The organism is Streptomyces sp. NBC_00663 (assembly GCF_036226885.1).
GTDB lineage: Bacteria > Actinomycetota > Actinomycetes > Streptomycetales > Streptomycetaceae > Streptomyces.
Window position 1 is genome coordinate 9,638,441 of the sequence record NZ_CP109027.1, and the last position, 115,343, is coordinate 9,753,783.

General features: G+C 68.9%; 95 protein-coding genes and 14 pseudogenes (2 of these 109 running past the window's edge). 49 read left to right on the plus strand and 60 right to left on the minus strand.

Annotated features, from left to right (window positions below):
* A protein-coding gene (locus OG866_RS43560) for a glycoside hydrolase family 2 protein (RefSeq protein ID WP_329343532.1) crosses the window boundary here: on the plus strand, nt 1-90 show its end. Its footprint begins 2,361 nt before the window's first position; 90 of the gene's 2,451 nt are visible here — the last part of the coding sequence; its start codon lies beyond the left edge, outside the window; the stop codon is at nt 88-90.
* Between the two features lie 132 nt (nt 91-222).
* Here OG866_RS43560 and OG866_RS43565 read toward each other — a convergent pair whose 3' ends face one another.
* Nucleotides 223-1,521 (minus strand): MFS transporter, encoded by a 1,299-nt coding sequence (locus OG866_RS43565; protein ID WP_329343534.1) that lies wholly within the window; start codon nt 1,519-1,521, stop codon nt 223-225.
* Nucleotides 1,522-1,618: 97 nt separating this feature from the next.
* Here OG866_RS43565 and OG866_RS43570 point away from each other — a divergent pair, with 97 nt between their 5' ends.
* The gene (locus tag OG866_RS43570) at nt 1,619-2,011 is read left to right on the plus strand and encodes an ArsR/SmtB family transcription factor (RefSeq protein ID WP_329343536.1); all 393 of its coding nucleotides are present in this window, start codon (nt 1,619-1,621) and stop codon (nt 2,009-2,011) included.
* Between the two features lie 162 nt (nt 2,012-2,173).
* Here OG866_RS43570 and OG866_RS43575 read toward each other — a convergent pair whose 3' ends face one another.
* From OG866_RS43575 to OG866_RS43595, 5 genes and pseudogenes are all read right to left on the minus strand, one after another.
* A complete protein-coding gene (locus OG866_RS43575) occupies nt 2,174-2,503 on the minus strand; it encodes a hypothetical protein (RefSeq protein WP_329343538.1) in 330 nt (109 codons plus the stop codon).
* 329 nt (nt 2,504-2,832) lie between these two features.
* Nucleotides 2,833-6,492 carry a TIR domain-containing protein gene (locus OG866_RS43580; RefSeq protein ID WP_329343539.1) on the minus strand — a complete coding sequence of 1,220 codons (3,660 nt, stop codon included), beginning with the start codon at nt 6,490-6,492 and terminating at the stop codon, nt 2,833-2,835.
* A gap of 1,640 nt (nt 6,493-8,132) precedes the next feature.
* A complete protein-coding gene (locus OG866_RS43585) occupies nt 8,133-9,335 on the minus strand; it encodes a low temperature requirement protein A (RefSeq protein ID WP_329343542.1) in 1,203 nt (400 codons plus the stop codon).
* A 375-nt stretch (nt 9,336-9,710) separates the two neighbouring features.
* Nucleotides 9,711-12,165: pseudogene (locus tag OG866_RS43590) on the minus strand (SpoIIE family protein phosphatase).
* A gap of 261 nt (nt 12,166-12,426) precedes the next feature.
* A pseudogene (locus tag OG866_RS43595) lies at nt 12,427-12,603 on the minus strand (RICIN domain-containing protein); the annotation flags it as partial.
* A 5-nt stretch (nt 12,604-12,608) separates the two neighbouring features.
* Between OG866_RS43595 and OG866_RS43600 the strand changes: the two are divergent.
* Nucleotides 12,609-13,281: pseudogene (locus OG866_RS43600) on the plus strand (FadR/GntR family transcriptional regulator).
* A 128-nt stretch (nt 13,282-13,409) separates the two neighbouring features.
* On the opposite strand, the gene OG866_RS43605 reads toward OG866_RS43600, so the two are convergent.
* Entirely contained in the window at nt 13,410-14,516 is a 1,107-nt protein-coding gene (locus OG866_RS43605; protein ID WP_329343544.1) for a ricin-type beta-trefoil lectin domain protein, read from the minus strand.
* Between the two features lie 37 nt (nt 14,517-14,553).
* A complete protein-coding gene (locus OG866_RS43610) occupies nt 14,554-15,966 on the minus strand; it encodes a non-reducing end alpha-L-arabinofuranosidase family hydrolase (protein WP_329343546.1) in 1,413 nt (470 codons plus the stop codon).
* A 583-nt stretch (nt 15,967-16,549) separates the two neighbouring features.
* Here OG866_RS43610 and OG866_RS43615 point away from each other — a divergent pair.
* From OG866_RS43615 to OG866_RS43645, 7 genes are all read left to right on the plus strand, one after another.
* Nucleotides 16,550-16,753, plus strand: coding sequence for a hypothetical protein (locus OG866_RS43615; protein ID WP_329343548.1), 204 nt, complete (start codon nt 16,550-16,552; stop codon nt 16,751-16,753).
* A gap of 280 nt (nt 16,754-17,033) precedes the next feature.
* A complete protein-coding gene (locus OG866_RS43620) occupies nt 17,034-17,201 on the plus strand; it encodes a hypothetical protein (protein WP_329344610.1) in 168 nt (55 codons plus the stop codon).
* A gap of 256 nt (nt 17,202-17,457) precedes the next feature.
* The gene (locus OG866_RS45320) at nt 17,458-18,045 is read left to right on the plus strand and encodes a DUF3500 domain-containing protein (protein ID WP_443063680.1); all 588 of its coding nucleotides are present in this window, start codon (nt 17,458-17,460) and stop codon (nt 18,043-18,045) included.
* Nucleotides 18,046-18,206: 161 nt separating this feature from the next.
* Entirely contained in the window at nt 18,207-19,136 is a 930-nt protein-coding gene (locus tag OG866_RS43630) for an ABC transporter ATP-binding protein (RefSeq protein ID WP_329343553.1), read from the plus strand.
* Nucleotides 19,136-20,017, plus strand: a complete 882-nt coding sequence (locus OG866_RS43635; protein WP_329343555.1) for an ABC transporter permease — start codon at nt 19,136-19,138, stop codon at nt 20,015-20,017. The genes OG866_RS43630 and OG866_RS43635 overlap by 1 nt, the downstream gene beginning before the upstream one ends.
* 25 nt (nt 20,018-20,042) lie before the next feature.
* Nucleotides 20,043-21,383, plus strand: coding sequence for a sensor histidine kinase (locus tag OG866_RS43640; RefSeq protein WP_329343557.1), 1,341 nt, complete (start codon nt 20,043-20,045; stop codon nt 21,381-21,383).
* The gene (locus tag OG866_RS43645; RefSeq protein WP_329343559.1) at nt 21,380-22,051 is read left to right on the plus strand and encodes a response regulator transcription factor; all 672 of its coding nucleotides are present in this window, start codon (nt 21,380-21,382) and stop codon (nt 22,049-22,051) included. The genes OG866_RS43640 and OG866_RS43645 overlap by 4 nt, the downstream gene beginning before the upstream one ends.
* A gap of 294 nt (nt 22,052-22,345) precedes the next feature.
* On the opposite strand, the gene OG866_RS43650 is transcribed toward OG866_RS43645, so the two are convergent.
* Nucleotides 22,346-23,011, minus strand: coding sequence for a TetR/AcrR family transcriptional regulator (locus OG866_RS43650; RefSeq protein WP_329343561.1), 666 nt, complete (start codon nt 23,009-23,011; stop codon nt 22,346-22,348).
* A 175-nt stretch (nt 23,012-23,186) separates the two neighbouring features.
* On the opposite strand from OG866_RS43650, the gene OG866_RS43655 reads away from it, so the two are divergent.
* Nucleotides 23,187-24,695, plus strand: a complete 1,509-nt coding sequence (locus OG866_RS43655; protein ID WP_329343563.1) for an MFS transporter — start codon at nt 23,187-23,189, stop codon at nt 24,693-24,695.
* Nucleotides 24,696-25,046: 351 nt separating this feature from the next.
* Here the strand turns inward: OG866_RS43655 and OG866_RS43660 are convergent, their stop codons facing one another.
* From OG866_RS43660 to OG866_RS43705, 10 genes are all read right to left on the minus strand, one after another.
* Nucleotides 25,047-26,372 carry an amidohydrolase family protein gene (locus tag OG866_RS43660; protein ID WP_329343565.1) on the minus strand — a complete coding sequence of 442 codons (1,326 nt, stop codon included), beginning with the start codon at nt 26,370-26,372 and terminating at the stop codon, nt 25,047-25,049.
* A 59-nt stretch (nt 26,373-26,431) separates the two neighbouring features.
* Nucleotides 26,432-27,964 (minus strand): FAD-dependent oxidoreductase, encoded by a 1,533-nt coding sequence (locus OG866_RS43665; RefSeq protein WP_329343567.1) that lies wholly within the window; start codon nt 27,962-27,964, stop codon nt 26,432-26,434.
* Nucleotides 27,961-28,866 (minus strand): alpha/beta fold hydrolase, encoded by a 906-nt coding sequence (locus OG866_RS43670; protein WP_329343569.1) that lies wholly within the window; start codon nt 28,864-28,866, stop codon nt 27,961-27,963. The genes OG866_RS43665 and OG866_RS43670 overlap by 4 nt, the downstream gene beginning before the upstream one ends.
* A gap of 19 nt (nt 28,867-28,885) precedes the next feature.
* Entirely contained in the window at nt 28,886-29,719 is an 834-nt protein-coding gene (locus tag OG866_RS43675; protein ID WP_329343571.1) for an alpha/beta fold hydrolase, read from the minus strand.
* A gap of 572 nt (nt 29,720-30,291) precedes the next feature.
* Entirely contained in the window at nt 30,292-31,851 is a 1,560-nt protein-coding gene (locus OG866_RS43680; RefSeq protein WP_329343573.1) for a carotenoid oxygenase family protein, read from the minus strand.
* Between the two features lie 92 nt (nt 31,852-31,943).
* On the minus strand, nt 31,944-33,407 hold the full coding sequence (locus OG866_RS43685; protein ID WP_329343575.1) for an aldehyde dehydrogenase family protein: 1,464 nt from the start codon (nt 33,405-33,407) through the stop codon (nt 31,944-31,946).
* A gap of 605 nt (nt 33,408-34,012) precedes the next feature.
* Nucleotides 34,013-34,801 carry an IclR family transcriptional regulator gene (locus tag OG866_RS43690; RefSeq protein WP_329343577.1) on the minus strand — a complete coding sequence of 263 codons (789 nt, stop codon included), beginning with the start codon at nt 34,799-34,801 and terminating at the stop codon, nt 34,013-34,015.
* A gap of 44 nt (nt 34,802-34,845) precedes the next feature.
* Nucleotides 34,846-35,688: a fumarylacetoacetate hydrolase family protein gene (locus OG866_RS43695; protein WP_329343579.1), complete on the minus strand. Its 843-nt coding sequence runs from the start codon at nt 35,686-35,688 to the stop codon at nt 34,846-34,848.
* Complete coding sequence (locus tag OG866_RS43700) at nt 35,685-37,457, minus strand: FAD-dependent monooxygenase (RefSeq protein ID WP_329343581.1); 1,773 nt, start codon at nt 37,455-37,457, stop codon at nt 35,685-35,687. The genes OG866_RS43695 and OG866_RS43700 overlap by 4 nt, the downstream gene beginning before the upstream one ends.
* A gap of 43 nt (nt 37,458-37,500) precedes the next feature.
* Nucleotides 37,501-37,995, minus strand: a complete 495-nt coding sequence (locus OG866_RS43705) for a VOC family protein (RefSeq protein ID WP_329343583.1) — start codon at nt 37,993-37,995, stop codon at nt 37,501-37,503.
* Between the two features lie 817 nt (nt 37,996-38,812).
* On the opposite strand from OG866_RS43705, the gene OG866_RS43710 reads away from it, so the two are divergent.
* Entirely contained in the window at nt 38,813-41,440 is a 2,628-nt protein-coding gene (locus OG866_RS43710) for an MMPL family transporter (protein ID WP_443063627.1), read from the plus strand.
* Between the two features lie 427 nt (nt 41,441-41,867).
* Here OG866_RS43710 and OG866_RS45325 read toward each other — a convergent pair whose 3' ends face one another.
* From OG866_RS45325 to OG866_RS43750, 9 genes and pseudogenes are all read right to left on the minus strand, one after another.
* Nucleotides 41,868-42,455: an IclR family transcriptional regulator domain-containing protein gene (locus tag OG866_RS45325; protein WP_443063681.1), complete on the minus strand. Its 588-nt coding sequence runs from the start codon at nt 42,453-42,455 to the stop codon at nt 41,868-41,870.
* A pseudogene (locus OG866_RS45330) lies at nt 42,421-42,546 on the minus strand (helix-turn-helix domain-containing protein); the annotation flags it as partial. The gene OG866_RS45325 and the pseudogene OG866_RS45330, both read right to left, overlap by 35 nt.
* A 583-nt stretch (nt 42,547-43,129) precedes the next feature.
* Complete coding sequence (locus OG866_RS43720; RefSeq protein WP_329343585.1) at nt 43,130-44,332, minus strand: MFS transporter; 1,203 nt, start codon at nt 44,330-44,332, stop codon at nt 43,130-43,132.
* 217 nt (nt 44,333-44,549) lie between these two features.
* Complete coding sequence (locus OG866_RS43725; RefSeq protein WP_329343587.1) at nt 44,550-45,026, minus strand: DUF6069 family protein; 477 nt, start codon at nt 45,024-45,026, stop codon at nt 44,550-44,552.
* A gap of 229 nt (nt 45,027-45,255) precedes the next feature.
* Nucleotides 45,256-46,665, minus strand: coding sequence for an aldehyde dehydrogenase family protein (locus OG866_RS43730; protein ID WP_329343589.1), 1,410 nt, complete (start codon nt 46,663-46,665; stop codon nt 45,256-45,258).
* Between the two features lie 99 nt (nt 46,666-46,764).
* Complete coding sequence (locus OG866_RS43735) at nt 46,765-48,000, minus strand: M24 family metallopeptidase (protein WP_329343591.1); 1,236 nt, start codon at nt 47,998-48,000, stop codon at nt 46,765-46,767.
* Nucleotides 47,997-49,346 (minus strand): Rieske 2Fe-2S domain-containing protein, encoded by a 1,350-nt coding sequence (locus OG866_RS43740; protein WP_329343593.1) that lies wholly within the window; start codon nt 49,344-49,346, stop codon nt 47,997-47,999. Before OG866_RS43740 ends, OG866_RS43735 begins: the two co-directional genes overlap by 4 nt.
* Nucleotides 49,347-49,387: 41 nt before the next feature.
* Nucleotides 49,388-49,741 carry a hypothetical protein gene (locus OG866_RS43745; protein ID WP_329343595.1) on the minus strand — a complete coding sequence of 118 codons (354 nt, stop codon included), beginning with the start codon at nt 49,739-49,741 and terminating at the stop codon, nt 49,388-49,390.
* Nucleotides 49,741-50,973, minus strand: a complete 1,233-nt coding sequence (locus tag OG866_RS43750) for an aromatic ring-hydroxylating oxygenase subunit alpha (RefSeq protein WP_329343597.1) — start codon at nt 50,971-50,973, stop codon at nt 49,741-49,743. The genes OG866_RS43745 and OG866_RS43750 overlap by 1 nt, the downstream gene beginning before the upstream one ends.
* Before the next feature lie 254 nt (nt 50,974-51,227).
* Here OG866_RS43750 and OG866_RS43755 point away from each other — a divergent pair, with 254 nt between their 5' ends.
* From OG866_RS43755 to OG866_RS43780, 6 genes are all read left to right on the plus strand, one after another.
* A complete protein-coding gene (locus OG866_RS43755) occupies nt 51,228-52,667 on the plus strand; it encodes a carotenoid oxygenase family protein (protein WP_329343599.1) in 1,440 nt (479 codons plus the stop codon).
* A 421-nt stretch (nt 52,668-53,088) separates the two neighbouring features.
* Complete coding sequence (locus OG866_RS43760; RefSeq protein ID WP_329343601.1) at nt 53,089-53,361, plus strand: hypothetical protein; 273 nt, start codon at nt 53,089-53,091, stop codon at nt 53,359-53,361.
* A 582-nt stretch (nt 53,362-53,943) separates the two neighbouring features.
* Nucleotides 53,944-55,122, plus strand: a complete 1,179-nt coding sequence (locus tag OG866_RS43765) for a bifunctional glycosyltransferase family 2/GtrA family protein (RefSeq protein WP_329343603.1) — start codon at nt 53,944-53,946, stop codon at nt 55,120-55,122.
* 45 nt (nt 55,123-55,167) lie between these two features.
* On the plus strand, nt 55,168-57,402 hold the full coding sequence (locus tag OG866_RS43770) for an ArnT family glycosyltransferase (RefSeq protein WP_329343605.1): 2,235 nt from the start codon (nt 55,168-55,170) through the stop codon (nt 57,400-57,402).
* 28 nt (nt 57,403-57,430) lie between these two features.
* Nucleotides 57,431-58,174 (plus strand): response regulator transcription factor, encoded by a 744-nt coding sequence (locus tag OG866_RS43775; protein WP_329343606.1) that lies wholly within the window; start codon nt 57,431-57,433, stop codon nt 58,172-58,174.
* A gap of 68 nt (nt 58,175-58,242) precedes the next feature.
* Nucleotides 58,243-59,706, plus strand: coding sequence for a sensor histidine kinase (locus tag OG866_RS43780; RefSeq protein ID WP_329344580.1), 1,464 nt, complete (start codon nt 58,243-58,245; stop codon nt 59,704-59,706).
* Nucleotides 59,707-59,786: 80 nt separating this feature from the next.
* Here OG866_RS43780 and OG866_RS43785 read toward each other — a convergent pair whose 3' ends face one another.
* Nucleotides 59,787-61,466 (minus strand): sodium:solute symporter family transporter, encoded by a 1,680-nt coding sequence (locus tag OG866_RS43785; protein ID WP_329343608.1) that lies wholly within the window; start codon nt 61,464-61,466, stop codon nt 59,787-59,789.
* A complete protein-coding gene (locus OG866_RS43790) occupies nt 61,463-61,738 on the minus strand; it encodes a hypothetical protein (RefSeq protein WP_329343611.1) in 276 nt (91 codons plus the stop codon). The genes OG866_RS43785 and OG866_RS43790 overlap by 4 nt, the downstream gene beginning before the upstream one ends.
* A gap of 606 nt (nt 61,739-62,344) precedes the next feature.
* Between OG866_RS43790 and OG866_RS43795 the strand changes: the two genes are divergently transcribed.
* A complete protein-coding gene (locus OG866_RS43795) occupies nt 62,345-63,409 on the plus strand; it encodes an alpha/beta hydrolase family protein (RefSeq protein WP_329343613.1) in 1,065 nt (354 codons plus the stop codon).
* A 153-nt stretch (nt 63,410-63,562) separates the two neighbouring features.
* Here OG866_RS43795 and OG866_RS43800 read toward each other — a convergent pair.
* Together OG866_RS43800 and OG866_RS43805 are read right to left on the minus strand one after the other, a co-directional pair.
* Nucleotides 63,563-64,291 (minus strand): annotated as a pseudogene (locus OG866_RS43800) (IS5 family transposase); the annotation flags it as partial.
* Nucleotides 64,292-64,983: 692 nt separating this feature from the next.
* The gene (locus OG866_RS43805) at nt 64,984-65,337 is read right to left on the minus strand and encodes an ArsR/SmtB family transcription factor (protein ID WP_329343615.1); all 354 of its coding nucleotides are present in this window, start codon (nt 65,335-65,337) and stop codon (nt 64,984-64,986) included.
* Nucleotides 65,338-65,458: 121 nt separating this feature from the next.
* On the opposite strand from OG866_RS43805, the gene OG866_RS43810 reads away from it, so the two are divergent.
* Nucleotides 65,459-66,808, plus strand: coding sequence for an aldehyde dehydrogenase family protein (locus tag OG866_RS43810; protein WP_329343617.1), 1,350 nt, complete (start codon nt 65,459-65,461; stop codon nt 66,806-66,808).
* A gap of 819 nt (nt 66,809-67,627) precedes the next feature.
* Here the strand turns inward: OG866_RS43810 and OG866_RS43815 are convergent.
* On the minus strand, nt 67,628-68,275 hold the full coding sequence (locus tag OG866_RS43815) for a TetR/AcrR family transcriptional regulator (RefSeq protein ID WP_329343619.1): 648 nt from the start codon (nt 68,273-68,275) through the stop codon (nt 67,628-67,630).
* Nucleotides 68,276-68,416: 141 nt separating this feature from the next.
* Between OG866_RS43815 and OG866_RS43820 the strand changes: the two genes are divergently transcribed.
* The 5 genes and pseudogenes from OG866_RS43820 to OG866_RS45340 form a co-directional block, all read left to right on the plus strand.
* Nucleotides 68,417-69,355 (plus strand): MBL fold metallo-hydrolase, encoded by a 939-nt coding sequence (locus OG866_RS43820; protein WP_329343621.1) that lies wholly within the window; start codon nt 68,417-68,419, stop codon nt 69,353-69,355.
* Nucleotides 69,356-69,433: 78 nt separating this feature from the next.
* A complete protein-coding gene (locus OG866_RS43825) occupies nt 69,434-71,032 on the plus strand; it encodes an MFS transporter (protein WP_329343623.1) in 1,599 nt (532 codons plus the stop codon).
* Entirely contained in the window at nt 71,029-71,973 is a 945-nt protein-coding gene (locus OG866_RS43830) for a fumarylacetoacetate hydrolase family protein (RefSeq protein WP_329343625.1), read from the plus strand. Before OG866_RS43825 ends, OG866_RS43830 begins: the two co-directional genes overlap by 4 nt.
* 251 nt (nt 71,974-72,224) lie before the next feature.
* A pseudogene (locus tag OG866_RS45335) lies at nt 72,225-72,689 on the plus strand (helix-turn-helix domain-containing protein); the annotation flags it as partial.
* A 127-nt stretch (nt 72,690-72,816) separates the two neighbouring features.
* Nucleotides 72,817-73,017: pseudogene (locus OG866_RS45340) on the plus strand (transposase); the annotation flags it as partial.
* 59 nt (nt 73,018-73,076) lie between these two features.
* On the opposite strand, the gene OG866_RS43835 reads toward OG866_RS45340, so the two are convergent.
* Nucleotides 73,077-73,376 carry a group II intron maturase-specific domain-containing protein gene (locus OG866_RS43835; protein ID WP_329343627.1) on the minus strand — a complete coding sequence of 100 codons (300 nt, stop codon included), beginning with the start codon at nt 73,374-73,376 and terminating at the stop codon, nt 73,077-73,079.
* Between the two features lie 83 nt (nt 73,377-73,459).
* Between OG866_RS43835 and OG866_RS43840 the strand changes: the two genes are divergently transcribed.
* Nucleotides 73,460-74,572 carry an alkene reductase gene (locus OG866_RS43840; protein ID WP_329343629.1) on the plus strand — a complete coding sequence of 371 codons (1,113 nt, stop codon included), beginning with the start codon at nt 73,460-73,462 and terminating at the stop codon, nt 74,570-74,572.
* Between the two features lie 231 nt (nt 74,573-74,803).
* Entirely contained in the window at nt 74,804-75,529 is a 726-nt protein-coding gene (locus OG866_RS43845) for an NADPH-dependent F420 reductase (protein WP_329343631.1), read from the plus strand.
* Between the two features lie 63 nt (nt 75,530-75,592).
* Here the strand turns inward: OG866_RS43845 and OG866_RS45345 are convergent.
* Together OG866_RS45345 and OG866_RS43850 are read right to left on the minus strand one after the other, a co-directional pair.
* Nucleotides 75,593-75,754, minus strand: a pseudogene (locus tag OG866_RS45345) (alpha/beta fold hydrolase); the annotation flags it as partial.
* A 702-nt stretch (nt 75,755-76,456) separates the two neighbouring features.
* Nucleotides 76,457-78,811, minus strand: a complete 2,355-nt coding sequence (locus OG866_RS43850; protein ID WP_329343633.1) for an MMPL family transporter — start codon at nt 78,809-78,811, stop codon at nt 76,457-76,459.
* A 175-nt stretch (nt 78,812-78,986) separates the two neighbouring features.
* On the opposite strand from OG866_RS43850, the gene OG866_RS43855 reads away from it, so the two are divergent.
* Nucleotides 78,987-79,637 carry a TetR/AcrR family transcriptional regulator gene (locus OG866_RS43855; protein ID WP_329343635.1) on the plus strand — a complete coding sequence of 217 codons (651 nt, stop codon included), beginning with the start codon at nt 78,987-78,989 and terminating at the stop codon, nt 79,635-79,637.
* Between the two features lie 184 nt (nt 79,638-79,821).
* On the opposite strand, the gene OG866_RS43860 is transcribed toward OG866_RS43855, so the two are convergent.
* Nucleotides 79,822-79,959, minus strand: coding sequence for a hypothetical protein (locus tag OG866_RS43860; RefSeq protein ID WP_329343637.1), 138 nt, complete (start codon nt 79,957-79,959; stop codon nt 79,822-79,824).
* Between the two features lie 74 nt (nt 79,960-80,033).
* On the minus strand, nt 80,034-80,819 hold the full coding sequence (locus OG866_RS43865; protein ID WP_329343639.1) for a TIM barrel protein: 786 nt from the start codon (nt 80,817-80,819) through the stop codon (nt 80,034-80,036).
* Between the two features lie 207 nt (nt 80,820-81,026).
* Here OG866_RS43865 and OG866_RS43870 point away from each other — a divergent pair, with 207 nt between their 5' ends.
* The 7 genes and pseudogenes from OG866_RS43870 (at nt 81,027) to OG866_RS43900 (ending at nt 88,501) form a co-directional block, all read left to right on the plus strand.
* Nucleotides 81,027-82,067 carry a LacI family DNA-binding transcriptional regulator gene (locus tag OG866_RS43870; protein WP_329343641.1) on the plus strand — a complete coding sequence of 347 codons (1,041 nt, stop codon included), beginning with the start codon at nt 81,027-81,029 and terminating at the stop codon, nt 82,065-82,067.
* Between the two features lie 564 nt (nt 82,068-82,631).
* Nucleotides 82,632-83,333 (plus strand): SDR family oxidoreductase, encoded by a 702-nt coding sequence (locus OG866_RS43875; protein ID WP_329343643.1) that lies wholly within the window; start codon nt 82,632-82,634, stop codon nt 83,331-83,333.
* Nucleotides 83,334-83,436: 103 nt separating this feature from the next.
* Nucleotides 83,437-84,326: pseudogene (locus tag OG866_RS43880) on the plus strand (alpha/beta fold hydrolase).
* Nucleotides 84,327-84,494: 168 nt separating this feature from the next.
* A complete protein-coding gene (locus OG866_RS43885) occupies nt 84,495-84,959 on the plus strand; it encodes a winged helix-turn-helix transcriptional regulator (RefSeq protein ID WP_329343644.1) in 465 nt (154 codons plus the stop codon).
* A gap of 608 nt (nt 84,960-85,567) precedes the next feature.
* Nucleotides 85,568-86,911, plus strand: a complete 1,344-nt coding sequence (locus OG866_RS43890; RefSeq protein ID WP_329343646.1) for an SCP2 sterol-binding domain-containing protein — start codon at nt 85,568-85,570, stop codon at nt 86,909-86,911.
* Between the two features lie 55 nt (nt 86,912-86,966).
* Nucleotides 86,967-87,929, plus strand: a complete 963-nt coding sequence (locus OG866_RS43895; protein ID WP_329343648.1) for a PDR/VanB family oxidoreductase — start codon at nt 86,967-86,969, stop codon at nt 87,927-87,929.
* 203 nt (nt 87,930-88,132) lie between these two features.
* Entirely contained in the window at nt 88,133-88,501 is a 369-nt protein-coding gene (locus OG866_RS43900) for a DUF1330 domain-containing protein (protein ID WP_329343650.1), read from the plus strand.
* A gap of 352 nt (nt 88,502-88,853) precedes the next feature.
* Here OG866_RS43900 and OG866_RS43905 read toward each other — a convergent pair.
* Together OG866_RS43905 and OG866_RS43910 are read right to left on the minus strand one after the other, a co-directional pair.
* Nucleotides 88,854-88,967: pseudogene (locus tag OG866_RS43905) on the minus strand (TetR/AcrR family transcriptional regulator); the annotation flags it as partial.
* 155 nt (nt 88,968-89,122) lie between these two features.
* On the minus strand, nt 89,123-89,788 hold the full coding sequence (locus tag OG866_RS43910) for a TetR/AcrR family transcriptional regulator (protein WP_329343652.1): 666 nt from the start codon (nt 89,786-89,788) through the stop codon (nt 89,123-89,125).
* A 136-nt stretch (nt 89,789-89,924) separates the two neighbouring features.
* Between OG866_RS43910 and OG866_RS43915 the strand changes: the two genes are divergently transcribed.
* The 6 genes and pseudogenes from OG866_RS43915 to OG866_RS45350 all read left to right on the plus strand — a co-directional run bounded on the left by OG866_RS43915 (nt 89,925) and on the right by OG866_RS45350 (nt 93,462).
* On the plus strand, nt 89,925-90,773 hold the full coding sequence (locus tag OG866_RS43915) for an alpha/beta hydrolase (protein WP_329343655.1): 849 nt from the start codon (nt 89,925-89,927) through the stop codon (nt 90,771-90,773).
* A gap of 68 nt (nt 90,774-90,841) precedes the next feature.
* Nucleotides 90,842-91,528, plus strand: coding sequence for a VOC family protein (locus OG866_RS43920; RefSeq protein WP_329343657.1), 687 nt, complete (start codon nt 90,842-90,844; stop codon nt 91,526-91,528).
* Nucleotides 91,529-91,982: 454 nt separating this feature from the next.
* Nucleotides 91,983-92,576: pseudogene (locus tag OG866_RS43925) on the plus strand (RNA-guided endonuclease InsQ/TnpB family protein); the annotation flags it as partial.
* Nucleotides 92,576-92,740 carry a transposase gene (locus OG866_RS43930; RefSeq protein WP_329344582.1) on the plus strand — a complete coding sequence of 55 codons (165 nt, stop codon included), beginning with the start codon at nt 92,576-92,578 and terminating at the stop codon, nt 92,738-92,740. The pseudogene OG866_RS43925 and the gene OG866_RS43930, both read left to right, overlap by 1 nt.
* Nucleotides 92,737-93,138 carry an RNA-guided endonuclease TnpB family protein gene (locus OG866_RS43935; RefSeq protein WP_329343659.1) on the plus strand — a complete coding sequence of 134 codons (402 nt, stop codon included), beginning with the start codon at nt 92,737-92,739 and terminating at the stop codon, nt 93,136-93,138. Before OG866_RS43930 ends, OG866_RS43935 begins: the two co-directional genes overlap by 4 nt.
* Nucleotides 93,139-93,177: 39 nt before the next feature.
* Nucleotides 93,178-93,462: a DoxX family protein gene (locus OG866_RS45350; protein WP_443063682.1), complete on the plus strand. Its 285-nt coding sequence runs from the start codon at nt 93,178-93,180 to the stop codon at nt 93,460-93,462.
* On the opposite strand, the gene OG866_RS43940 is transcribed toward OG866_RS45350, so the two are convergent.
* From OG866_RS43940 to OG866_RS43950, 3 genes and pseudogenes are all read right to left on the minus strand, one after another.
* Nucleotides 93,382-93,645 (minus strand): hypothetical protein, encoded by a 264-nt coding sequence (locus OG866_RS43940; protein ID WP_329343662.1) that lies wholly within the window; start codon nt 93,643-93,645, stop codon nt 93,382-93,384. The two genes, OG866_RS45350 and OG866_RS43940, sit on opposite strands and share 81 nt — an antisense overlap.
* 241 nt (nt 93,646-93,886) lie before the next feature.
* Nucleotides 93,887-94,030 (minus strand): annotated as a pseudogene (locus OG866_RS43945) (ISAs1 family transposase); the annotation flags it as partial.
* Between the two features lie 802 nt (nt 94,031-94,832).
* Nucleotides 94,833-95,819 carry an alpha/beta fold hydrolase gene (locus OG866_RS43950; RefSeq protein ID WP_329343664.1) on the minus strand — a complete coding sequence of 329 codons (987 nt, stop codon included), beginning with the start codon at nt 95,817-95,819 and terminating at the stop codon, nt 94,833-94,835.
* A gap of 146 nt (nt 95,820-95,965) precedes the next feature.
* Between OG866_RS43950 and OG866_RS43955 the strand changes: the two genes are divergently transcribed.
* Nucleotides 95,966-96,592 carry a helix-turn-helix domain-containing protein gene (locus OG866_RS43955; protein ID WP_329343666.1) on the plus strand — a complete coding sequence of 209 codons (627 nt, stop codon included), beginning with the start codon at nt 95,966-95,968 and terminating at the stop codon, nt 96,590-96,592.
* 341 nt (nt 96,593-96,933) lie between these two features.
* On the opposite strand, the gene OG866_RS43960 is transcribed toward OG866_RS43955, so the two are convergent.
* From OG866_RS43960 to OG866_RS43980, 5 genes and pseudogenes are all read right to left on the minus strand, one after another.
* Nucleotides 96,934-97,587: a class I SAM-dependent DNA methyltransferase gene (locus OG866_RS43960; protein WP_329343668.1), complete on the minus strand. Its 654-nt coding sequence runs from the start codon at nt 97,585-97,587 to the stop codon at nt 96,934-96,936.
* Nucleotides 97,588-97,956: 369 nt separating this feature from the next.
* A pseudogene (locus OG866_RS43965) lies at nt 97,957-98,694 on the minus strand (IS5 family transposase); the annotation flags it as partial.
* 330 nt (nt 98,695-99,024) lie between these two features.
* On the minus strand, nt 99,025-99,396 hold the full coding sequence (locus OG866_RS43970) for a DoxX family protein (RefSeq protein WP_329343670.1): 372 nt from the start codon (nt 99,394-99,396) through the stop codon (nt 99,025-99,027).
* A gap of 111 nt (nt 99,397-99,507) precedes the next feature.
* On the minus strand, nt 99,508-100,191 hold the full coding sequence (locus OG866_RS43975; RefSeq protein WP_329343672.1) for an SDR family NAD(P)-dependent oxidoreductase: 684 nt from the start codon (nt 100,189-100,191) through the stop codon (nt 99,508-99,510).
* A 48-nt stretch (nt 100,192-100,239) separates the two neighbouring features.
* Entirely contained in the window at nt 100,240-101,184 is a 945-nt protein-coding gene (locus OG866_RS43980; RefSeq protein ID WP_329343674.1) for an NADP-dependent oxidoreductase, read from the minus strand.
* A 143-nt stretch (nt 101,185-101,327) separates the two neighbouring features.
* Between OG866_RS43980 and OG866_RS43985 the strand changes: the two genes are divergently transcribed.
* Nucleotides 101,328-102,026, plus strand: coding sequence for a TetR/AcrR family transcriptional regulator (locus tag OG866_RS43985; RefSeq protein ID WP_329343676.1), 699 nt, complete (start codon nt 101,328-101,330; stop codon nt 102,024-102,026).
* A gap of 84 nt (nt 102,027-102,110) precedes the next feature.
* Here the strand turns inward: OG866_RS43985 and OG866_RS45355 are convergent, their stop codons facing one another.
* The 7 genes and pseudogenes from OG866_RS45355 to OG866_RS44020 all read right to left on the minus strand — a co-directional run bounded on the left by OG866_RS45355 (nt 102,111) and on the right by OG866_RS44020 (nt 107,735).
* Nucleotides 102,111-102,359, minus strand: coding sequence for an aldehyde dehydrogenase family protein (locus OG866_RS45355; RefSeq protein ID WP_443063683.1), 249 nt, complete (start codon nt 102,357-102,359; stop codon nt 102,111-102,113).
* A 21-nt stretch (nt 102,360-102,380) separates the two neighbouring features.
* A pseudogene (locus OG866_RS45360) lies at nt 102,381-103,432 on the minus strand (IS630 family transposase); the annotation flags it as partial.
* The gene (locus OG866_RS44000) at nt 103,433-103,918 is read right to left on the minus strand and encodes a hypothetical protein (RefSeq protein WP_329343678.1); all 486 of its coding nucleotides are present in this window, start codon (nt 103,916-103,918) and stop codon (nt 103,433-103,435) included.
* Between the two features lie 144 nt (nt 103,919-104,062).
* A complete protein-coding gene (locus OG866_RS44005; protein WP_329343680.1) occupies nt 104,063-104,587 on the minus strand; it encodes a hypothetical protein in 525 nt (174 codons plus the stop codon).
* Nucleotides 104,588-105,082: 495 nt separating this feature from the next.
* Nucleotides 105,083-105,673 (minus strand): TetR/AcrR family transcriptional regulator, encoded by a 591-nt coding sequence (locus OG866_RS44010; protein WP_329343682.1) that lies wholly within the window; start codon nt 105,671-105,673, stop codon nt 105,083-105,085.
* Between the two features lie 301 nt (nt 105,674-105,974).
* On the minus strand, nt 105,975-106,790 hold the full coding sequence (locus OG866_RS44015) for an oxidoreductase (protein WP_329343684.1): 816 nt from the start codon (nt 106,788-106,790) through the stop codon (nt 105,975-105,977).
* A 129-nt stretch (nt 106,791-106,919) separates the two neighbouring features.
* Nucleotides 106,920-107,735 (minus strand): oxidoreductase, encoded by an 816-nt coding sequence (locus OG866_RS44020; RefSeq protein ID WP_329343686.1) that lies wholly within the window; start codon nt 107,733-107,735, stop codon nt 106,920-106,922.
* 209 nt (nt 107,736-107,944) lie between these two features.
* Between OG866_RS44020 and OG866_RS44025 the strand changes: the two genes are divergently transcribed.
* The gene (locus OG866_RS44025; RefSeq protein ID WP_443063684.1) at nt 107,945-108,202 is read left to right on the plus strand and encodes an NAD(P)H-binding protein; all 258 of its coding nucleotides are present in this window, start codon (nt 107,945-107,947) and stop codon (nt 108,200-108,202) included.
* Nucleotides 108,203-108,285: 83 nt separating this feature from the next.
* Complete coding sequence (locus OG866_RS44030; protein WP_329343688.1) at nt 108,286-108,762, plus strand: tautomerase family protein; 477 nt, start codon at nt 108,286-108,288, stop codon at nt 108,760-108,762.
* A gap of 27 nt (nt 108,763-108,789) precedes the next feature.
* Here the strand turns inward: OG866_RS44030 and OG866_RS44035 are convergent, their stop codons facing one another.
* Complete coding sequence (locus OG866_RS44035; protein WP_329343690.1) at nt 108,790-109,380, minus strand: TetR/AcrR family transcriptional regulator; 591 nt, start codon at nt 109,378-109,380, stop codon at nt 108,790-108,792.
* Nucleotides 109,381-109,503: 123 nt separating this feature from the next.
* Here OG866_RS44035 and OG866_RS44040 point away from each other — a divergent pair, with 123 nt between their 5' ends.
* The 4 genes from OG866_RS44040 (at nt 109,504) to OG866_RS44055 (ending at nt 111,911) form a co-directional block, all read left to right on the plus strand.
* Entirely contained in the window at nt 109,504-109,935 is a 432-nt protein-coding gene (locus OG866_RS44040; RefSeq protein ID WP_329343692.1) for a tautomerase family protein, read from the plus strand.
* Nucleotides 109,928-110,938, plus strand: coding sequence for a zinc-dependent alcohol dehydrogenase (locus tag OG866_RS44045; RefSeq protein ID WP_329343694.1), 1,011 nt, complete (start codon nt 109,928-109,930; stop codon nt 110,936-110,938). The genes OG866_RS44040 and OG866_RS44045 overlap by 8 nt, the downstream gene beginning before the upstream one ends.
* 46 nt (nt 110,939-110,984) lie before the next feature.
* Nucleotides 110,985-111,533 carry a hypothetical protein gene (locus OG866_RS44050; protein WP_329343697.1) on the plus strand — a complete coding sequence of 183 codons (549 nt, stop codon included), beginning with the start codon at nt 110,985-110,987 and terminating at the stop codon, nt 111,531-111,533.
* A 234-nt stretch (nt 111,534-111,767) separates the two neighbouring features.
* Nucleotides 111,768-111,911 carry a hypothetical protein gene (locus tag OG866_RS44055; protein WP_329343699.1) on the plus strand — a complete coding sequence of 48 codons (144 nt, stop codon included), beginning with the start codon at nt 111,768-111,770 and terminating at the stop codon, nt 111,909-111,911.
* Between the two features lie 381 nt (nt 111,912-112,292).
* Here the strand turns inward: OG866_RS44055 and OG866_RS44060 are convergent, their stop codons facing one another.
* The 4 genes from OG866_RS44060 to OG866_RS44075 all read right to left on the minus strand — a co-directional run.
* Entirely contained in the window at nt 112,293-113,030 is a 738-nt protein-coding gene (locus OG866_RS44060; RefSeq protein WP_329343700.1) for an HAD family hydrolase, read from the minus strand.
* Entirely contained in the window at nt 113,027-113,836 is an 810-nt protein-coding gene (locus OG866_RS44065; protein WP_329343702.1) for a DeoR/GlpR family DNA-binding transcription regulator, read from the minus strand. The genes OG866_RS44060 and OG866_RS44065 overlap by 4 nt, the downstream gene beginning before the upstream one ends.
* Nucleotides 113,837-113,996: 160 nt before the next feature.
* Nucleotides 113,997-115,031: a zinc-dependent alcohol dehydrogenase gene (locus OG866_RS44070; protein WP_329343704.1), complete on the minus strand. Its 1,035-nt coding sequence runs from the start codon at nt 115,029-115,031 to the stop codon at nt 113,997-113,999.
* 26 nt (nt 115,032-115,057) lie between these two features.
* Nucleotides 115,058-115,343, minus strand: partial view of a zinc-dependent alcohol dehydrogenase family protein gene (locus OG866_RS44075; protein ID WP_329343706.1) — the end only. 722 nt of this gene lie beyond the right edge of the window; 286 of the gene's 1,008 nt are visible here — the last part of the coding sequence; the start codon falls outside the window, past its right edge — the gene reads right to left on this strand; the stop codon is at nt 115,058-115,060.

Here is a 115,343-nt window from a genome sequence, read left to right on the forward strand (position 1 = left end):
TCGACGAACCTCCACGAGCCGTCCGCGTTCCTGGGCCCGGATGTGCTGTGCTGCGCCAACCTCGTGGCCCGGGCCGCCGAGGACCTCTGAAACGAGCGGCGAAGATCGCCGGCATCCGGTGACAGACCCCGGCGATCACCATTCCGGTTCCGTCAGGAGGTCGTGCCCGTCGAGTGTGTCAATTCAACGGCCCTGCATTGTCGGTGCCATGGCGTGGGCCGGTCACTTCGACGAGGCGCGAGCTGTCGCCGACTTGCTGAACGCTGGGGGCGCTTGGCGGCGGGAGGCGACGACGACCAGGCCGCCGATGACGGCCATGCCCGTCAGGACTACGGCGAACACGGTCGCGCCGTTGGTCAGCCCGATGGCGTCGCTGAGGTAGCCGGCCGAGACCGGCAGCACGCCGGCGGGTACGTAGCCGCCGACGTTGAGCGCCGCGTTGGCCTCGGCGAGCCGCTGCGCCGGGACGCTGTGGTTGAGCAGGGAGAGCCCGCCGAGCTGCCCCATGCCCTGGCCGGCCCCGGCCAGCAGCGCGGAGGCGGTCAGTACGGCGACCGACGAGGTGTGTACGGCGGTGGCGAGCGCGATCATGCTGAGTGTGGTGCTGATCGCGCCGGCCGTCAGGATGGTGCGCCGGGGCAGCTTCTGCACCGCGAACTGCACCCCGGTGGCGGCCAGGAACATCGCGAACGCCATGGCGCCGGCGACGATCCGGCTGGTGGTGCCGAGCAGGCCGGACAGGAGCGAGGGGCCGAGCGAGAGCACGAACGACGTCGCGGTGATGCCGGGCGCGAACACGGCGATGCCGAGGGTGAGTTGCAGTCCGTTGCCGTGCGGGACGCCGGGGATGCGGATCCAGGCGCCCTTGGCGGGTGTGGCGGGCCGGCGTACGGGCATGCGCAGCACGGCGAGGACCGCCGTGGCGAGCAGTGCCGTCTCCACCACGAAGACGGTGACGGTGGGGGAGGGCAGGGTCTCGGACAGGACGCCTGCAAGGAGCGGGCCGAGGCCGGCCCCGAAGACCATGGCGCAGGAGGCGAGCAGGGCCGCGAGCCGCTTGCGGTGCTGGCCGGCCACATCCGTCACGGCGGCCATGCCTGCGGAGACGACCGCGCCGACCGCGATGCCGGTGAACAGCCGGGCCACGATCAGGGCGGCCACCGTGGACGCGGTCGCGAAGACGAGGCAGGCGGCCAGCGCGAGCCCGAGGGCGGGCAGCAGGACCGCCTTGCGGCCGAGCCGGTCGGAGACGACACCGGAGACGAGCAGCGAGCCGAGCAGTCCGACGATGTAGAAGGCGAAGATCACGGTCAGGGTGCCCTTGGAGAACCCGATCTCGTGCTGCCACACCACGTACAAGGGCGTTGCCGCGTTGGACAGGACGAAGACCGCCGTCACCGGCCAGGCGGCCAGCCATACCCACCGGGTGGGGGCAGGGGAGGCGGCGGACCTGGACGGCTCCTTCTCCGCAGCTTGCCGCTCGGCCACCACCTTCACGGGCGCGGTTCGACTCTCCGACATGACAGGCTCCTCCTGCTAGCTCAGTACGAGTTTTCTCGAACATAGCATGCAGTACGATTGGAGTCGTACAAAGGATTCGGGTCAGGAGGAGTCACCCATGCCGTCCACGGCACCTCCGGCGTCCGCAGGAGCGCCAGCCTTCAAACTGCTGCCCGCGCCCGCGGACCTGCCCGAGCCCCTGCCCGAGCCCGCGCCGCAGGAGCTGCGCCTGGAGACCGTGCTGGGCGCCCTGAGCGACCCGCTGCGACTGCGCATCGTGCAGAAACTCCTGCTGGAATCCGAGCAGTTCGACCACACCTGCGGGTGGTTCGGCTTCGACCGTCCCAAGTCCTCGCTGACCCATCACTTCAAGGCCCTGCGCGAGGCGGGCATCACCCGGCAGCGCCAGTACGGCCTGGAGCGTCGCAGCCACGTCCGTGTCGATGACCTCAACGCGCGCTTCCCCGGCCTGCTGGACCTCGTCGCGGCCTGGACGCCCGGCAAGAACTGACACGGCTCACGCCGTCACCGTCGCCCGGCCCGCCCCGCTGAACGACCGCCACAGCCGCACGTCCCGCGGCACCGTGCTGGTGCGGATGCCGTACACCGCCGTCCTGTTGGTGTGAACGGGGGTACTCCGTCGACATCACCCGGATCGTCAGCGGCGTTCTGCTCAAACTCGCCGGGTCCTCGCCGTGACCAACACGAGGGCCAAAGGCAGGGCCAGGATGAGATGACGGGCTGTCAGGTGTGCTCGGAGGGAGTACTTGCCGACGTGCCTCATCCGGTGCGGGTGATGGTGGTGGTGTTCGCTGGAGCAGACTCGGTGGATGCCGCGTTCGGCCGCGTCGGCGACATCGGCGAGGTGGTCGCCGGCGAGGTTGGCCAGCTCGTCAAGTACTCCGATCAGGGAGGTGGTGTCGTGGCTGCCCGGCTTGAGGTGGAAGGACAGCCGCGGGCCGCGTTCGCGGTCGGCGGCGTGGTAGCCCAGTGCGGCGGCCATCCCGGCTCGTTTCCAGTTCAGCCGGTGCGGCAACAGCGGAGTGCGACCGCGGGGCGCGTAGGTCCGACGAACCTGGGGCAGCAGGGACACGCCCGATTCGTCGAAGAACACGTTTCTTCACCGCCCCCCTTTTGATGCGCGGCCATGCCCAGCCGCCCCGGTCAGCAGCCGCCATACCGAGGCCCGGGCCAGCTTCACCGCCCGCAGGCGACGGGCCTCGGCCAACTGGGGCCGCGTTAACGGCAGAACAGAGACATCGGCAACAACGGCCTGCGACTCGGAAGACACACCAACAGCCGCACACCGCTGAAGCTCCTGCACCCACAGAACTAATGAAAACCTCTGTTGTCGCCCGGGGGTCTGCAACTGGTTGGGTAGCGCTGGTCGGGGGCGACGGCTCGCCACTCCTCGGGGCTGATCCAGCGGTCTGCCAGATCGCAGAGGGAGCTTTGCCACTGGTCCGCGTCGTTGACGATGCGGACGATCGTCCCGCGCCCCGGGGCGACGACTTCCGTACCGTTCGGAGCCGTGTGCAGTTGCCCCTCGGCGCCCGCCAGCTCGGCGAGCACGGGACCGGGTTCCGCTTGCCGTCCCAGCTCCCAACGGCGCACCACCACAGTGGATTCGGCGGTCTCCCCGACGACCATCAGGGCCCGCCCGTCAGGGGTGAACACCGCGTCCCGGACCACTTCCCCGTCACCGGCGGAGAGGTTCAGCTGACCGCCCACCTGCCGCTTCGCGGCGACGTCCCACACGGTCACGCTCGCCCCCGTCGCGTCGCCTGTCATGACGATGCGCTGTCCGTCGGGGGAGAACGCGACGCGTGAGCCCGCCTCCTGAATGCGATAGAGCAGCCGACCGGTATGTGCGTTCCACAGCGACACGATGCTCTGCCGGTCGGCGGTGGCGATCGTCTGTCCGTCGGGGGACAGGACGGCCGCGTCGAGGAAGTTCGCCGTACGTTCGTCGCCGTAGGTGCGGACCTGACGGCGCTCGGCCACGTCCCACTCGCGTACCACGCCCATCTGGGACTCGCCCAGATAAAGCCTTTGCCCGTCGGGGGAGAACGCCATGCCCACCACGTACGCGCGAGGATCAGGCGGGGAGGAGCTGAGAAGCGTGCCGGTGCGTCGAGTGGCATCCGCGGTGAACAGCCCAACCTGGACGCGGTACCCGTCCCTGTCGTTGCCGAACAGTTCGCCCACCGCCAAGGTGTGGCCGTCATGGCGGTAGGCGACGCTCACGCCGACACCCATCAGCCGGTGCTCCGCCCGTTTGCGTCCCGTGCGGACGTCGTACAGGGCGAGACGCGCGTCCTCGTAGGCCACGGCGAGGGTGTGCCCGTCCGGGCTGAGCGCGCTGCCGTACATCGTGGGAGTGCCGACACCCGGCGCGTCGACCTGGGACACCAGCCGTCCCCAGCCGTCCAGGCGCCAGGCCCACAGACCCTCTTCGGTGTCCGTGACGGCGGCGTGACCGTCGGGGCTGAAGCGGACCGGGTCGTGGATCGTGTCGAACGAGGACAGTGACATGCCGTACACCGGGTCGGCCTCGACCAAACCGGCCAGGAGTTCCTCACCGTCGTCGCCGAAGATCTGCGTGGGGAGTCCACGCTGCTCCATCTCCTGGTTGGTCACGCGACCCAGCCTGCGGTGGCGCCTCAGGTCCCACACCTCGTACACCGTGCCCGTTGAGATGACGGAGAACAGCATGAGCCGGGTGCCGTCCGGCGAAATCGCGTTGACCCCCCAGACCTCGGTGTCCGAGCCGTCGCCCAGGTCCGGCAGGGTCCAAGAGGCGTCGGAGCCGCTGGCATCCACTACCTGGACATCCGTCAGGCTCTTGTCCGGCCAGTGCTCCACGACGGGGCGGTCGTCGTAGGTCCAGCCCTGCAACAACGGTCGGCGCGGAAAGGGCTGTTGGGTGCCGTCCGCGACCGCCATCAGCACCCCGGTCCCGCTGAGCTCGCCCGAGCACCAGACATACCGGCCGTGCGGGCTGAGTGAGGGCGAGAGGCAGGAAGCCGAACGGAGCGGGGTGCCGCCGCCGTCCACGCGGGCCACGACCGTGCCGGCGCCGTCGGCCGTCGAGGCGATGGCACGCTTGCCGTCGGGAGTGAGGGCACCGGACGGCGGAACGCCACCGCTTCCCTCGATCACCTTGAGGATCCGCCCGGACCGGGTGTCGACCACCCTCGCCCCACCGTCGTCGAAGACGACGATCCGTGAACCGTCCGTGCTCAACGCACGGCTCGCGTCGCGGGGCATGACACCGTTCACGGTCCGTCGCACGGTCCAGCGCGGCACATTCCATATCCGGGTGCGGCCCTCGATCGTCACCGCGAAGACCGAGCTGTCGGCGCTGAAACCCTGTTGATCGGAGGTGCCTTCCGGGCTCAGCCTCGGTCCCGCGTGCTGGAATCGCTGCAATTGCTCTTGCAGAGCCGCGCGTGCCTCAACGGTGTCTGCCTCGCCGTACGCGGCCGCGGCGAGCCGGGCGGCTGCGGCCATGCCAGGGTAGGGGCGGGAGTCGGCGGCCTGTGCCAGCGTCCGGGAGAGTTCCTCGCGGTTCTGCCGCGCCCGGTCCTCCTGCGTGACCGCCACGAGGGATGCCACAGCCGTCAGGGCGCAGACCGCGGCCACTGCCGCGAGCACTCCACCGCGTCGGCGTCGCCGCAGGGCCAGGCGGCTGGCCTTGACGTACGCGACCTGGTCCGAGTTCGGTTCAGCGTGGAAGTCCGTGGCGGTCGGACGGTGCGCCAACCAGGCTTCAGCGGACACGAGTTCGTGCCTACGCAGCAGCCAGCCGGGAGCATGCTGATGCTGTTGCCAAGCGTGCGCCTGCTCGCCGAGCCGGGTGTGTTGCGCGACCCACGCGTACTCGTCCCCTACGAACGCCACCGTCTCCCGTACGGCGGATTCGAACTCCTCTGGTCCGCGCATCGACAGCAGCTGGAACTCGGTGAGCTCGCGCCAGTCGGCCGACGCCATGGCGGCGGGCGCATCAATGGTGGCGTCGATGACCACCGGCAGCACTCGTTTGCCCTGTTCCAAGGCCTGCCTGCACTCGTCCCAACAGTACGGAGAGGCCAAGGAGGCGGGCGAGATCAGCGCGACCAGCGCGTCGCTGCTCCGGATCGCCCTGGCCAGTTCCTCCCGCCACTCGCGGGACGGCTTGATGCCCTCCCAGTCCACCCACACGTCCTGCCCGGCACCCTTCAGCGCGTCTACGTAGGGCCGGGCGATCGCCCCGTCGGCGCGCGCGTAACTGAGGAACACCCGAGCCGCAGGCCGGGCGCCGACCGCCGTGGAGGCAGTACGGTCCCGGGGTGCCCCGCGTAGCGCGGCGGCGACGCCACCGGCCAGCAAGCCGGCGCCTGCGACGAGAAGCGGCCAGTACCACTGGGCCACGGATGGTCCGAAGACCGTGCTCTGGAGCTGCCGGTCCGCCTCTCGCAGCATGCGCAGGAAACGCTCGTAGTGTGTGGGTAAGTCCTGACTGCCGTACGCGACCGGAAGAACGCCCTGTCTCAGAGCCCAGGCGAGGACGCCCAGCAGCAGTGCGGAGCCCAGGGCCCAGCGGGTCACGGACGGAGCGGGTGCCACACGGGGCGGGTCACCGGGCCGTGGGGGCGCGGTGTGCCGCCAGATGATGCCGGACGCGGCGGTCATCAGCCCCAGACAGACGATCAGCAGGATCACCGCCAGAGAGGCCAGGACCGTACTGAGGAGAGGCCATGTGGCCCACAGCAGCAGTCCGCCCAGCGCGCCGTGAGCGACGACGACGGCCACGCTCCGTGGAGCGAGGCAGCGTCTCGGCGACCAGGTCATGCGCAGTCCCGGGGTCTTGCGATGCCGCACCCCGTAACCGAGGAGTTCCGGCAACGGACCGAAGACCAACAACGCCGGCAGCACGCCCGCGAGGGCTCCGTACGGCCCGAGCAGGGGCAGGCACACCAACCAGCCGACGAGGACGGACCCAGCCCACACGTCTTGCTCCCCCAAGATCTGACGGGCTGCCACATAGACCATCCGGCAGCCCGTGCTCTCCGCTCGCTCGATGCTAGGGCGCCGGGCGTGACCGGTTCAGCATGTTGGCCCTTTCGCGTGGGCTGATCGGGCCGATCGGCTCCAGACCGGGCGCTGCACGCCGCGGCCCGACGAAACACACGTCACCGAACCTCGTTCCTCCTGTCTCACAGGTGTAAATGGGCTGGTGGGCAGGGACGTGACAGGGCAGGGCCCTTCGTCGTTGGTGTGGTGGTCTCACTCATCACACCGGCGACCGATGGCCCTGTGGTTTCGGGGAGGCCCTGCGCCTGAAGAGGCATACGAGGGGAGCTGAGTGAGCCAGCCGTCCGGTGCCTGGTGCATCAGGCGTCCAACTGCTGACAGCCGCCGGTGTGGGAATGCTCCAGTCTCGTAATTGAGGGGGGAGCATGGTCACAACCGTGACAGCCGTCGGGGGCCTCGTGGGGTTGATCGTGTCATTGGTGTTCCTGGCGCTACAGACCCGCGCTGTGTCACAGCAGGTGCTGCACAGCAACACCCTGGCTGGCACGCAGGTTCTCGACCCGACCATGGCTGGGCTGCGAGAGGCGAACCCGTGCCTGTGTCGAACCCTGACAGGGAACGTGTCATGACGTTCGCTGAGATGATCGCTGACGTGCTGGGTGGCGGCCTTACGGCGCTTGAGCGGACGCCCGAGAGCGACAACGCCGAGTGGGCCTCGTGCTGCCGCTTCATATACGACCGGAGTCCGGCCGTGCTGAGTTTGGTAGAGGCTCACCCGGACTGGTGGTCTGACCTGTCAGCGCTTCGCTGAGTGTGCAGGCCGCGGGGGACAGGACACGCTGGGCCTTGGCCCGGGTGGTCAATTCGGCCCGCGCCACGTCAAGGTCGCGGAAGAACATCTGGTCGTGGTGGTCGAGGGCCACCTCGCCCCCTCCGAAGGAGTCTGGGCCCAGCTGTCCGACGCGATCGCAGAACTCACCGGCAAGCGTGGGGCACCGGTGCGCGACGCACATCCCCACGAGCACAGCGCCGCACACCGAAGACGTCCGTATGGAGTTGAGTCGTCCCCGGATGCATCCCGGGAGGGTCTAGCAGCAGCTGTAGATCCTGTGACGGCTGGTTCGTCTGCGCGTTGGGTCACCACCATTCGTAACCGCGGATCGTGTCGAAGGGGCTGGTGTCGATCATCCAGCCGTTGCTGTCCATCCCGGCGCGAAAGCTGGTCGACGGGAGAGTTCGCGTGCCGGTCCGGGCGGGCGCTGTGCGCGATCCTGTTCGTCCTGCGCACCGGCATCCCGGGGCATGTGCATTCCCGTCCTTTGCCGGCCAGTAGCGGCTCCACCTCGTCGACCGTCAACTCCCAGATGCCAGCCGCTGTGAGAGCTGCCTGCGGCCCCTGTCCCGCCCGTCGGTCCTCTCCCGCCGTAGGCACTCGCGTGCGCATCAGCCGCCCTCGTCCGCACACAGACGCTCCATCATGCGACGTACCAACCCTGGCAGTTGAGGGGACTACGACAGGAGCAGCCCCTCTTCCACGCCTTCATGTGCTCCCCGCTCCTGCGAGGAGCCGCTCCGCTCTCCTCGCTGACCTGCCCAGGAATTGACCGGCCCGGGCCCTAACCGGCAGCGCTCACACGGGGCCGGACCGCGGTGTCCTGGACGAGGACCAGGGTGGTCACGAGCGCGGCCAGGAGGGCCAGGGCGACGAGAGAGGGGACGAAGGTGACGGCGGGTCCTGCGACGAGGCAGACGGCTCCGCCGGCGAGGAGGAGCGGGGAACGGTGACTCGTGGTGCGCAAGAGCAGGGCGGCCGAGGCGAGGAGGAAGACACCGACGCCGCCGGGCAGGGCCCAGGCAACGACGCCGTGGAGGGGCTCGGTCAGGTCGTAGTGACCGGTGTCGGCGATCTGCGTGAGGGCCTTCTTCATGCCGAGGGCGGTGATGACGGTTCCGGCCACGAGGGGAAGGTGGAGGAAGGTGTAGGCGTCGCGGGCCAGCCGGGTGCGGTCGTCGCCGGTCACGGTGGTCAGGCGATGCTCGACGGTCTCGGCGAGTTGACGGAAGTACAGGCGCCACAGTCCTGCGGAGATGAGCAGGCCCAGGGCGGCACCGGCCACGACCGGGGTGCTGAGCGCGAGGCCGGAGACGCCGACGCCGATGGCGACGATGGACTCGCCGAGGGCGATGATGACGATCAGGCCGTGGCGTTCGGCGAAGTGGCCGGGTGAGGCGACCCGCCAGCCGGATTTTCCGGTGAGGAAGATGCTCAGGTAGTCGATGACCACGGCGGCGAGCCAGATCAGGATCTGGGTGGTGCCGGTGAACGCCGCACCGATGAGGAGCAGGGCGAACGGCGGGGCCACCGAGAACAGGGCGGTGCGGCGCAAGACGCGGTGCAGGGCCTGGTCGGTGGGGTCGGATAGCCAGTACGTGACCAGGTGAAGGACGCGGACGGCGCCGTAGCACAGGACGAAGACCAGGGGGGCGGGCAGTCCGCCGGGCGCGTCGTCGTAGATCTCGGGCACGGTCAGCGACACGATCAGGACGACGGCCATGACGGACACCAGGACGGTGAACATCGCGCCGGAGTCGGCCCGTACGACGTTTCCCAGCCAGGCGAAACAGCACCAGCACCACCACAGCAGCGCCAGCGCGACCATCCCGCCGAGTAGCCGCAACCCGCTCGGGTCGGCCGCCATCAGTGCGGTGACCTGAGTGATCGCATAGACGAACACCAAGTCGAAGAAGAGCTCGGCCGGTGTCACTCGGTGGCCGCCGTTGGTCGCGACCAGCCGCGACCCCTCGCCATTCGCTACCACAACTCCCCCTTTTAGGGCGCCCCACCGCCCACCGGCGGAACGATAACCCACTGGATCTGGCCAGAGATGGTCGTTGGTGGGTACGGGAGTTCGCTTCCCGCGTACACAACGGAAGAGGGAAGTGATCCTCCGTTTCGGCGGCCGGGCCCGGTCCGGCGTCGGCGAGGTGGACCCAAGGGGCTTGTTTACTGCCCTGCCGTACCACCCGTCACCTGAACGGCCTACGCGTTCCGGCGCGCAGCGCGCCTTGTTGCCCCGTTCGGGTCGGCCTGGGTGAACCTGCTGTTCCCGGCCATCCCGACAGTGCTGAGCCACCGGACAGAACCCGCTGACCCGGGCAGGGCTCCGCGGTTCTCGGGGTGGGGAGGCCGGTTTTCAGGGTGACGTGGTCGGGGTGAGCGTCTGTGCGCACCAGATGGTCTTGCCCTGGGTGGAGTGCCGGGTACCCCAGCCCTGGGTGAGTTGGGCGACGAGCAGCAGGCCCCGCCCGCCCTCGTCGAGGGCGCGTGCCCGGCGCAGATGCGGGGCGGTGTTGCTGGATGTCGGAGACCTCGCAGATCAGGGCGCTGTCGCGAATGAGGCGGAGCCGGATCGGGGGCTCGCCGTAGCGGATGGCGTTGGTGACCAGTTCGCTGACGACGAGTTCGGTGACGAACGCCTCCTCCTCCAGGCCCCAGGCCTCGACCTGATCGACGGCGACCTTCCTGAGGTGCGGCACCTGTGCGAAGTCCGCTTCGACGTCCCAGTCGGCCACGTGCTGGGGGTCCAGCGCGCGTGTACGGGCGAGCAGCAGGGCGGCGTCGTCGGTGCGTACTTGGGGGAGGGTGGCGTCCATCACCGTGTCGCACAGGGTCTCCAGGGAGGCGGCCGTGGGATCCAGGACCCGCAGCAGTTCGGCGCTTCCCTCGTCGAGGTCGCGTTCGCGGCTTTCGACCAGCCCGTCGGTGTAGAGGGCGAGCAGGCTGCCCTCGGGCAGCTCGATCTCCGTCGCCTCGAACGGCAGCCCGCCGATGCCCAGGGGCGGTCCCGGATGCGCGGAGACCGTGGTCCTGGTGCCGTCCGGGGAGAAGAGCAGCGGAAGCGGATGCCCCGCGCTCGCCAGCGTAAGTGTGCGCGTGACCGGGTCGTAGACGGTGTAGAGGCAGGTAGCGCCCGTCTCTCCGGTCGTCTGGAAGCGGCCCGTCGACTGGAGGTCGCTGGCGAGATGGAGGACGAGGTCGTCCAGGTGGGTCAAGAGCTCGTCCGGCGGCAGATCGACGTCGGCGAGGGTGCGGACCGCGGTGCGCAGCCGGCCCATGCTGGCCGAGGCGTGCAGGCCGTGTCCGACGACGTCGCCGACGACCAGCGCGACCCTGGCGCCGGACAGCGGAATGACGTCGAACCAGTCGCCGCCGACCTCCGCCCCGGTGCCCGCCGGCAGGTAGCGCGATGCCACCTGGACCGCTTCCTGGTTCGGCAGTCCCTGCGGCAGCAGACTGCGTTGCAGGGTCAGCGCGGTCGTGCGCTCGCGCGAGTACCGGCGGGCGTTGTCGATGGCGACGGCCGCCTTGGCGGTCAGCTCTTCGGCGAGGATCAGGTCGTCGGCGGTGAAGGCCTCCGGTCGGTCCAGGCGGGAGAAGGCGACGACGCCGAGCAACGCGCCGCGCGCCCGCAGCGGCACGGTGATCCGGCCTGTCAGCCCGCCCGCGGCGAGGGACTCGTCGATCACCGGGTTGCCTGCCGGCCAGTGGGCGGGGTCGGCGGCGAGCCCGGGCCCGAAGGCCCACTCGCCGCCCTGGCCGGGGTCAACGGCGAGCTCGACCGTGGACCTGCCGGTCGCCATGCAGCGGGCGGCGACGGAACCGGGGCTGTGCGTGACCGGTTTCGTGGGCCCGGCAGCCTGGTCGGCGCCGTTCTGCGCGCTGTGCTGGGCGGCACGGATGAGTCTGATCGCCTCGTCCGGGTTGCCTGCGGATTCGGAAGGTGGTTCCTCTCCGCGCAGCACCTCGTCGAACAGATCCACGCTGACCAGGTCGACGAATCGCGGTACCGGAGGCATGGCGAGTTCTTGGGCGGTGCCGATCACGTCGAGTGTCCGGCCGATGCCGCCGCTGGCGTTGTTGAGGATGAGCAGGCGTTGCCGAGCCCAGTACTCGGCGCTCATGTCGAATCCCCAGTTGGCGACCGCGCGGACCGTGCCTTCGGCATCCCGGACAGGCCAGATGCTCGTGGCCCAGGCATTGGCGTAGTCGCTGCCGCGAGGACGGAAGACAGTGATGAGACGCGCGGGCTCACCCGTCATCGCCACTTCCGCGAGCTTGTCGGTGTAGGGCTTGTCGTCCCTCTCGGGAAACAGCGTGCGGTCGAACTCGGGAAGCACCTCGCGGTAGTGCTTGCCGAGCACCTGCTCCTCGGAGTGCGCGATCACCCGGCCCGAGGAGGCGTTGATCCACAGAAACCGCAGCTCAGGGTCGTAAACACCCAGTGCGAAGGGACACTGCTCGAAGGCTCGGTCGGCAATCACCGGGCGACTTTCCCAGCGCTGGACTGTCACCACGTGCCCCAGCGCCCGCCCACCGGTGCCGGACAGTGGCTGAGCCGTCACCACGGCGTCCACCGTGGAGCCGTTGCGATGGCGCAGGGGGACGGGCCCCGTATGGCCTCGGGCGCTTTCGTGGCCCTCGGGGAACCCGGAGGGTGCGGGACCGAGCAGCAGATCGGTCACCGGGCGCCCGACCATGTCCCTCGCCGTCCAGCCCAGCAGGAGCCGTCCGCCCTCGCTCCAGCCGCTCACCGTGCCGTTCGGGTCGACCACGACAGCGGCGGTGGGGGCATCGTGCTCGTCGGCCATGTCCACGCGCGACACCTCCGTCCGGAGGGCTGTGCCTGCCGGGGCACACTTCCAGCGGTTGCTTCCAGGCTAGATCCGCTGAGGCCGCGCGGCGCCCTGGCTGGTCCGTTCCGGATCATCGAGGCGGGAGCGGAGAGGCATGCGGGCGCCGCGTCGTGTGACAGGCGCAGGGCGCCCGGACCGGCACCATGGCCAAGGGCCGTGGGGGAGTACCCGCGCACGGAGCCCGCCGCCGTATCGGCGACACCGTGGTGCTGCCGGTTACTGCGCGGTGAAGGTCCACAGCAGGTTGGTGCTGCTGCCGTACGTCCACTGCTTGGTGAGGGAGCCCGAGCTGACGTTGCCGCCGCCGTCGAGGAGCAGGCCGGTGGTGCGGTTGGCGATCGAGTAGCGGTGGGTGATGGTCCACTGCTGGTTGGTGCCGCCGTTCCAAGGGACGCGCGGTGTCGCTGACGGACAAGGCGATCGAACAGATCCGTGAACTCAGATCCGTGAACTGATCCGTACGGGAGCACTGCCGCCGGGCTCGAAGCTCCCGCCGGAGCCGGACCTGGCCGCCCAACTGGGCCTGCCCCGCAACCTCGCCCGCGAAGCGGTCAAAGCACTGGCCGTGGCACGCGTACTGGAGGTCAGACGCGGCGACGGCACCTATGTCACCAGCCTCCAGCCGAGTGTGCTTCTGGAAAGGCTCGGCGGCGCGGTCGAGGTCTTGCAGGGCGACGCCGTCGCCCTGCAAGACCTCATGGAGGTACGGCGACTCCTCGAACCGATGGCCACGGCCCTTGCCGCCACCCGGATCTCCGACGACCAACTGGCCGAGGTGAAGCGGCATCTGGACGCCATGCGTGAGGCGCGCGACGACGTCGAACAGCTCAACGCCCACGACGCCGCCTTCCACCGAGCCGTCGTCTTGGCCACCGGCAACGGCTCCACGGTGGACGCCGTGGTGACGGCTCATCCGCTGTCCACCCGCGACGCCACCCTCAGCCAGGCGGCCGCGCTGCTGCACGTGAGCAACACCGAGCAGTGGCTGAGGGACACCTGCGAGCCGGAGACCTCCTGCCTCCGGGACGACCGCGGGGGAGTGAGGGCGCTCCTCCCCGCGCCACGCCCTGACACGTCCGCGGTGTCGACGGGGCCTGGAAGCCGCGGGCGAGCCGAGGGGTGCGGCGGACGACGTTGATGTCCTCCCGGAACTGGGGCCCGGAAGAGGCTCGGGCGGGCCCCAGTTCCCGAAGGGAAGGTCATCCGGCGGTCAGAGTGGTCCACTTCTGGTTGGCGCCTCCGTGGCAGTCCCACAGCTGCAATTGCGCGCCGTCGGCTGTGGACGAGGCCGGGACATCGAGGCAGCGTCCGGAGGCGGGGTTGCGGTAGCCGCCGTTGTACGGCTGCCAGACCTGGTTGGCGCCTCCGTGACAGCTCCAGAGCTGCGCCTTGGTGCCGTTGGCGACGGCCCCGCCGGCGGCGTCAAGGCACTTGCCCATGGAGCGCAGGGTCCCGTCGGTGTAGGCGGACCAGTACTGGTTGGCGCTGTCGCCGCAGCTCCATGTCTGGACGGCGGTCCCGTCGGCGGTGCCGGCGCCGTTGACGTCCATGCACTTACCGGCGATGCCGGACTGCACGTGTGCGGGGGCGGGCGCCGGGTTCCTCAACCACCCTGCGCTGTCCGCGGCCTGGATGCCGCGGTGGAAGGCGTCGGCCATTTTCTGGTAGCCGGCGTCGTTGGGATGCAGGGAGTCGGCCAGGTCGGCCGTGGTCAGACCGCTCATGTCGACGAATGCGACATGTCTGCCGGTGGCCTGTGCGTCGCCGACGATCCGGCGGACGGCCTGGTTGTACGTGCCCCGCCACCGCTCCTCCGAACTGCTGGTGGACACGACCAGGGAGGCGACGAGGACGGTTGCGTCGGGGACGTCGGCGGTGACCTGGTTGACCAGCGACCTCAGCCGGGTGATGGCACCGTCGACCTCGGATGCTCCCTGGAGGTCGTTGGTACCGATGTGCAGCGTCACCACATTGGGCCGGTAGCGGGTCAGCGATGCGTCGGCGAGGGCGGCGATCTGGTCGATGCGGTATCCGGAGTGGCCCTCGTTGTCGGGGTCGGACATCGAACCGCCCCGCACCGTGCCGACGAAATCCAGCGGATGGCCGTCCGCTGCAAGCTGGTTGAACAGCGGTCCTCGGTAGCCGTTACCCGTGCTGCTCCCCACACCCCAGGTGATCGAATCGCCCAACGGCATGACGCGTAAAGGGGTGTTGGGGGCGGCGGAGGCCGCGGTTGCACCTGTCGCCGTCACCCCGAGCGTGGCGGCGACAAGGGTGAGCAGGGACAGGAACCAGGGCTTTCTCATGCGGGTGTCCTCTTCTGCGAGTGGTTGCTGCTTCGGGTCAGCGCTGCAGGGTGAGCAGGCCCGGCCGGTACGGCAGTTGGATGTACGGGGTGCCGGGCGCGACGTTGGGGGACAGGCCCTGGTAGAGGAACTGAAGGTTGCACGGGTCGATGGTCATGGTCTGGTCGGGATTGTTGCGGACCAGGTCGCCGTGGCTGATGTCGTTGGTCCAGGTGGCTCCGCTGTTGGCCTTGCCGGCGAAGGGGTTGCTCTCGGATGCGGCCTGCGGGGTCCACGGACCGTTCAGGCTGGAGGCCGTGAACGAGCGGAAGAACCGCTGCTCCGTCGCCCCCCGAGCCTCGACGATCATGAGGTACTGGTTCTGGCCCTGGACCTTGTAGACCTCCGGCGCCTCGAACAGGTTCTTCACCGTGTCGCTCATGACCGTCGTGTACGAAGAGCCGAAGCTGGCCGGGAAGTTCCCGATCGGCATGGTCGACTTGTAGATCTTGCCGTTGTCACCGGCGAAGAACAGGTGCATGTTCTGGCCGTCGGCGATCATGGTCGGGTCGATCGCGCTGCCGTCGGGGAGGCTGCCGGTGAACAGCGGTTGCGCCGCGGACCAGCCGTTGGGGTTGGTGGGGTCGCTCGACGTGCGGTAGACGAAGGGCCATTGCGTGCCCCACCCGTTCGAGGTGAGCACCCAGATGTTCTTGGGCGCGAAGTAGAACAGCTTGGGCGCCACCGCCCCCTGGCTCATCTGGGTCTGGCCTGCCGACGCCATGTCCGACCAGTTCGTGAAGGGACTGAACCCCATCGATTTCCACGACGATCCGTCAGAGGCGGTTGCGTAGACGAGATGCTTGCCGTTGTACGTCACGGTGGTGAAGTCCTTCAGTGCGGCCCACCCGTTGGCCGGCTGCGCCAGCGGGCCGGTCGAGCTCCACCGGTACGTCGACGGAAGAGAGCACGCATTGGACGCGCCCGACAGGCCGGTCCACTTCTGGTTGCTGCTGCCGGCGCAGTTCCACAGCTGCACCGCCGTGCCGTTGGCCGTGGCACCGCCGCTGACATCCAGGCACAGCCCGGACTCCACGGCGACGATCGTGCCGTCGGAGTTGACCCGCCACTGCTGGTTGGTACCGCCGTTACAGGACCAGATCACCGGCCGGGTTCCGGCCGTGGTGGCGTGGCCGGGTACATCGAGACACTTGTTGCCGTACACGGTCAGCTGGTTGTTGTCCGTCAGCGTCCACTGCTGATTGGTCCCGCCGCTGCAGTCCCAGATCTGCAGGTTCGTGCCGTCCGTCTGGCTGGCGCCCGGCACATCGAGACACCGGCCGGAACCAGCACCGCGCAAGGCGCCGCTGGTGGCGGCCTGAGCCGGGTTGGTGACGAGCGTCGCCGCGGAGGCGACCAGGGCCGCGAGCACCAGGGGCAGATGCCTGCGGCTGAACGTACGTTTGTGCATGGGGACCTCATCCCTTGAGTGAGCGGCTCCGGTCGGCCCCGTCAGGGGCTGCTGGACAGGTGTACTGCGACGTTGATTCTCTGTTCGATCAGCCGAACGACGGTCGAAGCGTCGGGCAGATGGAAGTGCGGAGAGCGACCAGGACCCGACATCGCCATGGACCCGGCCCCGTGCGGTTCACCACCGACGGCCACGCAGGCGAGAATTGACGCGCAGAAAGTTCGGGCGGCAGCCCGCGTGGGCCAGAAGGCTTGGCATCCACAGGGGTCTCGGTGCCGTCGGCCCATTCCATCGATACATGGGATGGATTAACAGGCATGGACGTTGCCCGTGTCTAGAGTTGCGACACAAAATGGCGTCTGCTTCCGGATTTGTGTCCGGTTGATGCCTGGGGCCGAGTCAGACATTGGATGTCCCGAGGGAGGTTTTCTTGCCAACTCCGCAGCCTGGCACGGCACACAGAGGAGATTGAGAGAGGATGCCTTGTCACAGCACGAGAGGGTCGTTGGCTGCGTAGCTGGCGGCGGCCAGTCCCGAAGCCTGCGCCTGTGCGGTGCCAGAGGCTGGAGCGGAGCAGCATGGCGTGATCCCCGTGGCGGACGAGGACAATGCCGGCGCAGGCTCCGGCCGTTCGGGCCTTGTTGACGTACTGCGCGGAGGCTCGGGGGCTGGTCACCCGGTCGCGCTCGCCATGTACGACGACGGCTCGCTTTCCGCTCAACTGCCCGGCGGGTTCGCCGGGCGGCAGCCATGGCGCGAGGGCGAGGAGACGTGCACCTGGGGGTGAGAGGCTGCCCGCAGGGCTGCTCTGCCTCCCATGGAATGGCCGATGGGGACGGTCGGCACCGGTCCGGTGATCTGCTGCGGCTCGTTGAGCGCGCGGTAGGTGTCGTAGCGGGGATCGTTCCGGTCCCAGCCGCGGTGACGGTAGCGCACGTGTGCCAGAACAAGGTTGCGCGCGGGCTCGGGTGCGTCGAGCCGTCGTGGGCAGTCCTTGCCCACGGTGGCAGCGCATCACGGGTGCCTGGTTGCGGCCCGGAGTGACTGCCGCCGCAACGAGGACGAAGGTGCGTGAACATGTCCTATCCGTCGTCTCGTGCGGGACATGGGAGGTCGACAACAGCGTCTGGATCGTCGGCGACGACCATGAAGCGGTCGTCATCGACGCAGCCCACGACGCCGACGCCACCGCCGAGGCGCCGCACCTCGGGGCATGGATCGCACGAGGGCGCTGAGGGGCCGCAGTGCTCGCCCCCGGTTCCCTGCCGGTGGTCACTTCACCGGCAGGGACGTCAGGTCCCCGCCGGCAGAGCCTGGCCATGCAACTGGCGGCCACCGGACTCTCCATCGCGGGCTACGCCACGGTCAGCACCGTGATGGCCCGGAGAACGTACTGACCAGCTGGAAGGCTGGACCGTTCACTGGGGCAGGCAGCGTGGTCGGGACCCCGGCCTCTACTGGCTCCGGATCTTCGGCCGGCCCGGTGATCGCATCCGGGCATGGCGACTCGGCGGTCATCACGTTTCCCTGAACAACCTCGTCGTCGCCGGCCGGCTCGTGTCCACAACCCCCGGCTTCATCGGCGCCGACCCCGCCACCACCGAGCCGCTCGGAGGCATTCCGCGGCCACTCCAGGGTCCCGAGGACACCGCGCGCCGACTGGCCCGCAGCCTCGACGCGGACCAGTTCCGGCGAGGATTGCTCCACTCCTGCGCCGTGTCCGACATCGTCTCCGGCAACCTGCCGCACGTCCGCCACGGCGACACGATGACGCACATGCAGGACCTGTGGCGGGGACGGTTCGAAGATCCCGACTTGGACCGGCTCGTCAACGACATCGACCGCCAGGCGGAAGCGACCAGCGGATACACCGACATCGACCACGCGCGCGTGGGCATCACGATCCCCCTCCGAAGGCATCAGTGGCCGCCACCTCGACGAAGGGCAGCGGCACCCACCACGCGTCCGACACGATTTTCGACCTGGTCCATCTCGGCTGGGCGAGCAGCTGTCGGAGGGGCTCGCCAAGAGGCCGGGAGCCGCGGTCGCTACCCCTACGTCTTCCACCGGCTCCGCTGAGACCCCGCGGTGCGGTCCGCCGAGTGGTACCGCAGTACCACTCGGGCACCGAAGATTCCCCTCCGGTCCCAGGGTTTTGGCCTGGTGCGCTTCTAGCTTCGAAGAAGGACGCCGCGGGCATCCGCGCCGAGTCCACGTCCGAGGCAGGAAGGCCCACTCCCATGATCGAAGCGCGTGAGCTGACGAAGCGGTACGGCGACAAGACGGTCGTCGACAACCTGAGCTTCACCGTCAAGCCCGGTGAGGTGACCGGCTTCCTGGGCCCCAACGGAGCGGGCAAGTCGACGACCATGCGCATGATCGTCGGCCTGGACTCACCCACCAGGGGTTCGGTCACCGTCAGCGGACGCTCCTACGCGCAGCACGCCGCGCCCTTGCATGAGATCGGCACGCTGCTGGAGGCCAAGTCCGTCCACCCCGGGCGCAGCGCTTTCAACCACCTGATGGCACTCGCGTACACCCACGGCATCTCGCGCAAGCGGGTCGAGGAGGTCATCGAGCTGGCGGGGTTGACCAGCGTGGCCGGCAAGCGCGTGGGCGCTTTCTCGCTCGGCATGGGCCAGCGGCTCGGCATCGCCTCGGCGCTCCTCGGTGACCCTGCGATCGTCATGCTCGACGAACCGGTCAACGGCCTTGACCCCGAGGGCGTGCTGTGGGTGCGCAATCTCCTGCGTGGGCTGGCCGACGAAGGGCGGGCCGTGATGCTCTCCTCGCACCTGATGAGCGAGACCGCGCTGATCGCCGACCATCTCGTGATCATCGGGCGCGGCCGGCTGCTCGCGGACACCACGGTCGACGACTTCACCCGGGAAGCCAGCGGTGGCGGCGTGAAGGTCGTGACCGGGGAGGCCGTCCGGCTCCGTTCGCTGCTGGCCGGCCCGCACGTCACGATCAGTTCCTCCTCCTCCGAGGAACTGCTGGTCACCGGGCGCGACGCTCGTGAGATCGGCGCCATCTCCGCGCAGCACGGAATACCGCTGTACGAACTGACCCCGCAGGCCGTCTCTCTGGAGGCGGCGTTCATGGATCTCACCCGCGACGTCGTCGAGTACCAGAGTGCTCCGGTCGACACGGAACGAAAGGCCGCCTGATGCCTACGACCGCACTCCGCCGTCCAGGAAGGCGCCAACCGGTGTCCGAGGCGCCCGATCCCCACACCCCCTCCGGGCGCACGACCTCCTACCAGGTGACCGGCATCCGGGTCCTGCGCTCGGAGTGGGCCAAGTTCTGGTCGCTGCGCTCCAGCTGGATCACCCTGGGCGTCGCCGCCTTCCTGCTCGTCCTCTTCGGGGCGATCGCCAGCTATACGTACAGTCCTGACGCGGTCGCGACCTCCGGGCCACCAGGACCGGGCTCCGGCAGTGACAGCGACGCGGTCAGCCTGGCCCTGAGCGGAGTCTCCTTGGCACAGCTCGCCATCGGCGTCCTCGGGGTACTGCTGGCCGCGGGCGAGTACAGCACCGGCATGATCCGCTCCACCCTCACCGCGGTGCCTCGCCGGCTGCCGGTGCTGTGGTCCAAGGCGGCCGTGATCGGGCCCATCGCCCTGATCCTCACCACCGTCGGTGCGCTGGCCGCGTTCCAGCTGGGCACCCCGGGCCTGGACGGCGAGAAGATCGCGCTCTCCCTGGGCGACGACGGTGTACTGCGCAGCCTGGCCGGCGCCGGTGTCTACCTCGGCCTGGTCGCCGTGTTCGGCGTGGCCCTGGGCATGCTGATCCGCTCCTCCGCCGGTGCCATCGCGGCCCTCGTCGGGATCCTGCTCGTACTGCCCGGTCTGGCATCGCTGTTGCCCGACTCCTGGTACGACACGCTCAGCCCCTACTTCCCCAGCAACGCCGGGTCGGCCGTCTACGCCCTGCACGAGTCCTCCGACTCCCTCTCACCGGGCGCAGGGCTCGCGGTCTTCGCCGGCTGGGTGGCGATCGCCCTCGTGGGTGCGGCGTTCCGGCTCCGCAAGACCGACGCCTGACCAGGGCATGAGGACAATGGTGTCCATGAGTGCGGAACGCGCGGCAGTCGCCGCGGACACCCCCCGGGGGGCGGCGCTCCCGCCACCCGCGTTCGACGCCGACTGGGCGCACCCCGTCCTGGGGCACATGTGGCGCGGTCAGCAGGACCGGCAGCGGCTGGACCGCCGCCATCCTTGGCTGCTCGACACGGCGGTGGTACTGGCCGTTGTCCTGATCGGCCTGCCCGACCTGCTCTCCGGGACCAGCCACGGCCCCTTCGGGGAGGCGGTGCACCGGAATCAGGGGCCGGACGGCCTCCTGTACCTCTTCACCGCGGGGCTCATCGTGCCGCTGTGGTGGCGGCGCAGGGCCCCGGCCGTGACCTTCTTCGTGATCGCGTCCGTGTCGCTCGTCCAGTGGTCCTTCGGGGTGTGGCAGCAAGCCGGTATCAGCACGCTCGTCGCGCTGTATTCCCTGGCCCTGCACGGCTCGTTGCGGATGCTGGGCTGGGCAGCGGCGGTCACGGTCGCCGAGACGACGGTGGCGGTCTGCTTCCTGGTGGACATCGGGAACCCGGTGCGCGGCCTGTTCTTCCTGCTGGGAACGGCGACGGCGGCCGTGGCCGTCGGGCTGACCCTGCGGATCCGCCGGATGTATCTGGCGGCGTTGGAGGACCGCGCCCAGCGTCTGGAGGTCGAACGCGACCAGCGCGTCAAGCTCACCGCCGCCGCCGAACGCGCCCGGGTCGCCCGCGAGATGCACGACATCGTCGGCCACAACCTCTCGGTCATGGTCACGGTCGCCGACGGCGCCGCGACCCTCGCCGCCAACCGGAACGAGCAGTCCACCGAGGCCCTGCGCGTCCTCGGTGACACCGGCCGACAGGCCATGAGCGAACTGCGCCGCATGCTGGGCGTGCTCCGCGAGGAACAGGAAGACGAACGGCTGCTCGGCCCGCAGCCCGGCATCCGAGATCTGGACGCCCTGCTGGCGCGGGTCCGGGCGGCGGGAGTGACGGTCACCTACCGGACCGTGGGCGACCTCGACGGCCTGGGCGACGGGGTGCAGCTCACCGTGTACCGCGTGGTTCAGGAATCGCTGACCAACACCCTCAAACACGCCGGGACCGGCACGTCCGCCGACGTCACCCTCGCCGCGGAGGGGGGCGAGGTACGGATCCGGGTCACCGACACCGGCATCCCGCCCGGGGCCCTACCGCGGGCCAAGCCGACGACGGAAGAAGACGGCCCCGGCCACGGGCTGGTCGGCATCCGCCAGCGAGCCGCCATGTACGGCGGGACCGTCACCATCGGACCGCGCGACACCGGCCACGGCTGGCTCGTGGACGTCGTGCTCGACGTACCGCCGGGAGAGCGCCTGTCATGACCACCGTCCTCATCGCCGACGACCAGCCCCTCCAGCGCCTGGGCGTCCGCATGCTCCTGCAAGGCACGCCGGGTCTGGAATCGGTCGGCGAGGCCGAACACGGCGCCGAGGCCGTCCGCATGGCCGCCGAACTCCGCCCCGACGTCGTCCTCATGGACGTCCGGATGCCCGGCATGGACGGCATCGAGGCCACCCGCCGCATCGTCGAGTCCGGCGGCCGCACCCGCGTCCTCATCGTCACCACCTTCGACCTGGACGAGTACGCCTACGAGGGACTGCGGGCCGGCGCCAGCGGCTTCCTGCTCAAGGACGCCCGCCCCGAGGAACTCGTCGCCGGGATTCACGCGGTTGCTACCGGCGACGCCGTCGTGGCGCCCCGCCTGACCCGGCGCCTGCTCGACGCCTACGCCCACCAGGTCCTCGCCCCGGCCCACGCCCCCGGGCCTCGGGATCCTCGCCTGCGAGCCCTCAGCGACCGCGAACAAGAGGTACTGGTCGCCATCGGCAACGGCTGGACCAACACGGAGATCGCCGAGCGGCTCGTGCTCAGCGAATCCACCGTGAAGAAGCACGTCGGCCGGGTCCTCGCCAAGATCGGAGCCCGTGACCGGATCCAGGCCGTGATCATGGCCTACGACGTCGGGCTGGTCCGGGCGAAGCCGCAGTAGCCGCTGTCCGCCGAGTACGAATTGACGGTCGTGGGCGAGGCGGCGAGCGGGGCCGACGGGTTCCTCCTCGACGACGCCGCTCCGGACGAACTGACCGTGGCCATCCGAGTCGTTGCCGCCGGAGGCGCGGTGATCACCCTGGCTTTGACCTGCGCTCTCGCCGATGTCGTCCGTCCAGCCACAGGCCGCGTCTCGGCATCCTCACCGGACGCGAACGTGATGTGCTCACGGCGGTGGCCTACGAGTCCGGGCTGGTCCGGCCGGCCGCCTGACGGGCGCGGTGCCGTGTCACCCTCAGGAGGGGCCCGCCGTCCCCGTCGCGAGCAGGCCGTTGACCACCAGGGCCGCCAACGACTCCGCCGTGGCCGTGAGTTGCTCCGGCGAGGCGGATTCCGGCCTGCCGAGGCGCCTCGCCAGCGGGGTGTCGAGCATGCCTGAGACGGGCGGGACGACGGCGAAGAACAGCACGTCCATCGGGACGGGTGCCATACGCCCGGCGGCCACGAGCCGCTCGATGCTGGGGGTCATGAGCCGCAGGGTCGGAGTGAAGTAGTGCTCGTACAGGTAGTCCAGCCGCTCGGTGTCCTGGGCGAACTCGACGACGACGACCCGTCCGATCAGGGGGGTGTCCACGGCGGACCGGTAGAAGCCGGTGATGACTCGCCGCAGGTACTCGGCGTCGTCGACCGATGTGTCCACCGGTGGCATGCTCGCCAGCTGCGCCCCCAGGGCGGCGTCCATCACCGCCCGCCAGAACGCGGCCTTGGACCCGTACCGGTCGTTGATGAAGTTGTGGCTCACGCCCAGGCGGCGGGCCAACTCGCGCGCGGAGGCGCGGTCGTACCCGAGCTCCGCGAAGGCCTCCAAGCCGCGCAGCAGGATGCTCTCCTCGTCGGGTACCGCGGGAGTGTCCGCGCCGGGGCGGCCCGGGCGTCGAGTGGATTCGGCTCTTGCGCCCACCCCTGCCTCCGATTCCTTCTGTGACCCGGACTGTGAAAGGCCATCTTAGGGGGTCTCGGATCAGTACTTGACACCTGTCAGAATAACTGTAATCTGACAGGTGTCAAGATGTGTGTCGGCCCAGTGCGCCGAGCACGTAAGGCACTCCCCTCGCCCACGCTTCGGAGTTCTCGCCATGCCCAGGAAGCCCACCGACACGGCCGCCGGTCCGGCCGTCACCGCCTTGCCGTCAGATCATCCGGCCTACCGCCACCGCTGGTGGATCCTCGCCGTCATCGGCGTCGCCCAGCTGATGGTCGTGCTGGACGCGACGATCGTGAACATCGCTCTGCCGTCCGCTCAGAAGGACCTGGGATTCTCCGACGGGGACCGGCAGTGGGTCGTCACCGCCTACGCGCTCGCCTTCGGCAGCCTTCTGCTGCTCGGCGGTCGGATTGCCGACCTCTTCGGCCGCAAGGTGACCTTCCTGGTCGGCCTTGTGGGCTTTGCCGGTGCCTCCGCGCTCGGCGGTGCCGCGAGCAGCTTCGAGATGCTCATCGTCGCCCGGGCCGCGCAGGGTCTGTTCGGCGCGCTGCTCGCCCCGGCCGCCCTGTCCCTGCTGACCACGACCTTCACCGACGCCAAGGAACGAGCCAAGGCCTTCGGCGTCTACGGTGCCATCGCCGGTGCGGGCGGTGCCATCGGGCTGCTCCTCGGCGGCGTGCTGACCGAGTACCTCGACTGGCGCTGGACCCTCTACGTCAACCTCGCCTTCGCAGGAGTCGCCTTCGTCGGCGGTGTGCTGCTGCTCCAGCGTGCCCGACGCGACAAGAGCGTGACGATTGACGTCCCTGGTGCCGTTCTGGTCTCCGGCGGTCTGTTCTGCCTGGTCTACGGCTTCTCCAACGCAGAGAGCCACGACTGGGACTCCTCGGCCACCTGGGGCTTTCTGCTCGCCGGAGCCGCGCTGCTCGCCGCATTCACCTGGTGGCAGACGCGCTCGGCCCACCCGCTGCTGCCGCTGCGGATCCTGCTCGACCGCAACCGGGGCGCCTCGTTCATCTCCGTGCTCATCACCGGCGCCGGCATGTTCGGTGTCTTCCTCTTCCTCACCTACTACCTGCAACAGAGCCTGGCCTACACCCCCGTCAAGACCGGGCTGGCCTTCCTGCCGATGGTCGCCGGGCTCATGCTCGCTTCCACCCTCGCCTCCACCGCGCTGATCCCCCGGTTCGGGCCCAAGCCGGTGGTGCCGCTGGGGATGGGTATGGCCGCGGCCGCCATGGTCTGGCTCACCGCGCTGGATCTGGGCAGCGGCTACGCCACGGACGTCCTGCCCCCGCTGGTCGTGGCGGGCCTCGGTCTCGGTCTGGTGATGGCCCCGTCCATGAGCCTGGCCACGGCAGGCGTGGGCGCGGAGGACGCCGGTGTCGCCTCGGCGGCCGTCAACACCATGCAGCAAGTGGGCGGCTCCCTCGGTACCGCCCTGCTGAACACCCTCTCCACCAGCGCCGCCACGGACTATCTGGCCGACAGGAACCCGAAGGACCCCGCTGTCATCGCCCAGGCCAGTCTGGAGGCCTACTCCACTGCCTACTGGTGGTCGGCCGCGTTCTTCCTGGCGGGGCTGGTTGTCAGCGTGCTGCTGTACCGGCGTGGGGCGCCCGCCGTGGACGCGGATGCCGCACCCGTGGTGCACATGTGAGGTCCCCTCACCCTTGGGGAGCGGCTCGCCGGACGCCCGGCGAGCCGCTTTCCGGCACCGGTGCGGTGGGCTCGTCGCTGAGCCGGGGGAGCAGGATCCGGAAGGTGGCGCCCTGGCGAGGGGCGAGTCGACCTCGACGTGGCCATCGTGGGCGGCGACCAGGGAACCTGACGCAGCCGGGCCTCGTCGGCGAGGGCCGGTGCGGAGCCCGGCAGGCCGACGTCGGCCGGACCGGTGAGCGTGACAGGACGGGCGCGGATCCGCGGGCTGGGGACGGCGGCCGTCGTACCGGCGAGGACGTAGTGCCGTGCCCGCCGGCACGCGGTTCCTGCCTTGAGCCTGTTGGGGGTGTCAGGCCTGAGGGTCTGCGGGCCCGATGCTGCGCAGCAGCCGCTCTCCGGACTCGCGGAGCCGGTCCTTGACGTCGTCGAGTCCCGACGTGAGCAGGGCGTGGTCGCGTTTGCGCCAGATGCCGGCGACCATCACCGCTTCGATGTTGGCGATGTCGGCGTGCAGGACAGTGGCGACCGGGTCGTGTGCCGGCCACAGGTTGAATGCCCGGGCCTCGACGGCGACCAGGTCGGCCTGCATGCCGGCCTCGATCCGGCCCACTCGGTCGGCCAGGCCCAGCGCCTTCGCCCCTTCGACCGTGGCCCAGGCCAGTGCCTGTTTGGCGGTGACCGAAGCGGTGTTGGCGTGCATGCCGGTCTCCTGCCGGTATTGGGCGTGATCCAGGCCGCGCTGGTGGGCCAGGGCGATGCGGGCCGCGGTGAGGAGCTTGCCGGGTACGGCGGTGTCGATGTCGGTGCCCAGGGAGGGCGCCGCGCCCAGGCGCAGCAGGGACCCGGTGATGGGCGTGCCGTGGCCTTGGCCCAGTTCGTTCTCCGGGGTGGTGGTGAAGGTGACGCCCGCCTCGACGAGCATCTCGATCCAGGTGCCGGGCAGGTCGACCCCGTGCACGATGTTGGTCAGAGGGCTGAACAGTCCGGCGGCGCGCACGGCTTCCCAGCCGGGTGCGGGTTCTCCGCCGCTCTGGTGCATGGAAACGACGAGGCCTCGTTCCGCGCCGGCTCGGAAATCGGCCACCGCGGCTTCCGGCGAGGAATACTGCGGCCCTTGCAGAGCCATGCCCACCGTCAGCAGGGCGTGCCCGCGGACGGGGCCGTCGAGCAGCCGGTCGATCTCGGCGAGCGGGTGAGGAGTCTCCGGCGACCGGTAGGGCGTGCCGTGCAGGAAGACGGCACGGATCCCGGCCTGGAGCAGTCCCTCCACGGCGGCGTCGGCGTGCTCGGGCGAGAGGGCGTTGTGGCACCAGTCGCCCACGGTGGTCGTACCGCAGTTGATCTGGTTCAGTGCGCCGGCGAGGTTGCTGATGTGCATGTCGGCCGGGGTGTAGTGCCCGACGCACTCGCCGTGGAGGTGGGTGAGGTACTCCATCAGCGTCCAGTCGGCGCCCGCGGAGCGCAGTGCGGTCTGCCAGGTGTGCAGGTGGGCGTTGACCAGGCCGGGGATGAGGATACGGCCGGAGAAGTCGACGTCCTCGGCGTCGGGTGCCTCGAGGTTCTCGCCGACGGCGGCGATACGGTCACCGTCGACGAGGACATCGGCGTGCTCGGCGTCCGGACGACCCGGCGCCATCGTGATGACCTGCGCCCCGCGCAGCAGTACGCGGCTCATGCGCCGGCCCCTGAACCGGGGGAGGTGCGGCTCTGCTGGGACATGGTGCGGCTCCTTGCTTAGGGCGTCATCGCCCGCGCGGCGGATTGTGTGGTGGTGAGGAAGTCCCGGGTGGCGATGTGCCCGATGTAGCCGTCGGGACGGATCAGCACCAGCGTGTCGCCGTCCAGGCCGTAAGCGTCCTTCAGCGCGTTCTCAGGGTCGGAAAGGGTGAGGCTGTCGGCGGCACGCGCCCCGACCGTCAGCCGCTTCAGCTGAGCGCCGGCTGTCGGCCAGGGGAGCACTGCGAGGTCGCGGGCGGCACCAGGGCCGTAGGCGAGGGCGGTGAAGTGCGGCCCGCGGCAGACGTCGAACAGCCGGGTCCCGGTCCCGTCAGCGCGGAGCAGCTGGGCGTCCGGGGCGCGGTCACCCACGCGCAGCGTCTTGGTGCGCATGCCGTCGGCGGGGGCGAGCGGACCGCCGTAGTAGGTCAGGGCGAGTTGCTGCTCGTCCTTGCCCCGCTTCATGCTCGACGGGTCGAGCTTGGCCATGCCGCCCCACTTCTCCGTGGACAGCCCCAGGACCCCGGCGGCGATCGGCTGCCGTTCCGCCTCGTAGGTGTTCAGCAGTGCCGCGCTCGCCCCGGCGAGGGTCTGACCGATTTTCCAGCCGAGGTTGTAGCCGTCCTGGATGCCGGTGTTCAGGCCCTGGGCGCCGGCCGGGGTGTGGACGTGGGCGGCGTCGCCGACGAGGAAGACGCGTCCTCGGCCATAGTGTTCCGCCAGGCGGATGTTCGGTCGGAACACCGACGTCCAGTGGATGTCGTGCAGCTGAATGCGCCGGTCGCGGGTGTGGGAGTGGATCCGCTGGAGGATGTCGTCCTTGTCCGAGGGCGGTTCCTCGTCGGGCCCGAGGCTGATCATCCACTGGAACATGTCGCTGCCGGGGAGCGGACAGGCGCCGATGCGCTTGCCGCCGCGGCCGGGCCACATGTGCCACCGGTTGCGGGCCAGCCCGGTCACGGTGGCATCGACGATGAGCATCCGGTCGCTCTCGTGCGTCGTCCCGACGAACCCGATGCCGAGTTGCTTGCGCACCGCGCTGGAACCGCCGTCCGCGCCTACGACGTACCGGGCGACGATCGCCTCGGTGCCGTCCCCGTCCGCCACCTTGGCGACCACCGTGTCCTCGTCCTGCGTCAGCTCGGTCAGTTCCCTGCCGAACTCGATCTCACGGCCGAGTTCGCTGAGCCGGGCGTGCAGTGCGCGGTCCGTGCGGAACTGAGGGATCAGCCAGGTGTTCGGGTAGGGGACGTCCGGGGTCGCGTCCCTGTGGCTGAACATCTTCCAGGGCACGGCGAGGGGGCCCGCATGGATCCCGAGCTTGGGATAGGTGCTGCCGCCGGCCAGCACCTCGTCGAGGGCACCGAGGTCTTCGAGGACTTCGAGGCTGCGGGGCTGGACGCCCTTGGCGCGGGACCCCTCGAAGGCACGGGGAGACCTGTCGATGATCCGTACGTCGAGTCCCCGCCGTACGAGGTCGATCGCCACGGCGGAGCCCGACGGGCCCGCACCGATGACCAGTACGTCGATGACCTGCTGCGGGTTGTTCATGAGTCGAGCCTCTCGGCGGGTGCGGCCACGAACGGGACGATCTGATCGGCGACGTGGCGCGGGCGTTCGAATGGGGCCATGTGCCCACACTCGGGAATCACATGACGATGCTGGGGCTTCAGCAGGGCGCGGGCCGTGTCGAGGTGGGCCAGGGGTGTGACGTCGTCCTCGTCGCCCCACAGGAGCAGCGTGGGAATGCCCAGTGCGCCCGTCTGCCGGAAGAGGTCGTCACGGCCGGAGACCGGCAGGTGTTGCAGCGTGTCGAAGACGGCGTACAGCGAACCCTCGAAGCGAAAGGCTTCGAGGACCATATCCGTGAGTTTCGAGCCGAGTTCGGGGTCGCGGACGTTGTGCCCGAGGTGCTCCTGGAGTATCCGGCGGCCGCGCCGCCGGGCGACGACACCGGCCACCAGATCGTTGCGCAGTATCCGGTGAGGGGAGGTCGGCCGCGGTTTCGCGAGACCGGCGGGGCCGACGATGGTCAGGGTGGCCACCAGCGCGCGGTGCCGGGCGGCGTAGGTCATGGCGACCAGCGCGCCCATGGAGGTGCCCACGAGATGCAGCGGGCGCGTGGTCAGGCCGAGCCGTTCGGTCAGCTCGGTCAGCTGTCGCGCGAAGAGGGTTTCGTCGTAGCGCGCCCGCACCCGGTCCGAGTAGCCGCGGCCGTAGGCGCTACAGGTCAGAGTCCGCAGCCCGCGGGCGTTCAACTCGTTGACGAGGCCGTCCCAGTAGAAGAGCGGGATGGTCAGGCCGCCCGCCATCACGACCAATTCCCCGTCCTCTGGGCCCCTTAGTTCGTAGTGCGTGACGCCGTCGGAGAGTTCGACGAAACTGCCGCGCAGGGCTTGCCGCGATTCGGCGGTGAGCTGTCGGTCCTCGCCCTGTGCGACGAAGTACTTCATGGAACGGGCCTCCTTGGCCTCAGTGCGTGGGGGTGTCGGTGGAGGAGCGCAGGAACTTCGCGATCGCGTCCGAGACCCAGTGGGGCTCCTCTTCGGGCAGCAGGTGACCGCCGTGGGGGTGCACGAGTTCTGTGGCGCCGGGGATGTCACGGGTGAAGTGCTGGCCGTCGATGCCCGCGCTGCGCAGTACGAGCGTGGGTGTCGTGATGCGGGGGATCTGCGCGCTGCGGTCGGGCTGATCCGTGTTGCAGAGGTCGACGAAGGCGGAGCGGTTCCCGGGCCGGTTCATGAGCTGGTGGGCGCGGTCCACCAGGGCGTCGTCCACGATCGTCGAGTGCGAGCCGACGTTCGAGCGCAGGTTGCGCTCGATGGCGCCGCGCGGCATCACCCGCCGCAACAGGGGTCGCAGTAGGGGGTTGCGTGTCAGGCGCATGCCTGCCGGTATCTCTTTCTCCGGGTATCCGGTGGCATTGACCAGCACCAGGCCGGACAGCCGCTCCGGATGGTCCAGCGCGAGGTTCCAGGCGATGTTGCCGCCCAGCGAATTGCCCGCCACCGCGTAGCGCGGCACGCCCAGGGTCTCCAGGAAGTCCGCCACCGTCGCCGTGTAGGTCGGGATGCGGTAGTCGCGGTCGTGGCGAGGTCCGGTCAGGCCGAACCCCGGCAGGTCGGGGCGGATGACGTCGAACGACTCCGACAGCAGGTCCGCCGCCCGGTCGAAGTGCTGAAGCGACGACGCGCTGCCGTGCAGCAGGACGAGTGCCGGGCCGCCGCCGGCGCGTTTGTAGTGGATCCGCAGTCCACCCACCACGACGAACCGGGAATCGGGCTGCGGCTCAGACCAGGTACTCATAATGGCTACACTGTTCCCGATAAGGTGATCGTGTCAAGTGCAGGTCCTGGGAAGTCGCGGCTTCGCGGCCTACGACGTCGAGAGCACGCTTCGGGGTCGCCTCGCCGGGGTGGCGGCAGTTCACCCGTCGTGGACCTGGCGATGCCGAAGCCGATGCGGCTGGGCCGGCTCGAGGGGCCGTGCCTTCGCATGCTGCGCCCGAGCAGTGAGGGCCTGGACCGCAGTATCTCGAGCGTCGCCGCTGACACCAAGGTCAGCGAGGTGCGAGTGCGTGCCTGTGCCTCGTCGACCTCGTCGGTGCTGCTCCCGGCCGAGCATCGGCATCGTCCGCTCGGCCGTCACCGCGTCCGACATCGGCAGCCGCTCGGCCCTGCCGGTGACAGTGAGCTCATCGCTGACCTCGTGGTGACCTGTGAGGGGGAAATACCGAGTACGGAGTGGCTGTCCGGAACGGGGCCGGCCGATCAGATGGGCGTCGGCAGCGAACACACCTGCGTCACCGTGGCCGGGACGTGCCGTTTCCCGGCAGCCGGGCGCCCGGCGACGGATCTGCCCGGCCGCTTTCGAGGGTCTCAGCCAGTGCCGCCGCGCGAGGCCGAGACGGCACGGTCCAGGGTTGCGTGATCAGCCCAGTTGCCATGGAAGCCGAACGGGACGCGGCTCGGGAGCTTGACCCTTGCCAGAGGAGTACGGCGCAGGTCGGCGGCGTCATGGACGAGCAACTCGGACAACCCGCTGAGGCGGTTCCACCACAGGGTCAGCAGGTAACCATCGTCCTCCGAGGTGGCGTTCTGGCGGGCCACGAAGACGGGTTCACCAGGGCTGGTCAGCGCCTCGGGACCCTCGATCACGGTCGTGGCGTCGCTCAGGAAGTCATGCTTGGCCAGGCCGTCGCTCATGGTGTCCGCGGCCAACGCGCGCGTGGTGACGAAGTAGCCGTAGCGGTGCTCCCGGCCGGTGTACGCGTCGTTGATCCGCGGGAACTCACCGGCGACACCGCTGGTCATCTCCTCCGTCGCCGAGCCGGTGGCCAGGTCGACTCGCCAGCGGTGGGGCAGGGCCGGAGGGAACCAGGAGTGGGAGGTGACGGGAGTGTCGAGCCGGTCGGCAGGAGTGCCCAGGCGGGTGATGCGGTGCCCGTCGACGATGACCTGTCCATCGCACTCGTAGGCGTTGTAGAAGTGGGTGTTGGCCCAGTGGCCGCCCACCTCGTGCCAGGTGGCGGTGTGGGTGCGGCGGTCCATGAGCACGATCTGTACGCCGTGCGGGAGCGATGCCTCGTCCCATACGACTCCCGGCCTTCCCCGCATGATGTGGTCCAGCCGGAACTGGGCCGGGGTGACGAAGAAGATCGCGTAATGGTCGGTGACGGCGAAGTCGTGCATCAGCACGGGCACTTTGATGCCGAGGCTGTGGCTTTCCACGACGTGCCCGGTCTTCACGTCCGCCCGGTACCAGGTGATGACCGGCCCGGTCGCGGCGAAGAAGAGCATGTCGCCGCTGTCTGGGTCGATCTTGTAGTGGGCGGTGCACAGTACGTCGATGCCGCCGTGGAAATCGTGGGTGCCGTACGTCTCCAGGGTCTCGGGGTGCATCGCGTACGGCAGGCCGCCCTCGTAATAGACGAGCAGGTGGTCACCGAAGACACCGACGTTGGTGTTCGCCACGTTCTTCGCGGGTGGAGCGCCCTGGGGGAGCGGACCGGGGGTGCCGCCGTTGGCGAATCCGCTGTAGACGGCCTCGCCCTGCTCCACCTCGAACTTCATGGAATCGGTCATCACCCAGCGGGTGCGGAACGCGGCCCGCCCCTCGCGCAGATAGATTCCGCACACCATGCCGTCGCCCTCCCACCAGTGATAGCGGCCGGGATCGCGAGGCTGGAAACGGGGGTTGGACGAGACCCGGAACAGCGCCCCTGCGAGGTCGGCCGGGATCTCCCCGTCCACCTCCAGGTCGTAGGCCTCGGTCTCTTCCGTCCAGGGGGTGAAGGGGCCGTCGAGGAACTTGTTGTGGTGCGCCCAGCCGGCGGCGTCCTGTGCCAGCCGTGGGACCGACGGCCGGAGCACGGCACGCGGCGCGATCGTCATCGGGTCGGGCGGGACCAGGCCCGGGCCGGAGGTGACTGAGGTCATCGGAGTGCTCCAGGTGCGGGTGGGGGAGTCGATCTGAGGGAGCGGGAGCGGTCCTTGCCGGGCCTCCATGTCCGGGAGGCCGTGGGTCATGGTCAGAACGGGTAGCCGGGGATCTCCTGGCGGACGGTGACCCACTGCTGCTCGGTGAATGCCTCGAGGTTGGCGGCGGCGCCTCCGTGGCGGGAGCCGTTGCCCGAGTCGCCGACGCCGCCGAACGGGATGGTCGACTCGTCGTTCACGGTCTGGTCGTTGATGTGCACCAGGCCGGTCGGGATGCGGTCGGCCAGCGCCAGGCCCTTGGCCACATCGCGGGTCAGGATGCCGAGCGAGAGCCCGTACTCGCTGTCGGAGGCCAGCCGGGCGGCCTCGTCGAGATCCTGGAAAGTCACTACGGGCGCGACAGGGCCGAAGATCTCCTCCGCGTAGGCGCGGGCGGTGAGCGGGACGTCGGCCAGCACGGTGGGCCGGTAGAACAGGCCTTCATGGGTACCACCGGCAGCGAGCCGTGCTCCCGCGGTGACACTGTCGGAGACCACGGCATGGACGGCCCGCAGCTGACCCTCGTCGATCATGGGGCCCATCAGGACCGTGCCGGTCATCGGATCACCCACGGGTGTGGCGTCGGCATGCTCGGCGAGACGGGCTGTGTACTCCTCGGCGATCGAGGAGTGCACGAGATGACGGCCGGCGGCCATGCAGACCTGCCCGGCGTTGAAGAAGGAGCCGAAAGCGCCCGCGGACACGGCCTTGTCGAGGTCGGCGTCGTCCAGGACGACCAGCGCCGAGTTGCCGCCCAGCTCCAGGTGGACCCGCTTGAGCCGCTGCGCGGCTGCCGCCGCGATGGCCTTCCCCGCCCGAGTGGAGCCGGTGAAGGCGATGACGGGCACGCGCGGGTGCTCCACCAGCGCCGCGCCGACGGCGGCGCCACCGGGCAGGACGTGCAGGACGCCCTCGGGAAGCCCTGCCTCCTCGAAGATCCGCGCGATGGTGACACCGCCGCAGATCGCGGTGCGCGGATCGGGCTTGAGAACGACCGCGTTGCCCAGGGCCAGCGCCGGAGCCACCGCACGCATGGCCAGCAACATCGGCGCGTTGAAGGGGGAGATGACACCGACCACGCCCACCGGGCGCCGCCGCGAGAACGACAGTCGGTCCTGGGCTGACCGGAGCACTTCTCCATAGGGAGCCGCAGCGAGTGCGGCGGCCTCGTGGCACTCCTCGGCCCCACCATCGGTCGCCTGGGTGTCCGCGAACAGCCGCGGCGCGCCCGACTCGCGCACGATCCACTCCGCTATCTCCGCCTGGTGCCGCTCGAACAGGGCCGCAGCGCGCCGCAGCACCCGCGCACGCTCCACGTACGGCACCGCCGCCCATGCGCGTTGGGCCTGCTGCGCGTGCGCCACGGCCCGGTCCACATCGGCGGGAGAGGCTGCGCCGACGCGGCCCAGCGTCTTTCCGGTCGCCGGCTCGGTGGAGTCGTGCGGCTCACCCGAGCCCTTGACCCATCCGCCCGAGAAGATCCGCTCCTGCCAGTCGGCTGCATCGAGAAGGGTCATGGTGTTCCGTTCTGCGTAGGTGACATGGGAAGGCGCACCGTCTGCGCCGTCCCTCGGTCCCGGAGGCATCGCGCCAGATGGCGCTGGTCACTCGGTCGGAACCGGGCCGCGGCCCGCTCGGAAAGACTGGGGTGTCCCGTTGGGCAGGACTCGCATCTTGATTAACAGGACATTGCCGTTGAATGTCAAGCGATATGCCGAAGGCTGCGGCGACGGGTCGTCGTGCCGGCATGCCCGGGGTGCCGCAGCGTCGGTTCTGGAGGAGCGCCGGGCCCCGGCAGGCTTGCAGCAAGCACAGTATTTTCCTGAATGTGGGGAACTGTACGATGGCGGCGATGGGTCAGGGGCCCACGCTTGGATCGAGACGTCCGAGGGCTTCGCCCCGACGCACTTCTTCAACGACACCCAGGGGCGACAGGGTGCCTGGGCGCAATGGGACCGGCCTGCGACTGCGGCCTGGACGGGGACTCCTCGGCGGCGCGGCCACGGTCGACGCCTCGGCCGGGAGGCAACCGCCGGATACCGGGACCGCTGTCGGCGGCCCCGGTATCCGGCGTGGGCGGGACCCTTCCTTCAGGTACGCCTCGTTCGGCGCTGCCCGGGTGTCAGCCTCCGACGGCTGTCAGTCGCTCGCTGATCTCCCGTGCCGTCTCCTGAACCTTCCCGGCCAGCTCCGCCTCCGCCTCGGGGAACACGCGCGAGGCCAAGGCCGCGATGCTCACCGCTGCCACCACCTGCTGGTGCTCGTCGCGGACGGGAGCGGCGACACCCATCACGTCGGCGTCGAGTTCACCACGAGTGACCGAGTAGCCGGCGCGCCGGATGTGGGCCAGTCGCTGCATGAGCGTGTCGACGTCCGTGAGGGTGGCGGGAGTGAAACGGCGCAGGTCTGCTGATTCAAGAAGCCGTCGGGCTTCGTCTTCGGGAACCCAGGCCAGCAGGACGAGTGCCGAAGCGCCCGCGTTGAGGGGGAGAGTGCTGCCTCTCTCGTAGGAGATGCGCACGGCGCCCGTCCCCGCTTCGGCCCGATCGACGCACACGACCAGCTCTCCGGTCCGCCTGGTGAGCAGGACCGTCTCGCGCACGTCCTCGGCGAGCGTCGTCATCGCCGGGAGGGCGACTTCGGACAGGCCGTAGCTGCGGCGTGCCAGCCGGGCGATCTCCATGACGCGCAGCCCCAGCCGGAAGCCTCCACCCGGCGCCTCTTCGAGGAAGCGGCTGCTCACGAGGCTCTGGAGGTACCGGTACGCGGTCGAGCGAGCCACGCCGAGTCGCTCGGCCACAGCGGTGCCGGAGACGACGAGGTGGGTGTCGGTGAACATGAGCAGGATGTCCAGGGCCCGGTCGGCCGTGGAGTTACGCTCGCGATAGCTGGTGGACGCTGTTCCTGACATGCGAGACATCGTAACGGGTGTCGGGGTGTCATGGGCACCAGGCGTCACCATCGGTCCTTGACGACTGTATTGCGCAGTTCGCCGATCCCCTCGACGACCGTGACGAGTTCCTGCCCCGGCCGGAGAAAGACCTTGGGATCGCGGCCGGCACCCACGCCTCCCGGCGTACCCGTGGCGATCAGGTCGCCCGGCAGCAGCGTGATGATGGTGCTGACGTACGCGATGATCGCGGCGACGTCGAAGAGCAGGTCCGCCGTGTTGGACTTCTGCATCGTGATGCCGTCCACAAGGCAGCTGATCGTCAGCCCGGCCGCACCGCGCGGCAGTTCGTCCGGTGTGACGAGCGAGGGTCCCACCGGGGTGGTGGCCTCGAAGGTCTTGCCGGACAGGAACTCACGGGTGCGATGCTGCCAGTCCCGGACGGTGACGTCGTTGAGGACGGTGTAGCCCGCGACATGTGACAGCGCCCGGTCCGGCGACACGTGCCGCGCGCGGTGTCCGATCACCACACCGAGCTCGGCCTCCCAGTCCAGGTCATCGCTCACCGGCGGGATGTGCACGTCGTCGTAGGCTCCGACGAGAGAGCCGTCGTACTTGGCGAACAGGGTCGGATGGGCCGGGGTCGCGCGGCCCATCTCCTGGATGTGTGTGGCGTAGTTGAGGCCCAGACACACGACCTTGTTCGGGTGAGGGACGACGGGAGCGAGGGACGCGGACGACAGGGAGATACGGTCGCCGTCCTCGGCGGCCGCGCGTTCAGGCCAGTCGTCGCCGCTCGACAGCAGTTCGCCGACGTCGGAGTAGGGCAGCAGAATGAGCTCGTCCCCTTCCTGGCGCGCAGCGGCTGTGCCGCGCTCGTCGTGCAGCCGGACGGTGCTGAGCCTCATCGGGGCCCTCCTTGTGTCTTGGAAGCGCTCTTGGTGACGGGGTGCGCGGTCGGTGCGGGCCGCGGCAGGACGGCCTCGTGATCGATCTGCGCCGGGCCGTCTGGCACGGGAACGGGGACATCGCGCCCCGGACCGGGCGCGAAGCGACGCAGGCTGTGCGAGACACGCTCTGCTTGGTCGGGTCGGAAGACGGCCGCGATCAGCCGGTCGGGGCGTACCAGCACGAAGTGTCCTTTGAGCCCGCCGAACAGGGCCTGGAGTCGGCCGTCGGCGTCGGCCACGGCGGTGCGCCCCGGGCGGTCGCGCGGGTAGCGGTCGCCGAGGACGACGGATACCCGCTTGCCCGCGGGCAGACCGGCGTGTACGGCGGTGTTCCAGTCGGTGTCGGTGACGCCCACGCCCAGCAGGCTCCAGCCACGGCCGAGCACATGGTCGAGCCGGGTGACCTGAAGGCGCGGGCCGTGCAGGACGCGTGGCTGCGGAAGAGCTGTGCCCACCGGCGACCTGTTGTTGCCGTCGAAGGGGACGACGGCGCCCGAACGAACGCGGGTGTTCGGCCGGTAGCGCATCTCGGTGAGGTACCGGCGCCCCTGCGGGGTGTGCATGGCGGTGCGCACCAGCAGATCGCGCAGCCGCGCCCGGCTGCGGCTCGTCGTCATGACGATGCGGCCGAGCCGGACCGAGAGGTCGATGACGGCCTGGGCATGTGGGCGGCGTTCGGTGTCATAGGTGTCGAGCAGGGTGTCTCCCGCCCGTCCGGCCAGGACGTCGGCGAGCTTCCAGCAGAGGTTGGCCGCGTCTCGTACACCGGAGTTGAGTCCCTGGCCCGCGAAAGGCGGCATCATGTGGGCGGCGTCGCCCAGAAGGAAGCAGCGTCCGTCGCGCAGGCGGTCGGCCAGCAGGGCGTGGAACGTGTACGACACGGCGCGCTCGACCTGGTCCGGGGTGATCTCGCGGTACGGCCGCAACAGGTCGCGTACCAGTTCGAACGGTGGGGGATCGCCGGGCAGACCCTCCCCGGGGTGCAGCAGGAACTCGTAGCGGCACCGGCCGTCGCGGCCCGGCACGACGACCGTGGGGCGGCCGGGGTCGCCCAAATGCATGCCGTAGCGCTGGTCGTGGGGATCTCCCACCGTGTCGGCGACCAGCCACACGTCGGGAAAGCTGCGCCCCCGCATGGGGATGGACAGCAGCTCACGGACGGTGCTGCGTCCGCCGTCGCAGCCGAGGACGTACGAGACGTCGAAGTGCTCGACCGGTCCCGTGCCCTCGCTCGGTCCGATTCCGACCCGTACCCGGTCGGAGTGCTGTTCCAGCGAGAACAGCCGGGTGCCGAAACGGGTTTCGACGTCGGGGCGGCCGTGCAGTTCCTCAACCAGCACCCGCTCCAGGTCGGGTTGGGCGAAGGGGTTCTTGAACGGGTGCCCGAACCGCTGGTCGCCGAGGCCGCGGGCGTGCACGAGGGGTCGGTTGCCGACGCCGAAGTACTTCGTTCCCGTGCCGGGCACGATGATCGGGTACACCGCCCCGTCGATGCCGGCTGCTTGGAGCGTGCGCAGCGACTCGTCGTCCAGGCTGATCGCCTTGGCGTCGTTGCTCGTTGTCGGATTGCGCTCGACGAGCAGGACGCGTATGCCGAGCGAGCCGAGCAGATGGACGGCCGTGAGCCCCGTCGGACCGGCGCCGACCACGAGTACGTCGGCTTGCACCGAGGTGGCCGAAGCGAATCTTCGTTCCGGTTCCGGTTGCGGTGTCTGGGGATTGCTCATGGGCGGGACTCCATCGATCGGCTGCGTGTGAGGGTGCGGTGGGCTACTGGACCGGCTGGTACGCCGGGCCGCCCTCGGTCAGCAGCCGCTCCACGTCGGCCATCACGTCGGCGGGCTCCTGGTCGAGGTCGAGGGTCTTGCGGAACGGCTGCCGCACGTCGCGCTCCACCCGCAGATACACCTCGTTGCGGTTGCCCTCGGGGTCGAAGAAGTAGATACCGATCGCGTTGCCGTGGGTGACTTCCTGCTGCACCTCGATGCCCTCGGCGCGGAACCGGTGGTGGAAGTCGATGACCGACTCCAGGGAGTCCACTCGCCACGACACCTGATGCGTGAGCTTGGCGCCGTCGTGGGCTGTCCGCCCGCGCTGCAGGACGAACTCGTGGTGCTCCTGCTCAGGGCGGGAGGAGAGGAAGACGATGCCCAGTTCCTCGTCCTCGTCGGTCACGGTCAGGCCCAGGACCCGCGTGTAGAAGTCGCGCATGGCGTCGAGGTCGTGCACCCAGAAACCGGTGTGGCCGAGACCAGTAATCGCCATGGTGTGTCTCCTTTTTCAGGATCAGAGTTTTGTTTTACAGGACAATAGGTGGGTGCTGAGCGGGACGTCAACCGTTGACTGTGGGGCGCGCCAGGTGTGTGTCGCTGATGCCGTGGAGGGGTGCGGACCGGGAGAGTGCATGTTCCGGACCTTGCGTCTCCTGCGCCCCTGCTTTCGGAGCGGGCTCGGGTGGCGAAGGCAAACGTCCGCAAGCGATCGTGACCCGCCCGCGCGGACGCCTGGTCGGTGAGGCCGAGACACCTCGGTGCGGTCGGCCGAGTGGTACCGCAGTACCACTTGGGCACCGAAGATTCCCCTCCGGTCCCAGGGTTTTGGCCTGGTGCGCTCCTAGCTTCGAAGAACACCGCCGCGGGGCATCCGCGCCGAGTCCACGTCCCAGGCAGGAAAGGCCCACTCCATTGTTCGAAGCGCGTGAGCTGACGAAGCGGTACGGCGACAAGACGGTCGTCGACAACCTGAGCCACCGGGTGGCACAGCGTGCCGTCGACCGAGGCGAGACCGTGCGGACAAGCCTGCGTCGGATTGTGTGGCGCAGATGCTCAACGGCGGCTACTTCGCCCGCACTCTGATCGACGATCGCCCGCCGACGCGGGCGTTCCCGGCTGAGTATGCCCACGCCGTGCTGCTCCCCGCCCTCGGCGTCCGGCTCTCCTCTCCTTCCGGTCCCCGGCAGTAAGCCGCTCTCCAGCCGTACTTGGCGCAACCTCCCCCAGCCTCCAGGGCAGGTGAGGGCCCCCATCGTCGTCGGGCCCGCCCGTTGCCCTGAACCGTCCACGACTGACCCGGAGCACGTCCTGTGGCTACCTTTCTGTACAAACTCGGCCGATTCGCCTTCAGGCGACGGCACTACATCGCCCTGTTCTGGGCCGCCCTGCTGGCCGCCGCCTGCGTCGCGGCCTTCAACGCGCCCGCCGCAGGCTCATCGTCCTTCTCGATCCCCGGCATCGAGTCCCAGAAGGCCTACGACCTGCTGGCGCAGCGTTCGCCCGGATCGAGCGCCGACGGAGGGAACGCGAACGTCGTCTTCAAGGCTCCCGCGGGCGAGAAGATGACGGACGCCGACAACAAGGCCCTCGTCGAGCAGACCGTCAAGGACCTCGGCAAGGGGCCCGAGGTCGATTCCGTCACCGACCCGTTCACCCAGCACAACGCGGTGAGCAAGGACGGGACGATCGCCTACGCGCAGGTGAAGTACACCGCCCCGGCCAAGGAACTGAAGGACTCCACCAAGGACTTCCTGGAGAAGACGGTGGAGGAGTCCCGGCACTCCGGGGTGACCGTCGAGATCGGCGGTGACGTGCTCGACGAGTCGCCGGCGACCGGTATCGGAGAGGTCATCGGTGTCGCCGTCGCCGCGGTCGTCCTCGTCGTCACCCTGGGCTCGCTCGTCGCGGCCGGACTGCCGCTGCTGACCGCCCTCATCGGCGTGGGTATCGGAGTCGCGGGCATCACGGCCCTCGCCAACGCGCTCGACCTCGGCGACACCACCTCCATCCTGGCCATGATGATCGGCCTCGCCGTCGGTATCGACTACGCCCTGTTCATCCTCTCCCGCTACCGGGGTGAATTGGCCGAGGGCCGCGAACGCGAGGACGCGGTCGGACGGGCCACGGGTACGGCGGGCTCGGCGGTGGTCTTCGCCGGACTCACGGTCGTGATCGCACTCGTCGGCCTCTCGGTCGTCGACGTCCCGGTGCTGACCAAGATGGGTATCGCGGCTGCGTGCACGGTCGTGCTCGCGGTGCTGATCGCCCTCACGATGACCCCGGCGATGATTGGCTACGTGGGCCGGAGGCTCCAGCCGGCAGGCAAGAAGAGCAAGCGGTCCGTCGGCAGGAAGGCGCGGCAGAACACCGAGGGCAAGCCCAACATGGGCACCCGTTGGGGAAGCTTCGTCGTCCGCCGTCCCGTCGCCGTCCTGGTGCTGGGCGTGGTCGCTCTGGGGGTCATGGCCATCCCGGTGACCCAGCTGCAACTCGGGCTCGGCGACGACAGCACGAAGCCGGAGTCCACGACGCAGCGAAAGGCCTACGACCTTCTCTCGGAAGGCTTCGGCCCCGGCTTCAACGGCCCGCTGATGATCGTCGTCGACACGAAGGAAAGCAGTGAACCGAAGGCGGCCGCCGGCACGGTGACCGACGAGATCGAGGGCCTGAAGGACGTCGCGACGGTCACCCCCGCGCAGTTCAACAAGGCCGGCGACACGGCGACGATCACCGTGATCCCGGACTCCAAGCCGTCCTCGACGCAGACCGAGGATCTGGTGCACGCCATCCGTGACAAGGCCGACGGCATCAAGGCCGACACGGACGCCCGGGTGCTGGTCACCGGCACGACCGCGATGAACATCGACTTCTCGCAGAAACTGACCAACGCGCTGATCCCCTACCTGGCGCTGGTGGTCGGCCTCGCCTTCCTGCTCCTGATGGTCGTCTTCCGCTCGATCCTCGTCCCGCTGAAGGCGGCCCTCGGTTTCCTGCTGTCGGTGCTGGCGGCGCTGGGCGCCGTGGTCGCGGTCTTCCAGTGGGGCTGGCTGGCCGGTCTGCTCGGTGTCGAGGAATCCGGCCCGATCATGTCGCTGGTGCCGATCTTCATGATCGGCGTGATCTTCGGCCTGGCGATGGACTACGAGGTGTTCCTCGTGACCCGGATGCGTGAGGCCTACGTCCACGGTGAGAAGCCCAAGCAGGCGGTGGTGACCGGCTTCAAGCACAGCGCGCGCGTGGTCACGGCCGCCGCGATCATCATGATGGCCGTCTTCGCCGGCTTCATCAGCTCCAGCGAGTCCATGATCAAAATGATGGGCCTCGGGCTGGCGTCCGCGGTCTTCTTCGACGCGTTCATCGTCCGCATGGCTATTGTCCCCGCCGTTCTCGCGCTGCTCGGGAAGAGCGCCTGGTGGCTCCCCAAGTGGCTGGACCGCGCCCTGCCCAATGTGGACGTCGAGGGCGAGCGGCTCCGCGCACAGGACCAGCACCGGAGCGGGAACACGCAGGCCCCGTCCACGGACCCGCAGTCGGAACGGCAGCCGGTGCTGGTGGGCTCCGGTGCCCTGCGGAAGTCGACGGAGGCCGAGCCGCAGGCGGCGTACGCCTCCGCCGAGGGCGCGCCCGCCCCGGTTCCCGCGACGAGCGGGCCGTCCATCGACGGTCAGGTGCGCGACGCGGAGGGCACGGGCGTCGACGGCGCCACGCTGACACTGATCTCCCAGACCGGGCGTCAGCTCGGCCGGACCGTCACCCGGTCCGACGGCTGGTACTCGATGCCGACGCCGGGCTCCGGCTCGTACGTCCTGACCGCGGCGGCCGACGGCCATCAACCGCGGGCCGCCACCTTGGAGGTGGGCGAGGAGCCGCTGGCGTACGACGTGCTGCTTGCCGGGACCAGCGGGCCGGACGACGAGGACGTGTCGAGGGCGCGTTGAGGGTTGTCACCGATGTGCGTGGAGATGCGCCGGCGACGGTCAGGTCCGTTCCTCAGGTTGTCTGCTCCGTCGGCGAACCGCCGGCAGTGACCCCACCGCACGCCACTTGCTGATCGTCAGTAAGCCGCTTCACCCGGGGACCGGTCCCCGGGTGAAGCGGCTTACCGCTGCACCTGGCCGCGTCACGCCGAGTTGAAGCGTCGGTTGGGGATGGACTTCACCAGCAGCAGGCCGCCGTCGTCGGACGGGCTGGAGAAGAAGGCGGTTCGAGGTGCGTCTGGTCCGGCGCGGCTGCCGATGAGGGGCGGTGACCTGCGCGGACGCGCCACCGGGGATCAGTGGTCCGACCTGCTGGGGGCCGAACCTCTGAGCCTTGGCGACGCTGCCGGCCGCGGAGGGCAGATGAGCACCGAGCGCACCGCCAGGCTTATTGCCAGGCTGCTGGATGCGGAGGTCTCTGCCGAGTTCCGCCCCGCACGCGGCCCGGCTGCGCACCAGCCCCTTGCCGTACGTCCCCGGCCCGCCAGCGACGCGGTCCGCACCGGCGAGCCGCTCGCCCGACCCATCGCCCTGAACCACCCGGGCCGCCCGGGCGCCCACGCGCCCGCGTTGTCGAATGTGCGGTCGCTCGACGTCGGCGAGCCGCGGGAGCCCGCGAGTTGCCCCAGGCGCGGATCGCTGTGACGGCTTGTGGCTGCTGGGTCGGCAGGCGCTGTTCGCAGTCATGAGGGATGAGGTGCGTCGTATGTGTCGGAGTCCGGCGGCGTTTCGGACGGCACCGACGAGACCTGCTCCCGCGCTGTGTCGAGTGCAGCGACGATGTCTTGCTCGCGACCATGAAAGCGGTGTCCTGGACGGCGATGGCGATGGCACACACGCCGGGAGTGCTCTCCTCCAGATCGAGGGCCATGCCTGTCCGCCGAACCTGCGCGAGTTCCTCCATAAGGGCGGCACGTCGCGTGATGGTGGAGGTGTTGCCGGTGAATCGTCGAGCGAGGGAGCCCGGTGCGTTCAGCGAGCTGGGAGAGGCTGCCCCTCCCGCTCGCCGGCGAGGGCGCGGCGCATCGCGACAGCCCGACCGATGATCTTGATTCCGGCTTTGCCACCGTCCTGTGCGGGGGCTTCCCTGTGTGCAGCGTCAGGTGTCACTCGCCCAGTAGGCGACTGCCGCGCGGGACAACGGCGTCTCGCGTGAAGGGCATTGATGGTCGGCGGCTCGGCCTTTTGCTCCACCTGTTGCGTTCGGGCATGCCCACGTCCTGGCGGACAATGAGGGGATCAGGACCGTACGACGATCGGCACGTTCTCGTCTCTGAACCGGATGAGCGACCTGTTGAGTGACTGGGGCCGACCGGCTACGGTGCTGCCGCGCAAGAGGGCCAGGAGGGCGTGCGGCTGTGGGGCACCCGCGTGCTCGTGTCGACACACTCGAATCCGCCGGGTCGTTGGGCAGCGACAGATGGAGATGTGCGCCGGGTTCCCGCGCGGTCAGTGCAGGGCCGTCGAGGCATGCTGGGGCCACGTATGCGCGACACCGGCCTTGGCGGCGGTCGGTCAGGACAGAGTCGTACAGGTCGGTCGTTGGGCGGAATCTTGTCGGGCGTCCGCAGTGCCGCCGGATCTCGTGGGCTGAACACACAAGACGGATCTCGCTCTGGCCGCGCGGCACGGCGCGGGCATCTCCATCAACTACGGCAGGTTCGGACGGGGTTGTGTCGTGAACTCGCCGTCACATTTCGGGCCCGGGTGAAACGGTGGTGGCAGCGGGGTGATGTGCCCGGCGTCCGTGATGGTGCCGACGCGCTCCTGAAGGGTGGGGTGGGGACGGCCGTCGAGCACGCGCGGTGCCGCGCAGAGCGTCAGCGACCGAAGGTAGCCGTCGGCGATCCACACACCGATCAGCGGCATGACGAAGGAGAGGGGCTGGCCCGCGAGAAGGCTCAGCACCACAGCCGCGGTCAGTACCGTGACCGGCGGATAGAGCAGGATGAAAGCCATGGTGGCCCGGGCGGTCCCCGAGCGGGAGGTGGACCTCTCGTTCCTATGGATCGCCGTACACGCCACGACGAAGATCGCCACAACCGCGCCCGCGCTCAGCGCGGCGTTGAAGCGCAGGTCGACGGAGGCGAGTCCCGTGAGGCCTGACCAGGCGATCAGGTTCGTTCCGATCACGAGGGCGCCCGTCCACACGATGACCCGCCGGCCCGGCTCGGGGTGTCCGTCCTGGCCAGGGTCCAGGACGGACACGTCGGTGCCGCGCGGCAGCAGCCACAGGCACAGGGCAACGGAGATGATTCCCAGGCCCGCTCCCATGGCCGTGATCAGGCGCCACGCGTTATCGACCGGCAGCGCGCCCGCCGTGTTCTGGGCGACGAATCCCGCGATGGGTATTCCCAGCGGAACTATGGCGAGTGAACGCCTGGCTCGGGTGGCTGCGTCCGCGCGGGCGCGCCTGCCTTGGGGGGCGGCGTTCTGGCGCGCGGTCCCGATCCTGGTGGCGGAGTCCTTGACGAGACTCAGGGTCAGTGGAAACGCGACGCCTGTGCCGATTCCGGCGAGCATGCTGAGAAGTCCCAGTTGCCAAGGGGCGGTTGCGAGCGCGCAAGCCCCGGACCAGAGCGTGAGCCACAGGAGTGCGGCGAGCGTCGCCTGCCGGAGCCCGAGGCGCCGGGCCAGCGCCACTGCGGCGTGGACGCCTGCCAGAACGCCCAGGCAGGCTGTGCTCCCGATCAGTCCCGCAGTGCTCGGTGACAGGTTCCAGCCGGGCTCGGTCTGCAGGGAATCGAGGAAGTTGGGGAACGCGACGAGCTGGTAACTCTGTGCGGCCATGAGAAACAGTCCGAGTGGAACCAGACTTCGGCCAACAGGGGGTGTGACGGTGTCGGACGGCATGCCGGCCTCCAGATGGGGAACGGAAGGAAGGGACCAGCGCCCGGGATGGAACCGGGGCCGCGGTTGCGGGGATCTCGCGGGCGGATGTCTTCTGCCGAATGCCGGGAGCGCGTCGGCCGTGATTCGGCGGCGTCGAGTCATGCGGGTTATGGCAAGAGCAGTGCGCGCCGTCGGAGACCCTCGCGCCCCACCAGCGAACGTCCTGATAGGCAGGACATCATGCCGTCAGCTTCGGGGCGTCGCCGTTCAGGGGCAGGGCGCGGTGGTAGGCGGCGACGGCCAACGCGGCGACCGCGACGTGCATGAGCAGCAGTCCGATGATCCCGGCGGCATCGGCGTGCGGAATGTAGTCGCTGACGAGCATCAGCAGGTCGGGGACGAAGGAGATGACCACGATGGCGGGGACCAGCCAGGACAGCAGGGTGCGCGGCCGGGCCGTCCACCGGCGGATCACCGCCCATCCCACTGCGCCGATGATGACGCCCAGGACAGTGAAGGTGACGTACGGGCCGGGCTGAAGGGGCTCGAAGTCGTCGGAGGCTCCGGCCGCCCGGGAGACCAGGGCGATCAGCGCGTCGGCGACGATCGCGGCCACGGTTCCCGCGATCAGCCATCCCGAGGCGGCGGCCCGGCTGGGCGCGGAGCGTATGGACCGCGCCGGTGCAGGGGTGGCGGAGGAAGGCGTGGTGGACATGGGAAGACTCCTTCGGTGACGGGTGGTCGGCCGCTTGGGCCCTGTGTTCCGCCCGGGCGTCGGCCGGTTTTCGGAAGCGGCTGTCTGCACCACCCGTCACCTACAGGGCATGTGCGGGTTCAAGAGTCGGATCGACTACGGGAACGTGTACTGGGCCGGACCCACCGTGGGACTGGTCGCACAGGAAGGGCTCCGCACTTCGAGGGGATTGGCAGACATCGGCTGCTCATCAACCGCGCACGACGTGCAGCACCTTGGTCTCGGTGTAGGACAGCAGGCCGGCCAGTCCGCCGGCCACGCCGAGGCCACTCCACTTGTGCCCGCTGAAAGACACGCCCGGTGCCGGCATGCCGTGCGTGTTGACCCAGGAGGTCCCGCATTCCAGCCGGGCCCCCACCGTCGCGGCCCGCTCCGGGTCCGCGCTCCACACCGAGCCGTCGAGCCCGAAGTGCGTACCGTTGGCCCGGGCCACCGCCTCTTCGACGTCGTCGTACGGGATCACCGGCAGAACGGGCCCGAACTGTTCCTCGTCGACGACGCGCACCCCGTCCTCGACATCCCTCAGGATGGTCGGCGCGAAGAAGTAGCCGTCACCGTCCAGGCGCCGGCCTCCGGCGACCGCGGTGGCACCGCCGGCCAGCGCGTCCGACACCAGCTCCTGGACCCTGGCGAACTGCGGCGCGGTGGCGAGCGGTCCCATCTGGACGCCGAGCATGCCGTCGCCCACTTCGACCGACCGTGCCCGGTCCGCCAGGGCGTCGACCACCTCGGTGTACCGGGCGCGTGGTACGTAGAGACGTTTCAGCGCCATGCAGATCTGCCCGCAGTTGACGAACGCGCCCCAGAACAACTTGTCGGCCATGGCGTCGAGGTCGACGTCGTCGAGGAGGATGCCCGCGTCGTTGCCGCCCAGCTCCAGGGTGATGCGCTTGAGGTCCGGCGCGGCCGACGCCGCCACGTGCTTTCCGGTGGCGACCGAACCCGTGAACGTCACCTTGCGGACCAGGGGGTGTTCGGCGAGCCGTGCACCCAGCGGGTCCCGGCCGCTGATGACGTTCAGCACGCCCGGCGGCAGCACGTCACGCAGAACGACTCCGAGTGCGAGCGAGGACAGCGGCGTGAAAGGAGACGGTTTCAGTACCACCGTGTTGCCCGCCAGCAGAGCCGGCGCGCATTTCATCGCGGCCTGGATCAGCGGGACATTCCACGGGGTGATCGCCGCGACCACGCCCATGGGCTGGTGCAGCACCTCGATCCGCTCCTCGTCGTCGTCCCGGATCACCTCCCTGGGCACGTCGAGGGCGGCCGTGCCCCGCAGGGTCATCGCGGTCACCATGACCTCGAAACGGGCATCGGCCACAGGCTTGCCCTGCTCCATCGTGAGCAAGGTGGCGAGTTCTTCGGCGCTCTCCTCGATGCGTGCGGCCGCGGCCAGCAGCGCGCTGCGGCGAGCGTCGATGTCGTCGCGCCAGAGCGGGAAGGCGTCGGCGGCGGCTTGCACCGCGTCGTCCAGCTGGGCCGGTGAGCAGTCGGGTGCCTGGGCGAACACCCGGCCGGTGGCGGGGTTGTGCACCCCGAAGGTATCGACGGTGTGGACGTCTTTGCCGCCCACTGTCATCGGCTGGTTTTGCTCGGACACGGTGTCTCCTGGAGTGAGGGGCGGCGAGTGCCGTCAGGAATGTGAGGAGCGTGGTGGTGATATCAGGGCGTACCGCGGGCGGAACCGGTCGCGGTCCCGTCAGGACACGACATGCATGCGGCAGGGAACGGTGTTGAGCTCGTCCGGTCCGTTCTCGCCCACGACGACGGTGCCGCCGATGTTGACGCGGTGCTGTCCCGTACAGGCGTTGGGTTCGAAAGCGAACGCCATGCCGGGGACGAGTTCCAGGTCGGAGATCGGCTCGACGGTACGGAAGACACGGCGGCTGTCCTGGCCGGGGATCTGTTCGGCGTTCAGCGCGATGTGCCCCGCGAAGGCCGCGGGAGTGAGACTGTGCACCAGGGGGGTCATGTTGTAGTGGCCGGCCTTCAGGAGGGGCTCGCTCATGGCCCGGGCGACGTCGAGGAAGGCGGCTCCCGGACGCAGGGCCCTGAGGCCGGCGTCGTAGCAGTCCCGGGCGACGTCGTGGAGCGTGTGCAGCACCTTCGGTACCGGCTCGACCGCGACGGACATCTGGACCTGAGTCTCGAACCCGCCGTAGCACGACATGATCTCGGCCTGGACCAGGTCGCCGGGCTGGACTGTCCGGGAGGGGCCGCCGGCGTAGGTCCAGTAGGGCGGCGCCCAACCCGGGTCGTCCGCGCCGACACTCATGATGACGTGGGGGTAGGTGGTGGTGCACGAGTTGCGGTGGAGGACCTCCACGGCTGCCGCGTAGATCTCGGCCTCGCGCACGCCGGGCCGGATCATCTCCAGCATGGTCTGGCAGGCTTCCTCGGCCGCCTGGGCGGCGAAGCGGACCAGTTCCAGTTCCTGCGGCGTCTTGGGCAGCATCGTCTGGGCGAAGTCGAGGGACACGTCCTCGAAGTCGGCCTCGGGCAGGTTGTTGAGGACGTAGTCCCACATCATGTGGGTGATGAGGCCCTCCATTTCCCCCGCCGAGCTCCCGGTCATGCCGACCACACCGACACGACTGGACGTCAGTCCCTCTTCGGTGAGTGCCTGGACCACCCCGCGGCCGAACGGACCGACGCGTACATCGTCGATCCAGAAGCGCACATCCCGCATGTTCGCGGCCAGGCGGCGGGTGTAGCGGTGGTGGGTCCAGGTGAGGTGAACGGGGTCGCGTTCGGCGAAGAAGACGACGACGCCGTCGAGGACCTCGTTGGCGAGGTAACCCTCGTACCGTTCGCGGCCCTTGAGGCCGAAGACGAGCAGACAGTCGAGGTCCTTGTCCCGCATGAAGTCACGTGTGCGTTGCCAGCGCAGTTCGCGGGCGGCGAAGGGAAGGACGGGGTACTGTTTCGCGGTCATGCCCCTACCCCCTCGGTCGCGTCGACGAGATCGCGCTCCAGGATCCGGGGATCGGCGCCCGCCGCCTCTGCCACGTCGCGGTAGTACTGCAACCAGTCGGTGCCCTCGGGGACGTGACCGCCGCCGGCCATGAGGCCGCGGGTGAGTTCGGTGTCGTCCAGGGTGGCCGGGAGGTCCCCGGTTGTTGCGTAGGCGTCGACGGCCTTCATCAGGCGCCGCCGTGTCCGGCTGATCATCAAGTCCGAGGCGGACAGGTGCTCGTAGGTTCGGTCCACGACTGGTCCCATGCTTTCAGTGATCATCTTGTCCTGGATCTGGATACCTTGCACGCCGGTGTAGTTGCCCTTCGCCTGGGCGTCCCGGTCGAGGAAATAGTTGTTCTCCTCGGACGGGGTGAGCCGCCATCTGCCGTACCATTCCTGGTCGTTGTTGGGCTGGAGCAGGTCGGCCATGCGGACCTTGACACCCGGCAGCTCCCCGACGCCGGCGTGGAACGCCGACCTGCCGTCCATCAGCGCTCTGGGCCGGCTGAGCTGGAAGATCATGGAGTGGGTGTCGTCCATCGGCAGCCAGAACCGCACGACGGGCTCTTCGACCTCGAAGGGGTTCTGGCCGGGGATGGTCCAGGACGGCAGCAGCTGCTGGGTGTAGTGCCAGTAGTCGGGGGCGAAGCTCTCCGGCCTGCGGTGGCCCTCCATGGTGCCCCCGGCCGTGTTGACGACCTTGGTCTCCACGGCCCTGCCACTGGTGACCCACTTGAGGACGAAGTGCTCGCCGACGTCCTCGGGGTCATGGCCGCCGTGGTGGAGGAAGGCGAGATGGGCCGCGTCGATGTCCCCCTCCATGCCCTGGAGCCAGTTGCACTCGCGCAGCCACATCTGGATCTCCAGCTCCTCGTCATCGGCGACCACGCCGATCACGGGCAGCGGCGGCGGGGTCTCGCGTGACCCCATGTAGATCCAGACGAGGCCGTTGCGTTCCTGCACCGAGTAGGCCTTGGCGCGCACACGGGTGGGCACGCGTCCTCCCGCACTGCTCGGAATGTCGGTGACGCGGCCCTCCACGTCGAACATCCAGCCGTGGTAGGAGCAGCGCAGCCCGCCGTTCTCGTTGCGGCCGAAGAACAGGGAGGCGCAGCGGTGCGGACAGCGGTGGTCGAAGATGCCCATCCGGCCGCCGCTGTCGCGGAAGCCGACGAGGCGCTCGCCCAGCGCCATCAGGCGGATCGGGGCGCCATCGGCCTCGAACTCGGAGGACCGGGCTATCGGCAGCCAGAACTGGCGGAAGAACTCTCCGGTCGGACTGCCGGGGCCGACTTGTGTCAGCTTGGCGAAGGGGTCGGTCATGGAGCGATCCGTCTCTGTACGAGGTCGATGGTTCATCCGGATCACCAGGCGCGTGCGGGCCCGACCAGGTTCATCCCGTCCAGCGGATACAGGTCGCTGACCTCTGGGGTGGCCCATCCGAGGTCGACCGGGTGAGTGACCTCGGCGAAGGTCAGGGCGAGCTCGAAGAGGGCCTGCTCCCGCGGGGGCATGTCGTCGAGGGGGAAGGCGTTGAGATGGTTCACCACCGCTTCGATACGGGGGAGCATCGCGGTGCTCAGCTCGCGCAGGTCCTCGATGTCGGCAGCGGCCATCGCCTCCATCCGCTCCTGTGCGTCGCGCAGGCGCCACCGCTCCAGGAAGCGCTCCAGGTCGGCAAATCCTTCGGGAAGTCCGGCTTCCGTGGAGAGCTCCATCACTTGTCTCCGATCAGTTCGTCGATGAGTCCGTAGCGGTGCTGGAGCGCGAACTCCTGCAGGGAGAGGTAGATGTCGCTGATGGCACCCGACTCGAGGCCGCTCTGCACGTCTTCCATGGCGGCCAGGTCCTCCCGGGACACCGTGTACTGCAGGGCACGCGAGTATGCCTGGGCCAGGCGGTCGCCGGCGTGCCGGGCCTTGCGGCCGTAGACGTCGAAGACGACGCGCGTGTGGTTGCGGTCGATCGGCCAGACCGTAACGGTGCTGTACCAGTGCGAGCCGTTGAGGATGGCCACGTTGGGGAACTGCCACACGATGTCGAAGAACCAGGGGTGGTGGCGGGTGCGGTTCACCGCCGGCGGCAGCATGGAGAAGTCGGTCTCGACCGCCGGGGTCTGCTTGTACCCGAGGTCGTACAGGGCACCTTCGACGGGCGGGCTGACGTAGTCGGGATTGGACGGGTTGCTGGAGCGGATGTGGCGGTCGTACACGTCGACGACGGGCTTGTGCCGCATCGGGTTGCTCTTGCCGGCCAGCTTCGGCTGGGTGCGCCGATGCAGGAAGACGGTGTGGTACCCCTCCGAGAAGGCGTCCATGGCGACGTTCCAGTTGGCCCGGACGTCGATGGACCAGCAGCTGACCTTCTCCATCTCGCTGTAGTAGCCGTCGAATCCCTCGGCGAGCTCCCCCAGCCAGTCGTCGAGCGGCTCGGGGTTGTCGCTGAAGTTGGCGTAGATGAGGCCCGACCGGACCTCCACGCGGATCGGCACCAGTCCGAGGCGGGACTTGTGGACGGAGCGGAACTGCTTCTCGTCCGGCACCGAGCGCAGCTTCCCGTCGCCGGTGTATGACCAGCCGTGGAGCCAGCAGGTGTGCGCGGACGACGTTCCCTCGGCGAAACCGCAGTCCGTGGGGATCACCTTCTTGCCGCGGTGGCGGCACACGTTGTGGAACGCACGCACTTCCCCGTCCCGGCCCCGCTGGACCAGCACAGAGATGTTGAAGGTGGGCACGTCCAGGACGTAGTAACTCCCCGCCTTAGGAAGGTCGTTGACGTTTCCGACCAGGAACCAGGACGGACGGAAGACCTTCTCGACGACTGCGTCGTGGTACTCCTGCGTCAATTTGTCCTTGACGGACACGACGTCACGCAGGCCGGCGAACGGGTTGGGCGGGGGCGGGGTCCCGTCGGCGCGTGGGGGAGCAGGGCTGACAGCGGCTTCAGACATATGAACTCCATAAGTTAGGACGCTAGTCCTGTCACATGGGACCGTATGGGAAAGGATGCCTGCCTGGCAAGCGAAGTGGCCTGGGACGCCTTTTCCTGCAGGCGGGTGGGCTGCGCCTGGCCCTCCGGGGTGCGCTCCCGGCCCGACTTGACCTCTTCGTGGTGCGGTTATACGGTCCCTTTAGTGTCCTAAGTTTACGGATTCAAGTCCTAACTATCAGGACATGCTCAGGTGTACGAGAAGGAGGAGCCTCCATGTGGGACCCCAGCAACATGTTTCTCAACGGGCCGTACGCACCCTGGCGCGAGGAGGGCGAGGCCTTCGACCTGGAGATCGAGGGCCGACTCCCCGAAGGGCTGAGCGGTGCCCTGTTCCGGGTCGGCCCCAGCCCGCTGTACCGCCCGCAGAATCCGAGCAGGTACCACTGGTTCGACGGCGACGGCATGGTCCACGGCATCTTCCTGCGTGACGGCCGGGCGACCTACCGCAACCGCTACGTGCAGACCGCGGGCCTGAAGGAGGAGATGGAGCTGGGCCAGGCGATCTACGGCGGTTTCATGAACGGCAGGGACACCCCGCTGCCGCCCGGCAAGTTCCCGAACAACCCCGCCAACACGCACGTGCAGCTGTACGGCAGCCGTCTGCTGGCCTTCTGTGAGGGCTACCCTCCGCGCGAGCTGCGACCGGACACCCTGGAGACGGTCAGCGAGCAGTACAACTTCCGGGGCGGACTCGTCGGTCCCCTGACCGCGCACCACAAGGTCGATCCGACGAACGGCGACTTCCTCACCTTCGGCAACATGGACGGCGCGGTCACGTGGTACCGAGCCGACCGCGACGGGAACATCCTCGACCGTCACTCGGTCGACCTGGGGTTCCCCGCCCTCACTCATGACTACGCCGTCACCACCGATTACGCGATCTGGCTGGTCAGCCCGGCGACGGCACGCATCGAGCGCATCTTCAACGGTCAGCCTTCGACGGTCTGGGAGCCGGAGAAGCTGGAAACATGCCGCTGGGTCGTCCTGCATCGCAGGACAGGCGAGGTGACGTCGGTAGAAGCCTCCGACGCCTTCTCCACGTCACACTTCCTCAACGCCTACCAGGACGGCACGAAGATCATCGTCGACGGGCACCGCGTCGGCCAGTTCGGCCCCACCCTGAAGGACCTGGAGTCACCGCCGCCGAACGGGGACTGGAACTGGTGGTTCAAGGAGATCATCACCACCCCCTGGCGCTGGGAACTCGACCTCGCCACGGGGAAGAGCAGGGACATCGAGGTCACCGATATCCAGGGAGAGTTCCCCCGGATCAACGATCAGCGAACCGGGCTGTCCCACCAGTACGGCTACTACACGACGACACGCGGAGCCGGCGACTGGTTCACCGACGGCCTGGCCAAGCACGACTACCGCACGGGCGAGACGTCGATCCAGGCGCTCGACGGTGTCCTGACCTCCCCGGGCGAGCCCGTCTTCGTGCCCCGCCCCGGCGCCCAGGCCGAGGACGACGGCTGGCTGCTGTCGGTCTGGTGGGACCCGACCACCGACCGCAGCGAGGTCATCGTCCAGGAAGCCCAGGACTTCACCGGCACGCCCATCGCCCGGATCAAGCTCAACCACCGGGTCCCCCTGGGCTTCCACGGCAGCTGGTCCGACGCGGCCGAGCTCGACGCCGCGGTGCGCGGCACCTGAGTCATCGCTGATCCCTGGTCGGCGGGGTGCCACGGCTCCCTGTCGGCCATCGCGTCCCGCACTCGGCCCAGCGACTCGCCCGCAGGACTGTCTGAAGGTTCGGCATGTCGTCCGGCACGGCTCGGTGTGCGGTGTGGAGCGCGGGATCCGGAACGGGCCGTGGCGCTCGCTGCCCGGCTGGAATGCGGTACATCCTGGGCCAACGCCCACGCCGTGCCGACACCGGGCGCGGAAGGTCGCCGAAGGAAACCGCGCTTCGTCAGAGCCGAGTGCGCATGCCGACTGAACCAGGCGGCTCCGAACACCAGCCACCGCAAGCTGTGAATCTGAGTGCTCATATGCGAACCATCGTTCGCGCCATCCAGTGAAGATCGAGAAAGGTTCCCGGACATTGAGCGTCAACGGAAACTGGGACATAACCATGAAGACCCCGATGGGAACCCAGGTGCTGGAGCTGGAACTGCGGTCTGACGGTCAAACGTTGACCGGCACACAGTCGTCCATGGGCGAGACCGCTGAGATCCAGGACGGCACTGTCAACGGCGACGTGGCGACGTGGAAGGTCGACGCGACCAAGCCGGTGGCCGTGAAAGTCACGTTCACCGCCAAGGTCGACGGAGACGAGATCTCCGGCCACGCCAAGGCCGGATTCTTTCCCAAAACGCCGTTCAGCGGTCGCCGGGCGGCCGCGTAGCGGCATGCAGCAGTCCGATTGACGGCCACCGCACGGCCCTTAGTGGTGGCCGTCAATCGATTCCACGCGCGAGCACTGAGATCCGTTGGAGTTGGCCGGGTGGCGGACGGCGGCAGTGTCGGATTCATGCCGAGACGAGGACTGGCGTGGTTCGGGGTCCGCTGCCGCCTCCAGTTGCCGCTCCGGCCTGGCGCGACATCTCCAGACCGATGATCAGCAGAACAATTCAGCCACAGGCGGTCGGGCACCGTGCCGTGGGCCGCTGGGGATCCTGTGGGGCAGCAAGGGGGTAGAGGCAGCGTCGGCCGGAGCTGCGCATGCCTGCCGTAGCGCTGTGATTTGGCCACCGCTACCTGACTCTCTGTCAGTTCTCGCATTCCTCTCCCGGGTCTCCCAGTCGGGTGGGTGAGAGTCGGGCTCTGTTCCCGATCAGCCCCACGCAGCCGCCTCCGATGTCCCGTCTCGCCTGAGGAAGCCATGTCACCCACCCCCCACAGCACGGCTTTCACGCACAGCCCCGGCCGGACCGTCGCCTTCCAACCCCCTGGCGGGTCTGCCCACGCCGGCTCCGGGACGGCGAGCGTGGAGATCGTCGTGCCCGTCCACAACGAGGAACGCGCCCTGCCCGGCTGCCTGCGTACCCTGCACACACGGCTGACCGAGGGCTTTCCGTTCCCCTGGCGCATCACCGTCGCCGACAACGCCAGCACGGACGGCACGCTCACCGTCGCCCGCCGCCTCGCGGAGGAACTGCCTGGCGTCGACGTCGTGCACCTGGAACGCAAGGGCCGGGGCCTTGCCCTGCGCACCGTGTGGGGATCCAGCGACGCGGACGTGGTGGCCTACATGGACGTGGACCTGTCCACCGGTCTCGACGGGCTGCTGCCGCTCGTCGCCCCGCTCGCCACCGGGCACTCCGACATCGCGATCGGCAGCCGGCTGGCGCCGGGGGCGCGCACCGTGCGCGGGCCGCGTCGCGAGTTCGTCTCCCGCTGCTACAACGGGATCATCCGGCTCACCCACGGCGTCCGCTTCACCGACGCCCAGTGCGGATTCAAGGCCGCCCGTACGGAGGCGCTGGGCCCTCTGTTGAAGGTGACCCGGGACGACGCCTGGTTCTTCGACACCGAACTGCTGCTGCTCGCCGAGCACAACGGGCTGCGCGTCCACGAGGTACCGGTCGACTGGGTGGAGGACGTCGACACCAGGGTCGACGTGGTGAGCACGGCCACCGATGACCTCAAAGGGCTGTGGCGGATGGCGCGGCTCAAGGCGTCCGGCGCCGCCCGTGTCGAACTGCCCCGCCGCCCCGCACCGGCCGCCGAGCATCCGGACGCCGTCCTCGCGCCGCCCACGGGGCGGGGCGTGCTGTCGTGGGAGATCGGCTGCTTCCTCGCGATCGGCATCCTCTCCACCATCGGGCAGGCGCTGCTGTACTGGCTGCTGCGCGGCTGGTGGCAGCCCGCTGCCGCCAACCTGGTCTCGCTGCTGATCCTGACGGTGCTGAACACCGAGGCGAACCGCCGTCTCACCTTCCGGCAGGCCGAAACCCGGCCCGCGCGGGCCCATCTGGGCGCGGGCGCCCTGTTCGTACTCGGCTACCTGGTCACCTCCGGAGCGGTGCTGTGGTTCAAGCACACCGATCCCGGGGCCTCGGCGGCCGCCGAGACCGTCGTCCTGGCCGCCGCGTCCGTCGCGGTCACCGCCGTCCGCTTCGCCGTGCTGCGGCTCGCTGTCTTCCGCCGCAATTCCACCGCCTGACCCAGGCCCGCTGCCGAGACTTCTGACGAGAGCTGATTCCCCTCCATGAACGAGTCCCACCGGACCCTGTCCGTCACCCCGGTGTCCGACATTCCCTCGGAAACTTCTCCTCGCTCCCTGCCCGCCTGGGCCGCGCCGGCCGCTCTCGGCGCGATCCTGCTCGTCGCAGCCGTGCTGTACGGCTGGGCGCTCGGCTCGTTGGGCTGGGGCAACAGCTACTACTCCGCGGCCGTGAAGTCGATGGGGAAGAGCTGGACCTACTTCCTCTTCGGCTCCTACGACCCGGCCGGGGTCGTCACCATCGACAAGCCGCCCGCCGCCCTGTGGCCCCAGGTCATCAGCAGCGAGATCTTCGGGCTGCACGGATGGGCGCTGATCCTTCCGCAGGTGATCGAGGGCGTGGCCGCGGTGTTCGTGCTGCATCGCACCGTGCGCCGCTGGGCGGGGGAGCAGGCCGCACTGCTGGCCGCCCTGGTGCTCACCCTCACTCCCATCACCGTGGCCATCAACCGGGACAACAATCCCGACACCCTGCTCGTCCTGCTGCTGGTGTCGGCGGCGTACGCGCTCACCCGTGCCCTGCAGACAGAGGGCCCGGCGGCGACCTGGTGGCTGTGCGCGAGCGGGTTCCTGATCGGGTGCGGGTTCCTCACCAAGATGCTCGCGGCCTGGATGGTCGTCCCCGCGTTCGCCCTCGCCTGGCTCGTGGGCGGAGGCGGAGCATGGGCCGCACGGGTGTGGAGGTTGCTGACCGCGGGTGCCGTGCTGGCGGTGTCCTCACTGTGGTGGGTCGCGATGGTGGCGCTCTGGCCGGGGGACCGGCCCTACATCGGCGGCAGCACGGACGGCTCGGCCTGGGATCTGGTGGTCGGCTACAACGGGCTCGGCCGGGTCTTCGGCTCCAGCGACGGCTCGTCGCAGTCCATGGCCGGCATGGGTGGGGGATTCGGCGGCGAATCGGGTCTCGGCCGCATGTTCAACACCCAGGTCGGCGGACAGATCAGCTGGCTGCTGCCGGCCTGTGCCGTAGCCCTGGCGCTCGCGGTGGTGTGCACGGTGCTGTACCGACGCGGGCGACTGGACCGGTCCGGCCTGCTGCCCGCCTCGGGTTGGCTGCTGTGGGGGAGCTGGCTGCTCGTCTGCGTGGCCGTGTTCTCCACGCAGAAGGGCATCTTCCACCCGTACTACACCACCCAGTTGGCCCCGGCGATCGCCGCCCTGTGCGGTGGGATGCTGGCCACTCTGATCCGTGTGCACCGAGCCGGCGTGAGGTGGACTCCCTGGGTCGGCTCGGTGGCGGCGGCGGTGACGGCCGGCTGGGCGATGGTTCTCGTCCGCCGTACGCCGGACTGGAACGGGTGGCTGATCTGGCCCGTGCTGCTGATCGGCTGCACGGCGATCGCGCTCCTTCTGTCCCGGCGCGGTGGGAACCTGCTCCTGGCCGGGGCGGCTGCCGCGGTGGTGTCCATGCTCCTGGCACCGGGGGCGTGGGCGGCGAACGTGTCGGCTTCGTCGGGCTCGTCGAATCTCATGGGCGGCGCCAACCCGACAGCGGGTCCGGGGGGTTCGGCCTTCGGAATGTCCGGCATACCCGGGCAGGGCTCGTCCGGGGATCAAGGGGCGTCGGGATTCCCGTCAGGGATGCCGTCAGGGATGCCATCAGGGATGGCGTCCGGGATGCCCGGTGGTGACCAGGGCGGCCTGCCGAGTGGTGGCCAGGGCGGTCTGCCGAGTGGCCTCCCCAGCGGCATGCCCGGTGCGTCCGGTGGCTCAGGCTCGGCCTCCGGCGGTCTTCCCGCCTTCCCCGGTGGAGCCGGCGCTATGTCCGGCGGATTCGGCGGTGCCAGCGGCTCAGCACTCACCTCCGACCAGCGCAAGATGCTCGACTACGCCGCGAAGCACTCACCGAAGGCCCGGATCAAGCTCGCTGTGTCAGGCGGAGCCAACGCCACCAGCGCCTTCATCCTGAACAGCGACGAGACGGTGATCGGCATGGGCGGCTTCATGGGCTCCGACGACGCGCCCTCGGTCGACCAGCTGAAGAAATGGACCGGGAACGGTGAGCTGCGCTACGTCGTTGGATCGGACAACGCCGGCGGTGGAGCGATGATGAGGCCCGGCATGTCGCAGGAGAACGCGACTGACCGCTCGGAGTGGATCTCCAAGAACTGCACCAAGGTCTCGGCGTCGGCGTACGGGGGCAGCAAGACGTCTGAGCAGAAGACGGGCAGTGCGGCGCTCTTCGGCGCCTCGGTGCTCTACGACTGCGCCGCTAGGTGAACGGCAACAGAACGGACCGCACAGCACGATGACAGAGCAGCCCGCGGACAGGGCGCGGTACAGGCTCCTCGTGGTCGAGGACGAACCCAGCATCCGCACCCTGTTGGAGTCCACGCTCCGGCTCACCGGATACGAGGTGAGCGCCGCGGAGAACGGCCAGTCCGCCCTCGTCGAGATCGAACGGCGGGAACCGCACCTGGTGCTGCTCGACGTGATGCTCCCCGACCTGGACGGCTTCGAGGTCACGCAGCGCCTGCGGGCGGCCGGGAACGACGTACCCGTGCTGTTCCTGACCGCCCGCATCGACGTCGACGACCGGATCAAGGGCCTGAGCTCAGGCGGGGACGACTACGTGACGAAGCCGTTCCACATCGAGGAGGTGCTGCTGCGTATCGACGCCATCCTGCGCCGCACGGCCACCCACGGAACGGAACCGCTCCCTCCGGAGACCGTGCTGCGCTACGCCGATCTCGAGCTCGACGAGGGGGCGCACGAGGTGCACCGCGCCGGGCACTACGTTCCGCTGTCGCCGACCGAGTTCAAGCTGCTGGCCTATCTGATGGCCAATCCGGGCCGGGTGTTGAGTAAGGCCCAGATCCTCGATCACGTCTGGAGTTACGACTTCTCCGGGGACGCCCGCATCGTCGAGACGTACGTCAGATACCTGCGCAAGAAGATCGACTGCTTCGAACCGCCGCTCATCCATACCGTGCGCGGCGTCGGCTACTGCCTGCGGCTGCCGCGCGGCGCGGGCGGGGCGGCGGACCAGTGAAACGGCTGCTTCCCCATCCGCCCGGCTCGTTGCGTCGACGACTGATCCTGGGCGTCACCGCGCTGGCGATGGTAGCCGTCGCCGTCTCCCAGCTCATCGGGTTCGTGGTGCTGCGCTCATGGCTGTTGGACCGGGTCGACCAGCAACTGGCGGACTTCCACCCACCAGGACCGGCCTACTCCGAGGCTCTCAAGGAGAACAACCCCGTGGACCGGCCTGGCGTCCTGCCCTCGGACTTCCGTGTCTACTTCTACGACGTCTCCGGTCGGCGGATGGCCATGTCGCTCGGTGCCGACGGCAAGCCAGGTCCGCGGATCGCGGATTCGGTGGTGCGGCTCGGTCTGCACGTCGGCCGTCCAGAAACGGTGGCATCCGTCAGCGGCGACAGCCGGTGGAGGGTTCTGCTGAGTTCCGGTCCACAGGACATGCACGCCGTCGTGGCTCTGCCGCTGGACACCGTCGACGCCACCACGTCCAAGATTCTCTGGCTGAACGCGGTGTTGCTGGCCGTCACCGTCGCCGCCCTGCTCGCGCTGGGCCGCTGGGTGGTACGACTGGGCCTGCTCCCGCTGACTCGTATGGAGCACACCGCCGAACGCATCGGAGCGGGGCGACTGGATCTGCGACTCCCCGACATCGATGCGCGCACCGAGATCGGCCGGCTCGGCCGGGTGCTGAACTCCATGCTGGAGAGGCTGCAGTTGGCGCTCCGTGAACGGGAGGCATCGGAGGCGCGCATGCGGCGCTTCGTCGCCGACGCCGGCCACGAACTGCGTACTCCGCTCACCGCCATCCAGGGCTACGCACAGCTCGCACTGCGCGGGGAGCGTATGTCGGCAGATGAGCAGAACGAGGCCCACCAGCTGATCGCCCAGAACGCGGAGCGGATGGGCCTCCTCGTCGACGACCTCCAACTTCTCGCCCAGTTGGACCGGGAACCGTCGTACGACAGAAACCCGGTGGACCTGCTGTCCCTGGCGGCGGACGCCGTGCGGACCGCCGCCCTGCACGGGGCGAGCCATCCGGTCGATCTGGGCCCCCTGCCGGACCCGGCGGGCAACGGCGAACTGGATGTGGTCGAGGCCGTCGGCGACCCCCATCGGCTGAGACAGATCGTCGACAATCTCCTGTCCAACGCCCGTGTGCACACCCCGGCCGGCACTGCGGTGCACGTCAGGGTGGGCGAGACCCGGGTGGGCGTGGACACCTGCGGATCCGACCGCCCGGGGGTCATCGGCGCGTCACCGCCCTTGCCGGACGGTACGCCCGTCAGCGTGGTGGAAGTGGCGGACGAAGGGCCCGGGCTCACGGCGCAGTGCGCCAAGCATGTCTTCGAGCGCTTCTATCGTGCTGACCCTTCTCGCTCTCGCACCCACGGTGGTAGTGGCCTGGGCCTCTCCATTGCCGCCGCGGTCGCGGAAGGCCACGGTGGCCGCCTCGAACTCGACACCGCGCCGGGCAAGGGATGTACCTTCCGCCTTGTGCTCCCCGCGCGGCGTTCGGATGGGCGAGCCGGCGACGTCTCCGGCTGATCACCGCCGGTCCTGCCATGGGTGCGCCGGCCCGCAGATGTGTGACGAAGAGGGGAACGCTGATGTGCCCTGGCCCCTGCTCAGTCACTTCGCTCAGGTCGCTGCCCAGCTGTGCCTCCAGCTGCTACCGCTGTGGCGGCCGTCCGCCCGACGAGCAGGACAGCGCTGGTCACCGATGTGTCCTCTGCCTGGTGTCCGCGGGCTCGGCGGTGCCCGACGAGGCTGCCCGCCCATCCCAGCAGGAAGGCGGCCGGGACGGAGACCAGAACCGGGGTGCTGTGGTCGAACCAGGCGAAGTCGGCGTTCGGCAAGAAGGCCTGAGAGCTGCCTGACGCGGAGGGCGAGGACACCGCCAGGCCGACACTCAGGATGGTTCCGCCGTACACGGCCCACAGCAGGCCCGTTCGGTTGAAGCGATCCCAGTAGAACGTGTAGAGCAGAACCGGGGCCACGGCCGACGCGGCCACTGCCGTAGCCAGTTGAGCCAGGAAAGCGGCGGAGCGTCCCTGCGCCAGTACGGCGAGCAGGATGCCGAGGACGCCGAAGAGCAGGACGGCTATGCGCGCCACCATCAGTTCGCGTGTGGGGTTGGACTGCCTGCGCTGAACGAGATGGTGGTACGTGTCCCGGGCCAGGGCGGCGGCCGCTGCCAGCGTGGCGGCGCCCACGACGGCGAGCACGCTGAGAAAGATCGCGCAGGCGAGCGCGGTGAAAAGCAGACGGCTCGTGCCACTTCCCAGCCCGTCATCCAGACTGCCGGCGACGAGCATCAGTGAGTCGTCCGCATTGGAGTGTCCGGAGAGAATGGTGTCAGCACCGACTCGGGCCGATGCCCCCATGCCCAGAATGACCACGGTGACACACACGAGCGCGACGACACCGGTCGCGTACCGGACGGAGCGGCGTGCCGTGGCGGTGTCCTTTGCCGCAGAGACGCGGCTGAGGACGTGAGGCATGCAGACGCCGCCCAGGACGGTCATGACCTGGCCCGCGGCGATGTCCAGACGGGGTGTCGGTCCGGCGTTGAGGAGGCCTCCGGTACTCAGATAGCGGCCGGGACGGGTGCTGTGCGCGTCCGCGGCGGTGAGCAGGGCGCCGACATCCCCGTGGAAGAGGCGGAGCACGGCCAGGGACGCGAAGATCATGGCCGCGAGCGTGACGGCGGCGGCGATCACCTGTACGAGGGCGAGCCCCTTGGCGCCGCTGAGCATGCCGCAGGTGACCACCAGGCCCCCGATGAGCACGGTGCACATCTGCTGCACCCCGATGCCGGAAAACCCGAGGAGCGCCGCGGTGACGTTTCCGGCGGCCATGAGCTGAGCCACGAGGTACGGAGCGGTGACCGCGAGGGTGGCCACCGCGGCGGCCACCCGGGGCGCGGTGCTTGGCACTCGGAGCGAGAAGAGGTCGCCGAGTGTGCGGGAGCCACTGAGCTGCAGGGGGCGTGCCAGCAGGAGGAGGACGCCCATCGACAGAAGCACGCTGGTCGCGGCGGTGATGCCGTCGAAGCCGACGGTTGCCACCACACCGGTCACACTGAGCAGCAAAGATGTGGAGACATAGCATCCCGCCAAGGCCAGGCCGTTCTTCAACGCCGAACCCTGCCGGTCACCGATGTAGAACTCCGACGGAGAGTCTCCGCGCAGGCCCGCGAAGACCGAGGTGAAGAGGGCGAGGACCATGAAGAGCATGAAGGAGCTGAGGACCAAGGCGTAGGGATCATCGGCCGCCGCCGCGAGGAAGGCGCTGCTGTGATTCATCTGAACCCTCCGATCTGCTGGCCGGGCACGGCGGTTGCGTTCGCCTCGGAGGTTGCGTGCTGTAGCGGGTCCAGCAGGCGGGCACTGCGATGGTCGAAGCGGCGGGCCGTTGCCAGCAGGGCCATTGCTTGGAGCAGGTACAGCGACAGGCCCGCGGTCATGTCGGTGCTGAACAGTCGCACGGCGAGCAGATCGCCAGGGAGCGCGATCAGGGTGACCGCGGTGCCGAAGCACAGGGCGTTGGGTGCGAGGTAGGCCAAGTCCAGGTGCATTGCCCGTCGGCGCGCTTGAGACAACGGCGACTGGGCGGGGTGCTCGGAGAACCTGTGGCGCTTTGGTGGCTGAGCTGAGTGTCGCATCGCTACCTTCACGTGCTGGTCGGGTGTGAGTCGGACGGCGGCCGCTCTGTGCGCCGCCCGCGAGCCGCAGGGCAGCGCTTGGACAACGGGCAGCAGGTCCTGGCGGCCGGACATGGGGAGAGCTGTCGTCGTCGAGCGGCCAGGGCGGCGGCAAACGCGGCCGAGAGCCGTCGGCGAGGTGTCGACGCAGGCGCAGACGATACCGGAAGTATTTGCCGGTGTCCTCTAATGCAGAACTTGAGTTCTGCTAAGCGGGACAATAGTGTCGGTGGTGCGGAGTGGATGTATCACCATCGCTGAGAGCTGAGCACTCCTGTCGAGGCCGGTGAGCCGGTCGGATGTGTGGAACCAGCCCTTGGCCGGGGTGAGGAGGACTTGTGTGACAGAGCGGCAGCCGTTCGTCCGACTCGGCGGAAGGATCGCCGCGTGCGGTCACGCGCGTATGTGTTCCTCCTCAGGAGGCCACTCCTCACCCCCCGTGTGTCTCGCATAAGCGTCGTCTGGGAAGTAGGTTTCCGCATGCCTTACCGCTGGAAGGTCGCCCCCGAGGACCTGTTCGTCGAGTGGTACTGGCAGATGGTGAACAGCGGTTTGCCCATCGCGGACGTCGCCACCGTCCGATCGGCGGTCACTGACATGTGGCTCGACGAGCCGGGCGGCTGGGTGTACGAGTGGTCGCGACTGGCCGCCGGATATGCGGAGCTTGGTCAGCATCACCTTGCGGCGCTGGCCTACGGTTGGGCGAAGTTTCCCACGCTGGCCGACGACGCCAAGCGCACGGCGCTGGAGCGGCAGCTCAAGCAATACCTGCTCGCCGCTCCCGGTTTCAAGGTCGGGCTTGAGCGCCGGGCCGTTCAGCTGTTCTGCGGCGAGGGGGTCATCGCTGTACCCGTGCACCTGCTCACTCCGCCGGGCTGGTCAGGCGATGCCCCCGTCATGCTCGCCAGCGGCGGAGTGGACACCTGGAAAATGGATCTCCACGGGCTCTTCGAGGCGGTCGCCCTGCGAACCGGTATGGGCGTGCTGGCCTTCGACATTCCCGGCACGGGCGAATATGCCGGCCCCATGGACTCGGAGGACGGCGCTGACCTGGTGCGCGCCCTGGCCATCGAGGCGCGGGCGCTGGGCAATGGGCGTGTCCTGCATCTGGGCATATCGATGGGCGGTCACTTCTCGGCCTGCTCGGGCCTGGCAGGGGATGTCGACGCGGCGATCGTCATCGGCGGTCCCATCGAAGCGGCATTCGCCCAGGGTCGGACCTTCGCGTATGGCAGGGACGGCAGCGTCGGCAATGCGTTGGGATTCGACCATGAACCGAACGATGTGCAACTGGCCCGGATCTGGCGGCCGTTCGATCTGCGTCCGCTACTCAACCTCGACAGGAACGTGCCGATGCTGGTCATCAATGGTGCCGGTGACGTCCATGTTCCACAGCAGGACACCCTTGTCTTCGTCGGCCGCCGGGACACGGAAGTCCACTTGCTTTCGGACACCGGGCACTGCGCCGCTTCCAAGATGCCCCAGGTACTTGAGTTGATGTTCGAGTGGATCGACCGCCACCAGTCTTCGCCCGTGCGCAGGTGACGTGCTGGACGGTGGGGGAGGAGACCTCGTCGTGGGCGGTCGCAGCCCAGCTCTCCGAGTGGTGGCTGAGGGGCCACTGAGGGGCCACGATGTTTCCGGACAGGTACCCAATGGGGTTGTCCTGAACAAGGAAACGAGGAAGAAGTGGGGCCACTGGGCCAGGCGGCGGTGGTTCATCAGCCAGTCCAGCGTTCTCTCGGCGGTCCACCTCCTCGGCAGGATGGTGAATCCTCTGGTGTTGGGGTCGCGGCGGACGATGTGCATGTCGATGCCGAGGGTTGCTGCGTGCTCGACGAGGTGCTGGCGGTAGCCGCCGTCGACCCAGGTCTTGCGGACGGTGGGATGCTCGGCGGCCACCTTCTCGATGAGGGCTTGGCCGGCGACGGAGTCCTGCACGCTCGCGGCCGTGACCAGCACTGTCAGAAGCAGGCCGACGGTGTCGATGACGATGCTCCGCTTGCGGCCCACGATCCTCTTGCCCGCATCGACGCCTTGGCCGGCTGCGGGAACGTTGGTGGATGTCTTGATGCTTTGTGAGTCGATGACGCACGCGCTGGGCTCGGCCTCGCGGCCTTCCTGCCTGCGTACTTGGCGGCGCAGGAGACTGTTGGGCTGGTCGAAGACACCCTCCTGCTGCCAGCGGGCGAAGTAGGTGTAGACGGTGTTCCAGTGCGGGTGGTCGTGCGGGAGGTAGCGCCAGGGGATGCCGGTGCGGTTCACGTAGAGGATCGCGTCCAGGAGACTGCGCAGGTCGTGGCCCGCAGGCCGGCCGATGTCCAGTCCGCGGCCGCGGCGTTCGGCCCGTCAGGCGGTGAGGATCGGCTCGACCAACTCCCAGCGGGCATCGGGCAGATCGCTCGGATAACGACGGCGTTCGGCCATGGTCTTGAAGTACTGGGCAGCCGCTGGCCGGGGACGGGCGCATGCATCGGGCGCGTGAGGCGAACGGCGCACGAAGGCGCGTCTTGGGATTAAGCAGGGGGAGTACACACGAGACGTCCACCTCATCGCCTCCCCGGCATCGCTTGCCCCTCAAGCATCACCAGCACCACTACAGCCGATCCGCATACCAATCAAAATGGGACCAATTGAGGTGTAAACGCCCCCTCAGAGGTTGTTTTCATCGGCGAGGTCTGTTTCATCCCAACAAGGCTCCGTGACGGAGAGGCCCTTGGGAGACGTTGGGGGCTTGCGCGATTGAGGGGATGCGAGGAAGCCCATATTGACCGTCTCATCCCGTGAAGCCTGTCTCATTCCAAGGAGGGCTGATAGCGGCGATTATTCCCACCGACCTGTACAGGAACCCGACACGTGAGAGGCGCGGGTGCTCACCTGTGGCACGTGAAGCGACACAAACTAGCTGAAAACGACCTCTAAAGTGCGGAGGGCGCACTTCTCGGAGAGCGCGACAGGTGTGACGCCTGCGTCGACGTCCTCGGCGTCGATACAACGTCCAGCGGCGCAGTCGGCGGGCCCGCCACTCTGCGCCCGTCGGGCCGATCGACGCCGGTCCGTAAGCGTTCGCGGAGCGTTGGGCTGTCCTGCTTGCGTCTGCGTCGGCGCGCCCCGGGGTGTCAGGTGCTGTCGGTGTCCGCGCGGGGCGTCACGCGGGCGGCGCCCTCCTTGAGGACGAGGTCGAGCAGTCCGGGGAACCGCTGGTCGAGTTCTTCCTTGCGCAGGGTGTTGAAGCGGCGGGTGCCGACGTCCTGTTGGTGGATGACGCCTGCCTCACGCAGGACGCGGAAGTGGCGGGTGAGTACGGAGGCGGTGACGTCCTTCTTGAAGACGCTGCAGGCCAGACCGGGAGAGGCGGCGAGTCCGACGACGATGGCGATCCGGGTCTCATCGGTCAGCGCGCTCATGACCTTGAAGAGGTCGAAGTCGTCGATGTCGGGGTGGATGAGCGGGGATGCGGTGCGGCTGGCCATGGGAGAAGGGTAACGCGATCCATGTTCGCGTTCACGCGTACATGGGCTACAGTCAAGACCGGAACGACCCCTTCACCAACGCCTTGATGGCGTGGCTTGCATCCAGAACGGAGCACATCCCATGACCGCAACAACGGCGAACGAGTCCAGGACGCGCCAGAGCGAACCGGCCGCGGAGGTCGTCGGCCGTCTGCGCGCGACGTTCAACACCGGCGTCACCCGCCCACTGGGCTGGCGCGTCAAGCAGCTACAGCGACTGCGGGCATTGCTGGTCGAAAACGAGAAGGAACTGCTCGAAGCGGTCTGGGCGGATCTGAGGAAGAACGCCACCGAGGCGAAGATGGCGGAGATCGACCTCACCGTCGGTCACATCGACGAGACGCTGGCGAGTCTCGAGGGCTGGCTTCAGCCCCGCCCGGTGGAGGTTCCTGCCTTCCTCGGTTCCACGACAACGGCTCACACCAAGTACGACCCGCTCGGCGTCGTCCTGGTGATCGGCACATGGAACTTCCCGGTGCACCTTCTCATCGATCCCCTCATCGGCGCACTGGCCGCCGGAAACACCGTGGTGGCCAAGCCGAGCGAGATCTCGGTGCACACCTCGGCGGTGCTTTCCCGCCTCCTGCGCCGGTACTTCGACGCCGACGTCCTCACCGTGGTCGAGGGAGGCGCCGAGGAGACCACGGCCCTCCTGGCCCAGCGCTTCGACCACATCTTCTACACGGGCAACGGCACGGTCGGCCGGATCATCATGGCCGCAGCGGCCAAGAACCTCACCCCCGTCACGCTGGAACTCGGGGGCAAGTGCCCGGTCTTCGTGGCGCCCGACGTGGACGTCGACGAGGCTGCGCAGCGGCTGGTCGGCGGCAAGTTCTCGGTGAACGCGGGACAGTCGTGCGGAACCACGGACTATGTTCTGACTGATCCCGCCACCGCCGCCGCGCTGGTTCCCGCCCTCCGCAAGGCGCTCGAAGCCCAGTTCGGCTCCACCCCGCAGACCGCCCCCGACTACGGGCGGGTCATCAACGAGCGCCATTTCGACCGGCTCACTCGTCTGCTGGATTCCGGCCAGGTGGCGGTGGGAGGCCAGCACGACCGCGACGACCTGTTCATCGCACCGACCGTGCTCACCGACGTCGACCCCGCATCACCGGTCATGCAGGAGGAGATCTTCGGTCCGATCCTCCCCATCATCGAAGTCGAAGATCTCGATGCCGCCATCGCCTTCATCAACGAACGGGACAAGTCGCTGGGGCTCTACGCCCTCACCACGTCCGAGGCCACCAAGTCGCGCTTGGTGAACGAGACGTCCTCCGGCGCCGTCGCCTGGGGCTCGCCAGGGATTCAGGTGCTCATATCTGGCCTGCCCTTCGGTGGCGTCGGCGAAAGCGGCATGGGCCACTACCACGGTCTGTACTCCCTTGAGACGTTCAGCCACCTCAAGAGTGTCGTGGACGTGCCGCTCAGCTAGCCTCGACTCCCCCCGAAGCAGGCTGTCAGGCTGGTGAGCAGCAAAGCATAAAGGCGTTCTGACAAGCGAGAACGAGGATTGCCCGAGGTCCCTGTTCCGGCCACCACTGGAGCCACTTTCAAGTTCCTGGCCTCGTGGTCGGGTTGAGGGCGATGGTCGCGGGGGCGTCTCACAGGCCGGGGCGAGCCCTGGATCGACGTGAACATCGAAGCCCTGAATCGGCTCCACGCTCTCCCGAGCCCGGGCTGGCCAGCACCTCCCCGCCCCTACGAGCGCCGCCCTACGGGGGTCGTGAAGATCGCGCGCACCCGAGGCGACAACCAGGCGCTCAACTTGCCCCCAGACTCCGAAATCCCTACCAACGCTCACCGTAAATGGGTCCGTCGGCAAATGGCTGTCCTTACGCAGGGGGCTGGCGCGGTGGCGGATCAGGGGGTCTTCGAAGTAGCGCGGTGCGCTGGCTCGGTCTGTTGACGGGACGTCACGGTTCGTGTTGGGCCGGGTGACTTGGCCCTGGGTGCAGGAGCCACGGGCTTGCTCAGGGGTCCTTTCACTATGAGCGCCCGATTAGGTCGCGTGCCCTGGTGCCGTGCGTCGCAAGGCGCTGGAGAGCCCTGGATGTGGGTCCCCCCCCGCTCGAGCGCAGCCGAGAGTGGGGGAGGAGCTACCTGGCTCTCCGGCAGCACGGCGGTGGGAGCCCCTCCCGCGCGAGCGTGGGGGAGCGGTGTCAGGCCGCGCGACCAGGACGGGCATAGTGAAAGGACTTCTTGGTCGACGGTTTCACCGGCCCCTTGTCTCAAGGCGGGGTGAGGGAAACCGTCAGGGTTCCCCGGCATGTGCCTCGTCGGCAAGAAGGCCCAGCAGGATGATGTCGAGCGCCCCGGCGAGGCGCTCGTCCAGGTCGAAGGGGGCCGGTTCCTCGCGGATCCAGCGCAGGATCGTCGAGAAGTAGCAGGCGGCCAGCAGTTGGCCGGCCTGGTCGCAGTCGACGCCCGCCCTGATCTCCCCGCGTTGCCGCCCTTGCTCGACGATCCTGGCGAGTTCGATTTCCAGGGACGGGTCCTGCAGGAGGTGCCCGTACCGTGCCGAGGCGTCCATCAGGACGGTGGTCTCGGCACGTGAGGCGACGTTGAGGTCGGCCATCTCCTTCAGGTAGCGGCGCAGCCGGTCGCCGACCGGCAGGTCTTCCGCGTGCTCCGCGCCGAGAATCTCGGCGACGCGGGCACGGCGGCGGACTCCCCATTCCTCGAGGAAGCCGACCTTCTGCGAGAAGTGGTTGAAGACGGTCGCCCGGGCGACATCGGCGGCCTCGGCGATCTGCTCCATGGTGGTCGCCTCGTATCCCTGGGCGACGAAGAGACCGACCGCCGCCTCATACAGCTGGTCGTGCAGCTTCCGACGCCTGCGCTCCTGGCGCCCGACGGTCACGCCGCCCTCGGAGGCGGCTGCCGCGTCCCGGATCTTCATGGCCCTCAGTACAACACAAGGCCGCACGACTCTTGACCCCTCCCCGGCACCTATCTAGATTCCTCACCACTGCTGGACCTGAGTCCAGCAGTGGATGAGAGTCTCGCGATGCTGATCGCGGGACGCTGAAAAGGAGGCAATGTGGCTTCCGTGACATCCCGGACGGGCCGTGTCGAGCTCGGACACGGCTGTTACGCCTGGATCGCGGGCGATGCCGGATGGGGCATGAGCAACGCCGGTCTGATCACCGGCCGGGGCGCGTCACTGCTCGTCGACACCCTCTACGACCTGCGGCTGACCAAGACCATGCTCGACGCGCTGGCGCCGCTCACCGCTCCCGCCCCGATCTCCACCGTGGTCAACACCCACGGCAACGGCGACCACTGGTTCGGCAACCAGCTCGTGTCCCACGCCGAGATCATCGCGGCCCGCGGGTCCCTGGCGGACATGCGGCAGGTGGGCCCGGCCGAAATGCGCGCACTGACCGGCATGGACAGCCCGGCCGGACACTTCGCCCGCCGGATCTTCGGCCGCTTCGACCACACCGGCATCGAACCCGCCCTCCCGAACCGGGTCTTCGACGGCGAGACCGTCATCGACATCGGCGGCACGGAGGTCCGCCTCATCGACGTGGGGCCCGCGCACAGCGCCGGCGACACGATCGTCCACGTGCCGCGGGCCCGGACCGTCTACACCGGCGACATCGTCTTCGCCGGAGCGGCGCCGGTCGTCTGGCACGGTCCCTTCACCCGCTGGCTCGCTGCCTGCGACCTGCTGCTGGGCATCGACGCCGACATCGTCGTACCCGGCCACGGCCCCGTCACCACGAAGCAGTCCGTCCGCGAGATTCGCGACTACCTGGAATACGTCCACGAGCAGGCCACCACCCGCTTCACCGCCGGGATGCCCGCCATGGACGCGGCCCGCGACATCCGCCTCGGCCGCTTCGCCGACCTGGACGAGAGTGAACGCCTCGCCGTCAACGTGCACACCGTCTACCGGGAGCTCGACCCCTCACTGCCCCCGCTCGACGGCCCCGGACTGTTCGGCTGCATGGCCGAGCTCTGCCCCAGCCTCTGACGCCGCTCCCCGCACCAACAGCTCTCCCCTCCGTCCCCCTCGGGCCGTACGACCCGCCAACCCCTCCAAGGAGGAGACATGGTCTCCACTCCTGCCTACGACCCACCGCTCCCCGCGTCCGAGACCGCACCGGCCGTTCCGGCCCGGCACACCGGCACGATCGTCGCCGGCTGTCTGGCCGTCTGCCTGGCCCAGATCGGTCTGGTGCTGCCCGCCGCGATCAACGGCGAGATGCAGCGCGCGCTCCAGACGTCCGGCGCGGAACTGACCTGGATCAGTGACGCCTTTCTGGTGCCCGCCGCCATCCTGGCGCTGAGCTTCGGCGTCGTGGGCGACCGCTACGGCCGCAAGAAACTCGTCGTCGGCGCGGCACTGCTGGCCGCCGTCGGCTACCTGGTGTCCGCCACCTCCGCCACCGCGGCCCAGCTGATCACCGGCCAGGCGATCTCTGGCATCGGAGCCGCCGCGCTCTTCCCCGCCTCCCTGGCGATGATCACCGCGATCACGACCACCCCGGCCGCACGCGCCAGGGGACTGGCCTCCTGGACCGCGGCCCTGTCGCTCGGCGCCTTCATCGCCCCGCTCATGTCCGGGGGCATCGTCGAACACGCGCCCTTCCAGTGGGCGTTCGGCGTGACCGGCGTGCTCGCCGTGATCACCGCCGTGGCGGCCTGGCTGCTCGGCACCGAGTCCAGCGCCCCGGAGGGCCGTTCGCTGGACTGGCCGGGGCAGATCACCGTCGCCGTGGCCATGCTCGCCCTGCTGTACGGCATCATCCAGGGCCCCTCGGACGGCTGGGGCTCGGCCCCCGTCGTCGCGTCCTTCGTCACCTTCGCCGTCTTCATCGCCGCGTTCATCGTGGTGGAGAACCGCAGCGCGGCCCCGATGCTGAGACTGAGCCTCTTCCGTATCCCGGCGTTCGCCGCGTCGGCCGCGATGGCGGTGATCGGCATGCTGGGCTTCCTGGGCGGCGCGTACGACCTGAGCATCCGCCTCGGTGTCATCCAGCACCGGAGCCCCTTCGAGGCCGCGATACCGGTCATGATCATCCAAGCGTGCACGCCGTTCATCTGGCCCCTGCTGGTCCGTCTGCTGCACCGCGTCGGACCCGGGCCCATGCTCGTCATCGGCTTCCTGGCGATGGCCTCGGGCCAGCTGTGGCTGCGGGCGCTGCCGATCGACGACACCGCTCTGCCGCCCATGCTGGGCCCGCTGATCCTGAACGGTGTCGGCTTCGGCCTGGTCGTCGCCGCGATCACCGCCGCCGCCGTGAACGTCGTACCGCAGAACCTGACCGGCATGGCAGCGGCCACCACCAGCCTGGTCCGCGACCTCGGCCAGACCCTCGGCCCGGCGGTCGTCGGCGCCGTCGCCCTCGGCATGGCCGCCAGCCGGCTGACCGGGAGCCTCGCGGATGCCGGACTGACCCCGAAGGAGCACGGCATCGCCTCCGCCATCCTGGACGGGGGCGGCCCGATCGCCCTGCACAGCGTCGACCTCGGGCCACTCAGCGCCAAGCTCGCCCCCTACACCACGGATGCCCTGGCCCACGGCTACAACAACGGACTGGTCCTCACCGCCGCCGCCTGCGTGACCGCCGCCGTGATCGCCGCCGTCTTCATCGGCTTCCGACCGAGCGGCACCGCGCCGGCCGAGGCGGAGAGGAGCGCCGCGTGAAGTTCGCGAGCTTCGTCCACGACGGGAAACGGCAGTCGGGAGTCGTCACCGACGACCAACTCCACCCCTTCGAGCACCCCGTCGACCTGCTGGACCTGATAGTGGAAGGGGAGGAGGCCCTGCGCAGGGCGGGGGAGCGCGCGCTGACCGCCTGCCTGCCCGTGCCCCTGGGCGGCGCGCACCTGCTGCCTCCGCTGCAACCGCCCACCGTTCGCGACTACATGACCTTCGAGAGCCATGTCGCGGGCGTCGCACAGGGATACGGCGACACCGTCCCCGAAGAGTGGTACGCCGCACCGGCGTTCTACTTCACCAACCCGTACGCGATGATCGGCGCTCACGACGACGTGCCGGTACCGCCGGGCTGCGGGCGCTTCGACTTCGAACTCGAAGTCGCCGCCGTCATCGGCAAGTCGGGTCGGGATCTGACACCCGAGCGGGCACGCGACCACATCCTCGGCTACACGATCCTGGGCGACTGGTCCGCCCGCGACCTCCAGGGCCGGGAAATGAGGGTCAAACTCGGCCCGAACAAGGGCAAGGACACCTCCACCACCCTCGGCCCCTGGCTCGTCACCGCCGACGAACTCGAACCCCACCGCGACGCCGACGGCTTCCTCGACCTCGGCCTCACCGTCGCCGTCAACGGCGAGCCGGTCGGACAGGACCGACTGACCAACATGGCTTGGACGTTCGAGGAGATGGCGGCGTACGCCTCCCGCGGCACCTGGATCCGCCCCGGCGACGTCCTGGGCTCCGGAACCTGCGGCAACGGCGGCTGCCTGGCCGAACTCTGGGGCCGCCACGGCATCCTCGAACCACCGCCCCTCGTCCCCGGCGACAGGGTCACCATGACGGTCCAGGGCATCGGCACCATCAGCAACACCGTCGTCGAGGGCGTCGCCCCGGTACCTGTGCCACCAGCCCGCCGCAGGCGATAGCCCCCTGTGCGATGAGCTCTGGCACCGAACCGGAGGTGGGAATGGCGCTCTCCGTCCCCCACAGCTGACCCCGCCACCAGGAGAACCCTCCGCATGCGTCCTGTCCTCACCCACCGCTCCAGCGGGCAGCGGCTCACTCGGGGCCGGCCGGCGCCGCTTCCTCTAGATACTGGGGGACCGCGGCCGTCGGCGGACTGATGTGTACTGCGAGTACGAAGGCCCTTCCGTCCGACCCCGGGACGGGAGGGCCTATGACCAGGTGTTTCTCTGTGCCTCCGGCAGGTTTCGAACCTGCGACACCCGCTTTGACCGATACGACGGTGTTGCTCGGTCCCGACGCAGTGTCCGTCGCCCGGGTCGAGCGGCTGGCGGATGGGACACGCCGAGTCCACTTGGTCACGGTCGATGAGCAGGCACGGGCCTGCCCGGAATGCGGGGTGTTCGCCACCCGGGTGGAAGGGCTCCGCGACGACCCGGCCCCGGGATCTGCCGTACGGCGAGAGGGGACTGGAGTTCCGCCGGCACAGCGTCGCTGGTGGTGCCGGGAGCCCGGCTGCCCGCGCCGGTCCTTCACCGAGCAAATCCCGCAGCTACCGGCCGGCGCGCGGATCACCATGCGGCTGCGCGGTGCCGCCGGGCGGCGGATACACGACGCCGCCTCCACCGTCATCCAGGCCGCCGGGGATCTGCACCTGTCCTGGCCGACCGTGATGGACGCCTTCCGCGCCGCCGCACGCGAGGTGATCGAGGCGCCGCCGCCCGAGGTGCGGGTACTGGGCATCGACGAGACCCGGCGCGGACGGCGGTGCTGGGGACAAGGACCCCGCCGCGGGCAAGTGGATTCTGACGCGCGATCGGTGGCACACCGGGTTCGTCGATGCACTCGGTGCCGGCGGCCTGCTCGGCCAGGTCGAGGGCCGCACCGTCGCCGATGTGCTCGCCTGGCCCGCCACCACCCCGCTGACCTGGAGGAAGAGCATCGAGTACGTGGCCATCGACATGTCGGCCACCTACCGTGCCGCCGTCCGCACCGGTCTCCCGCACGCCACCGTCGTTCCAGCCCCGCCACATCGAGCCGTGGGTGCGACTCTCTCGCGCAGGGCTCACCGACGCCGTTCACCACCGGCATTCGGTCTGCCCCGCCAGTCCAGGAAGGGCCTGGGTTCAATGAGGGTTCCGTACAGGACGATCAGGCTCAGGGAGTCCTCGGCGCTGGAGGAAGCCACCGCTCGGCCGAACTTCCTGGTGCGCCGGTGCTTCTTGGTGAGGAGCCCGCCGATCCACATCCGCGCGTACGAGCCGATCTGGCCGACGACATGAGTTGAGTTCCCCAACCGGAAATATCCAGCCCATCCGTGCGGGAACGCGTTCAGGCCATGAGGGAGGGGGCGACTCCGACGCATGTTCGCGTTGGCGCGAACATGCGTTACAGTGAAGAACCGAATGACTTCCCTCCCGTTATCCACCCCTTTACCCAGGGACACTCATGCCCGTCAACACTGCAGAAATCTCTCCTGTTCCGTCACTCTTCTCCCCGGTCACCCTCGGGAAGATCGAGCTCGCCAACCGCATCGTCATGGCACCGCTGACCCGAGTCCGGGCCGGTTCCTCCGGTATTCCCGGGGACCTGATGGTCGAGTACTACCGGCAGCGGGCGAGCGTCGGAATGATCATTACGGAGGGCACCTACCCCGACCACGCGTCGCAGGGATGGGTCGGCGCGCCGGGCATCGCCACCGACGAGCAGGCGGCCGGCTGGCAGCGGGTGTTCGAGGCGGTGCACGCCGAGGGCGGCCGCATCGTCCTGCAGATCATGCACGCCGGTCGCGCCGCACACCCCGACATCAACGGCGGCCGCCGCATCCTCGCCCCCAGCGCGATCGCCATCGACGGCAAGACGTTCACGGGGAAGGGCGAGCAGCCCTTCCCCGTACCGGAAGCGATGACCACCGCAGAGGCCCAGGCAGCCCTGGAGGACTTCGTCGCCGCGGCCCGCCGGGCCATCGAGGCGGGAGCGGACGGCGTGGAGATCCACGGCGCCAACGGCTACCTGCTCCATCAGTTCCTCTCCCCGGCGGCCAACCAGCGCACCGATGGATACGGCGGCTCGCCGCAGAGCCGGGCGCGTTTCGTCGTCGAGGTGGTCACGGCGGTCGCCGAGGCCGTCGGTGCCGAGCGGGTCGGGCTGCGGATCTCGCCTGAGATCACCCTCGCGGACGTCTTCGAGACCGACCGGGGCGACGTCCTGGCCACCTACGGCACTTTGGTGGACCAACTGCGCCCGCTGGGCCTGGCCTACCTCTCCGTACTGCACACCGAGCCGGGCGGCGAGCTGGTCCAGGAGCTGCGGCAGCGCTTCGACGGCAAACTGATCGTCAACAGCGGCTTCCTCGGGGGGCAGACCACCCGCGAGGATGCGATCCAGCACATCGAAGCCGACCACGCCGACGCCGTGGTCGTGGGCCGAGCCATCATCGCCAACCCCGACCTGGTCGCACGCTGGCAGGGCGGCCACCCCGAGAACGAGCCGCGGCCGGAACTGTTCTACATACCGGGGCCGGAGGGCTACACCGACTACCCCTCGCTCCAGACAGCCTGAGGACACGCGGTTGCACCGGTCCGTGCTGCGGCCCGCCGCTCGCGACGGGCCCGCCGCCGCTGCCGGACCGGCCCCGCGTTCCGTTTCTTCGGCGGCCGAGCACCCGTGCCCCAGCCGCCTCCTCGGGTCCCCTCTCGCGCCGGTACAGGCCGATTCCGGACCGGTACCGGCGCCACCACCAAGACCACGGCCCGCACGCCCACCTCCCTCCCCCCGACTCCAGGAGCAGACATGACCACCCTCGGCATCATCGGAAGTGGAACCATCGGCGCCGCCGTCGCGCGCCTCGCGGTCGCGGCGGACATCCCCGTCGTGATCTCCAATTCCCGGGGCCCGCAGAGCCTCACCGGCCTCATCGACGAGCTGGGCCCGCTGGCCACGGCCGGCACGGTCGAGCAGGCGGCCGGCGCCGGTGGCCTCGTCCTGCTCTCCGTACCGCTCGCCGCGCACACCGCCGTCCCGGCCGCACCGCTCGTGGGCAAGACCGTGCTGGACACCAGCAACTACTACCCGTCCCGCGACGGCCGGATCGCCGAACTCGACGACGACAAGCTCACCACCAGTGAGCTGGTCCACCGGCACTTCGACGGAGCCCGGCTGGTCAAGGCGTTCAACAACATCCTGGCCCACCACATCCCCCAACTGGCCCGCCCCGCGGAGAACCCGGGGGCCGCCGACCGCACCGCACTGCCGATCGCCGGTGACGACGCCGGCGCGAAATCCGATGCGGCGACGCTGATCAACCGACTGGGATTCGACACCATCGACACCGGCTCGCTCGCGCAGAGCTGGCGCTTCGAGCCGGACGCCACCGCCTATACCCGCCTCTACCTCGCCGATTCCTCCACGCCCGACGAGCAGATCTTCACAGCGCCCGGCCGCCCCGTTCCCGCCGCCGAGCTGCGAACCGCGCTCCAGGCAGCCGAGCGGGTGCGGGTGGCCGACCGCGTCATCTGATCCCGGCAGCGCCCACAACTCAATCAGCACCAAGCACAGTCGTTCTCCATGCGAAGCAACTGATACAGCGATGAAGTGGCCCGCTCCCGGCACCGGCGTGGAATCGGCGGCAGGCAAGGTTCTTGTCGGCCTCCCGGTCCGAGGGTCGGGACCAGTCGTTCTCCCCGTAGACGAGGTGGACGGAGGCCTTGACTTCGGATAGCGCGAGCGGGCCGCGATGAGACTGCTCCGGTCAGCGGATCGCGGGCAAGGACGGCAGACGCTGCTTCGGCACCGGCCAGACGGCCGGCTCGTTCAAGTTCGACTTCGCCACGCCCTCGGCCGGACACCCACCAGCTCGGTGTGGGGTACGGCAACCACAGCTGGCCTGGGACCTCGGGTCCTGAGTGGCCTCGCCGCTGGGGGTCTGGGCTTCGTGGCGCGGGCCCGGGAGCTGGCCGGCCGCTACGGTGAGCGCTTCCTTCCGACACCATCCCTGCTTGCCAGGGCCGAGGCGGCCGGCGAGCGGGTGTGAGACGAAGGCGGTCCGGCCGCCGCCGTACAGGCGGTGGCCGGACCGCTCTGCCGGGGGAGCCGCATCAGCTCGGCCGCAGGTAGGTGGGCAGCGGGGCGTGCTAGGAGCCGGCCGGTCTTGCCGACGCCGCCGAACCCGGTGAGCGTGACCAGGCGCGCCTCGGCGAGGGCGGCCCGGATCCCGGTACGTTCCCGGCGCCGCCCCGCGAAACCGGTGACGTCATGAGGAGACCCACCGGGTGTTCCTGTGCCGCGAAGGGGGTCACCATGACCGCAGGAATTTGCTGCGCCTTCGAAGAATGCGCCAGTGGTCGGGTCGCTGCCGAGTGGTTCGCGAGAGCTGCCGTAGGGCGCGTTGTGGCCGCTGCCCGAGAGGTCGGCCCTAAGACCGCGAGGACGGCGGCCACGACATCGTCAGCCGAAGGCTTCGGACGTCTGCTCCTTGCCTTGCGGCTGGGGAGCGACGGGACGGGGCAACGGCATCTTCTGTGCGAGCTTGTCGCCCTCGATGTCCAGGTCGGGCAGCAGACGGTCCAGCCAGGTGGGGATCCACCAGGCCTTCTCCCGTGCGAGTGCCATGGTGGCCGGGATGAGTGTCATGCGGATGACGAAGGCGTCGACGAGGATGCCCGCGGCGAGTGCGAAGCCTGCCTGTTTGATCATGGGCTGGGAGTTGAAGACGAACCCGGCGAAGACGGAGACCATGATGGTGGCCGCCGCCACGATGACCGAACTGGCGCGCGCGAAGCCGGTGACGGTGGCCTCCCTCGCGCTCTCCCCGTGGACGTGTGCCTCGCGCATGGAGGTCACCAGGAACATCTGGTAGTCCATGGCGAGTCCGTACAGGACGCCGGTGATGATGATGGGCAGCAGGCTCACGACCGGCGCGGTGGCGTCGATGCCGATCAGGTTCTGCATCCAGCCCCACTGGAAGACGGCCGTGGTGAGGCCGAAGGCGGCGGAGACGCTCAGCAGGAATCCCAGGGTGGCCATCACGGGTACCAGGAGGGAGCGGAAGACGAGGAGGAGAACGATCAGGGAGAGTCCGAGCACGACCGCGACGTAGAGGGGCAGCACGTCGGCGAGCCGGTCGGAGACGTCGATCGCGAGGGCGGTGAATCCGGTGATGCCGATGGTGGCGCCGTGCGCCCGGCCGATCCGCGCGCTCTTGTCCCGCACCGCGGTGACCAGGTCCTTGGTCGCGTCGTCGTTCGGACCGCTGCCGGGTACGAGACTGAGGATGGCGGTCGTACCGGTCTTGTTCATCCCCGCCAGGGAGACCGAGGTGGCGTCCTTGGTCTCCCGCAGTTCGGAGGTCACCGCGGCGAGAGTCTCCGGCGTGAGGGGCCGGCTGTTCGCGGTGGAGCCGACGGCGACCAGGAGGGGGCCGTTGTAGCCGGGGCCGTAAGCCTTACTGGTCATGTCATAGCTGCGGCGCTGTCCGGTGTCGGGGTTGTAGCTGGCGCCTGAGGGCAGACCCAGTTTCATGCCGGCGACGGGCACGGCCAGGATCGCGGGTATCAGGATCGCGGCCGCGAGGGCGGCGTACCGGTGACGGACCAGGAGCCTTCCCCGGCGGGTGGCCCGTCCGGGCCCGGTGGCCGACGTGCGGTGCTGCGCCGCGCGCCGGATCCGGGCGGGGCAGATCCGTTCCCTGACCAGCCCCAGCAGGGCGGGCAGCAGGGTCAGGGCGAGCAGTACGGCGATCGCGATGGTGGCGGCGGCCACGACGGCCATGGTGGAGAGCAGGGCGATCCGGATGACCAGGAGTCCGGCGAGGGCGATGATGACGGTGCTGCCGGCGAAGAAGACCGCGCTCCCGGCGGTGCCGATCGCCCGGGCGGTCGCTTCGTGCGCGTCCAGGCCGTCGTCCAGGATCAGCCGGCGTTCCCGGTTGACGATGAACAGCGCGTAGTCGATGCCGACGGCCAGCCCCAGCATCAGGGCCAGTACGGCGGCGAGGGAGTGGATCTCGAACACGGTGGAGAGGGTGAAGGCGCCGCCGACTCCCACGGTGACCCCCACGAGGGCGATGACCAGGGGCAGGCCCGCGGCCACCACCGACCCGAGGGTGATCAGCAGGACGAGGGCCGCGACGGCGACGCCGGCGATCTCTCCGACGCCGACGATCTCGGGTATCTCCATCATCGACGCGGACGGCAGGACCTCCAGGCCGCCGCGAGTGGCTCGCTGTTCCGCGGCCTTGACGGTGCTGTCGATCGTCCCGGAGGGGAGCTCGTAGGTCTGCTCGTCGAACTGGAACTGCATCAGAGCCGTGGAGCCGTCGGCGGAGACGATCACGCCCGGGACGGGCTGCCCGTGCGACCGGAGCGGGGCGGGCGTCGGGCCCGAGGCCGGCTTGCCTGCGGCCTTCGCCACTGCCGCCTGGGCCTGCGGCAGTGGGCTGTTCGCGCCCTTGGCGACTTCCTGGGCGAGGACCTTCCGGGTGTCGATGACGTGGTCGTGGCGGTAGACGGCGTCCACCGCCTCAAGGAGCGCGGCGTGGACCTTCGCGTCGTCGATGCGAGCCCCCTGTGGGGCCTTGAAGAGCAGCAGGCCCTGGCCGCCGGACGCCTCGGGCAGCGTCTTGGCCAGATCGTCGATGACCTGCTGGGACGGGGTGCCGTCGATACGCACCTCGTTGCTGAGCCTGACGGGGTTGACCACCAGGAGCGCCACCACGGACGTCACCACGGCCAGCCAGCCGCCGATGACGTACCAGGGCTTGCCGTAGGCGAACCTGCCCAGGCGGTACAGCAGAACGGACATGTGCTCTCCCTTGTCTGTCACGGCTTGGCCGGGCCGAGCCGGGCGATGAAGCGAGAGACTACTATCAAAGCGATAGTCGACTATCAAACCGAGAGTCAACTATCAACGCGATAGGCTTCTATCGTCGATGGGTGGCTGCCGTCGGCCTTCGTCACAGAGCAGGGAAGAGTCACGGATGGCAATCACAAATGACCGCGCTCCCCGGCGCCGGGTCGACGCGCGCTCCACCGTTCAGCGCATCACTGCTGCCGGACGCACCGTGCTGGGCAAGGGCGAGGGTTCGCTGGAACAGATCGCGGCCGAGGCCGGCGTGGGCATCGCCACGCTCTACCGGCACTTCCCCAACCGGGAGGCCGTGGTCCGGGCCGTCCTGGACGACATCCTCGAAACGGACCTGCTTCCGATGGTCGAGCGCGCAGCCGATGCCACAGACATGCGTCAGGCCTTGCAGGACATCGCCACGCAGCTGCTCGACCTGATCACAGAGGAACGGGGCATGGTCACCTTCGCGAGCAACTTCGCGGACGTGGCGGTGGACGTCCTCCAGCACTTCAGCGCCTCGCTCCACCCGCTCCTGCGGCGCGCACAGGAGGCGGGCCAGATCCGGCCCGACCTCACCGCCGAGGACATTCCACACTTCCTTGTCATGGCTGTCGCCGGCCTCGCACTCCCCAGTGCCGCGCCCTCCCTGCGTGCCCGCTTCCTCGCCCTGCTCTTCGACGCGCTCGACCCCGCTACCGCGACCCCCTTGCCTCCGCTGCTCGCCAACGAGGAGGACCTTCGTACCGCGGTCGGCAATGTCAGCCACGGGCGACGTCGCGTCTGACGACCCCGACGCCTGGGTCGCCATCGTCGGTCCGATTGCCGCGTAGATCGAGGGCAGCGTCAACCAAGCGTGCGAGGTGGGTGCGGGCCGGCGTGGCGATCACTACCGCGTCGATGTCCGGATCCACGAGCAGCTCGCTGATCTCGGTGTACGCCGTGGGGTAGGCGAGCCGGTCAGCCAGGTGTCACGCCATGCCGGGGGCCGGGTCGGCGATGGCGGCGAGGCGGACGCCGGGCAGGCGGTGGGCGAGGGTCTCGGCATGGAAGGCGCCCATGCGTCCGGCGCCGACGAGGCCGATGGCGAGGGGCTGGCGGACGGTCATGCGGGTTCTCCGTACGTGCGTATGTGACCGCGGGCGGAGGGTTGGGTTGAGAGGGTTTCGAGGGTTGAGAGGGTTCAGAGGGTGAAGGCTGAGCGGAAGCGCTCCAGGGCCCGCTCGCTGTCGTCGTCGGAGGCCCACGCCTCCATGGCTACCGTGCCGTCGTAGCCGAGGTCGGCCAGGGCGCGGGCGACGGCCGGGTAGTTGATCTCGCCGGTGCCGGGTTCCTGGCGGCCGGGTACGTCCGCCACCTGGATCTCGCCGATCAGGCCCAGCCCGTGCGCCCGGCGGACCAGTTCGATGAGGTTTCCCTCGCCGATCTGGGCGTGGTACAGGTCCAGGTTCATCCGCAGGCCGGGGTGGTCCACGGCCGCGACCAGGGCGAGCGTGTCCGCAGCAGTCGCGAACGGTACGCCCGGGTGGTCGACGGCGGTGTTGAGATTCTCCAGGGTGAAGGTGACCCCGGCGCTCTCGCCCAGCTCAGCCAGGCGGGTCAGGGTGCGGCGGGCGGCGCTCCACATGACTGGCGTGGCCTCGCCGGTCACCGGCACCACCGGCAGGCCCTCGCCGTCCAGTCCGGTGCCGTGCAGGTTCAGCCGGGGGCAGCCCAGGTGTTCGGCGGCCTTGACGGATTCCTCGGCGGTGCGCAGCAGTTCGGCGGCGCCGTCCTCGTCGGTGAGATTGCCCCGGATGTAGCCCGTCATCGACGAGAACTCGGCCGGGGTCCGCGCCAGCGCGTCGAGATCGTGCCGGGTCCAGTCCCAGATCTCGACCTGGAAGCCGGCCGCATGGATACGCCGCGCCCGCTCGTCGATCGGCAGGTTACGGAAGACCATCTCGGCACAGACCGCCAACGTGTACATGGCTGCCCCCTTCTCAGTTCGCGTTACTCGTACTGCCCTCTAGAACGTTCTAGAGGGCAGTACGCCAGCCGCCCGGACTCGCTGTCAACCCTTCGTACGGACGTAGGCCTAGAACGTTGCAGTATCCTCGGAGAGCCACGATCCTCGCCGGAAAAGACACCTTGACCACGTCGACCGGCTCGCCCAGTCCGACCGGAAGGACAGCCGGTGCCAGCCACCCCCGCGGCCCCCGACGGGAAGCGGCCGACCCTGGCCCACGTGGCGACACGCGCGGGCGTGTCCGTCGCGCTGGTCTCCATCGTGATGCGCGGGGCCAAGGGTGCGAGTGACGCCACCCGTGAGCGGGTGCTCAAGGTCGCCGAGGAGATCGGCTACCGGCCCGACACCCGTGCCCGGCTGCTGCGCAGCAGCCGCTCGCGCCTGCTCGGCGTGCAGTTCGGGCTACGCCATCCCTTCCACACCGACCTGGTGGAGGACATCTACGCCGCCGCCGAGCCGGCCGGATACCAGATCGCCCTCAGTGCGGTCGCGCCGGCGCGCGGAGAACGGCAGGCCGTGGAAGCACTGCTCGCCGACCGATGCGAGGCCCTCATCCTGCTCGGCCCCCAGGCCCCGGCCGCCCGACTCGCGGATCTCGCGACCCAGGTCCCGGTCGTCTCGGTGGCCCGGCGGCTTCAACCCGTCCCGCCGGGCGTGGACGTCGTTCGCAGCGCCGACGACAAGGGCGCCCGCCAGGCCGTCGAGTACCTTGTGACGCTCGGGCACCGTGCCATCGTCCACATCGACGGCGGCAGGGCGCCCGGCGCCGCCGACCGGCGGCGCGGCTACCGCACCGCGATGCACCGCCACGGCCTCGCCGACCACATCCGCGTCCTGCCCGGCGGGCTCACCGAGGAAGACGGCGCACAGGCCGCCCGCACCCTGCTCACCGAACCCACCCCGCCGAGCGCCGTCCTCGCCTTCAACGACCGTTGTGCCACGGGCGTCCTCGACGTCCTCCTGCGAGCCGGTGTCACCGTCCCCGACGAAGTCTCCGTGGTCGGCTTCGACGACACCCGCCTGGCCCGCCTCGCCCACATCGACCTCACCACCGTCGCCCAGGACATCCCCCGCCTGGCAGAACTCGCCGTCGGCCGTGCCATCGCCCGCCTGGACGGGCAGGCCACGCCAGACCGCGAGAACGTCATTCCGCCCCACCTCGTCATTCGCGGCACCACGGCCCCGCCCAGCACGGACAGGACGCGCTGAGCCGACTCGCGCATTCCGCCGCACGACAACACGGTCCCGTGCCCCCGGCGGGGTAGCGCGGAGCAGGACGTGCCCTCTGGCCTGCCGGATCTCGTCGGAGGCCGGTGGGGTCCGTGCAGGCCGGTCGGCATGGCGCGGAGACCTTCTTCCTGTCGGGCCGTTACTTCCCCGGCCCCGACCAACCGGCGTGTCCACCGCACTTCGGGGATCCGGCCGAGCGACCGATGGGATGCGGATCGGGCCGGGACGCTCGCACTGCCGCCCGTCGACTCGCCGTCCTGGAGGCGGTTCCGGATCCGCCTGGGGTGTGACCACCGCGTCCGCCTCGACAACTGGCGACCACTCCGTCGACCCCGCGATGACCGGCGGACGGTGACCGTGCTCCGCAACAACGACAGGCCATCGTCCTGGCCCCGGGCGGCGAGATCGTGGTCGGCATCCCCGCTGCTGGGCCCGCCACCGGACTCGCACCGACCCGCGTCAGTTCCTGCTTGGGCTTGCGCTTGGAAACCGATCGGTTCACGGTAGTGAAAACCGATCGGTTTCTAACTCTGGGGGGCAGTCATGACCGCATTGAAGGGCGCGAACGTCTTCGTCACGGGCGGCAGCCGGGGCATAGGCAAGGCCCTGGTGGAGGAGTTGTACGCACGTCGTGTCGGCAAGGTCTACGCCACCGCCCGCGACCCGCGCACGGTGACGCATCCCGACGCCGTCCCGGTGGCACTGGAGGTCACCGACCCCGCATCCGTCGCAGCCGCCGCGGCGCAAGCGGGGGACGTAACCGTGCTGATCAACAACGCGGGCGCCTCCATCGGCGCGTCCTTCCTCGGCTCCCCGGTCGAGGACGTGCGCCGGGAGTTCGAGACCAACTTCTACGGCCCGCTGCTTCTCGCCCGGGCTTTCGTACCGGTCATCGAGCACAACGGCGGCGGCCACATCCTCAACGTGCACTCCGTGCTCTCCTGGATCGCCCTCGGCGGCTCCTACAGCGCCTCCAAGGCCGCCCTGCGGTCGCAGACGAACTCCCTGCGCCTGGAACTCCAGCCGCGCGGCATCGCTGTCACCGGACTGCACGTCGGATACGTGGACACGGACCTGGCGGCCGACGCCGACGGCCCCAAGGCCGACCCGCGCGACGTCGCCGCCCTCGCCCTCGACGGCATCGAGACCGGCGCCCACGAGGTGCTCGCCGACGACATCTCACGCCAGGTCAAGGCCGGTCTGGCCGGCGGCCTCGATGGCCTGTATCCCCAGCTGGCGAAGTAGGGCGCGGCGGCCATAGCGGGGACCGCAGGTCGCGCGCCACCCCTCCCTGCCGTACCCACGCCCGAATCACCCCTGCGCAGTTCACACACAAGGAGCCGGCGAGATGCCCATCCAGGACCCACGTCCCAGGATTCACATTCCGGGGACCACCAGCCACACCATCGCCCCCCCCCGCGCAGGACACAGCCGCGAGGGAGCGCTGCGCTACCTCAAGGCGGGCACCGGTGCCCCCTGGTCCTGCTGCACACTCTGCGGACGCAGGCCGAGCACTTCCGCAATCTCATCCCGCTGATCTCGCATCAGTACACGGTGTACGCCCTCGATCTGCCGGGGATGGGCTACTCCGAGATCGTGCCCGGCGCGTCGTACGAAGAGCCGGCGCTGCGTGCGGGCGTCGAGCGGCTCCTGACCGAACTCGACCTCCACGACGTGACATTGGTCGGGGAGTCGTTGGGCGGGGTGCTCGCCCTGACCACCGCGGCCGATCTGCCGGAGCGGGTACGGCGCGTCGTCGCGGTGAACGCGTACGACTACCGCGACGGCATCGCCCGCTCCAGTCTCCTCGCGCGCGTGGTGACCGGCGGGATCATCGCTCCCGGGGTGGGCCCGGTGCTCGCCCGGCAGGAACCCAAGCCCGTCCTGCGCAGAATCCTGCAGGGCGGCGTGGGGGACAGGACCGCTTTCCGGGAGGACTACCTGGACGCGCTCCTCCAGTCAGGCAAGCGTCCCGGTTTCCCGACCGTCGCCCGCGCTCTGTACCGGAACATGCCCAGCCTCATCGCGGCCCGCTCGCGCTACGCCGAGGTCAAGGCCCCCGTCCACCTCGTCTACGGGGAGAACGACTGGTCCCGACCCTCGGACCGCGAGGCCAACAAGAGGCTGCTGCCTGCCGCCGATTTCACACAGGTGCCGGGAGCGCACCACTTCATCGCACTAGAGAACCCGAAGGTAGTGGCCGACCTGTTGAACGCGACGGCACGCTCAGCTGTGTGAGGCACCGGACTCGGGGCGACGCCGGCACTGGTAACCCGACGCCGGAACCGACCTTCCGCGGGCGCGTCGGTCACAGACCGCCCCGCTGCGCTCGCCGCCGACCCGAGGGCGAGCGACCTCTCTCCTCGAAGCTGTCGGTTGCTTGAAGCAACGTGCTAAATTCACAGCATGCTGGGCAGAACATACGACAGTCAACTGTGCTCCATCGCCAGGACCCTGGAGGTTGTGGGCGAGCGCTGGACCTTGCTGATCGTTCGTGACGCCATGCTTGGCCTGCGCCGCTTCGAGGAGTTTCAGGACAGTCTCGGTATCGCCCGCAACGTACTCACCAACCGCCTCTCCAAGCTGGTCGACGACGGGCTGCTGGATCGGGTCTGTTACCAGGAGCGGCCCGCCCGCTATGAGTACCAACCGACAAGCAAGGCCAAGGACTTGCTCACCGCGGTGCTTTCTCTGATGCACTGGGGCGATGAGTACGCGGGAGACCCGGCCGGCCCTCCGCGGATCTCGAACCATGTCGGATGCGGAGGTGACGTTCGGGAACGGCTCGTGTGCACCCAATGCGGGCAAACGGTGGGTCCGGACGCCGTTCACCTGCTTCCGGGTCCAGCACTCACGGACTCGCCGGCCTGACACTCGAAATATTCCTCGACGAACCCGCCCACCATCAGCTGGGGTGGGTGCGTACCCAGTCGCGATCGGTTGGGTGGCCCGCGTGAGGTCCGTTTCGGATCATCATGACGCGAGGCTGACGCTCAGCGGTGATCCTCTCCTCGGAGAGCTCTGTATCGCGACTGGCAGGCGGGCCATCATCGCGTTCCGCCTGCCGAGTACGCGTCATCACCGGTTCGACCGACCGTCGTTCGGATCGACGCGAGAGGCGCTGACGGGCCGGCCGACACGCTCTTTGCTCATACGGGATTGAACCGCGCGCTGTCGGCGACTTCCCTCCACTTCGACATCCCGCGCCCGACTGCTTTGCCGAGGCCGCGGTAAGCCGGCCTTCTTCCGTCCTCCGTGGCAGAAGCGGTGGTGGAGGGCCGATCGGATGACGAACTCCAGCGGCATCTCCCACCCCTGCCCGCCGGGCGCGAGCCGCCGGGGTCCCCCTCCTGTCCGCTGCCGTAGCTGTTGGTCGCACAGCTCGACAGTAAGTTGCTTCACGCAACTCGCTTGGCTAGGCTTCGAGTTGCTTCATGAGACTTGCATGTAAGTATCCCCACCCCGTGAGGTGACGCTCGATGGCCAGGAACAAGCTCGAAGACCATCCCACCGTCGTCCAAGCCCGCCGACGCGACCGCACCGCCGACCGCCCCGCGGAGCCGCTGGATGCGTCATGGCTGCGCCAACTGTGTCTCGACGCAGGTGCGGACGACGTCGGCTTCGTCGAGATCGAACGGCCGGACATCGCCGACCAGCGAGAGGATCTGAACGCCGCCCTGCCGGGTGTCCGCACGTTGATCAGCTTCGTGGTCCGAATGAACCGGGAGAACATCCGCACTCCGGCGCGCTCAGTGGCCAACCTGGAGTTCCATCACACCGGCGACCACACCAACGAGGTCGGCCGGCACGCGGTTCGGAAGCTGGAAGCGACGGGCGTGCGCGCCATCAACCCCGCGATGGGCTTTCCGATGGAGATGGACAAGTTCCCCAGGAAGACGTGGGTCGTCTCGCACAAGCCGGTCGCCGTGGCGGCCGGGCTCGGCAAGATGGGCATCCACCGCAACGTCATCCACCCCAGATTCGGCAACTTCGTCCTGCTGGGCACCATCCTCATCGACGCCGAGGTCAGCGAATACACCCGACCCATCGAGTACAACCCCTGCCTTGAATGCAAGCTGTGCGTGACAGCCTGCCCGACCGGCGCGATCGCCTCCGACGGCCACTTCAACTTCTCCGCCTGCTACACGCACAACTACCGCGAGTTCATGGGTGGCTTCGGCGACTGGGCCGAACAGGTCGCCGAAAGCCGCAACGCCCACGACTACCGCTCGCGGGTGAGCGACAGCGAGAGCGCCTCGATGTGGCAGAGCCTGTCCTTCGGCGCCAACTACAAAGCGGCCAACTGCATGTCGGTCTGCCCGGCCGGCGAGGACGTCATCGGCCCCTGGCTGGACGATCGCAAGGCCCATCTGACCCAGGTCGTACGTCCGCTGATGGACAAGGAAGAGACCGTCTACGTCGTCCAAGGCTCCGACGCGGAGCAGCACGTGGCCGACCGGTTCCCCAACAAGCGCACGAAGCACGTGACGATGAGCCTTCGAGCGAACAGCATCGACGGCCTGGTGGAAGGCCTGCCGCTGATCTTTCAGCGCGAACAGGCCAAGGACATGTCCGCCACCTACCACTTCACCTTCACCGGCGACGAGTCCCGGCAGATCACCGTGACCATCCGCGACCGCGAACTCGAGGTCGCCGACGGACATTCCGGCGAACCGGACCTCAGGATCACCGCCGACACGCGCACCTGGCTGCGTTTCCTCAGTAAACCCTCGATGTTGGCGTGGGCACTGGTGCGCCGGCAGATCAAGCTGCAGGGCTCCCCCCGACTACTGCGCGACTTCGGCCGTTGCTTCCCCTCCTGATCGGTCAGGACGAGCGCATCACCGAATCATCACTGGGAAGAATGAAGGGCGGATCATGAGCACTCTCAGCACCGAAGTCGAACTCGACCTCGTGTTGGAACGTAAGGAAACGAAGGCCGAAGGCGTCGTGCTGCTGACGCTGCGCGACCCGGAAGGCCGTCCGCTGCCGGAATGGCAGCCGGGCGCCCACATCGACCTGATACTGCGAGCCGATCTGGTCCGGCAGTATTCACTGTGCGGGGACCCGGACGATCGGTCACGGTTTCAGGTCGCGGTGCTGCGTGAACCGGCAAGCCGCGGCGGGTCGAGCCATGTGCACGACGTCCTCAAGGAAGGCGAGTCGATGCGCATCCGCGGGCCACGCAACCACTTTCCGCTCGTGAAGGCCAAGAACTACCTGTTCATCGCGGGCGGAATCGGCATCACCCCGATCCTGCCCATGGTGGCGGCCGTCAACGCGACCCGCGCCGACTGGCGCCTCGTTTACGGCGGCCGCACCCGAGCTTCGATGGCGTTCGGTGAGACCCTGCAGCGGGCCTACGGAGACCGGGTGAGCCTGCGACCGCAGGACGAGTACGGGCTGCTGGACCTGCCCTCGCTGCTCGGCAAGCCGCAACGTAAGACAGCCGTCTACGCCTGCGGCCCGGAACCGCTGCTCGCGGCGGTCGAGGCCGGCTGCGAGAAGTGGCCGACCGGGTCTGTGCACCTGGAGCGGTTCGCCCCGAAGAAGGACGTCGCCTCCGGGCCGCTCACGACCTTCGAGGTCGAACTCGCCCAGTCCGGCAAGACACTGACGGTCCCTCAGGACATGTCCATTCTCGAGGCCGTAGAGGGTGCCGGTGTGTCGGTGATGACCTCGTGCGAGGAGGGCATCTGCGGAACCTGCGAGACGAAGGTGTTGTCCGGGGAGATCGACCACCGCGACTCAGTCCTGGACGACACGGAACGCGCCGCAGGCGACACCATGATGATCTGCGTCTCCCGAGCCAGGGGCAACCGCCTGGTCCTCGACCTCTGATCCACGTCGGGCCAGAACAACCGGCTTCGGGATCGATGGTTGTTGAGCGCCCGGCTCGATGCCGCCCCCAACCCTGGCCGACCCACAGCGTCCCGTTCTTACGAGCCGTATCCCACGGAGTCGTGGAACCCGGCGCGACAGCCGGGCGATCAGTCTGACCGCAAATACAAATATCCGCCCTGAACGAGCAGAAAGAGTCGGTAATGAGTACGGAATCACGGAAGAAGTTTTACGCCCTGAATATGTTTGATGTGGTCGACTTGGAGAAGTACCTCGCGTACTTCAGTCGTTTGCCTGAAGCGGCTCCGCGATATGGTGGTCGAATGGTGGCTTTTGGTCGTTTCCGGGACGACGTTGCCGGTGACCTCGCGCCGCGGCAGGTTCTGTTTCTCGTTGAATGGGAGTCCGAAGAGGCGTTCAACAGCTTCCGGGACGATCCGGACCTGGCCGACCTGCATCCGCTGCGGGAGAGCGGAGCGGCGTCCTATATCTGGCAGACTTTCGATGGGCTCGATATGAGTGACCCCGCCAACGTTTCACTCGACGATGTACTGGCGGTGCTCAAGCCTTAAATCATTTCACCAAACGGCTCTCGGTTGATCGGGCGGGCCCAATTCACGTACCCACGCGCCAGGGGCCGGCCGGTCCGTTGAAACGAGCCGACAACTCGTAAAGGCTCACGGACGAGTCCGGAAGCGAAGCCCACGGGCAGGAGAGAGCGCCAAGGCCTGGGTGCTTCCCCTTGCGCGGCGGGAACAGCCAAGTCGGCCAGCACTGTTGCACCAGCCGAGGGGTCGGCGCCGCGCCGGCGGGGATCAGAGAAATAGCTGGTCCGCTCCCATGCGGTCCGGCCCCCGGTCCGTGGTGCGCCCGGTCACCCGATATCGGCGCGACCAGCGCCGCCCGGTTGTCGAAGTGCCGCTACGGCGTCGCCGTGCCCGAACCCAGGCGTTGGGCCGGCGTCCTCATCGAGAGAGCGTCCGCGCCCTCCTCGTCCACGATCTGCTGTGCGGTAGCGACGATGCGCTCCAGCAGCACGGGCGGACGTCCCGGGGGATGCCGAGCCGATGCTGTGCCCGCTCGCTTAGGACCAGCTGCTGCCACGGAACGTCCCACCTCCTCGCCCTGCGCGATAACAGCACCGCCGTAACCGATATGGGCGCCGGGGGGCCGTGGACACCGACCTCTATCCGTCAGCTCCGATTCCGGAGTCCGGCGAGGACCAGATCCGCGACGAAGTCCGCATGGTGTGTGACGGCCTCGGGATCGAGAGGGTCTTGCGGCCCCATGAGGCGGGACAGGCCGATCAGACTGAAAAGCGCGGTGCCCCCATGGGCGACGAGGAAGTACAGGGTGCGCATCGGCACCGGGGCGATGACGCCCTCGTCGGCCAGCTGACGCAGGGGCGCGGTCGCCTCGGTGAGGATCGGTTCGATGTGCTGCTCATAGAGGTAGTCCAGGCGCGGCGAGCTGGCGACGCCTTCGACAGTGGTCAGCCGCAGGATCTCCGGCCGGCGTGCGTTGACGTGGATGAAGCGGACGATGATGCGCCGGAGCTGCTCCATCGGCCCGCCGCCGGCGTCGTCGAATTCCTGGCGCATCTCGGTGGCGACGATTCCGAAGGCGTGGTCGACGGCGGCGTACCAGAGCTTCTCCTTGGAGCCGAAGCGCTGGTGGATGAGGTTGTGGCTGACGCCGAGCTGCCGGTTGAGGGCGGCCACAGAGGCTCCGTCGTATCCCTTGTCGGCGAACATGCGCAGGGCCGCGGTCAGGATCTCATCGAGGGTTGCCGGGGCCAGGTCGGCGGGGGGCCGGCCGGTCCGCCGGGCCGGGGCGGTCCGAGAAGTCGGAGTCGTCATGGGCGAAGCATACCTCCGAGAGGTTGACACCCATCAACTTCAGATTGATGCTTGTCAACATCTAGCGAAGTTGACGGGTGTCAACAATTCATCGACCCCGGCTTCAGCTCCCCGTACGAGCCGCAGGAGATCAGTCATGGAACGTGAGAATCACGTAGTCGGGGACACTTTCGTCTACCGCTACGCCCACCCCGATCCCGATCACGTGCTGCTGGTCCAGCACGGCATTGGCGGCCACGGCGGGGTCTACGACCCCTTCGCCGCCCACTACGCCGGGCTGGGTGCCGAGGTGTGGTGCATGGACGCGCCCGGCCACGGGATGTCCCGGATCGCCAAGGTACGACCGGCAGGACGTTTCACGCTGGAGGAGTGGGTGGGGGCGGCCGTCGAGGTCGCCGAGCACATCGACGAGACCACCGGCCTGCCGGTGTTCATCAAGGGTTCCTCACTGGGGGCGGCCGCCGCCTACGGCGCCTACGCGGCCTCGGACGTCTTCACCGGCGCCGTCCTGATGGGATACGCGATCCCGTCCTCACCGATGATCCCCGCGGACAATCCCTTCCGCACCAACGCCTTCGAACAGCTGATCACCCAGTTCGGCGATGCACTGCTCCTGGACATCGACCGCTTCTACGACCTCGATCTCGACTACGGCTACAAGGGCGCCCGGCAGCAGAAGCGGGAGGACCCGCTCAACACCTGGACGTACGAACTGTCCTCGGTGGGCTCCCTCATGCGCTACGAGCCGACCGTGCCGCTGGCCGAGAACACCAAGCCGATCCTCTTCACGGTCGGCGAGAAGGACCCGGTCTTCACCCCGGACATCGCCCGCAGCGTGGTCGCCGCGACCGGCGGACCTGTCCAATTGCACGTGCACCCCGGAGGCGTCCACCAGCTGATGATCTTCCACACCGCCGACTACTCCGCCGTGGTCAGCGAGTGGTGCAGGAAGCGTCTGACCCGTCCGGCAGCCGAGGCCGCCTGATCACCGACCATGTCCGTCCATCGCATCCCGGCCGTCTCCGGCCGCTGATCACAAGGGAGTGATCGAACATGTCAGTCCACCCCCGTGCGCTGAACCACATCGCCTTCGCCACCCGGGACATCAAGACCCAGATCGAGTTCTTCACCGACGTCCTGGGCTGCAGGCTCAAGGCTCTGTTCTGGATGCACGATGTCGAGGGCGCCTGGCACGGCTTCCTCGAACTCAACCCCACGTGCTACATCGCCTTCGTCCAGCACCCCGACAATCCCGACAAGATCGAGGTCGGACTCACCCACGCCGGCACCCCGACCGGAACGGTGGCCGTCGGCGCCATGCAGCACATCGCCCTCGACGTCGCCGACGACGAGGAGCTGCTGACTCTGCGCGACCGGATCCGCAGCCGCGGCATCATGGTCATCGGTCCCATCGACCACGGCTTCTGCCGTTCGATCTACTTCGCCGGGCCCGAAGGACTGGTCCTCGAACTCACCGCCGGCGAGGCGATCCCGGAGTCGGCCTGGCTCGACCCCGAGGTCGTCGAGAAGGCGGGCATCAACGCCGAGGACCTCGCCCGCTACCGCGAGCCCGCCGACTACATCCGCCCCACCGAGGCCGTGCCCCAGCCGACTCTGGACCGCACCAGGCCGCACATGGCCTTCCCCGACGAGATCTACGAGTTCCTGGCCACCGCCACCGACGAGCAGATCCGGGAGATGCTCAGCGAGACCGAGCCGCCGGTGAAGACCGAGGACTGAACACCCCAGAGCCCGGCGGGCGGCGCACTCGGACGCAGGGTCCGCGCGCATCCGCCGGGCGCCCCACCGTGAGGGGGCATGCGCCTCCGCTCGCGAGGACCGCCCAGTGAGCAGCCAGCGCCTGCCTCTCCTGACTTCTCCCGGATGTCCGGCTCTTTTGGCCGCTGCCCCCTTCCTCTCCCTTTTCAGCCGCCGCCGACGTCTGCGCGCACCCCCCCCGTTCTGAGGTAACCGATGTTCATCGGTGTTCTCCTTCGTGGATACCCCGGCGTTTAGGCCGGGGAGGAATCGAAGCTCCTGCGGAGCAGGGCAGGGGAAGCCGGTTCGCCGCCAGGGCGGACCGGTGTGCGCCGTCCACCTGCCGACACCCGCTGCCCACACGGAAGTTGATCGAGTGTGAGGCGTGAAGCGGCAGGTCAAACGGGCGTTCAAGTACCGCTTTTACCCCACCGGCGTGCAGGCGGCTGAACTGTCGCGCACGTTCGGGTGTGTCCGCCTCGTCTACAACAAGGCGCTGGAGGAGCGGACTCTGGCCTGGTACGGCGAGCAGCGCCGGATCTCCTATGTGCAGTCGTCCGCCGCGCTGACGCAGTGGAAGAAGACCGAGAACCTGGCCTTCCTGGCGGAGGTGTCCTCGGTTCCGTTGCGGCAGGCGCTGCGGCATCTGCAGACGGCGTTCGAGAACTTTTTCGCCCAGCGTGCGAAGTACCCGCGCTACAAGTCCCGCAAGAAGTCGCGGGCGTCGGCCGAGTACACCCGCAGCGCCTTCACCTGGCGCGACGGACAGCTGACTTTGGCCAAGATGGCCGGCCCTTTGGACATCTGCTGGTCGCGTCCGCTGCCCGAGGGCGCTCAGCCGAGCACGGTGACGGTGTCCCGTGACGCGGCGGGTCGCTGGTTCGTGTCCCTGCTGTGCGAGGACACCATCGCCCCGGCTCCCGTTACCACGGCGGCCGTCGGCCTGGACGCCGGGATCACTTCCCTGGTGACCCTGTCCACCGGGAAAAGGTCGCCAACCCCAAGCATGAGCAGAGTGACCGGGCCCGCCTGGCGAAGGCGCAGCGTGAGCTGTCGCGCAAGGCGAAGGGTTCGGCGAACCGGGAGAAGGCCCGCCGTAAGGTTGCCCGTGTGCATGCGAGGATCGCCGACCGGCGCCGTGACGTCCTGCACAAGCTGCGACTCGACTCGTCCGTGAGAATCAAACGGTCGTGATCGAGGACCTGAGCGTCCGCAACCTGCTGAAGAATGGCACGCTCGCGCGTGCCATCAGTGATGCGTCGTGGACGCAACTGCGCTCCATGCTGGAGTACAAGTGCGCCTGGTACGGGCGTGAACTCGTCGTGATCGACCGATGGTTCCCCAGCAGCAAGCTGTGCGGGGCCTGCGGCACGGTCCGCGGGAAGCTGCCGCTGAACGTCCGCGCATGGACGTGCGTCTGCGGTGCGGTGCATGACCGCGACGTCAACGCGGCGCGTAACATCCTGGCCGCCGGGCTGGCGGTGTCTGCCTGTGGAGACGGTGTAAGACCTCAACGGGAGTCCTCCCGGACGGGGCCGTCGTCGGTGAAGCAGGAACCCCAGCGGGCGACCACTGGAATCCCCCGCCTTTAGGCGGGGGAGGAAGCCAAAGCCACCGTTGTCCTGTCCGTCCTGCTCGCCCTCGGCTTCGTCGCCGCGGGTCTCCCCAAGGCCCTCGCCCGACCGTCCGTGAAGAACGAGGCCCGCCACCTGGGCTATTCGATGGGCGCCTTCCGTGTCATCGGTCTGCTGGAGCTGGCCGGTGCGGTCGGACTGGTCAGCGGCCTGCGCGCCAAGGACGCCGCGAAGAAGACGCATAGACCCAACGAAGCACTACTAGGACTCGACGTACATGACGAGGGAGTCGGGATGCACACCGTCGTGCTTCATTGCGGCTGCGGCCTCCGGGCCCTGTAGTGAGGCCATGAGGGCGTCAAGATTTGGTACGTCCATCGTCAGCGCGACCTGGGTCGGGTCCTGCGGGTTGGTGAACGTTCGGATGTTCGTGACTCCGAGCGGCCCGAAAAATTCTTCGCGCTTCGACGAGGCGAGCCAGTGCTTGGTGTCGTCGACGCTGTGGTGGATAACAATGGTGGGCAAGGTTCCTCCTTCGTGGACAGACTCGATTTAGGGCACTGCGCCCACCGGATTGACGTGGCCGCAGCAAGCACTGATTGTCGGCCAGGTCGGGTGCACCGCGGGGCAGGCTCGCCAGGCACGCCAAATACCGCAGAGTCAGGTCCCCCGTTTGCCGCGGATGTTCAGTTGGTCACGTGATGCCGTAGCGGGAGAGGACGCGGGGGCGGTCGGTGTGGGCTCGGCGTCCGGCGGCGGTCACGGGAACCGCGGACAGCACGAACACTCGGCTGCCGTCCGGTCGCTTCGCGCCGTGCAGGCACTTGCCGTCCACCGCGGTCGGCCGGCGCCTGGATCGCACTGGCGCGGCATGGGTGGTTGTCCGATGGGCTCGGTGCTGTTCGTGCTCGGTTCGTCAGCTGCCTCGGTGGCGGTAGTCGCGGCTCCCGCCCATGAGTTCGACCACGCGGTCGGCGGATGTGACGAGGTGGTGCGCTGTCTGGAGCGGGGAGCTGGATTCCCCTGGTGCGTGAGACACAGTGGATGCGCTGCCGGGGAGGCAGCAGGCTGAAGTCCAGGTGCGCAACCTGTCTCTCTCGGTTATGTGCCACGGCGCGATCATCCACAGGGCATCATGGTCGGGGGCTGACTCGGCGGGGCAGCCGGTCAGTATCAGGTGCTTGCGGTCCGTGCTCCTGTTGTCGCGGTCATCTTCAACGGTCACCTCGCCGAGCACCTGGTGAATCGGTGATGAGGGTCGCTGTGGCGTTAACAGGGTTGTCAGACCGCCGAGATCACAGGCCCCCGCCGTAGGTCAGCACAACGAGTAACACCCTGTCCTCCAACGACAGTGATCAGAGCCGCCCCGGGCGAGACACACCCGCCTCCTCTCGACGCAGCGCCCCGACCAACGCACCGAAGGATCGAGGGGACAGTCCGGGACAGTCCCGTCCACCTCCGGCGGGATGATGGTGGAGGGTGGCGGCTTACTTCGGACGCACGTGCTCGGGCAGCTCGGACGATGGCCGCATCCGCACCACCACCCCGATCTCTCCCCGCTATGCGCCATGTTCGTAAGCCGAAGCTCGGTAGGTGTGTGCTGGCTCGCTCGGGCTGGTGCGGCTGTTCCGCATCACCGAACGGACCGGCATGCGCTGTATCACCGCCGCCGTCCGAACGAGCCGCCAGGCTGCCCGGGGAGTCCGCCTGCTTCAGCCCTGGAGGGTGGCGAGCCAGTCGGTCAGCAGGCGGTTGACCTCGTCGGGGTGTTCCTGCTGGATCCAGTGGCCGCAGGCGTCCAGGAGGTGGGAGGCGGACAGGGCGGGCAGGGTGGTGGGGTAGGCGTCGATGGCGTCGGACATCCAGGTGGTGGAGGCGTCCAGGGTGCCGCCGATGAACAGGGACGGCTGTTTGATCGGGGCTCCTTGATGCGGGGCGAGATCTTCCCAGTCGCGGTCCATGTTGCGGTAGCGGTTGAGTGCGCCGGTGATCCCTGTGCGCTCGAACTCCCCGGCGTAGACATCGAGGTCGTCCTCGCTCAGCCAGGCCGGGAGAGCCCCCGTGGGGAAGCGGTCGCGCAGCTGTCCGCCGCGGGCGACGAAGTGCGGGTCGGGCTCGCTCTGGGCGGGCATGGTGTCGGCGGACAGGGCCGCGTAGAAGCCCGCGAGCCAGCCCCGGACGTCGGGCTCGATCTCCGCCTCGGCGCGGCCGGGTTCCTGGAAGTAGGAGACGTAGAAGTCCTGCTCGGGGCCGCCGATCCGGCTGAAGAGGTCGGTGGGGCGGGGACCGCCGGGCGGCGCGTAGGGGACGCTCAGCAGGCCGACGGCGCGGACGATCTCCGGGTGGAGGAGGGCCGAGGCGGAGGCGATGTTGGAGCCCCAGTCGTGGCCGACGATCACCGCGCTGTCCTCGCCGAGGGCGCGCACGACGGCGACGTTGTCTTCCACCAGGTCGAGCATTCGGTAGGCGTCGGTGGCGGCGGGCTTGGAGGAGCGGCCGTAGCCGCGCACGTCCAACGCCACTGCCCGGTACCCGGCCGCGGCGAGGGCCGGGAGTTGGCGGCGCCAGGAGTACCAGGATTCGGGGAAGCCGTGGACGAGGAGGACCAGCGGACCGGTGCCCTGCTCGACCAGGTGCAGGCGTCCGGCCGGGGCCTCGACGGTGCGGTGGCGGAGCGTGGCGGTCGGCTCGGGTCGCATGGGGTTCCTCCTGGGTTCGCAGGCAGAGGCGGCTACCCATCGATCATGCGGCGCGACGCCCGCCCCACGCGATCAGGTTTGCCATGCTGGCAAACCCGCAGGAAGGATGGTGGGCGGAAGCGGCGCGGTCGAAAGGAACGGTCACGGTGGCAGTCGACGAGGTGGACGGCACGTTGGCGGCAATGGGCGCCAGGCTGCGAGCCGCGCGCGAGCAGCACGGCGCCACGCTCGTCGGTGTCAGCTGTGCGACCGGCATTTCACCGAGCACGTTGTCGCGGATCGAGACCGGCCGGCGCAAGCCCACCCTGGAGGTGCTGCTGCGGCTGGCGAAGGACTACGGCGTCTCTCTGGACGAGCTGTGCGGCACCGCACCTGCCCCGGCGGCCGAACCCCGCACGCCGCCACGCGGCTTCGGCGACGACAAGGCGGTGTTGCCACTGACCCAGTACGTCGGCGGCCTGCACGCCCACAAGCACGTGCTGCCCGCCGTCGTCGAGCCGCCTGGGCGGCCCCGGCAGGTGTCCCACGAGGGCTACGAGTGGCTGTGCGTCCTGTACGGGCGGCTGTGGCTCGCACTCGGCAACCAGGACCTCGTCCTGACCGCCGGGGACGTCGCCGAGTTCGACACCCGCACCCCCCACGGAGTCGCAAACGCCGGGTCCACCGGACCGGTCGAATATCTGATCATGTTCGGGCCCCAAGGAGAACGGCTACGGCTGCGCACCCCTCAAGCCGCTGGTCGCGGGACCGGTGGCAGAAGGGCTGGTCAATAAGCAGGTGTGACAAGCCGCGCGCCTCGTCGGCGACAACCCACTGCTTCGGGCGGCCTCATTCGCATGCGCCACGTCATCCGGCTCTACCGGTGACAACTACCGTGCTTCGGCTCGTTTCGGCGGGCGGTCGTACGGCGCTCTGGCGGCTGACCGCTCCGAATCCGCACCACGAACGGCCGTCGCCGGACACGTCACCCGGCGATGTCAGCAGGTCGTACTGATTCCAGTCCTTGCCGAGCGAAGTGTGCGGGGTGCTCGTGAGGAAGGCCTGTCCACGCATGGTCCGGTAGATCCGCAGTCCGCCGCCGCGGGTCCCGGGCGGGTGAATGCCAGATGCTGTCTCAGCTGATCTGGTCCGGCCGGCGTGCGAAGAGGACCGCACCTGGAACGCCCTCATCGGGGTCGATCAGTATGTGGGCCTCGACGGTGAACCCGGCATCGCGTAGCCAGGCCGCCACTTGGCCAGGCTTGCGGCGGTGAACGTGGACGTTCATCGGGTGGCCGCCGTAGCCCTGCGTCTTCAGCGTCGATTCGTCGCCGACGTGGAAGCCGAGCAGCAGTGGTCCGCCGGGACGCAACACGCGCCGGAACTGGCCGAAGACCGTGGGCACTGCTTCGTCGGGGACGTGAATCAACGACCAAAATGCGAGCAGGCCGACGACTGAAGCATCACCGAGGTCGAGGTCGGTCATCGAGCCCACCTCGAACCGCAGGCTGGGATGGTCACGCCGAGCCACGTCGATCATCACGGGCGAAAGGTCGATGCCGAAAGCGTCCACGCCCAGCTCATGCAGGTGAGCGGTGACGTGTCCGGGTCCACAGCCGACGTCGGCCACCGGCCCACCGTCGGCTGCGTGCACCAAGTCGGCGAACAGCGCCAGAGCCGCCCGGAGATACGGCGCCCCGGTCAGAGCTCCGCGTAGTTGGTCGGCATAGCTGACCGCGACCGTGTCGTAGGAGGTCCGGGTGTCTGCCAACCAGCGGTCCGCGTTCATGGCCTGACAGGGTAGTGCAGCAGTTGTCCCGTCTTATTAGATCTTGCGGCGACGGGGGCTGTTGACCTGCGGGGTGGCAGGTCGGAGTGGGATTCGTGACAGGTTTGGCAGGTGGTCTCGGCTGCCGGTTCACGGAGTCCGGGGGCGCGTCTCGTCGATCATGTCAAGGTTGGTGGGCCTTGAGCTGGGCTGCGTCAGGATGCTGCGACGCTGGCTTCCGGCCTTCTCGTTGAGGGTGGCAGTTTCCTGGTTGGCTCGGAGGAATTCCGTTCGCTGTCCGAGGTGATCGCTTCTAGCCTGCGTCGCGTGATGACGGCTGAAGACGTGTTGTCTGTCCTGACTCTGTTGCGACGGGCAGAGGTGATGTCTGGATCGGTGGGGGGCCAGGCGGCGGTGGAGCATCAGCCAGCCGTAGGTGCGCTCCACGGCCCAGCGTGTGGGTATCGGGGTGAATTCCCTGGTCCCGGGGGTGCGGGCGCTGATCTCCATGTCGATGCCGAGGGTGGCGGCGTGCTCGACGAAAGTGCTTGCGGTCGCCGCCGTCTACCCAGGTCTTGCGGATCGTAAGGTGGTCGGCGGCGACCTGGTCGAGCAGGAGGGTGTCGGCGTTGGAGTCCTGGACGCTGGGCGCGGTGACCAGGGCCGCGAGCAGGAGGCCGAGCGTGTCGGTCACGATGCTCCGCTTGCGGCCCACGATCTTCTTGGCGTTGTCCGTGCCCTGACCCGCGGCGGGGACGCTGGTGGAGGTCTTCATGCTCTGTGCATCGATCACGCAGGCCGAGGGGTCTTTTGTTTGCCTTCCTGCTGCCGCACCGACTCCCGTGACAGGCTGTTGAGTTGGGAGGCGATGCCGTCCTTTTGCCACTTGGCGAAGTAGCCGTAGACGCTCTGGTGCGGCGGGAAGTCGTGCGGGAGATAGGCCCGTTGGCAGCCGGTGCGGTCCACGTACAGGATCGCGTTCGTGATCTCGCTCAGGTCGTGCCGGGGCGGTCGGCCGAAGTCCAGGGCCCGCCCGCGGCGCTCGAAGCGCCAGGCGGACAGCACCGGCTCGATCAACTCCCAGCGGGCATCGGACAGATCACTCGGATACGGGGGGCGGTCGGTCATGACCTGGACGCATCGCCGGTCGGGGGCGTGCGCAGGTGTGCGGGCGGCCGGATCGAAGCACGGGACAGACTCGGGCGTCCTGGAATGAGACAGGCGCAAGCCGTTCTCCGCCCCAGGTGAAACACCACTGGTCCCGGCAGCTACCAGCCGCCCGACAGCCTCACTAGCACCAGATTTCCAGTTCCTGTGGCGGGGGCGGTCTGCAGGTCGGACAGGGAGATGATGCCCAGTTCCACGGTCGTCTCCGGTAGACGGACAGAGGTTGGGAGGAGCGGCCCGACCGGCGTGGTCGCGGACCGGGCCGCTGTGAAGGGGCGGGGGGCCGGGTGGTCAGAAGGAGTGGGGCCCGAACCGGCCCCACATGACGACCGCGGCGACGATGAGCAGGATCGCGTTGAACCCGATGGCCTGCGGCTCCTTGCGGCGGGCGTGGAGGCCCATGGCCAGGACCATGATCACAGCCAGGCCGGTGGCGGCCAGCGGGGTGAGCACCGTGGCGATGTCGAAAGCACCCGGCAGGATCAGCCCGAGGCCGCCGGCGAGTTCGGCGACGCCGATCAGACGCACCACGGGTGTCGAGACGTCACTGACCCACGGCAGCTGGGACATGAGCTTTTCGCGGGGCTGGGTTGCCTTGGTGACGCCGGCGGCCACGAACAGCGCGGCGAGGACGCCCTGCAGGATCCACAGGAACACGTTCATCGGAGCGGAGACCTTCTTCTTAGGTCGCGCCGCGGTGGGGATTGCCGCGGCGGATGAGGATGGAGCGGATCAAGGTTCAACAAAGATTCAACGGGGGAGAGCTGGGAGGCGTCAGACGGTGAAGACGCGCTCGGCTTCGTCGCGTTGGGTGTGCAGGTCCCAGTAGAGAGGGGCGATGTCCTCGGCCTCGGCGGTCGGGATTTCGGGCGGGCCGCCCGCGCCGATCCACACGCCGATGGCGACGTGCGCGGCCTGGATACCGGTGTCGGCCAGCTCCTTGTGCAGGTTGAGCACCCAGTTGCGCAGCGCCGCCTGGGCGGGGTTGACGTTGCCGAGCATCGGGTTCGGGTCGACCGAGCCGGCGCCGTTGGTGAAGAGCAGGGTGCCCGTGCGGGCCTCACGCATCGCGGGCAGGACGGCCCGGGTGGCGGTGATGGCGCTGTGGAGCAGGAAGTCGATCCATCCCTGCACATCGGAGGGGCTGGTCTGGGACGGGGAGGTGAGGTTCATGGAGCTTATGGAGCCGTTGCCCGGAGAGGGGGAGTGCTCCAGGACGTCGATGCCGCCGAAGCGGGTGGCGGCGTCCTTGAGGGCCTGGGTCAGCGCGTCGTGGTCGAGCACGTCCGCCGGGAACGCGGCGGCGGTGATGCCCTCGGCGGTGAGCCGGCCGACGAGATCGTCGAGCTTGGCGCGGTTGCGGGCGATGAGAGCGACGTCGTAGCCGCGGGAGCCGAAGGTGCGGGCGATGGCGAGGCCCATTCCGGGGCCGGCTCCGACGATGGCGATGCTGGGCACGGTGAAGTCCTTTGGTGTTGTGGTGGAAGCGTCTGGGGTACGGACCGGTCAGGCGACGGTGATGGCGATCTTGCCGACGGTGCCGGCGCCGAACGCGGCGAATGCCCCGGGGGCCCGCTCCAGGTCGAACTCTGAGTTCACCGACACCTTGAGGGCGCCGGAGGCGACCTGTTCGGCGAGGGTGGACAGAGTGTCGGCGGTCGGGTTGGACCGGAGCACGGCGGTCTGCAGCTTGCGGTCCTCCGAGGCCTCGGGGACTGGGGCGAGGGTGAGGGCGGAGGCGACGGCGCCGCCGTCGCGGGTGAGTGCGGTGAGCTCGGCCAGGTCGCCGGCGAGGTGCAGCACCGCGTCCACGCCGTCAGGGGCGATCGCCCGGACCTGCGCGGTCATGTCCTGGGTGTAGTCGATGACGGTCACCTCGGCGTCGGTCAGCGCTGAGACGAAGCCGCTCTCGGAACCCGGCTTGGCCGTGGCGATCACCCTCGCGCCCCGGGCCGCGGCCAGCTGCACGGCGATGGCACCCACGCCGCCGGTGGCACCGGAGATCAGCACCGTGCTGCCCTCCAGCGGGCCGAGCAGGGCGAGACCGTCGAAGGCGGCGGTGCCCGCCAGCCCGAGCGCGCCGGCGGCACGCATGGAGACCCCGTCGGGCCGGTGGGTGATGCCGATGGCAGCGGGAACCGCGACGTACTGCGCCATCGAACCGGCACCCAGGTACGCCTTGGCGTCCACGCCGAACACGGCGTCGCCGACCGCGAAACCCTCGACACCCTCACCGACCGCCTCGACGGTGCCGGCGAAGTCCTTGCCGGGGATCAGCGGGAAACGGTGCTCCATCATGCCCTGCAGGTATCCGGCCACCGTGCCCAGGTCGAACCCGTTCACCGAGGACGCGGCCACCTTCACCAGCACCTCACCGGCCTCCGGGCGGGGCACCTCCACCTCGGTCACCTCGGGGCTGCCGGGTACCTGCGCCAATGTCACAGCGCGCACTGATCATCAACTCCTTGACATGGGTATCGCCCGATTCGGAAAGGGCTATCTGATTCGTGATCCGGAATGGCCTGTCCAGTTCCGGCGTACCCACGATAGCAGTGAAAGTGGATTGGGCATTCCGATTCGGTAGACTGAGTGTCATGAACCTTGGCGCCCCATCCAGTGATGACCCTGCCGCGCAGCCTCTCCGCAGCGATGCCGAGCGCAACCGCGCGCGGATCGTCGCCGCCGCGCGCACGGTGTTCAGGCGTGACGGCCTGAATGCCTCCATGGCTTCCGTGGCCCGCGAGGCGGGGGTGGGCATCGCCACCCTGTTCCGCCGTTTCCCGACGAAGGAGGACCTGGTCGCCGCGGTCTTCGCCGACCGTATGGACGCCTACGTCGACGCGGTCGGCGTCGCCCTCGACGACCCCGATCCCTGGCGCGGTCTCGCGGGGTTCATCGAAACCGGCTGCGCGATGCAGGCCGCCGATTACGGCTTCGCCGACGTGCTGACCATGACCTTCCCCACAGCCAAGGCTCTGGAGGAGCGCCGAGACCAGGCGTACGAGGGCGTCGTCCAGCTCATCGGCCGCGCCAAGGCCGCCGGACGTCTGCGGGAGGACTTCACCCCCGAGGACCTGGTGCTGGCGTACATGGCCAATGCCGGCGTCGTCAACGCCACCGGCGACACTGCTCCCGACGCCTGGAAACGCGTCGTCGCCCTGATGCTCCAGTCCTTCGAAGCCCCCGCCCGCGGCCCCCTGCCCGACTCGCCCGAGCCCCGCGCCCTCTACAGAGCCATGCTCCGGGCCAGTCAGGCGTGCGCTGCCTCGCCGGAACCCGGGAGGAAGGACTGAAAGGTCACGTGCGGCCGGATGCGCATCAGTGGCTCGGTCCGGATGCCGGCACCGTCGCGCACGGCCCGAGCGAGGCCACGCCTGTCAACCGGCGTTGATGACCACGCACTTCACCTGTGTCCAGTCCTCCAGGTGGTCGGGACCCATGGAGCGGCCGAACCCGCTGTGCTTGTAGCCGCCGAAGGGCGCGCCGATGGCACCGGCCGGGCCGCCGTCACCGAGAGTGTTGACGGCGATCTGGCCTGCCTGGACGCTGCGGGCCAGGCGGACCGCTCGCCCGACGTCCTGGGTCCAGACGGCGGCGGTGAGGCCGTAGCGGGTGCCGTTGGCGATCGCGACGGCCTCTTCCTCATCTCTTCGGGTTGTTGTCGGTCGGTGGGTGAGTGTGAGTCCGGTGCCAGTCAGGCATCCGTCGATCAGGTCGGGGCGGAGCTGGATGTGGCGCAGCCCTCGGCGGAGAGTGCGTTCGAGGTGCTCGTCGTCGGTGAAGGCGGTGTTGGCCGGCGGGCCGTGTTGTAACAGCGACCAGACGCCCTCGACCGGGTTCAAATCCGGTGCATACGACGGCAGTTGAACGATGGTCAACCAGTCGTGTGCGGCGACGTACTCACGCATCCCGGCTGCCCGATGGGTGTCGAGATCATCCCAGATCAGCACGATGGGAGCCTGGAGCTGGATGTGGGCACGCACGACCAGGTCGCGGTAATCGCTCCAGGCGAAGGTGTCGCGCCCTTTGCCCTTGTGCTTGCGGTGGCGACGCGGCCGGTAGATGAGCCGGGACGTCTCACCAGGCTTGTAGCAGCACATGGCCGCGATCGACCAGCGACGCCAGGAACGACCCCGCACCCGCACCACCGGCGTGTGACCACGCCGGCCCCATGTGCGTGCACGTGGTGGTGTCGTCGAGAACCCGGCCTCGTCCTCGAAGACGATGTATGCCCCCAGCGCCGCCGCAGTCATTCCGCCTGCGGCCACACATCCTTCTTCCACAGGCTCACTGCCCGCTCGCCGTGCTCGAGGACTCTGCGGGCGGGACACTGCCAGGATCAGCCATGCCGGTGCAGCAACCGCCACACCGCCGCCGAGGAGCAGTCCAATCTGAACTTCCGGGCGATCAGCACCCTGATCCGGGCCAGGGTCCACCGCTGGTCCTCCCAGCCATGCACGGCCGGCCCCAACGCCAACTCTTGCTCCAACTCGACGAACTGCCCGTCGGACAGCTGGGGCAGTTTCGGCGGCCCCGCGGACGCCAGCGCGTCCGAACCGCCCTCCCGCCAGGCACGGCGCCAGCGCTCCACCGACCGCTCATTGACCCGCAGATCCCTCGCGATCACCGCAGTTCTCTCACCACGAACGAACCGCTCGCCCGCCTCGTACTTGAAATGAGTACCGGAGCCCCGCAGCAGTCAGCAGCGAACGCCGCCGTGCGCGAAGGTATGCCCGAAGGAAACATCACTCCAGCCGCTGGCCCAATGGTGGTAGGAGACCGTGAGGTCATCGATAAATGCATTGACGAAGTCCCCCTCTTCGCAACCCGGGTGACTCGTCTCCCAGCGTACGTAACGCTGGTTGGCCACCACCTCCAAGTGGGGAAGGTAATCATAGGTCGTAGATCCGTTTTTCCGTGTCTCGACCAGGCCGTTGCTCACCACGCACTGGAGCAGGAAGTTTGACGGGTTGTCCGTGTTGCACGTGAAGTTCTCAACCGAGACCCTGACCTCGTCCTCATCCGCCCGGATGCAGAAATCGAATGCCACACTGTCCGACACGTCTTTTCCGTACTCTTCGTGGTGCACACACCGCTGAACGGCAGAGGCGGGAGAGGCCGCGAGGGGGACGACTCCGAGCGCAGCCACCATGGCCGCCGAGAGGAAGGAAGAAACCTTCTTCACGGAAACTCCTCATTTTTGATCTTGATGGTCGAAGCGAATTTATCCGGCAGACGTTCGACCTGCAATCAAGGGACTTGTCGATCGTGAATTTTCATTCCCTAAGCTCAATAGAATGATTTTCGTCCTATGGGGGTCCTACGTGTCTCACGGCAGCTCTAGGTCGTGATCATGCGGCTGCGGTGATTTCGTTCCAGCGGCGGTGGCAGGCAGCGGCCCCGTGTTGATGGCGGCGGCGCCGTCGGGACCAGTGCATGACGTGCTCCGGGGCGGTGACCGGTTAGTCCGGTTCTCCGAACTTCGGCGCTTGCATCGGATGCGTCTCGGCTCGAATACGGTGCCATCGAACAGGGTGGCGCCACCGGCCAGCACGGTCGCGGGCGACATCAACGGCGAGACCTCCACCACCAGCTCGGGGTGAACCAGCGTGACGTTGAGGCGCTCGCGAGTGGCCCATCCTGCGGAGAACGTCCATCCCATCCACGGATGGTCACCGCCTGCCGGAGCCAGCAGGCTGGCGAGCGCGCTGCGGGCCGCGCCGGACAGCGTGGTGGTCCGCCCCGTGTACCGCGGCCGACCGTCCACGTCGAACCGGCCCAGAAGCAGACTCCGGGGAGCGGCCACAGAACCGGTGACCCCGCCGACGAGCGCCTCACTGGTCTCGCGCACCACTGGTGGAGTGTCGGTATTCGAAGGTTGCAGTATTCGCCCGGGTCGGCGGGGATGGCCATGAGGTCCAGGCGGACAGAATCAGCGAACACCACCGCCCGGTGGGACCAGCGCCGCCGACCTGATCAGGCGACTGGGCTTCGACACCGTCGACGCCCGACCCAGCCGGTGCGCGGGACCGGCCGGAACTCGGCAGGGCGTCAGGCGAGCGCGCGGTCGGCGGTGAGCTTGCGGGGGGGGGGGGGGCGACGAGCAGGACTCCGCAGACGCCGTCCGGGCATCATGAGCCGCCCGATCCCGTTGCTGCGGCTGTGAGGAGTCGCTCTGCCGTCCGTTTCGGTCGGGCTCGCAGCGCGCCCTTCAGCGCCTGTGCCGTCCGGTGGGGGAGTCGGCGTCGAGCAGGGGGTCGTGGCGTCGGCCGGGTGTCAATTGGAGAAATCCTGGCGGCCTCGGGCTGCTCTTCCGAAAGCCACAGCCCGCGGATAGTGGTGCGGCGCGTCAGACGCCCTGCCCGGCGTCCAACAGGGCGAGGGCGTTGCTTATCCCCTGATTGAGGAGTTCATGAGCGAGTTGGCTGTCGGTCAAGGCGCGGGCAAGCTGCAGCGTCCCGGCCATCAGGCCGAGGAGGCTGAGCGCCTTAACGCGGGCGGAGGACGGGGCCTCGGGTGCCATGCGGGCGGCAATGCCGTCGACCAGGACCAGCACGCCGTCGGTGTACGCCTGCCTGGTTGCGTCGGTGCAGCGCCCGATCTCGTCAAGGAGAGCGGCGTTGGGGCAGCCGTCACCAAGGCTGTCGCGGTGCAGGGGCGACAGGTATGCGCGCACAATCTGCTCGAGTCCGGCTCGGCCCGGCGCAGCCTGCGCGACGACGCTCTCGGCCTGTACCTTCAACTGGTCGGCGATTGCCGTGGTGACGAGTTCGTCCTTGGATTCGAAGTGCGCGTAGAAGGCCCCATTGGTCAGCCCCGCGTCCTTCATGAGCGTCGAGATACCGGAGGCGTCGATACCGTCTTGCTTGAACCGACGGCCCGCCGTCTCGATGATCCGCCGCCTCGTCTCCGACTTGTGCTCTTTTCCGTACCGCACCACAGCACACACTCCTTCGTCGGCCGGAAGGACCGGCTGCCCGTCATCGATCTCGCCCGCCTATCATATTGCGAACGTAATCCAAAGCGTCGACAGCGGCGGCGGGCAACCTCTCGTCGCCTGTTTCCCTGTGTGGCACACCAGAGCTTCAGCTTTGAGCCGGTCACACCCCCCGCGACACTGCACTGCGCCAACGAGGCACCGTCACCGCCGCCTTGAGTGCCGTCGCGCTCGGCCCGACGGCGACCTGCCGCCGCTCAGCCCCTGAGGCGGGGTTCCCGTCGGCCGACCGTCCCTCGCGTCCTCAGTTCGGCATCCGGTTGAACCTGCGGATGATCCGGTCGAAGATCCGGGCCGGAAGGACGCGGTGGAGCGCGCTGATGCTTGCGGCCGTCGAGCCGGCGGTGCGCCGCAGTTTCGGGTTCTTGTCGGTGGCCGCCGCGACGATCACCTTGGCCACGGTGGCGGGATCGTCGCCGCCGCTGGTGTTCTTCGCCAGCACCTCGTCGAAGGTGTGCCGTCCCGACGCATAAAGCGGCAACGGGGTGTCGCCCTGCACGCTGTGGTCCCCGAACGGCGTGTTGATCGGGCCGGGCTCGACGAGCAGGATCCGGACGCCGTGCTCGCGGACCTCGTGGTCGAGCGACCCTGAGTAGCCCTCGACCGCGTGCTTGGTCGAGGTGTAGATGGCCATGAACGGGCTGGGGACGAACCCGCTGAGGGAGGAGACGTTGATGACGCGTCCGCGCCGTTGGGCGCGCATGTGCGGCAGAACCGCCTTGGTCATCCGCATGATGCCGTAGACGTTGATGTCGAAGACGTCCTGCGTTCGTGCGACGGAGAACTCTTCGGCGGCGCCGTTGGCGCCGACGCCGGCATTGTTGACCAGGACGTCGATGCGTCCGAACCGGTCCATCACCTGCTTGACCACGGAGGCGACCGATTCGTCGCTGGTCACGTCGAGGTCGAGGTAGGTCACCTCGGCGGGCGCGGTGACCCGCGCCGTGTTGCGAGCGGTTCCGATCACCTCGAATCCCGCCGCGGCGAAGGCGCGGGCCGTCTCCCTGCCGATCCCCGATGAGGCACCCGTCACGAGCACCACCGGTTGGGTTGTCGCCATCACGGTCTCCCTTGGTTTTGAAATGCGCCCGAATTTTTTACATTCGTACGTCTATGTGGTGATCGTTGGCCGAGGGCAACTGGTCGCGTCCGGTGATTCGAGGCAGGGCCCGAGACCCGTCCCTTCGGCTCAGCCGGCAAGTTTGTTGGCCTTGCGGATCTGCCCGTCGAAGACCCCGGCGGGAAGGATGCGGTGCGCCGCGCTGAGAAGCCGGGCGCTCCGGCCGGCGGTGTACCGCGCCTTCGGCTTGGAGTCGGTGGCGGCCGCGACGATCGCCTTCGCGACGGTGGTGGGGTCGTCGCCGCCCTCATTGACCGCCAGCGCCACCTGGTCGGCGATCCGCCGCTGCTCCGCGTAGAGGCGCATGGGCATGTCGGGCTCGACGGTGTTCGCCTCGAACGAGGATTTGGTACCGCCCGGCTGGACGATAAGGGCCCGGACCCCGTGTTCGCGGATCTCGTGGTCCAGGGACCCGGTGTACCCCTCGAGCGCGTGCTTGGACGCCGAGTAGGTGGCCATGTAGGGCGCGGGGAGGAACCCGAGGACGGACGAGATGTTGATGATGCGCCCGCTTCCCTGGGCACGCATGTGAGGGAGAACGGCCTTGGTCATGCGCATCACGCCGAAGACGTTGATGTTGAAGAGATGCTGGGCCTGCGCGAGAGAGTTTTCCTCGTCGGCGCCCGAGGAGCCGATGCCCGCGTTGTTGACCAGGACGTCGATCCGCCCGAACCGCGCGATCACCTGCTCGACCGCGGCAGTGACCGAATCGTCGCTGCCTACGTCGAGGGCGAGGAACGTCACGCCGTCACGGCGGTCGGCTCCCGACGTCTTCCGGCTCGTTCCCACCGTCTCGAAACCTGCGGCGACGAGCGCGAGGGCGGCCGCCTTTCCGATGCCGGTGGATGCACCTGTCACGAGTGCCACCGGCCGAGTTGCCGCCATCGCGAGCTCCTCCGGTTTAAATTACGATCGTATGCCTTACGTTCGTACGACCATAGAGCGGTCGCCGGTCGATGGCAAGTGGTCGCGTCCGGTGATTCGAGAAGGATCCGGGAAACGTGGGGTGCAATACGGGAAAGGCCACGAGCAGACGACGAGCCGGAACCGAGGGCGTGACCCACCGTCGAGCCGACGACCGCATCAGCGGCCCGCTGAATCAGCTTCATTCGCGCAGGCCATCTGTGTCGTTCCGACTCCAGCGCGGCCTGTTCCGCTCCAGCGGGCTGGACTGGACCGTGGTGTACCCGACCAGGCTGACCCACGGCCCCGCCAAGGGCAGCTACCGGGCGGACGACCGGCTGCCGATGAAGGGCAACCCGACGATCAGCCGTGCGGACGTGGCTGCCTTCATGCGCACGGCGGCACAGGGCGGCGAGTGGATCCACCGCACCGCCGTGATCTCCGACTGAGCCCCTGCCCCCGCCGACTATGACAGTCGTTATAAGCGCGTGTACCCTGCCAGCATCTATAACGACTGTCATAGGAGGATGTCGTGACGATCATTACCGTGAACGCCCCCAAGGGGCGCCTGGGCCTGGAGCAGCGCCGTGAGCTGGCCGAGACGCTGACGGACGCGGTGCTGGTGCCCGAGGTGGGACAGTCGGCTCCGGCCGCCCGCGTCGGGTTCCAGGTGCACTTCGTCGAGCGTGAGCGGGACATGATGGCGATCGGCGGACGGCTGCTTTCGGACGCCGGCCAGGAACTCGACGTGATGGTGGTCGACATCGCGGTCATGGACGCCGCCTGGCAGCCGGACGTACGAGCCCAGGTCATCGAGCGCGTCCTGGCCGCACTGGCGGCGGCCTGCGGACTGGAGAAGCCGTCACCGACGTGGTGGGTCAACTTCCGCGTGATCGACGAGGGCAGCTGGGGCTCGTCCGGGGGCGTGCTGTCCGTCCTCCCGCTCCTCGAGAGCGGGGTGTTCACGCAGGAGAGGGCCAAGGCCGTCCGCGCCGCGCTGGGCGCCTGAACCCCGAGGCGTCGAGCGCGGGCCGGCTCACTCCTTGATCGTGGCGAGGATCAGCGCCTGCAGTTGCTCCGCGGTGCGGTCGAGGGGCTCGATGCTGCGCTTGGCGCGGCACATGGCCACAGTCCCCTCAACGGCCGCGACGACGAGGGTGGCCAGCTGGGCCGCCTGCTCGCGCTCGGCGCCGTGCTCCCGCAGCGAGGCGGACAGCAGGCCCTCCCATGCGGTGAAGATGTCGGCGGCGGCCACCACGGCGGGAGGCGTCTCGTCCGTGGGCGGCTCCTCGATGGAGACGGCGAGGACCGGGCAGCCCGCCCTGAAGTCACTGTCGACGACGATCTTGCGCCACAGGGCGAGGAACGCCCGCAGCCCGGCGACCGGTCCCGCCTCCAACTCCTTGCGCAGCCGGCGCGCGACCCACTCGCCGGTGTAGCGGACGGCCTCGGTGGCCAACTGCTGCTTGCCTTCAGGGAAGTAGTGGTACGTCGAGCCGAGCGGCGCCCTGGCGTGCTTGGCCATCTCGCGGATGCTCGTCGCGTTCAGACCGCGCCGACTGATCATGTCGGCCGCACCGGCCACGATCCGCTCACGCGCCGCCGGACTGGACTTGGTCACGTACATGATCCCTTCTGACCCCACTGGATATAACGACCGTCATAGTCTAGCGTGACCGTCGGTTATAACGACTGTCATAGACCTGTGTGGTCAAGCGAAGAGTCGAACGGAACGAAGAGAGGTACGCCCATGCCGATGATCCGGCTCACGGTCCCTGCCGGTGCCCTGACCGAACAGGGCCGCCGAAGTGTCCAGCGCGATCTCGCCGCCGTACTGCTGCGCTGGGAGGGCGCATCCGACACGGCGTTCTTCCGCGCCCAGGCGTGGAGCTACCTCACCGAGCTGCCGGACGGCGCCCAGACCACCGCCGAGGACGACGCGCCGCGTTTCCTGGTGGAGGTCAACGTCCCGCAAGGCGCCCTGTCCGAGCGCCGCAAGGCGGGCCTGGTCGAGGAGGCGACGAAGACTGTCCTGGCCGCGGCGGACCTCGGCCTGGACGACGCCCTGCGGGTGTGGGTCCTGGTTCACGAACAGCCCGAGGGCACCTGGGGCGCGGGCGGCTCCGTCATCCGCTACGCCGACCTGGTGGCCCTGGCGAAGGGACAGCGCACCGATGCGTGAACTGACCTACGTCGCCAAGCGCACCGTCGAGTGGCGCGAGGCGCCCGACCCGAAACTCCAGGCCGACGGGGAGGCGATCGTCGCCCCGGTGGCCGCCACCTCCTGCGACGTGGACTCCTCCATCCTGGCCGGTCACGGCTTCATCGACCCGCCCTTCGCCCTCGGCCACGAGTGCGTCGCCCGGATCGTCGAGACCGGCGACGCCGTTACCGCCGTAGCCCCCGGTGACCTGGTCGTCGTCCCCTGGTCCATCAACTGCGGTACCTGCGACCGCTGCCGGGCCGGGCTGACCGCGCACTGCACCGCTGTCCCGTACATGGCGATGTACGGCGCACCGATCGGCGGTAGCTGGGGCGGGCTCTTCTCCGACCTGGTCCGCGTGCCCTACGCCGACGCCATGCTCGTCCCGCTACCGGCCGGCCTTGACCCGGTGGCCATGGCCTCCGCCAGCGACAACTGGTCCCTGGCCTGGCGCCTGGTCGCCCCCCACCTCAAGGCTCGGCCCGGAGCACGCGTCCTGGTCGTCGCCCGCGGCAGCATCGGCCTGTACGTGTGCGACATCGCCCGCGCGCTCGGCGCCTCCGAAGTGCTCTACGTCGACCCCGACCCCGAACACCGCACCTTGGCCCGCGCGTTCGGAGCCGCTACCGCCGAGACCCTGGACCCGATGCCCCAGGGCTACGACATCGCCGTCGAGGCCACCGGGCGCGTCGACCAGCTCGCCCTGGCCGTCAAATCCCTCACTCCGGAAGGGATTTGTGAGTCGGCGGGCAACCACTTCCGTCCCGGCGAACTGCCACTGCTCGACATGTATCTCAACGGCGTCACCCTGCGCGTCGCCCGCGACAACGTCCGCGCCCACATCCCCGACGCCCTTCAACTCGCCGCCTCCGGCAAGGTCGCCCCCGAGAAAGTCGTCTCCCACGTCATCGACTGGGAAGACCTGCCGACCGCGCTGCCGCAGAAGCACCTGAAGCCGGTCTTCGTCCGGGCCGATGACTGACCGCACCCGGCCCGCACCCCACCAGCCCACCGCACCGAGAAGCCTGATGCACACATCCTTCACTGACCCGACATCCACCGACTCCACGCAAGCGACAGACGAGGAAGGGGAGCTGGAACGCCAGAAGGCGGCCGTCAGCCGCCTCGGCCACGAGCTGCGCGTCCTGGTGGAAGCCACTGTCCGCACCGCCGCCTCCCCGGACACGCTCCACCGTGTGGCGGACGGCGTCCGCCACGTCGCCGGCCAGCTGACGGGGCGACGGCGGTCACGAGCGGAGATCCCCGAGGTGGACGAGTTCCCCGCAGGAGCCCGGATGTACAGCCCTGTCACCGGGGCCGGGAGCCCGCTGGCCCCGCCCGTGCTGGTGACGCCCACCGCCGACGGCCTAATGGGTCACTGCACACTCGGCATCGCCCACGAAGGCCCGCCCCGCATGCCGCCGTCACTGGTTATGGGCGGCTGCTGCCAGGCGAGACTCATCTGCCGCCTGCCGCCTGCCGCCTGCCGCCTGCCGCCTGCCGCCTGCCGCCTGCCGCCTGCCGCCTGCCGCCTGCCGCCTGCCTCCGCTCGTGCCGTGGCCACGAGAGTCGCGTAGGGACCCGCGACCTCCGATGCCTCGATCTGAATCCATGCCTGGTGGAAGGCCATCCGGGCCTCCGCGAAGGTCTTCGCCCGGCGCTCCTTACGTACGGCCCGTTGATTGAGGGCGTACGTCAGGAAGGCGCCGAAGAACGATGAACGGGACGATCAGTGCGGCGGTCTGAGCCCAGGTCCAGCCGCCGTCCGTCGCCTGTGCCGCCGTGGCGACACCGTCTGGTGCCCGGCCGACGTGTGGCACTGGCACGGCGCCACTCCCGACCACTTCATGACCCATCTGGCCGTCTGGGACAGCCTGGCCGAAGGCCAGCAAGGCCCCGAGACCGAATGGGGTGAGCACGTCACGGACGAGCAGTGCAACGGCCGGTCGTCCTGATCCAGCTCGGTCGGCCTTCTACGCGATCGGGCCGGCGGGGATCGAATCATCCTGGCCGCCCTCGGCCCCTCCAACACCTGCATGCCGACCTGAGCACGCGTCCCCGTCGTTCCCTGGACATCCCATGCCAAGACTGCTCACAACCCGACCGCTCCGAGGACCGGGCACGTTGACCGCTCCCGAACCCATGAGGCCGGGGCGAGTGCGGCCGAGTCCGGTACCCCATTGCACGGACTCATCGGCACCCGCTTCGGCGCGGAGCCCCCTATCCCTCCGACTGCACCAGGGCGCCGTGGGGTCGCGCGCACCGAGGGCCACAAGGTCGCCCGCCGCTCGGCGATCCGTCGGGGCGGTTTCCCATCGGCCCATGGGCCACCGCCGTCAGACCACGAGCCGCTGCACGTCCAGCAAGCCGCGCTCTCCCATGCGGTGCTCCGCCGGCAGGATGTACGTGCGCAGACCGCAGGCGGCCGCGCCACCGTCGCGGACCGGGTTGTCGCCGACCATCAGGGTGGCGCGGGGGTCCGCGCCGAGATCGGCGCAGGCTTTGAGGAACAACTGTGGGTCGGGCTTCTCCCGGCCCTGCTCGTAGGAGATCACGCAGGTGTCGATCAAGGCGTCCAGCTCGTGATGGACGAGGTGGGTGCGCAGGTCCCAGGCGAAGTCGCTGACGACGCCGACGCGCAGTCCGCGCTGGCGCAGGGCACGCAGGACCGGTTCGGTGTCGGGATAGGGAACCCAAGCGTCCGGGGTCGTGAGCTCCCGGTAGGCCGCCTCCTCCGCACCGCGCAGGAAGTCCACCTGCTCCCACCAACCCCACATGGCGCGGCGGTGCTGTGCGGAGGAGAGATCACGACCTTCCTGGAGGGCTACGACGGAGGGCAACCGGAAAGCGGCGCGCAATTGGTCGGAGATTTCGGCCACTGCGCTGGGCTCGTCCAGCACGGCCAGGCGGCCGGTGGCGGAGCCGACCCGGCGCAGCCACGTCTCCAGGTCGATCATCTGGAAGAGGGTGTTGCTGAAGTCGAACAGGACAGCCTGGACCGAGGGCACCGGCGCGGCCATCTCGGCGCCGCTGGGACGGTAGGCGCTCGGTGTTTCGAACAGGGTGCGGATCACAGGGAAGGCTCTTCGGGTTCGACCGTCTCGACGGGGACTTCGAGGTCTCGTATGGCCGCGAGTTCCGTGTCGGGGGTGCCGGTGTCGGTGATGACACTGTGGTAATCGGCCACGGTGCCGTACGCGTACGTGGCGGTCTTGCCGAACTTCGAGTGGTCCACCAGGAGCAGCGCCTGTTCGGCGGAGGCGAGCATGGCCAGCTTCACCTCGACGTAGTCGTTCAGGGGGTGGAAGAGGCGTCCTTCCAGGACGGCGGTGGCGGACAGCAGGGCGAGATCGGCACGGATCCGGGACAGGGCCCGGGTGACGGTGGGGCCGGTGCAGGAGTTGAAGTCGCCGCGGTAATGGCCACCCAGCAGGGTGACGTTCACTGCGGGCGCGGCGGACCCGAGGCGCTGGGCGAGGCCGACCGAGTTGGTGACGACGTGCAGCTGATCCATCTCCGCCAGCGCCGGGACCAGGGGGAACAGGGTGGTCGAGTCCTCCATGAGCACCGTGCTGCCCGGCCTGATCCGGCCGGCGACGGCCGCGCACAGCGCGTTCTTGGCCGCGAGGGCGCTGTTCTCACGGAAGCGGGTGGCCGTCTCCATGGTGAGGGCGGGGAACGCGACGGCCCGCCCGCGCTCCTTGCGCAGTAGATGCCGCCCGGTGAGATCGTCCAGGTCCCGGTGCATCGTCATCAGACTGACGTCGAAGTGCCGGGCGAGGTCGTCGATGCGGGTCTCGCCATGGTCGGCGACGTACCGCAGGACGGCCTGACGTCGCTCCTCGACGGCCGCCTGTGACAGTCGCGTTCGGGCGGTCACGGCGCCCCTCCTTCCCGGTCGCTCCGGTATCGCAGTTTCCCACACGGGCCGGTGCGGGTCGGGGTCCGTCCGGCTCGCGGGCCTCGGGCCACCCGCGCGGCGGCGGCGTACGGCGTGCGTGTCTGCGTCCATGTCTGCACCCCTGCCTGCGTGCCGTGGGCTACCGTCCGTCCACCGTGACCAGCACCTTGACCTGCTCTGGGTCGACGGATGCGGCGAACGCCTTGGCGGCGTCCTCCAGCGGGTAGGTGGCGGTGACGATCTCGGCGGTGTCGATGGCGCCGGAGGAGATCAGGGCCATCGCGGTGCGGTAGTCGTCGCCGGTGTACATCAGGGTGCCCTCGATGCGGATTTCGCGGTCCTGGATCAGGTCGAGGCGGACCGGGGTGGTGCCGCCGGCACCGACGCCGACGACGATGATCGTGCCGCCCTTGGTGACCAGGTCGGTGGCCTGGGCGATGGACTGTTCGCGCGCCACGCAGTCGAAGACCACGTCGGCGGGTCCGCCGAGTGCCGCGTGGGCCTGGTCGGCGAGGTCGGTGGCGTCGGCGGGCAGGGCCGAGTCGGCTCCCAGACGCAGGGCGCGGTCCCGCTTGCCCGGCAACAGGTCGGTGACGGCGATCCTCGTGGCGCCCGCGTGCCGGGCAGCGGCGAGGACGAGCAGACCGATGGGCCCGGCGCCGAGCACGACAACCGTGCGTCCGGTGAGGTCACCGGCCTTCGCCACGGCGTGCACGGGGGTGGCCAGGGGTTCGACGAGGGCGGCCTCGATGTCGGTCATACCGTCGGGAACGCGGTGGACGCGGTCGGCCGCGATGGTGAACAGGTCGGCCATGGCGCCGGGCGTCTGGCAGCCGAAGACCTTCAGCTCCTGGCAGATGTTGTAGCGGCCGGAGCGGCACTGGGGGCAGCGTCCGCAGTACAGGTTGGGCTCGATGATCACTCGATCTCCGGGCGCGAAGTCCTCGGCTCCCTTCCCGGCCGCGGCGACGACACCGACCGCCTCGTGGCCGGGCCGGTAGGGCAGGTCGATGAAGGGGTGGTGGTCGGCCGCCGCATGGGTGTCGGAGCCGCACACGCCGACGACGGTGGTGCGCAACAGGAGCTCGTCATCCCCGGGTACGGGGGCGGCCACTTCCTCGAGGGTGATGTCGTCGAGGGAGCGGACGAGAACGCGGCGGATCTTCTCGGTCATGGGGGATTCCGTTCGGTTTCGGGCGTTCACGCGGTGGCGAGGCTGGGCTGGATCTGGATCTTGCGGCCGATGCCTGCCTGGAAGCGGGCGACCGCGTCCGGGAACGCCGCCAGCGGGAGGCGGTCACTGATGAAGACGCGCGGGTCGATGACACCGGTGGCGAAGAGGTCCGCGGCGCGTTCGAAGCTGTGCAGGACGGCCATCGAGCCGGTGATCGTGATTTCCTGGTTGTAGATCTTGTACGGCTCGATGGTGGCCCGGGCCGCGTAGTCGGCGACCCCGAACTGCAGGTAAGTACCGCCTTTGCCCACC

Bases quoted from the DNA above. Each gene is read 5' to 3' on its own strand.
- OG866_RS43960 (WP_329343668.1), bottom strand. From the start codon at position 97,587: ATGAACGCGGACCGCTGGTTGGCAGACACCCGGACCTCCTACGACACG.
- OG866_RS43640 (WP_329343557.1), top strand. From the start codon at position 20,043: ATGAGTGCGGAACGCGCGGCAGTCGCCGCGGACACCCCCCGGGGGGCG.
- OG866_RS43670 (WP_329343569.1), bottom strand. From the start codon at position 28,866: ATGAAGTACTTCGTCGCACAGGGCGAGGACCGACAGCTCACCGCCGAA.
- OG866_RS44045 (WP_329343694.1), top strand. From the start codon at position 109,928: ATGCGTGAACTGACCTACGTCGCCAAGCGCACCGTCGAGTGGCGCGAG.
- OG866_RS43570 (WP_329343536.1), top strand. From the start codon at position 1,619: ATGCCGTCCACGGCACCTCCGGCGTCCGCAGGAGCGCCAGCCTTCAAA.
- OG866_RS43950 (WP_329343664.1), bottom strand. From the start codon at position 95,819: ATGCGACCCGAGCCGACCGCCACGCTCCGCCACCGCACCGTCGAGGCC.
- OG866_RS43900 (WP_329343650.1), top strand. From the start codon at position 88,133: ATGAGTACGGAATCACGGAAGAAGTTTTACGCCCTGAATATGTTTGAT.
- OG866_RS43565 (WP_329343534.1), bottom strand. From the start codon at position 1,521: ATGTCGGAGAGTCGAACCGCGCCCGTGAAGGTGGTGGCCGAGCGGCAA.
- OG866_RS43895 (WP_329343648.1), top strand. From the start codon at position 86,967: ATGAGCACTCTCAGCACCGAAGTCGAACTCGACCTCGTGTTGGAACGT.
- OG866_RS43675 (WP_329343571.1), bottom strand. From the start codon at position 29,719: ATGAGTACCTGGTCTGAGCCGCAGCCCGATTCCCGGTTCGTCGTGGTG.
- OG866_RS43610 (WP_329343546.1), bottom strand. From the start codon at position 15,966: ATGCACAAACGTACGTTCAGCCGCAGGCATCTGCCCCTGGTGCTCGCG.
- OG866_RS43855 (WP_329343635.1), top strand. From the start codon at position 78,987: ATGGCAATCACAAATGACCGCGCTCCCCGGCGCCGGGTCGACGCGCGC.
- OG866_RS44070 (WP_329343704.1), bottom strand. From the start codon at position 115,031: ATGACCGAGAAGATCCGCCGCGTTCTCGTCCGCTCCCTCGACGACATC.
- OG866_RS43840 (WP_329343629.1), top strand. From the start codon at position 73,460: ATGCCCGTCAACACTGCAGAAATCTCTCCTGTTCCGTCACTCTTCTCC.
- OG866_RS43850 (WP_329343633.1), bottom strand. From the start codon at position 78,811: ATGTCCGTTCTGCTGTACCGCCTGGGCAGGTTCGCCTACGGCAAGCCC.
- OG866_RS43970 (WP_329343670.1), bottom strand. From the start codon at position 99,396: ATGAACGTGTTCCTGTGGATCCTGCAGGGCGTCCTCGCCGCGCTGTTC.
- OG866_RS44050 (WP_329343697.1), top strand. From the start codon at position 110,985: ATGCACACATCCTTCACTGACCCGACATCCACCGACTCCACGCAAGCG.
- OG866_RS43775 (WP_329343606.1), top strand. From the start codon at position 57,431: ATGACAGAGCAGCCCGCGGACAGGGCGCGGTACAGGCTCCTCGTGGTC.
- OG866_RS44035 (WP_329343690.1), bottom strand. From the start codon at position 109,380: ATGTACGTGACCAAGTCCAGTCCGGCGGCGCGTGAGCGGATCGTGGCC.
- OG866_RS43910 (WP_329343652.1), bottom strand. From the start codon at position 89,788: ATGACGACTCCGACTTCTCGGACCGCCCCGGCCCGGCGGACCGGCCGG.
- OG866_RS43635 (WP_329343555.1), top strand. From the start codon at position 19,136: ATGCCTACGACCGCACTCCGCCGTCCAGGAAGGCGCCAACCGGTGTCC.
- OG866_RS43645 (WP_329343559.1), top strand. From the start codon at position 21,380: ATGACCACCGTCCTCATCGCCGACGACCAGCCCCTCCAGCGCCTGGGC.
- OG866_RS43605 (WP_329343544.1), bottom strand. From the start codon at position 14,516: ATGAGAAAGCCCTGGTTCCTGTCCCTGCTCACCCTTGTCGCCGCCACG.
- OG866_RS43755 (WP_329343599.1), top strand. From the start codon at position 51,228: ATGTGGGACCCCAGCAACATGTTTCTCAACGGGCCGTACGCACCCTGG.
- OG866_RS43825 (WP_329343623.1), top strand. From the start codon at position 69,434: ATGGTCTCCACTCCTGCCTACGACCCACCGCTCCCCGCGTCCGAGACC.
- OG866_RS44015 (WP_329343684.1), bottom strand. From the start codon at position 106,790: ATGGCGACAACCCAACCGGTGGTGCTCGTGACGGGTGCCTCATCGGGG.
- OG866_RS43845 (WP_329343631.1), top strand. From the start codon at position 74,804: ATGACCACCCTCGGCATCATCGGAAGTGGAACCATCGGCGCCGCCGTC.
- OG866_RS43835 (WP_329343627.1), bottom strand. From the start codon at position 73,376: ATGCGTCGGAGTCGCCCCCTCCCTCATGGCCTGAACGCGTTCCCGCAC.
- OG866_RS43660 (WP_329343565.1), bottom strand. From the start codon at position 26,372: ATGAGCCGCGTACTGCTGCGCGGGGCGCAGGTCATCACGATGGCGCCG.
- OG866_RS43770 (WP_329343605.1), top strand. From the start codon at position 55,168: ATGAACGAGTCCCACCGGACCCTGTCCGTCACCCCGGTGTCCGACATT.
- OG866_RS43875 (WP_329343643.1), top strand. From the start codon at position 82,632: ATGACCGCATTGAAGGGCGCGAACGTCTTCGTCACGGGCGGCAGCCGG.
- OG866_RS43760 (WP_329343601.1), top strand. From the start codon at position 53,089: ATGAAGACCCCGATGGGAACCCAGGTGCTGGAGCTGGAACTGCGGTCT.
- OG866_RS44040 (WP_329343692.1), top strand. From the start codon at position 109,504: ATGCCGATGATCCGGCTCACGGTCCCTGCCGGTGCCCTGACCGAACAG.
- OG866_RS43790 (WP_329343611.1), bottom strand. From the start codon at position 61,738: ATGCACCTGGACTTGGCCTACCTCGCACCCAACGCCCTGTGCTTCGGC.
- OG866_RS43805 (WP_329343615.1), bottom strand. From the start codon at position 65,337: ATGGCCAGCCGCACCGCATCCCCGCTCATCCACCCCGACATCGACGAC.
- OG866_RS43810 (WP_329343617.1), top strand. From the start codon at position 65,459: ATGACCGCAACAACGGCGAACGAGTCCAGGACGCGCCAGAGCGAACCG.
- OG866_RS43630 (WP_329343553.1), top strand. From the start codon at position 18,207: ATGATCGAAGCGCGTGAGCTGACGAAGCGGTACGGCGACAAGACGGTC.
- OG866_RS43705 (WP_329343583.1), bottom strand. From the start codon at position 37,995: ATGGCGATTACTGGTCTCGGCCACACCGGTTTCTGGGTGCACGACCTC.
- OG866_RS43750 (WP_329343597.1), bottom strand. From the start codon at position 50,973: ATGTCTGAAGCCGCTGTCAGCCCTGCTCCCCCACGCGCCGACGGGACC.
- OG866_RS43920 (WP_329343657.1), top strand. From the start codon at position 90,842: ATGTCAGTCCACCCCCGTGCGCTGAACCACATCGCCTTCGCCACCCGG.
- OG866_RS43865 (WP_329343639.1), bottom strand. From the start codon at position 80,819: ATGTACACGTTGGCGGTCTGTGCCGAGATGGTCTTCCGTAACCTGCCG.
- OG866_RS43655 (WP_329343563.1), top strand. From the start codon at position 23,187: ATGCCCAGGAAGCCCACCGACACGGCCGCCGGTCCGGCCGTCACCGCC.
- OG866_RS43665 (WP_329343567.1), bottom strand. From the start codon at position 27,964: ATGAACAACCCGCAGCAGGTCATCGACGTACTGGTCATCGGTGCGGGC.
- OG866_RS43815 (WP_329343619.1), bottom strand. From the start codon at position 68,275: ATGAAGATCCGGGACGCGGCAGCCGCCTCCGAGGGCGGCGTGACCGTC.
- OG866_RS43575 (WP_329343538.1), bottom strand. From the start codon at position 2,503: ATGGCCGCCGCACTGGGCTACCACGCCGCCGACCGCGAACGCGGCCCG.
- OG866_RS43725 (WP_329343587.1), bottom strand. From the start codon at position 45,026: ATGTCCACCACGCCTTCCTCCGCCACCCCTGCACCGGCGCGGTCCATA.
- OG866_RS43985 (WP_329343676.1), top strand. From the start codon at position 101,328: ATGAACCTTGGCGCCCCATCCAGTGATGACCCTGCCGCGCAGCCTCTC.
- OG866_RS43785 (WP_329343608.1), bottom strand. From the start codon at position 61,466: ATGAATCACAGCAGCGCCTTCCTCGCGGCGGCGGCCGATGATCCCTAC.
- OG866_RS43795 (WP_329343613.1), top strand. From the start codon at position 62,345: ATGCCTTACCGCTGGAAGGTCGCCCCCGAGGACCTGTTCGTCGAGTGG.
- OG866_RS43700 (WP_329343581.1), bottom strand. From the start codon at position 37,457: ATGAGCAATCCCCAGACACCGCAACCGGAACCGGAACGAAGATTCGCT.
- OG866_RS43740 (WP_329343593.1), bottom strand. From the start codon at position 49,346: ATGACCGACCCCTTCGCCAAGCTGACACAAGTCGGCCCCGGCAGTCCG.
- OG866_RS43890 (WP_329343646.1), top strand. From the start codon at position 85,568: ATGGCCAGGAACAAGCTCGAAGACCATCCCACCGTCGTCCAAGCCCGC.
- OG866_RS43685 (WP_329343575.1), bottom strand. From the start codon at position 33,407: ATGACCCTTCTCGATGCAGCCGACTGGCAGGAGCGGATCTTCTCGGGC.
- OG866_RS43695 (WP_329343579.1), bottom strand. From the start codon at position 35,688: ATGAGGCTCAGCACCGTCCGGCTGCACGACGAGCGCGGCACAGCCGCT.
- OG866_RS43860 (WP_329343637.1), bottom strand. From the start codon at position 79,959: ATGACCGTCCGCCAGCCCCTCGCCATCGGCCTCGTCGGCGCCGGACGC.
- OG866_RS43915 (WP_329343655.1), top strand. From the start codon at position 89,925: ATGGAACGTGAGAATCACGTAGTCGGGGACACTTTCGTCTACCGCTAC.
- OG866_RS43735 (WP_329343591.1), bottom strand. From the start codon at position 48,000: ATGACCGCGAAACAGTACCCCGTCCTTCCCTTCGCCGCCCGCGAACTG.
- OG866_RS43780 (WP_329344580.1), top strand. From the start codon at position 58,243: ATGGTAGCCGTCGCCGTCTCCCAGCTCATCGGGTTCGTGGTGCTGCGC.
- OG866_RS43680 (WP_329343573.1), bottom strand. From the start codon at position 31,851: ATGACCTCAGTCACCTCCGGCCCGGGCCTGGTCCCGCCCGACCCGATG.
- OG866_RS43690 (WP_329343577.1), bottom strand. From the start codon at position 34,801: ATGTCAGGAACAGCGTCCACCAGCTATCGCGAGCGTAACTCCACGGCC.
- OG866_RS44020 (WP_329343686.1), bottom strand. From the start codon at position 107,735: ATGGCGGCAACTCGGCCGGTGGCACTCGTGACAGGTGCATCCACCGGC.
- OG866_RS43720 (WP_329343585.1), bottom strand. From the start codon at position 44,332: ATGCCGTCCGACACCGTCACACCCCCTGTTGGCCGAAGTCTGGTTCCA.
- OG866_RS43885 (WP_329343644.1), top strand. From the start codon at position 84,495: ATGCTGGGCAGAACATACGACAGTCAACTGTGCTCCATCGCCAGGACC.
- OG866_RS43745 (WP_329343595.1), bottom strand. From the start codon at position 49,741: ATGGAGCTCTCCACGGAAGCCGGACTTCCCGAAGGATTTGCCGACCTG.